Origin of the sequence: Pseudomonas sp. Irchel 3H9, from assembly GCF_900187495.1 — a bacterium.
In the GTDB taxonomy this organism is placed as follows: Bacteria; Pseudomonadota; Gammaproteobacteria; order Pseudomonadales; family Pseudomonadaceae; genus Aquipseudomonas; species Aquipseudomonas sivasensis.
Map to the genome: position 1 here is coordinate 527,793 of NZ_FYDK01000004.1, position 111,998 is coordinate 639,790.

Annotated in this window: 109 protein-coding genes, 9 tRNA genes, 3 pseudogenes and 1 riboswitch (1 of these 122 only partly in view); of the genes and pseudogenes, 71 read left to right on the top strand and 50 right to left on the bottom strand. The window is 57.7% G+C overall.

The window, feature by feature from the left end; genetic code table 11:
• The first annotated feature begins 503 nt into the window (after window positions 1-503).
• Window positions 504-2,240: an OPT family oligopeptide transporter gene (locus CKW32_RS17610; RefSeq protein ID WP_095185536.1), complete on the top strand. Its 1,737-nt coding sequence runs from the start codon at window positions 504-506 to the stop codon at window positions 2,238-2,240.
• 27 nt (window positions 2,241-2,267) lie between these two features.
• Here the strand turns inward: CKW32_RS17610 and CKW32_RS17615 are convergent, their stop codons facing one another.
• The 3 genes from CKW32_RS17615 to CKW32_RS17625 all read right to left on the bottom strand — a co-directional run bounded on the left by CKW32_RS17615 (window position 2,268) and on the right by CKW32_RS17625 (window position 4,643).
• Window positions 2,268-2,894 (bottom strand): glutathione S-transferase family protein, encoded by a 627-nt coding sequence (locus tag CKW32_RS17615; RefSeq protein ID WP_032885879.1) that lies wholly within the window; start codon window positions 2,892-2,894, stop codon window positions 2,268-2,270.
• 89 nt (window positions 2,895-2,983) lie between these two features.
• Entirely contained in the window at window positions 2,984-4,228 is a 1,245-nt protein-coding gene (locus CKW32_RS17620) for a hypothetical protein (RefSeq protein ID WP_095185537.1), read from the bottom strand.
• A gap of 61 nt (window positions 4,229-4,289) precedes the next feature.
• Complete coding sequence (locus CKW32_RS17625; protein WP_032885876.1) at window positions 4,290-4,643, bottom strand: hypothetical protein; 354 nt, start codon at window positions 4,641-4,643, stop codon at window positions 4,290-4,292.
• A gap of 110 nt (window positions 4,644-4,753) precedes the next feature.
• On the opposite strand from CKW32_RS17625, the gene CKW32_RS17630 reads away from it, so the two are divergent.
• Window positions 4,754-5,113, top strand: a complete 360-nt coding sequence (locus CKW32_RS17630; protein WP_143499393.1) for a hypothetical protein — start codon at window positions 4,754-4,756, stop codon at window positions 5,111-5,113.
• A 6-nt stretch (window positions 5,114-5,119) separates the two neighbouring features.
• The gene (locus tag CKW32_RS17635; protein WP_095185539.1) at window positions 5,120-5,428 is read left to right on the top strand and encodes a hypothetical protein; all 309 of its coding nucleotides are present in this window, start codon (window positions 5,120-5,122) and stop codon (window positions 5,426-5,428) included.
• Here CKW32_RS17635 and CKW32_RS17640 read toward each other — a convergent pair.
• Window positions 5,416-5,781, bottom strand: a pseudogene (locus CKW32_RS17640) (cupin domain-containing protein). The gene CKW32_RS17635 and the pseudogene CKW32_RS17640 overlap by 13 nt on opposite strands.
• Window positions 5,782-5,872: 91 nt before the next feature.
• Window positions 5,873-6,481 carry a LysE family translocator gene (locus tag CKW32_RS17645; RefSeq protein ID WP_095185540.1) on the bottom strand — a complete coding sequence of 203 codons (609 nt, stop codon included), beginning with the start codon at window positions 6,479-6,481 and terminating at the stop codon, window positions 5,873-5,875.
• 112 nt (window positions 6,482-6,593) lie between these two features.
• Between CKW32_RS17645 and CKW32_RS17650 the strand changes: the two genes are divergently transcribed.
• The 3 genes from CKW32_RS17650 (at window position 6,594) to CKW32_RS17660 (ending at window position 9,259) form a co-directional block, all read left to right on the top strand.
• Window positions 6,594-7,451 (top strand): LysR family transcriptional regulator, encoded by an 858-nt coding sequence (locus CKW32_RS17650; RefSeq protein WP_095185541.1) that lies wholly within the window; start codon window positions 6,594-6,596, stop codon window positions 7,449-7,451.
• A 74-nt stretch (window positions 7,452-7,525) separates the two neighbouring features.
• Window positions 7,526-8,254 (top strand): hypothetical protein, encoded by a 729-nt coding sequence (locus CKW32_RS17655; RefSeq protein WP_095185542.1) that lies wholly within the window; start codon window positions 7,526-7,528, stop codon window positions 8,252-8,254.
• 444 nt (window positions 8,255-8,698) lie between these two features.
• The gene (locus CKW32_RS17660) at window positions 8,699-9,259 is read left to right on the top strand and encodes a hypothetical protein (RefSeq protein ID WP_095185543.1); all 561 of its coding nucleotides are present in this window, start codon (window positions 8,699-8,701) and stop codon (window positions 9,257-9,259) included.
• Window positions 9,260-9,267: 8 nt separating this feature from the next.
• Here the strand turns inward: CKW32_RS17660 and CKW32_RS17665 are convergent, their stop codons facing one another.
• The 4 genes from CKW32_RS17665 to CKW32_RS28635 form a co-directional block, all read right to left on the bottom strand.
• Window positions 9,268-9,891, bottom strand: coding sequence for an SMI1/KNR4 family protein (locus CKW32_RS17665; protein WP_032885865.1), 624 nt, complete (start codon window positions 9,889-9,891; stop codon window positions 9,268-9,270).
• A 17-nt stretch (window positions 9,892-9,908) separates the two neighbouring features.
• Window positions 9,909-10,604, bottom strand: coding sequence for a DUF1963 domain-containing protein (locus tag CKW32_RS17670; RefSeq protein WP_095185544.1), 696 nt, complete (start codon window positions 10,602-10,604; stop codon window positions 9,909-9,911).
• A gap of 81 nt (window positions 10,605-10,685) precedes the next feature.
• Window positions 10,686-11,624, bottom strand: coding sequence for a hypothetical protein (locus CKW32_RS17675; RefSeq protein ID WP_095185545.1), 939 nt, complete (start codon window positions 11,622-11,624; stop codon window positions 10,686-10,688).
• Window positions 11,625-11,696: 72 nt separating this feature from the next.
• The gene (locus tag CKW32_RS28635; RefSeq protein WP_256585341.1) at window positions 11,697-11,822 is read right to left on the bottom strand and encodes a hypothetical protein; all 126 of its coding nucleotides are present in this window, start codon (window positions 11,820-11,822) and stop codon (window positions 11,697-11,699) included.
• A gap of 223 nt (window positions 11,823-12,045) precedes the next feature.
• On the opposite strand from CKW32_RS28635, the gene CKW32_RS17680 reads away from it, so the two are divergent.
• From CKW32_RS17680 to CKW32_RS17695, 4 genes are all read left to right on the top strand, one after another.
• Window positions 12,046-12,279, top strand: a complete 234-nt coding sequence (locus CKW32_RS17680) for a hypothetical protein (protein WP_032885861.1) — start codon at window positions 12,046-12,048, stop codon at window positions 12,277-12,279.
• Between the two features lie 67 nt (window positions 12,280-12,346).
• A complete protein-coding gene (locus CKW32_RS17685; RefSeq protein ID WP_032885860.1) occupies window positions 12,347-12,910 on the top strand; it encodes a nucleotidyltransferase family protein in 564 nt (187 codons plus the stop codon).
• A gap of 104 nt (window positions 12,911-13,014) precedes the next feature.
• Window positions 13,015-13,455, top strand: a complete 441-nt coding sequence (locus tag CKW32_RS17690; protein ID WP_032885858.1) for a TspO/MBR family protein — start codon at window positions 13,015-13,017, stop codon at window positions 13,453-13,455.
• On the top strand, window positions 13,455-14,375 hold the full coding sequence (locus CKW32_RS17695; protein ID WP_095185546.1) for an alpha/beta hydrolase fold domain-containing protein: 921 nt from the start codon (window positions 13,455-13,457) through the stop codon (window positions 14,373-14,375). The genes CKW32_RS17690 and CKW32_RS17695 overlap by 1 nt, the downstream gene beginning before the upstream one ends.
• Window positions 14,376-14,463: 88 nt before the next feature.
• Here the strand turns inward: CKW32_RS17695 and CKW32_RS17700 are convergent, their stop codons facing one another.
• The gene (locus CKW32_RS17700) at window positions 14,464-15,516 is read right to left on the bottom strand and encodes an alkene reductase (RefSeq protein ID WP_095185547.1); all 1,053 of its coding nucleotides are present in this window, start codon (window positions 15,514-15,516) and stop codon (window positions 14,464-14,466) included.
• A 100-nt stretch (window positions 15,517-15,616) separates the two neighbouring features.
• Between CKW32_RS17700 and CKW32_RS17705 the strand changes: the two genes are divergently transcribed.
• From CKW32_RS17705 to CKW32_RS17715, 3 genes are all read left to right on the top strand, one after another.
• The gene (locus CKW32_RS17705; protein ID WP_095185548.1) at window positions 15,617-16,498 is read left to right on the top strand and encodes a LysR family transcriptional regulator; all 882 of its coding nucleotides are present in this window, start codon (window positions 15,617-15,619) and stop codon (window positions 16,496-16,498) included.
• A 137-nt stretch (window positions 16,499-16,635) separates the two neighbouring features.
• Window positions 16,636-17,085, top strand: a complete 450-nt coding sequence (locus tag CKW32_RS17710; RefSeq protein WP_256585342.1) for a GNAT family N-acetyltransferase — start codon at window positions 16,636-16,638, stop codon at window positions 17,083-17,085.
• Window positions 17,082-17,570, top strand: coding sequence for a GNAT family N-acetyltransferase (locus CKW32_RS17715; protein ID WP_095185549.1), 489 nt, complete (start codon window positions 17,082-17,084; stop codon window positions 17,568-17,570). The genes CKW32_RS17710 and CKW32_RS17715 overlap by 4 nt, the downstream gene beginning before the upstream one ends.
• 744 nt (window positions 17,571-18,314) lie before the next feature.
• On the opposite strand, the gene CKW32_RS17720 is transcribed toward CKW32_RS17715, so the two are convergent.
• The 4 genes from CKW32_RS17720 to CKW32_RS17735 form a co-directional block, all read right to left on the bottom strand.
• Window positions 18,315-19,079, bottom strand: coding sequence for an ABC transporter ATP-binding protein (locus CKW32_RS17720; RefSeq protein ID WP_032885852.1), 765 nt, complete (start codon window positions 19,077-19,079; stop codon window positions 18,315-18,317).
• Window positions 19,076-20,080, bottom strand: coding sequence for an iron ABC transporter permease (locus tag CKW32_RS17725; RefSeq protein WP_177326422.1), 1,005 nt, complete (start codon window positions 20,078-20,080; stop codon window positions 19,076-19,078). Before CKW32_RS17725 ends, CKW32_RS17720 begins: the two co-directional genes overlap by 4 nt.
• Window positions 20,081-20,088: 8 nt before the next feature.
• Window positions 20,089-21,099, bottom strand: coding sequence for an ABC transporter substrate-binding protein (locus tag CKW32_RS17730; protein ID WP_032885849.1), 1,011 nt, complete (start codon window positions 21,097-21,099; stop codon window positions 20,089-20,091).
• Window positions 21,100-21,213: 114 nt separating this feature from the next.
• A riboswitch (cobalamin riboswitch) is annotated at window positions 21,214-21,408 on the bottom strand.
• 252 nt (window positions 21,409-21,660) lie between these two features.
• Entirely contained in the window at window positions 21,661-23,043 is a 1,383-nt protein-coding gene (locus CKW32_RS17735) for an aldehyde dehydrogenase family protein (protein ID WP_095185550.1), read from the bottom strand.
• Window positions 23,044-23,148: 105 nt separating this feature from the next.
• On the opposite strand from CKW32_RS17735, the gene CKW32_RS17740 reads away from it, so the two are divergent.
• Window positions 23,149-24,021, top strand: coding sequence for a LysR family transcriptional regulator (locus CKW32_RS17740; RefSeq protein ID WP_095185653.1), 873 nt, complete (start codon window positions 23,149-23,151; stop codon window positions 24,019-24,021).
• 43 nt (window positions 24,022-24,064) lie between these two features.
• Here the strand turns inward: CKW32_RS17740 and CKW32_RS17745 are convergent, their stop codons facing one another.
• Both CKW32_RS17745 and CKW32_RS17750 read right to left on the bottom strand, forming a co-directional pair.
• Window positions 24,065-24,274, bottom strand: a complete 210-nt coding sequence (locus CKW32_RS17745) for a hypothetical protein (protein ID WP_095185551.1) — start codon at window positions 24,272-24,274, stop codon at window positions 24,065-24,067.
• A gap of 98 nt (window positions 24,275-24,372) precedes the next feature.
• Entirely contained in the window at window positions 24,373-25,569 is a 1,197-nt protein-coding gene (locus CKW32_RS17750; RefSeq protein WP_032885846.1) for an amino acid aminotransferase, read from the bottom strand.
• A 343-nt stretch (window positions 25,570-25,912) separates the two neighbouring features.
• Between CKW32_RS17750 and uvrB the strand changes: the two genes are divergently transcribed.
• The 10 genes from uvrB (at window position 25,913) to CKW32_RS17800 (ending at window position 33,332) form a co-directional block, all read left to right on the top strand.
• Window positions 25,913-27,928, top strand: coding sequence for an excinuclease ABC subunit UvrB (gene uvrB, locus CKW32_RS17755; protein WP_032885845.1), 2,016 nt, complete (start codon window positions 25,913-25,915; stop codon window positions 27,926-27,928).
• A gap of 201 nt (window positions 27,929-28,129) precedes the next feature.
• The gene (gene gltX / locus CKW32_RS17760; RefSeq protein WP_032885844.1) at window positions 28,130-29,611 is read left to right on the top strand and encodes a glutamate--tRNA ligase; all 1,482 of its coding nucleotides are present in this window, start codon (window positions 28,130-28,132) and stop codon (window positions 29,609-29,611) included.
• Window positions 29,612-29,758: 147 nt separating this feature from the next.
• Window positions 29,759-29,834: transfer RNA gene (locus tag CKW32_RS17765), tRNA-Ala, on the top strand.
• Window positions 29,835-29,912: 78 nt separating this feature from the next.
• Window positions 29,913-29,988 (top strand) — tRNA-Glu (locus CKW32_RS17770).
• Between the two features lie 50 nt (window positions 29,989-30,038).
• Window positions 30,039-30,114: transfer RNA gene (locus CKW32_RS17775), tRNA-Ala, on the top strand.
• Between the two features lie 78 nt (window positions 30,115-30,192).
• A tRNA-Glu gene (locus CKW32_RS17780) sits at window positions 30,193-30,268 on the top strand.
• Window positions 30,269-30,451: 183 nt separating this feature from the next.
• A complete protein-coding gene (locus CKW32_RS17785; protein ID WP_032888304.1) occupies window positions 30,452-30,991 on the top strand; it encodes a TetR/AcrR family transcriptional regulator in 540 nt (179 codons plus the stop codon).
• A 16-nt stretch (window positions 30,992-31,007) separates the two neighbouring features.
• Window positions 31,008-31,841, top strand: a complete 834-nt coding sequence (locus CKW32_RS17790) for an alpha/beta hydrolase (RefSeq protein ID WP_095185552.1) — start codon at window positions 31,008-31,010, stop codon at window positions 31,839-31,841.
• A 41-nt stretch (window positions 31,842-31,882) separates the two neighbouring features.
• Entirely contained in the window at window positions 31,883-32,317 is a 435-nt protein-coding gene (locus CKW32_RS17795) for a thioesterase family protein (RefSeq protein WP_033901813.1), read from the top strand.
• Window positions 32,318-32,372: 55 nt separating this feature from the next.
• Window positions 32,373-33,332, top strand: a complete 960-nt coding sequence (locus CKW32_RS17800; RefSeq protein WP_032888297.1) for a tRNA-dihydrouridine synthase — start codon at window positions 32,373-32,375, stop codon at window positions 33,330-33,332.
• A gap of 749 nt (window positions 33,333-34,081) precedes the next feature.
• Here CKW32_RS17800 and CKW32_RS17805 read toward each other — a convergent pair.
• Window positions 34,082-37,360: an EAL domain-containing protein gene (locus CKW32_RS17805; RefSeq protein ID WP_032888294.1), complete on the bottom strand. Its 3,279-nt coding sequence runs from the start codon at window positions 37,358-37,360 to the stop codon at window positions 34,082-34,084.
• 66 nt (window positions 37,361-37,426) lie between these two features.
• The gene (locus CKW32_RS17810; protein ID WP_032888291.1) at window positions 37,427-38,317 is read right to left on the bottom strand and encodes a LysR family transcriptional regulator; all 891 of its coding nucleotides are present in this window, start codon (window positions 38,315-38,317) and stop codon (window positions 37,427-37,429) included.
• Between the two features lie 139 nt (window positions 38,318-38,456).
• Between CKW32_RS17810 and leuC the strand changes: the two genes are divergently transcribed.
• The 19 genes from leuC (at window position 38,457) to CKW32_RS17905 (ending at window position 57,490) form a co-directional block, all read left to right on the top strand.
• Complete coding sequence (gene leuC / locus CKW32_RS17815) at window positions 38,457-39,875, top strand: 3-isopropylmalate dehydratase large subunit (protein WP_053128838.1); 1,419 nt, start codon at window positions 38,457-38,459, stop codon at window positions 39,873-39,875.
• Between the two features lie 10 nt (window positions 39,876-39,885).
• Window positions 39,886-40,530 (top strand): 3-isopropylmalate dehydratase small subunit, encoded by a 645-nt coding sequence (gene leuD / locus CKW32_RS17820; protein WP_095185553.1) that lies wholly within the window; start codon window positions 39,886-39,888, stop codon window positions 40,528-40,530.
• 129 nt (window positions 40,531-40,659) lie between these two features.
• A complete protein-coding gene (locus CKW32_RS17825; protein WP_095185554.1) occupies window positions 40,660-41,424 on the top strand; it encodes a class I SAM-dependent methyltransferase in 765 nt (254 codons plus the stop codon).
• A 52-nt stretch (window positions 41,425-41,476) separates the two neighbouring features.
• Entirely contained in the window at window positions 41,477-42,559 is a 1,083-nt protein-coding gene (gene leuB / locus CKW32_RS17830) for a 3-isopropylmalate dehydrogenase (RefSeq protein ID WP_017530190.1), read from the top strand.
• Between the two features lie 64 nt (window positions 42,560-42,623).
• Complete coding sequence (gene asd / locus CKW32_RS17835; protein ID WP_032888280.1) at window positions 42,624-43,736, top strand: aspartate-semialdehyde dehydrogenase; 1,113 nt, start codon at window positions 42,624-42,626, stop codon at window positions 43,734-43,736.
• A gap of 248 nt (window positions 43,737-43,984) precedes the next feature.
• Complete coding sequence (locus CKW32_RS17840; RefSeq protein ID WP_095185555.1) at window positions 43,985-44,995, top strand: aspartate-semialdehyde dehydrogenase; 1,011 nt, start codon at window positions 43,985-43,987, stop codon at window positions 44,993-44,995.
• Window positions 44,996-45,157: 162 nt separating this feature from the next.
• On the top strand, window positions 45,158-47,743 hold the full coding sequence (locus CKW32_RS17845; RefSeq protein ID WP_095185556.1) for a FimV/HubP family polar landmark protein: 2,586 nt from the start codon (window positions 45,158-45,160) through the stop codon (window positions 47,741-47,743).
• 230 nt (window positions 47,744-47,973) lie between these two features.
• Complete coding sequence (truA, locus tag CKW32_RS17850) at window positions 47,974-48,798, top strand: tRNA pseudouridine(38-40) synthase TruA (RefSeq protein ID WP_053128844.1); 825 nt, start codon at window positions 47,974-47,976, stop codon at window positions 48,796-48,798.
• 63 nt (window positions 48,799-48,861) lie between these two features.
• A complete protein-coding gene (locus CKW32_RS17855; protein ID WP_095185557.1) occupies window positions 48,862-49,482 on the top strand; it encodes a phosphoribosylanthranilate isomerase in 621 nt (206 codons plus the stop codon).
• A 244-nt stretch (window positions 49,483-49,726) separates the two neighbouring features.
• Window positions 49,727-50,647, top strand: coding sequence for an acetyl-CoA carboxylase, carboxyltransferase subunit beta (accD, locus tag CKW32_RS17860; RefSeq protein WP_032888267.1), 921 nt, complete (start codon window positions 49,727-49,729; stop codon window positions 50,645-50,647).
• Window positions 50,644-51,951 carry a bifunctional tetrahydrofolate synthase/dihydrofolate synthase gene (folC, locus tag CKW32_RS17865; RefSeq protein WP_095185558.1) on the top strand — a complete coding sequence of 436 codons (1,308 nt, stop codon included), beginning with the start codon at window positions 50,644-50,646 and terminating at the stop codon, window positions 51,949-51,951. Before accD ends, folC begins: the two co-directional genes overlap by 4 nt.
• Window positions 51,935-52,585: an SPOR domain-containing protein gene (locus CKW32_RS17870; RefSeq protein WP_095185559.1), complete on the top strand. Its 651-nt coding sequence runs from the start codon at window positions 51,935-51,937 to the stop codon at window positions 52,583-52,585. The genes folC and CKW32_RS17870 overlap by 17 nt, the downstream gene beginning before the upstream one ends.
• A gap of 257 nt (window positions 52,586-52,842) precedes the next feature.
• Window positions 52,843-53,400 carry a CvpA family protein gene (locus tag CKW32_RS17875; RefSeq protein WP_003192538.1) on the top strand — a complete coding sequence of 186 codons (558 nt, stop codon included), beginning with the start codon at window positions 52,843-52,845 and terminating at the stop codon, window positions 53,398-53,400.
• Between the two features lie 41 nt (window positions 53,401-53,441).
• A complete protein-coding gene (purF, locus tag CKW32_RS17880) occupies window positions 53,442-54,947 on the top strand; it encodes an amidophosphoribosyltransferase (protein ID WP_032888260.1) in 1,506 nt (501 codons plus the stop codon).
• A 65-nt stretch (window positions 54,948-55,012) separates the two neighbouring features.
• On the top strand, window positions 55,013-56,224 hold the full coding sequence (locus CKW32_RS17885; protein WP_095185560.1) for an O-succinylhomoserine sulfhydrylase: 1,212 nt from the start codon (window positions 55,013-55,015) through the stop codon (window positions 56,222-56,224).
• Window positions 56,225-56,235: 11 nt separating this feature from the next.
• On the top strand, window positions 56,236-57,000 hold the full coding sequence (locus CKW32_RS17890) for an SDR family oxidoreductase (RefSeq protein WP_032888256.1): 765 nt from the start codon (window positions 56,236-56,238) through the stop codon (window positions 56,998-57,000).
• Between the two features lie 100 nt (window positions 57,001-57,100).
• Window positions 57,101-57,176: transfer RNA gene (locus CKW32_RS17895), tRNA-Val, on the top strand.
• Window positions 57,177-57,231: 55 nt separating this feature from the next.
• A tRNA-Asp gene (locus CKW32_RS17900) sits at window positions 57,232-57,308 on the top strand.
• 105 nt (window positions 57,309-57,413) lie between these two features.
• Window positions 57,414-57,490: transfer RNA gene (locus CKW32_RS17905), tRNA-Asp, on the top strand.
• A 157-nt stretch (window positions 57,491-57,647) separates the two neighbouring features.
• Here the strand turns inward: CKW32_RS17905 and CKW32_RS17910 are convergent.
• Window positions 57,648-58,931, bottom strand: a complete 1,284-nt coding sequence (locus CKW32_RS17910; protein ID WP_095185561.1) for an FAD-binding oxidoreductase — start codon at window positions 58,929-58,931, stop codon at window positions 57,648-57,650.
• A 184-nt stretch (window positions 58,932-59,115) separates the two neighbouring features.
• Between CKW32_RS17910 and CKW32_RS17915 the strand changes: the two genes are divergently transcribed.
• Window positions 59,116-59,192: transfer RNA gene (locus CKW32_RS17915), tRNA-Val, on the top strand.
• A 553-nt stretch (window positions 59,193-59,745) separates the two neighbouring features.
• Window positions 59,746-63,678 (top strand): NACHT domain-containing NTPase, encoded by a 3,933-nt coding sequence (locus CKW32_RS28130; RefSeq protein WP_143499395.1) that lies wholly within the window; start codon window positions 59,746-59,748, stop codon window positions 63,676-63,678.
• A 969-nt stretch (window positions 63,679-64,647) separates the two neighbouring features.
• On the opposite strand, the gene CKW32_RS17930 is transcribed toward CKW32_RS28130, so the two are convergent.
• The 7 genes from CKW32_RS17930 to CKW32_RS17955 form a co-directional block, all read right to left on the bottom strand.
• Complete coding sequence (locus CKW32_RS17930) at window positions 64,648-65,412, bottom strand: recombinase family protein (protein ID WP_256585343.1); 765 nt, start codon at window positions 65,410-65,412, stop codon at window positions 64,648-64,650.
• 66 nt (window positions 65,413-65,478) lie between these two features.
• Window positions 65,479-65,694: a hypothetical protein gene (locus tag CKW32_RS17935; RefSeq protein ID WP_095185563.1), complete on the bottom strand. Its 216-nt coding sequence runs from the start codon at window positions 65,692-65,694 to the stop codon at window positions 65,479-65,481.
• Between the two features lie 522 nt (window positions 65,695-66,216).
• Entirely contained in the window at window positions 66,217-66,717 is a 501-nt protein-coding gene (locus tag CKW32_RS17940) for a hypothetical protein (RefSeq protein WP_095185564.1), read from the bottom strand.
• Window positions 66,718-66,984: 267 nt separating this feature from the next.
• Entirely contained in the window at window positions 66,985-67,209 is a 225-nt protein-coding gene (locus CKW32_RS28135) for a hypothetical protein (protein WP_143499397.1), read from the bottom strand.
• On the bottom strand, window positions 67,206-67,409 hold the full coding sequence (locus CKW32_RS17945) for a hypothetical protein (RefSeq protein WP_095185565.1): 204 nt from the start codon (window positions 67,407-67,409) through the stop codon (window positions 67,206-67,208). The genes CKW32_RS28135 and CKW32_RS17945 overlap by 4 nt, the downstream gene beginning before the upstream one ends.
• A gap of 1,676 nt (window positions 67,410-69,085) precedes the next feature.
• Entirely contained in the window at window positions 69,086-70,570 is a 1,485-nt protein-coding gene (locus tag CKW32_RS17950) for a hypothetical protein (RefSeq protein WP_095185566.1), read from the bottom strand.
• 349 nt (window positions 70,571-70,919) lie between these two features.
• Complete coding sequence (locus CKW32_RS17955; protein WP_095185567.1) at window positions 70,920-71,876, bottom strand: site-specific integrase; 957 nt, start codon at window positions 71,874-71,876, stop codon at window positions 70,920-70,922.
• Window positions 71,877-72,288: 412 nt separating this feature from the next.
• Between CKW32_RS17955 and CKW32_RS17960 the strand changes: the two genes are divergently transcribed.
• Window positions 72,289-73,005 carry a DUF4339 domain-containing protein gene (locus CKW32_RS17960; protein ID WP_050442833.1) on the top strand — a complete coding sequence of 239 codons (717 nt, stop codon included), beginning with the start codon at window positions 72,289-72,291 and terminating at the stop codon, window positions 73,003-73,005.
• Between the two features lie 139 nt (window positions 73,006-73,144).
• Window positions 73,145-73,576, top strand: a complete 432-nt coding sequence (locus tag CKW32_RS17965; protein WP_095185568.1) for a hypothetical protein — start codon at window positions 73,145-73,147, stop codon at window positions 73,574-73,576.
• Between the two features lie 29 nt (window positions 73,577-73,605).
• On the opposite strand, the gene CKW32_RS17970 is transcribed toward CKW32_RS17965, so the two are convergent.
• Entirely contained in the window at window positions 73,606-75,030 is a 1,425-nt protein-coding gene (locus CKW32_RS17970; RefSeq protein ID WP_095185569.1) for an MFS transporter, read from the bottom strand.
• A gap of 357 nt (window positions 75,031-75,387) precedes the next feature.
• Between CKW32_RS17970 and CKW32_RS17975 the strand changes: the two genes are divergently transcribed.
• From CKW32_RS17975 to pcp, 3 genes are read left to right on the top strand one after another with little or no spacing between them, the layout of a single operon-like run.
• Window positions 75,388-76,104, top strand: a complete 717-nt coding sequence (locus CKW32_RS17975) for a DUF969 domain-containing protein (RefSeq protein WP_095185570.1) — start codon at window positions 75,388-75,390, stop codon at window positions 76,102-76,104.
• The gene (locus tag CKW32_RS17980; protein ID WP_032887000.1) at window positions 76,101-77,051 is read left to right on the top strand and encodes a DUF979 domain-containing protein; all 951 of its coding nucleotides are present in this window, start codon (window positions 76,101-76,103) and stop codon (window positions 77,049-77,051) included. Before CKW32_RS17975 ends, CKW32_RS17980 begins: the two co-directional genes overlap by 4 nt.
• 8 nt (window positions 77,052-77,059) lie before the next feature.
• Window positions 77,060-77,674 carry a pyroglutamyl-peptidase I gene (gene pcp, locus CKW32_RS17985; protein WP_032886999.1) on the top strand — a complete coding sequence of 205 codons (615 nt, stop codon included), beginning with the start codon at window positions 77,060-77,062 and terminating at the stop codon, window positions 77,672-77,674.
• Window positions 77,675-77,727: 53 nt separating this feature from the next.
• Here the strand turns inward: pcp and CKW32_RS17990 are convergent, their stop codons facing one another.
• Entirely contained in the window at window positions 77,728-79,128 is a 1,401-nt protein-coding gene (locus CKW32_RS17990; RefSeq protein WP_095185571.1) for a heavy metal sensor histidine kinase, read from the bottom strand.
• The gene (locus CKW32_RS17995) at window positions 79,125-79,796 is read right to left on the bottom strand and encodes a heavy metal response regulator transcription factor (protein WP_032886997.1); all 672 of its coding nucleotides are present in this window, start codon (window positions 79,794-79,796) and stop codon (window positions 79,125-79,127) included. Before CKW32_RS17995 ends, CKW32_RS17990 begins: the two co-directional genes overlap by 4 nt.
• Window positions 79,797-80,054: 258 nt before the next feature.
• Here CKW32_RS17995 and CKW32_RS18000 point away from each other — a divergent pair, with 258 nt between their 5' ends.
• Window positions 80,055-80,732, top strand: coding sequence for an HAD-IA family hydrolase (locus tag CKW32_RS18000; protein WP_095185572.1), 678 nt, complete (start codon window positions 80,055-80,057; stop codon window positions 80,730-80,732).
• Between the two features lie 46 nt (window positions 80,733-80,778).
• Here the strand turns inward: CKW32_RS18000 and CKW32_RS18005 are convergent, their stop codons facing one another.
• Together CKW32_RS18005 and csrA are read right to left on the bottom strand one after the other, a co-directional pair.
• Entirely contained in the window at window positions 80,779-81,030 is a 252-nt protein-coding gene (locus tag CKW32_RS18005) for a hypothetical protein (RefSeq protein WP_032886995.1), read from the bottom strand.
• A 207-nt stretch (window positions 81,031-81,237) separates the two neighbouring features.
• Window positions 81,238-81,432: a carbon storage regulator CsrA gene (gene csrA / locus CKW32_RS18010; RefSeq protein ID WP_003192511.1), complete on the bottom strand. Its 195-nt coding sequence runs from the start codon at window positions 81,430-81,432 to the stop codon at window positions 81,238-81,240.
• Between the two features lie 261 nt (window positions 81,433-81,693).
• On the opposite strand from csrA, the gene CKW32_RS18015 reads away from it, so the two are divergent.
• A complete protein-coding gene (locus CKW32_RS18015) occupies window positions 81,694-82,059 on the top strand; it encodes a penicillin-binding protein activator LpoB (protein WP_095185573.1) in 366 nt (121 codons plus the stop codon).
• A gap of 31 nt (window positions 82,060-82,090) precedes the next feature.
• Here the strand turns inward: CKW32_RS18015 and CKW32_RS18020 are convergent, their stop codons facing one another.
• The 3 genes from CKW32_RS18020 to CKW32_RS18030 all read right to left on the bottom strand — a co-directional run bounded on the left by CKW32_RS18020 (window position 82,091) and on the right by CKW32_RS18030 (window position 84,381).
• A complete protein-coding gene (locus CKW32_RS18020) occupies window positions 82,091-82,780 on the bottom strand; it encodes an endonuclease (protein WP_095185574.1) in 690 nt (229 codons plus the stop codon).
• Window positions 82,781-82,784: 4 nt separating this feature from the next.
• Window positions 82,785-83,036, bottom strand: coding sequence for a DUF1654 domain-containing protein (locus tag CKW32_RS18025; RefSeq protein ID WP_095185575.1), 252 nt, complete (start codon window positions 83,034-83,036; stop codon window positions 82,785-82,787).
• A gap of 256 nt (window positions 83,037-83,292) precedes the next feature.
• On the bottom strand, window positions 83,293-84,381 hold the full coding sequence (locus CKW32_RS18030) for an asparaginase (RefSeq protein ID WP_032886990.1): 1,089 nt from the start codon (window positions 84,379-84,381) through the stop codon (window positions 83,293-83,295).
• A gap of 553 nt (window positions 84,382-84,934) precedes the next feature.
• Here CKW32_RS18030 and CKW32_RS18035 point away from each other — a divergent pair.
• From CKW32_RS18035 to CKW32_RS18065, 7 genes are read left to right on the top strand one after another with little or no spacing between them, the layout of a single operon-like run.
• Window positions 84,935-85,894, top strand: a complete 960-nt coding sequence (locus CKW32_RS18035) for a sugar ABC transporter substrate-binding protein (protein WP_032886989.1) — start codon at window positions 84,935-84,937, stop codon at window positions 85,892-85,894.
• A 57-nt stretch (window positions 85,895-85,951) separates the two neighbouring features.
• Entirely contained in the window at window positions 85,952-87,505 is a 1,554-nt protein-coding gene (locus CKW32_RS18040) for a sugar ABC transporter ATP-binding protein (protein ID WP_095185576.1), read from the top strand.
• Window positions 87,502-88,479 (top strand): ABC transporter permease, encoded by a 978-nt coding sequence (locus tag CKW32_RS18045; protein WP_032886985.1) that lies wholly within the window; start codon window positions 87,502-87,504, stop codon window positions 88,477-88,479. The genes CKW32_RS18040 and CKW32_RS18045 overlap by 4 nt, the downstream gene beginning before the upstream one ends.
• 3 nt (window positions 88,480-88,482) lie before the next feature.
• Entirely contained in the window at window positions 88,483-89,505 is a 1,023-nt protein-coding gene (locus CKW32_RS18050; protein ID WP_095185577.1) for a LacI family DNA-binding transcriptional regulator, read from the top strand.
• Window positions 89,506-89,528: 23 nt separating this feature from the next.
• The gene (gene rbsK, locus CKW32_RS18055; RefSeq protein ID WP_095185578.1) at window positions 89,529-90,446 is read left to right on the top strand and encodes a ribokinase; all 918 of its coding nucleotides are present in this window, start codon (window positions 89,529-89,531) and stop codon (window positions 90,444-90,446) included.
• Window positions 90,443-90,847, top strand: coding sequence for a D-ribose pyranase (gene rbsD, locus CKW32_RS18060; RefSeq protein ID WP_032886981.1), 405 nt, complete (start codon window positions 90,443-90,445; stop codon window positions 90,845-90,847). The genes rbsK and rbsD overlap by 4 nt, the downstream gene beginning before the upstream one ends.
• A 26-nt stretch (window positions 90,848-90,873) precedes the next feature.
• Entirely contained in the window at window positions 90,874-91,902 is a 1,029-nt protein-coding gene (locus CKW32_RS18065; protein ID WP_095185579.1) for a nucleoside hydrolase, read from the top strand.
• Window positions 91,903-91,935: 33 nt separating this feature from the next.
• On the opposite strand, the gene CKW32_RS18070 is transcribed toward CKW32_RS18065, so the two are convergent.
• Window positions 91,936-92,148, bottom strand: a complete 213-nt coding sequence (locus CKW32_RS18070; protein ID WP_032886978.1) for a hypothetical protein — start codon at window positions 92,146-92,148, stop codon at window positions 91,936-91,938.
• A 154-nt stretch (window positions 92,149-92,302) separates the two neighbouring features.
• Between CKW32_RS18070 and CKW32_RS18075 the strand changes: the two genes are divergently transcribed.
• Both CKW32_RS18075 and CKW32_RS18080 read left to right on the top strand, forming a co-directional pair.
• On the top strand, window positions 92,303-92,608 hold the full coding sequence (locus tag CKW32_RS18075; RefSeq protein ID WP_032886977.1) for a hypothetical protein: 306 nt from the start codon (window positions 92,303-92,305) through the stop codon (window positions 92,606-92,608).
• 143 nt (window positions 92,609-92,751) lie between these two features.
• Window positions 92,752-93,072 carry an I78 family peptidase inhibitor gene (locus CKW32_RS18080; RefSeq protein WP_032886976.1) on the top strand — a complete coding sequence of 107 codons (321 nt, stop codon included), beginning with the start codon at window positions 92,752-92,754 and terminating at the stop codon, window positions 93,070-93,072.
• A gap of 68 nt (window positions 93,073-93,140) precedes the next feature.
• Here the strand turns inward: CKW32_RS18080 and CKW32_RS18085 are convergent, their stop codons facing one another.
• Window positions 93,141-93,353 (bottom strand): cold-shock protein, encoded by a 213-nt coding sequence (locus CKW32_RS18085; protein WP_003234260.1) that lies wholly within the window; start codon window positions 93,351-93,353, stop codon window positions 93,141-93,143.
• Between the two features lie 289 nt (window positions 93,354-93,642).
• Window positions 93,643-93,957 (bottom strand): hypothetical protein, encoded by a 315-nt coding sequence (locus CKW32_RS18090; protein WP_081797709.1) that lies wholly within the window; start codon window positions 93,955-93,957, stop codon window positions 93,643-93,645.
• A gap of 365 nt (window positions 93,958-94,322) precedes the next feature.
• Here CKW32_RS18090 and thrS point away from each other — a divergent pair, with 365 nt between their 5' ends.
• The 9 genes from thrS (at window position 94,323) to CKW32_RS18135 (ending at window position 101,778) form a co-directional block, all read left to right on the top strand.
• Window positions 94,323-96,245 (top strand): threonine--tRNA ligase, encoded by a 1,923-nt coding sequence (thrS, locus tag CKW32_RS18095; RefSeq protein ID WP_095185580.1) that lies wholly within the window; start codon window positions 94,323-94,325, stop codon window positions 96,243-96,245.
• Window positions 96,245-96,796, top strand: a complete 552-nt coding sequence (infC, locus tag CKW32_RS18100; RefSeq protein WP_015884933.1) for a translation initiation factor IF-3 — start codon at window positions 96,245-96,247, stop codon at window positions 96,794-96,796. Before thrS ends, infC begins: the two co-directional genes overlap by 1 nt.
• A 60-nt stretch (window positions 96,797-96,856) precedes the next feature.
• The gene (rpmI, locus tag CKW32_RS18105; protein ID WP_002553160.1) at window positions 96,857-97,051 is read left to right on the top strand and encodes a 50S ribosomal protein L35; all 195 of its coding nucleotides are present in this window, start codon (window positions 96,857-96,859) and stop codon (window positions 97,049-97,051) included.
• Between the two features lie 29 nt (window positions 97,052-97,080).
• On the top strand, window positions 97,081-97,437 hold the full coding sequence (rplT, locus tag CKW32_RS18110) for a 50S ribosomal protein L20 (RefSeq protein WP_003192488.1): 357 nt from the start codon (window positions 97,081-97,083) through the stop codon (window positions 97,435-97,437).
• 109 nt (window positions 97,438-97,546) lie between these two features.
• Window positions 97,547-98,563, top strand: coding sequence for a phenylalanine--tRNA ligase subunit alpha (pheS, locus tag CKW32_RS18115; RefSeq protein WP_032886973.1), 1,017 nt, complete (start codon window positions 97,547-97,549; stop codon window positions 98,561-98,563).
• A gap of 26 nt (window positions 98,564-98,589) precedes the next feature.
• Window positions 98,590-100,968 (top strand): phenylalanine--tRNA ligase subunit beta, encoded by a 2,379-nt coding sequence (gene pheT, locus CKW32_RS18120; RefSeq protein ID WP_095185581.1) that lies wholly within the window; start codon window positions 98,590-98,592, stop codon window positions 100,966-100,968.
• A 3-nt stretch (window positions 100,969-100,971) separates the two neighbouring features.
• A complete protein-coding gene (gene ihfA, locus CKW32_RS18125) occupies window positions 100,972-101,274 on the top strand; it encodes an integration host factor subunit alpha (RefSeq protein WP_002553164.1) in 303 nt (100 codons plus the stop codon).
• Entirely contained in the window at window positions 101,255-101,611 is a 357-nt protein-coding gene (locus CKW32_RS18130; RefSeq protein WP_003219935.1) for a MerR family transcriptional regulator, read from the top strand. The genes ihfA and CKW32_RS18130 overlap by 20 nt, the downstream gene beginning before the upstream one ends.
• A gap of 90 nt (window positions 101,612-101,701) precedes the next feature.
• Window positions 101,702-101,778: transfer RNA gene (locus CKW32_RS18135), tRNA-Pro, on the top strand.
• Window positions 101,779-101,856: 78 nt separating this feature from the next.
• Here the strand turns inward: CKW32_RS18135 and CKW32_RS18140 are convergent.
• The 3 genes and pseudogenes from CKW32_RS18140 to CKW32_RS28640 all read right to left on the bottom strand — a co-directional run.
• Window positions 101,857-102,198: pseudogene (locus CKW32_RS18140) on the bottom strand (integrase); the annotation flags it as partial.
• A complete protein-coding gene (locus CKW32_RS28325; RefSeq protein WP_095185582.1) occupies window positions 102,173-102,349 on the bottom strand; it encodes a hypothetical protein in 177 nt (58 codons plus the stop codon). The gene CKW32_RS28325 and the pseudogene CKW32_RS18140, both read right to left, overlap by 26 nt.
• A 244-nt stretch (window positions 102,350-102,593) precedes the next feature.
• Window positions 102,594-102,827, bottom strand: coding sequence for a hypothetical protein (locus tag CKW32_RS28640; RefSeq protein ID WP_256585345.1), 234 nt, complete (start codon window positions 102,825-102,827; stop codon window positions 102,594-102,596).
• 173 nt (window positions 102,828-103,000) lie between these two features.
• Between CKW32_RS28640 and CKW32_RS18155 the strand changes: the two genes are divergently transcribed.
• Window positions 103,001-103,516, top strand: coding sequence for a hypothetical protein (locus CKW32_RS18155; protein ID WP_095185583.1), 516 nt, complete (start codon window positions 103,001-103,003; stop codon window positions 103,514-103,516).
• A gap of 110 nt (window positions 103,517-103,626) precedes the next feature.
• On the opposite strand, the gene CKW32_RS18160 is transcribed toward CKW32_RS18155, so the two are convergent.
• The 10 genes and pseudogenes from CKW32_RS18160 to CKW32_RS18205 all read right to left on the bottom strand — a co-directional run.
• Window positions 103,627-104,541, bottom strand: coding sequence for a transporter substrate-binding domain-containing protein (locus CKW32_RS18160; protein WP_095185584.1), 915 nt, complete (start codon window positions 104,539-104,541; stop codon window positions 103,627-103,629).
• Between the two features lie 60 nt (window positions 104,542-104,601).
• Window positions 104,602-104,886: pseudogene (locus CKW32_RS18165) on the bottom strand (aldehyde dehydrogenase family protein); the annotation flags it as partial.
• Between the two features lie 85 nt (window positions 104,887-104,971).
• Window positions 104,972-105,787 (bottom strand): CoA ester lyase, encoded by an 816-nt coding sequence (locus CKW32_RS18170; protein ID WP_032886966.1) that lies wholly within the window; start codon window positions 105,785-105,787, stop codon window positions 104,972-104,974.
• The gene (locus tag CKW32_RS18175) at window positions 105,784-106,629 is read right to left on the bottom strand and encodes a MaoC family dehydratase N-terminal domain-containing protein (protein ID WP_095185585.1); all 846 of its coding nucleotides are present in this window, start codon (window positions 106,627-106,629) and stop codon (window positions 105,784-105,786) included. Before CKW32_RS18175 ends, CKW32_RS18170 begins: the two co-directional genes overlap by 4 nt.
• A 25-nt stretch (window positions 106,630-106,654) precedes the next feature.
• Window positions 106,655-107,584, bottom strand: a complete 930-nt coding sequence (locus CKW32_RS18180) for an electron transfer flavoprotein subunit alpha/FixB family protein (protein WP_095185586.1) — start codon at window positions 107,582-107,584, stop codon at window positions 106,655-106,657.
• Window positions 107,585-107,599: 15 nt separating this feature from the next.
• A complete protein-coding gene (locus CKW32_RS18185; protein WP_095185587.1) occupies window positions 107,600-108,349 on the bottom strand; it encodes an electron transfer flavoprotein subunit beta/FixA family protein in 750 nt (249 codons plus the stop codon).
• Between the two features lie 63 nt (window positions 108,350-108,412).
• Window positions 108,413-109,615: a CaiB/BaiF CoA-transferase family protein gene (locus CKW32_RS18190; protein WP_163033175.1), complete on the bottom strand. Its 1,203-nt coding sequence runs from the start codon at window positions 109,613-109,615 to the stop codon at window positions 108,413-108,415.
• A gap of 74 nt (window positions 109,616-109,689) precedes the next feature.
• Window positions 109,690-110,853, bottom strand: a complete 1,164-nt coding sequence (locus CKW32_RS18195; RefSeq protein ID WP_095185589.1) for an acyl-CoA dehydrogenase family protein — start codon at window positions 110,851-110,853, stop codon at window positions 109,690-109,692.
• Between the two features lie 66 nt (window positions 110,854-110,919).
• Window positions 110,920-111,516 (bottom strand): thiamine pyrophosphate-dependent enzyme, encoded by a 597-nt coding sequence (locus CKW32_RS18200; protein WP_032886955.1) that lies wholly within the window; start codon window positions 111,514-111,516, stop codon window positions 110,920-110,922.
• Window positions 111,504-111,998, bottom strand: partial view of a thiamine pyrophosphate-binding protein gene (locus CKW32_RS18205; RefSeq protein WP_003442221.1) — the 3' portion only. The gene runs 45 nt beyond the window's last position; only the last 495 of its 540 coding nucleotides appear in the window; its start codon lies beyond the right edge, outside the window — the gene reads right to left on this strand; it ends in the stop codon at window positions 111,504-111,506. The genes CKW32_RS18200 and CKW32_RS18205 overlap by 13 nt, the downstream gene beginning before the upstream one ends.

Consider the following 111,998-nt stretch of genomic DNA (forward strand, 5'->3'; position numbering starts at 1 on the left):
GGCCGCTTCGCAGCCCAGCGCGGGGCAAGCCCGCTCACCACAAAAAGCTTTCTTGCCACCCACAAGCAGGCTGATCACAAAAAGCTCACTTGCCACCTAAGAACAGGCGAACTCCTGTGTTTGGCAGGCCTCTCTGATGAGCAGGCTTCTTACGGTGAGCAGTGGCTTTTGTGGTGAGCGGGCTTGCCCCGCGCTGGGCTGCGAAGCAGCCCCAAAACCTGCCAGCGCGATCTACCTGACGAAACGCGGTGCTCTTGATGGGGCCGCTTCGCAGCCCAGCGCGGGGCAAGCCCGCTCACTACAGAAAGCTTATTTGCTACCTACAGCAGGCTGACCACAAAAAGCTTATGTGCCACCTACACGCAGGCTGACCAAAAAAAGCCCGCACATCACAAGAGCGGACGTGCTTTGCGCTGCTGTTCCTTCTTGCCGATTCAGGAACCTTCAGGGCCCACAGGGCTCACTTGTTAGGTCGCCCTGTTTCATTGCCGAAAGGAATCCGCATGCTGTCAGCCTCGCCAGCCATTCCCCAGTACGCCCCCGTCGAACGCGAACTCAGCCTGCGTGCCGTCGTCACCGGCACCGTGCTCGGTATTTTGCTCACACCATCCAATGTGTACGCCGGCTTGAAGATCGGCTGGTCGTTCAACATGTCGATCATCGCCCTGCTGGTGGGTTATGCGATCTGGCAAGGCCTGGCTAAGCGTTCCACCGAGCAACTGCCGTGGACCTTGCATGAGAGCAATATCAACCAGACCGTCGCCTCGGCCGCCGCTTCGATCATCTCTGGCGGTTTGGTGGCGCCGATTCCGGCCTACACCTTGTTGACCGGCAACCAGTTAGACGCGTTGCCGATGATCGCCTGGGTGTTCTCGGTGAGTTTCCTGGGCATTTGGATCGCCTGGTACCTGCGCCCCTCGTTGCTCAATGACAAGGCGCTGAAGTTCCCCGAAGGCATGGCCACCCTGGAAACCCTGCTGCACATCTACAACCACGGACGCGAAGCCGCGACACGTTTGAAGGTGCTGCTCAGCGCCGCGTTGCTGTCCGGATTGGTGAAGTGGGTGGACACCTTCATGTGGGCCTTTCCGCGCTGGTCGCCGACAGCCCCGTTGGAGCGTCTGACCTTTACCGCCGATCCTTCGCTGCTGCTGCTGGGGTTCGGCGGCATTATCGGTATTCGCGTCGGCCTGACTCTGCTGCTCGGCGCCTTGATTGCGTGGGGTGGCCTGGGCCCGTGGCTGCTGGCACAAAACCTGGTGACGTTGCCGGCAGACAGCAGCGGCCCGCAATTCGCTGCATTGGTGGAATGGTTGCTGTGGCCCGGTGTGAGCCTGATGGTGTGTTCCACCTTGGCCTCGCTGACGATTCGTTTGTGGGCGTTGCGCTCCTCCACTAAAGCTGACGGCGGCAAGATGTGGAGCGTGCCCAAGCCCGGGCCGGCCGCTGGTTTTATCCTGTCGATAGGCTTGGTAGTCAGTCTGCAAGCGCTGCTGTTCGGCATCAATCTGTGGATGGCATTGCTGACCATTCCCCTGGCGATCTGCCTCGCGGCCGTCGCCGCCCGCGTGGTGGGTGCCACCGGTATTCCGCCGATTGGCGCCATCGGGCAATTGTCCCAACTGAGCTTCGGCATCGTTGCTCCCGGCCAGGTGCCGATCAACCTGATGAGCGCCAACACCGCTGGCGGCTCGGCGGGGCAATGTACGGACTTGATGAACGATTTCAAGGTGGGCAAAGCGATTGGTGCTACGCCGCACAAACAAGTGATCGCGCAGATCCTGGGGATTTTCATCGGCAGCATCGTTGGCGTGTTTGCGTACCTGGCGCTGATTCCGGATCCGCAGTCCATGCTGCTTACCGAAGAGTGGCCGGCGCCCGCGGTGGCGACGTGGAAAGCCGTGGCGCAAACCCTGACCCACGGGCTGGATTCATTGTCGACGAGCATCCGCTGGGCGATTGCCATTGGCGGCGGTGCAGGCGTGTTGTTGGGCGTGCTCGACAGCCTGTTGCCGGCCCATCGTTCCCGCTACTTGCCGAGTGCCGCCGCGTTGGGGTTGGCTTTTGTCCTGCCGGCTTCGGTGTCGTTGATGATGGCGATGGGCGCGGTGCTCACCTGGTTGGTGAGTTGCCGTTGGCCAAGTATCACTGAGCGCTTTGCGATTACCGCAGCGGCGGGGTTGATTGCCGGGGAGAGCATTACCGGGGTGGGCGCATCGTTGTGGCAGATGGTGGGCTAGTCGCACACCCACCGTGCCCGGGTTTACTTAGTTGGCAAATGCATACTCGCCGCCCTGTTCCAGCGCCTGGCGATACGCCGGCCGCGCCTGGAACCGCTGCACCCACGCTGACAGGTGCGGGTACGCCTGCAACTTGCCCTGGGCCTTGGCGATTTCGCCGATGAAACTCATCTGGATGTCTGCCCCGCTCAGCTCATCACCCAGCAGATACGGCGCGTGCCCCAGCGCATCGTTCAGATAGCCCAAATAGTTGGCGACCTCGGATTCGATGCGTGGATGCAACGGTGCACCGGCATCCCCCAGGCGTCCCACGTAGAGGTTAAGCATCAGCGGCAACATGGCCGAACCTTCGGCGAAATGCAGCCATTGCACGTATTTATCGTAGTCGGCCGAGGCGGGATCGGGTTGCAGGCGGCCGTCGCCATGGCGGCGGATCAGGTAGTCGACGATGGCGCCGGATTCGATCACCACATTGGCACCGTCTTCAATCACCGGGGACTTGCCCAGGGCGTTGATTGCCTTGAGTTCAGGCGGTGCGAGGTTGGTCTTTGGGTCGCGCTGGTAACGCTTGATTTCGTAGGGCAGGCCAAGCTCTTCCAGCAGCCACAGTATGCGCTGCGAGCGTGAGTTGTTGAGGTGGTGAACAATGATCATGGGAACTCCACGGGGCAGGGGGTGTGCATCAACAGACCGCTGGGCTGGCGCAGAGTGCCCCAGATCCCAGCGTCCTGGCGTTGGGCTGATCAGCGCACGACATCCAGCGCGGTGTATTGATTCACGTAGTGGAACTGGCTCGACGTCGACTCCAGCGTCAGGGCCACGCCCAAGTCCTCGATAAACGCACGCGAGGTCTTGTAGTCGCCCTGGTCGCACTCAAGCTTGATGGCGTCGCCGGTCAAGGAGGCAAACACCTGGCGCGCCGGGAAGCGCTCACCCACCTTGCAGATCAATGAGGTGTCGGTGGGGGTGTCGGTGGGCTTGGCGGGGACGTTCAGCATCTGCATGTCTGCGCGCAGGATCTGGCCAGGGGCCCAACTGCTCGGCACTTTCAACTCGACTGCGAGGGTTTGCAGCACTCGCCCATCGCCGACGCCGTTCATCTTCGACTTCAACTGGATCAAGTCGGCGAGCACCAGGCGATCGACGTTGAAGGCGTTGCCGTACACCTCATTCTTCTTCAGCAAGCCGCCGTCGGCGGTGAAGGTGACCGAGGTCGGACTGTCCTGGCTGCCGTCGCCTTTCTTGGACAGGTAGGAGTAGCTCAACCTCTTGAATTTCGGCTGCAACAGCGGCGAATCGAGGCGTTGGAGCACGCTGGCAGGTACGTCGACATCGTTGATGCTGGTTTCTACCACGGTACGCGGGTAGTCAACCGGCGCAATGTCCGGCCGCAGCCAGGCCAGCAGCGCAGCATCGACGCCGCCCTGTACCGAGCAACTGACGCGTGTTTGCTCGCCATCGGGTTCGACGATCAGCACGCGCTCAACGTTGCGCGTGCCCGGTGCCTTGCCCGGTTGCGGTTTGATCGCCTGCCAGCGGTCGCCGACCTTGAGTTCACTGCGAATATAAGACCCGTCGATTTTTTGCAGCCGCGCGGGCACGTCCAGCAGTGGTGCCAGGTGCTGGGCCACCTCGTCCACACCGCCTTGCACGACAAAACCCCAGTAATAGTAGCGTCCCAACTGATCGAGGTCGGCGGCCTCGTCGGCGTACGACAACAGCTTCAGGCCTGCGATGGGCGGCGCGCTGACGGGCACCTGATTGGCTTGGCGGTCGGCACGGTTTTTAACGGCGATCCAGGTGAAGTCCTTGTCCTGCTTGAGCGGCGCATAGGCCTGCCACGCGGCGCGGTGCGTGTTCAGGCTGCTGAAGAAGGTTGCGTCGCAGCGCGTGAAGGCCTTGAGCGTCTCGGTCAATGCGGCGTCGTCGGCGTGGGCGATGGCGGGCAGCAAGAGGGCAGAAGCGAGAAGCAGGGCGGGCGACTTCATTGAGCGGGATTTCCGTATCGGGGCGGGAGGAGGGCATTATCCAGAGATTACGAGGCAGCCACTAGCGTTGCAGGCGCACACGCCAATCGCCACCGTGCTGGCGCTGGCATTCTTCTTCAGAGTCAAAACGCACACAGCGGTCAACCTGTACGGGCGCTACCTCGGCGTCATCCAGCGCCGCAGCGGTCAATTCACGCATGCGCTGGTCGACACCGGTCGCAAGGGCGTGGTCCTTGTTGGCGCGCGTATCGAACACCCAGATCACCCGCAGGCTTTGGGGAAAGGCTGTGTAATCGACAGTGTGGGTCAACCATTCGAAGCCGGGGATTTCGGCTTTGGCGGTTTCGCAGGCGTCGGTCAGGGTGGCGACGAGTCGGCGCTCAATGCGGGCGCTGTCGCGTTTGGTCGGTGGCATAAGGGCTCCGGGGGTGCAGGAAAAACAAACAACGGCGCGACAATGGCAGAACCTAGGGCCCTTTTCCACGTCCAACCTCGCGACATTCACGTCTGAAGGATATGGAATCCGTGACCAAAGCTTTTGCCGCGCTTGCCTTTCTCCTCCTCGGCGCTTGCACGCAGTACCGCTACATCCACCCTGAAACCCCACAGGGCCAGCAGTGCGTGGCCGAGCTGGATGCCAACGTCAACGCCTGCGAACAGCGCGCAAAAGACAGCGCCGAGGGCCAGCGCGTGTTGGATGAGGCGCAAAGAAACAGCTACCAAACGTGCACTCATCAATTTTCGTCGAGCGCCTCGAACCCCGATCCGTGCTCCGGTTTGAAGCCGAGCGGCGTGGCGTCTGTGCAAAGCAACACCTGTCGTGAAGGCTATACCGACAAGTTCATCGCCTGCGGCGGACGGCTGGAAGAGATCAAGGACAAATAACCCGCAATGGACCAAAAAACCCAACTGATCCTACTCGCAGAGCAGGCCACCGAGGACCTGTTCCGCTGGAGTCGTTTTGTCGCCCATACCGAATTTCTGTGGCAGGACATCACCCTGGTCACCGACGCTGACGCTTGGCAACGCCAGTGGTTTGAGCTGGAAATCGTCAACGGCCTGGCGCTATCTGAGTGGGAAGAAGACGGCCGACCGAATGATTGGTCGGCGCGCTGGCGTGAAGGCTATCAGCAGGAGGCGGTTGAGTTGGTGAATGAGCTGCTGGGGTTGCTGGGGGCTGCGACGTTTCAGATCCACTGATCATTCTCGGCAGTGCGCTCACCCCCTTCATGCCCGGTGTTCAGGATGCCGCGTGGTTCGATCATCATCAGCTTGGCTTCGCCGTCGGCCGCCGTCCTGTGTTCGACACCACGCGGCACCACCTACAGCTCGCCCGGAGCCACATACACCGGGCCGTCCGGGAGGTCGATACGCAAAGTGCCTTCAAGCACCAGAAAGGCCTCATCGGTTTCCGGATGCGAGTGCCAGATGAATTCGCCTTCGATACGCACGACCTTGAACTGGTAGTCGTTCATTTGCGCGACCACTCGCGGGCGCCACAGTTGATCGATGAGCGAGGCTTTTTGGGTGAGATTTACCGGGTGCTGGGCCATGGTGGATCCTCGGGTGGGGTGAGAGATCCAAGGCTACTCACGTTGCGGGTCAGTGGGCTTGTACGATCCTGCAAGGGCAACCATCAAGCTGTCAGGCACGAATGGGGAGCGCCAAGCCAAACAGCACAAAAAAACCACCACAGACTTTATTGAACCGGCGCCCGGTCCTCGCCAACCAAGGCCTGACCCGGTGCGCCGCGCTGGCGACCAGATACTCAACCACAAACTCCACCCCGGCGTAGGTCAGTGCGATGGCAGCCGTCTGGGCGATCAGGCTCCTGTGCGGATCCAGGAACGGTGGGATAAACGCGGTAAACAGCAGCAACGCCTTGGGATTTGAAAGGGCCGATACCAGGCCTTGGCGCAACAGTGACCAACCGCTGAAGCCAGCCGTATCGGCAGTCTCAAGCGTCATCGGCGCAGCCCGCCACAGTCCGAAGCCCAGCCAGATCAGGTACAGACCCCCGGCCACCTTCAGCGCGTTGAACCACGTGGCCGACGCCTGAATCAGTGCGCCCAGGCCCAGCGCGCAAAACGAAAGCACCACCGCAAAACCGAGCACTCCGCCGGTGATGGTGAACAGCGTTTTGCGGCGCCCGTGAATGGCACCATGGGTCAGCACCAATAACGCATTGGGCCCCGGCACGACTGCGATACCGCAGCAGGTAAACACATAGAGCAACCAGGTCTCGAATGGCATGTTCAAATCCCGCAGTGGTGATTCAGGCGAATCATCATTAGGGCTGGGCGGTTATCCTGAAAAGCGCATAATTCACATCGCAGTCATTCGATTAACGCATAGAGGTAGCCCCATGCTCGCCAGCGATCTGCAGATTGATTGGCTCAAGTGCTTCGTGGCGGTGGTGGATGCTGGTTCGCTGTCGGGCGCAGCGCACGAGGTGAACCGATCCCAGTCCGCCGTCAGTATGCAGATGAAAAAGCTTGAAGCCGCGCTTGGACGGCAACTGCTGAACCGTGGTCCGCGCCACCTGCAACTGACCGCTGATGGCCAGACGCTGCTGGGCTATGCCCGCCGCCTGCTCGCCCTGCATGCTGAAACCCAGGCGGCTTTTCATGGGGAAGCATTGACCGGTCGCATCCGCCTGGGCGTCGCCGAGGACTACGCGGCCAAGTACCTCACGCCGCTGCTCAAGCGCTTTGCACCGCGCTACGCAGGCGTGGACATAGAGCTGACCTGTGAACAGTCGACCACCTTGATTCCGCGTGTTCGAAGCGGCGATCTTGACCTTGCACTGGTGTCCAGGGACTCGCCGCAAAGCGGCACGTTTCTGTTCAAGGAACCCATGGTGTGGGTGGGCTCACCGCAGTTCGAACTGTGGCGTCGAGAGCCGGTGCCCATCGCTGTTTACGAAAGTGAAAGCCTGGCTCGGCGTTATGCGGTGGACTCACTGACCCGCCAGGGCCGCCAATTCAAAGTGGTCTACAACAGCTCAAGCCTCGCTGGCCAAGTGGCCGCCGTCGAAGGTGGACTGGCAATTGCCGCGATCACTCAGTGCAGCGTGCCGGCATCGCTGCAGGTCTGGGGCAGTGAGCAGGAGTTGGGGAACATTGCGCCGATGGAAGTTTCGATCTTGCGCAGCCGAGCTTCTCGCGGGTCCAAAGCCGTCAATGGTCTTCACGCGTTCATCATCAGTGCGCTGAGAGGCTAGGCGGGTCATTGAGCTAAAGGTTGCTCCAGCACCGTCGATAACCTTGAGGAACCCGCCAATCATGGACCGATTAAATGGCTCTCTCCGTCAGTTCCGCCTATCCCTCGCCGGCCAACGTCACCCTTGCGCCTTCCAACCAGACGCTTACGCCCCAGCCGCTGACGGATGTCGCCAAGGAAGCCCTGGCAAACGCCGCGCCAGCCGCCATCTACCATCCCAGTGAAGACACCAGCACCACGTCGAAACCACTGGAGGTCGTCGACGTCTGGGTGGGTCGCTCTGAATCGCCGGAGTACCCTCGGTTCGCCGAAATCTTCAAAGGTGCGCACAACACGTTGAAAGCCTCTTTCCAGGCCTTCCAGTCAACTCTGTCGACTACAGCCCCCGACCTTGCCAGCAAAAAATACGGCTTCACCGTCGACGCTGACGGCAGTCTGAAAGTGCTCAATACCGCCGGCCAGCTCAACAGCTCGGACACCCAGCGGCTCACGGATCTGCTCAACAAATCCCTGGGTCTCAAAACCGCAGCCGTCGCCTACCGAGATGCTGCCATCGACATGACAGACGCCAGCTCGCCCTGGTCCGGCAGCATCATGGGTTACTACAGCCTGACCCAGGAAAACTTCGCCAGCTCCATTGATCTGGCGCCGCTGTTCAAAGACACGCATAGCATGGTCCCTGCAGAGTTCAGGGATGCGAAGTTTTTGACGCAGTTGGCCTATAAGGGTGAGCGGGCGACTCAGGAGACGGAAGCGGCGATGTATGAGCGGCGTGCGGCGCAGCGGTTCAGTGCGCTGGCGTGAGTCGCTTGGGGTTTTTTTGGTGAGGGGCTTTTTTGGTGCGCTGATCTCTCGTGGTAAACGGGCTTTCTGTGGTGATCGAACTTTGTGTGTTGAGTAGGCTTTTTGTGGTGAGCGAACTTTGTGTGTTGAGTATGCTTTCTGTGGTGAGCGGGCTTGCCCCGCGCTGGGCTGCGAAGCAGCCCTAAAACCAGGCACTGCGGTTTTTCTGAGAAATTGAGGTGGCCTTATTGGGGCTGCGAAGCAGCCCTAAAACCAGGCACTGCGGTTTTTCTGAGAAATTGGGGTGGCCTTATTGGGGCCGCTTCGCAGCCCAGCGCGGGGCAAGCCCGCTCACCACAAGAAGCCCGCTCACTACAAGAAGCCTGCACACCACAGGAGAGCCCGCTCACCCTCCTGACCGACTTGGATGAAGTCGGCCCAATTCATAGCCAGGGAAAACCCAAGATGCGTGGCGCACTCGTTAACAGTCTGATGCTTCTCACCATGGCGATATCCGGCGCCGGATGCACCACCTACGCGTCCAAGCCAATCATCAACGACCGCGTTGAAGCCGCCAAAACCGAAAGCATCCCAAGCTTCACTTATGAAGTTGACGCGCCCTGGAAGGACAGCCGCTTCGGCAAGCGCGCCTACCAGGCCACACAAGAAATAATCCCGGCGGCGCAAGACATCAGCTCAGCACCGCTCGCGTCGTCGCGCCCTGTATTAGCCATAAAAATCTCGGAGTTTTCATCGGGCGGCGCGTGTACGCAGGAGTACCTGACGGGCTTGAGTCTTGGCTTGATTCCCAGCTGGTGTACCCGGCCGAAACTGTTCACGTTTCAGTTCATGCTCAATGGCAATAACGGCGTGTGCAGGCAGAAAACCTATTCAATCAGTGCCCAGACGTTTTCACATATCACCGCGATTCCATTTGCCATGCTCGATACCCGGGACCAGCCACTCACGCTGTATCAGGCAGCGCTGAAAGACTTCCTCCAGCCAGCACAATGCGCGACGCCCTGACACCGGCTTCAAATAGGCCTGTCCACCACCCGCGCATTCCACAGGTCCCGATAGCGCTCCCGCCAACCGGGACTGCTTTGATCCAGCCACGTCAGCGTCGCGTCAATGGTGTCGTCGCTGATGACGAAGTGATTGATGTGCTCCGCGATCCGTTCCTGCGACACGTGCAGCAAGTCCAGGTAGGCATTGAACGAGTCCGCCAGCACCACGTACTCATCGCCTTGCTGGCGACGCCCCGTCCAGGCAGGTAAACCTGCGACCATCGCCCCCACATCCTGGCGCCCCTCGCGCAGGTCAAGTAGCAACACGCTGGCGCCGCCATCGCGGCCGATCGGCAATAACCCTGTCGCGGGGAAGCCAGGTTGCTTGCGCAGTTGCTCCAGTTCAAAGGGGTTGGATTCATACTGCTCGCTGGGGTCCAGGCCATACAGCAAGAAACTCAGCAGCTCTTTATCGCCATTGCTCATGGTCGCCAGCACGTCGTATTCCACGGTGGCGCCGTTGCAGGTCTTGAGAAACTGCCGGTAATCGTCCGGCAGGCGGGCGCCGAGGGTGGCTTCCAATTGCGCGAGGGCGTGGTCGGATGCGCTTTCTCGGGTGTCGTCGAAGATCAATCCACGGTAGTCAGTCATTCGGGCCTCCCAGCACCTTAGTAAAAATCATAATAGAGCGCCCATTCCCCGGTTTGGTTGTGCTTCCAGAACATCAGGCTGCCACTGTCGATCACGTTGAGGTTGATCTTCGGGTCCGACGAAATCTGGAACACAAACTCGAAACCTTCACCCGGATCCACCCCCGACTGGCAGAACGAGGGGTAACCGCCGATCTTGTGTTCGTAAGTATGGGTGATCAAGTCGTAATAGCTCTGTATCTCGCCGGCGCGCTCCAGCGTGAGAATGGCTTGCTCAAGGTCCGCGGGGACACCGCCGCCATCCCACAGTGGGAAGTCCTCCGGCACCGCTTCTGCCTTCAACGGGAAAGGTTTGAGAAATGTGCCCGGTACCGGCAGCGCCTTGCGCACCAATACGTCATCGGCACCATATTCGCGGATCACCCAGTTATTTCCCATCGGCTCAAAGTCTTCAGGAAACGGGTCCGAGATAAACACCGTCAGCACACGAACCCCCGCCAGCAGCGGGCTGTTGAAGGGCAGGGCGGGCAGGTAAAACTGCGCGTAGGGCAGCAAGGGTTGTCCGGCCTGATTGGTGGGTACGCCTTCATCCGGGCGGAACAGGAAGACATTCCCCAGCCAGCTTTCTTCATCGGTGCCGAGAGGGCGAAAGCCACCGGCCATGAACTTCACGGCGGGGCGGGCCAGGCGTTGCTTGATTTGTTGAATGTCCATGTCGCTGTAAACCTTCCTTTTGCTACAGGCACAAAGGCCGCAGATTAGCAGTGCGCGGGCGCGGTGCCCAACTGGCCTCCTTCACGAGTTGGATTTCAGCCGCCCCAGAATCGCCGTACGCAAACACCCCCAGGCGATCACGCCGATAATCAGCACCTCGGCGACACCCACCAGCACATTGAATGAAAACACCAGAGGTTGCTCGGCCCAATAGAAGCTCGTCGAACCCGATCGAATGCCACTGACCCGCAGCCGCCCGGTAAACAGCGCGCGCGCCAACGCGATCACATGCGTCAGCTCCAGCACCGCCAGGAAAACACCCAGCAGGGACAGCAGGGCGCGTGCGGGCCTGCCGAGTTTGTCGGTGGACTCAGCCACGGGTGCCGGCCCCTCGGATTTGCGCCGCCGGGCGACCTTTGCCGGTGATGGCGCAGGCCTGTAGGGCGCCGCGGCCGCCGACCCAACGTGCACCTCAGTGGGCATGGCCACGTTCAGATAGTCAGCCAGTTCTCGCAGCCACATATCGGTGCGTGTGCTCCCCGGTATCACGGGCACGTTGTCGGTGGTCAAGCGCTGCTCGGTGCCGTCGCGCATCACCAGCCACAACTGGGTGTTGGCCGGCTCTGCCTGTGGACGGCGGCGCAGTTCGAGGTGGTGGGCTTTATCGATGCTGAAGGTTGACTGCACACGCTCGCGGCCACCGAAAAAGTTTCGAGTGCGGCGCTTGCCTTCGCCGTTAGCCCGCGACAACAACAAGCTCTCGCGGATGCCGGTGTACACCATCAGCAGCAGGCCAAGGGCAGGAATGAGCAGCAGGCCGAGCACGATCAGCAGCGAGGTCAGCGGGTCCATGTCCGCCCACTGCGAGCTGCTATCGGTGAACCAAAATACGACGAAGGCCAGTGGCAGGGTGAACGCCATTGCGCCTGTCAGCAGTACCAATGCGCTTTGCACCCCGTTGCGCGAGTGGATGTGCAAGTCACCCTGCGCGGTGCGCTCGAAGCGATGCCCAATCAATATGCAGATCTCCTGATGCGCCTTGAGGGTCAGCGGTTGGCGGCCGAGGTCGGCATTAACGCCATGGAGAATACCTTAAGCCGAGAACGCCACGCGTTGCCCGGCCCGGAATGCCAGGTAGCGGTCATATTCAAGGGTGAACGCTGGGTTCGGTGTGTCGTTGGCGTGGGTGTAACGCACCACACGTATCGTGTCGCGCATTTGCCGTGCGTCTTCGCCCTTGAGTCCTCACACGATGCCTGCTCAGGCGCGCGGTGATGCGGTGCCGAGCGCTGCATGACAATGAAATGCCATGATGAAGGCATCTTGAGTTTTAAACCGGATGACTCGCAAACACCCCTTTGCAGGGCATATCGGTCTACCATGCCATCCCCCGGCAGTGGTTCCACGCGCTACCGATCTCTCTCTCGCAAGGTATCGCCTCATGTCCATCGACCAAATCAGCCTCCCCAAGGGCGTCGGCCCGCATGCCACCAAGCTGCTCGACGCCATCACCGGCGCGTCCACCCATGAAGAACTCAACCGCGCAGGCGGTAAGGCGGAAGGGTTTGTGTTGGGTCTGGAGGCTTCCAAGGCCATCAAGAGCCAGATCGCTGAGTCGCTGTATGTGGCTTATGACGATGCGGCGAGTCATCGGGCCAGTGAGTTGAAGGGGTAAACCTCAACGCCCTCCCTGATGTTGTACAGTCGACTTCCACCAAAGGGCTGATTAACTCAGGGATCCCATGACATTGACCGTCGACACCTTGCTCAACCTGGCCATGGCCAACCCCATCAACGCCGAAATCACCGCGCGTCTGCCCGACCTCGGGGTGGAGCAATGCATGCTCACGGCGGGATGCCTGTTCCAGGCGGTGTGGAATCATCAGTCCAATCTCCCTGCCGCGCAGGGCGTAAAGGACTACGACGTTTTCTACTTCGACACCGACTTGTCCTATGAGGCCGAGGACGCTGTGATTCGCAGGGCCGAGCAGTTGTTCCAGGATTTGGGCGTGAATGTTGAGGTCAAGAACCAGGCGCGGGTTCACCTCTGGTATGGGCAGCGGTTTGGCCGACCATATCCGCAGTTGCACTCGGCTAAACAGGGGGTGGACCGTTACCTGGTGGCGGGGACGTGCATCGGGTTGGAGATCGCCACCGGTGAGGTGTATGCGCCCTATGGGCTGGCGGATGTGGAGCAGGGGATTCTTCGGATTAACCCACTGCACCCGGAGCCGGAATTGTTTGCGCGCAAAGCCAGGAGTTATCAGGTGCGGTGGCCGTGGCTGAGGATTGTGGAGCCGGTTTGAGCACCGTGCAGTCCATTTTTGTGTGGTTGATTGAATTTATCTGCGGCGGTTTGAGTCACTGATGCTATGCGTGGTTTTCTTTCAACCGACCTCAAGGACCGACCATGACCTTCTTCATCTTCCTGCTCGCCTGCGCCGCCGCGGCCAGCACCGGCATCCTTTTCAAACCTGGCGCCTGGTATGAATCCCTCGTCAAACCCAGCTTCACCCCGCCCAATTGGCTGTTCCCGGTCGCGTGGACGATTATCTACCTGTTGCTGGCCTGGGCCGGTTATCGCCTCACACTGATCCCTGGCAGCGAAATGGTATTGGCGCTGTGGGCTGCGCAGATCGCATTGAATACGTTGTGGACCCCGGTGTTCTTCGGCGCCCATCGCATCTTTGCGGGGATGGTGATTATTGCGGTGCTGTGGGTAACGGTGGCGACGATGGTGGTGATGGCGGTGCGTCTGGACTTGATCACCGGCTTGATCCTGTTCCCGTATTTGGCGTGGCTGTGCGTAGCGGCGGCGTTGAATTTCTCGATCCTGCGGAATAACCGTTGATGGCCCACCAACCTTGGCCGGCCAGCGAGGCGGATTTGGCCCAGATGCGCCGCTTCAATCAAAAGCTCGCCTGGATGCCGCGCTTCAAGATCCGTAACCGCGTGACGCCGCGTTTGATCCAGGGGTTGTTGCGCGTCAGCCAAACGCTCAAGAAGGCGCCAGCGGCGCAGTGCAAGATCGTCGACAACGTCCCCGTACGCATCCTGCGGCCAGTCGGCAAGCCTAAAGGCGTGGTGCTGGATATCCACGGCGGCGGCTGGGTGATTGGCAGTGCGCAGATGGACGACGATCTTAACCTCGGCATGGTTAACGCATGCGACGTGGCGGTTGTGTCGGTGGATTACCGGCTGGCGGTGGATACGCCGGTGGAAGGGCTGATGGAGGATTGCCTGGCGGCGGCGCGCTGGTTGCTCTGTGAGGATGAGTTCAAACAGCTGCCGGTCATCGTCGTCGGCGAATCGGCCGGCGGGCACCTTGCGGCGGCGACGTTGTTGGCGCTCAAGCAATGGCCGGAGTTGCTCCAGCGTGTGAGCGGCGCAGTGCTGTATTACGGTGTTTACGATTTGACCGGTACGCCGAGTGTGCGCAACGCCGGGCCGGAGACCTTGTTGCTAGACGGACCAGGAATGGTCGATGCGCTGCGCATGCTGACGCCAGGTCTCAGCGATGACGAGCGCAGACAGGCGCCGTTGTCGCCGCTGTATGGCGACTTCGACGGCCTGCCACCGGCGTTGATGTTTGTGGGTGAGTTGGACCCGCTCAAAGACGACACACTGTTAATCGCTGAACGGTGGCCACAGGCAGAGGCCCATCTGCTGCCGGAGTCGGCCCATGGATTTATCCATTTTCCGGTGGCGATGGGCGAGGCGGTCTTGGCGTATAGCCGACGGTGGATCTCGACGAGGATCAGTGGTGAATAGGTGTTTTGGTCGGCAGCCCTGCTCACCACAACTGGACCCCCATTCACCAACCGTCCCGTATCAGACAAGTGGCTGAAGGTTCTACGCTTCAGAGTGCTGGGTAGTCGATGTAACCCTCGGCACCTGGCGTGTAGAAGGTGTCTTTGTCGGGCACATTCAAAGCGGCACCACTGAGAAAGCGCGCGGGCAGGTCCGGATTGGCCAGGAACGCGCCGCCGAACACCGCCGCATCGGCTTTGCCCTCGGCGATCAAGGTGTCGGCGCTGTCCCGTGTAAGGCCGCCTCCGATCAGGTAGCGGCCCTCGAACAATTCTCGCAACGCAGCGTGATAGTCGAAGCTCGCCCCGAACAGTGCCACATGCAAGTAGGCCAGTTTCAGCTCGCGCAGTTGCTTGACCAGGTAGGTGAATGTTTCCTGCGGGTTGGCATCGCTGATGTCGTTGAAGTTCATCTCCGGGGAAATTTTGATGCCCACGCGATCACTGCCTACTTCATCGACCATTGCGGCGAGCACTTCCAGTACGAAGCGGCTACGGTTTTCCACCGAACCACCGTACTGATCTTCGCGTTGGTTGCTGCTGCTGGAGAGGAATTGCTCGGGCAGGTAACCGGAGGCGGCGTGCAACTCCACCCCGTCAAAGCCTGCCTCGATTGCCCGGCGTGCGGCATGACGGTAGCTGTCGACCACGCCACCGATCTGCGCGACGCTCAAGGCATGGGGCGTGACGAAATCCTGCAGGCCGTTCGCGGTCCAGGTCTGGCCCGCCGGTTTGATCGCAGAAGGGGCCAGCGGCAGCGCGCCGTCAGGCAGCAGTGAAGGGTGAGAGACCCGCCCGCAATGCATCAGTTGCATGAAGATGTGCCCGCCCTGGGCGTGCACGGCTTGGGTGACAGATTTCCAGGCGGCCACGTGTTCGGCGGTTTCGATACCTGGAGTGCGGACGTAGCCTTTGCCCGACGCGTCGGGAAATACGCCTTCCGAGATGATCAAACCGGCGGTGGCGCGTTGGGCGTAGTAAGTGGTCACAAGGTCGGAAGACACACCGGCGTCGTTGGCGCGCGAGCGTGTCATCGGCGCCATGATCAGGCGGTTGGCGAGGGTGTAGCGACCAAGGGAAAGGGGAGAGAAAAGAGCATTCATGGCGGTGTTCCTCATCAGTGATGGGGTTATGATTGATCAATCCGATTTCGGGATAAATGCCTGAAATACGAAATGACTAATCCACTGATGGGATAATGCTGTGGAATTTCTCAACGATATGGCGCTGTTTGTCGAGGTGGTGAAGGCACGCAGTTTCAGTCGCGCGGCCGAAAGCCTGGGCATGCCGAACTCGACGCTGTCCCGGCGCATCAGCGAATTGGAAAAAGGTATCGGCCTGCGACTGTTGCACCGCACTACGCGCAAGATTGAGCCCACTGAGGCGGGTCAGTTGTACTTTGAGCGGTGCAAGCGCATCGTCGACGAGGCCCGCCTGGCCCATGAACAACTCGGCGAAATGCTCGCCCAACCCAACGGCCTGCTGCGCGCTTCGTTGCCGGTGGATTTCGCGATGGTCTACCTGGCGCCGTTGATTGCCGAGTTTTCCCGGTTGTATCCGGACATCACGTTCGAACTCGACTTAACGCCGCGCCAGGTCGACTTGATCAGCGATCCAGTGGACGTGGTCATTCGCATGGGCGAGCCCGCCAATTCCCACCTGATCGCGCGCAAACTCGCGAATATGCGGCGAGCGTTTTACGCCTCGCCCCAGTACCTGGAACGCGCCGGACTGCCAGCTCAGCCAGCAGATCTGGCGCATCACGAATGTTTGCGCATGCGCGGGTCAAGGGCGCATCGATGGGTATTGGAGTCGGGGTCGGAGAAGGTGGGCGTCGACGTGAGTGGGCGGTTTGAGCTCAACAGCGTGGGCATGCTCAGACGCCTGGCCGCGTTGAACCTGGGGATTGCGCTGCTGCCCGAAGGCATTGCCGAGCAGGATGTGGTCAGCGGGACACTGTGCAGAGTACTGCCCGACTGGCATGGCTCGTCGGTTTCAGTTTATGCCCTGACCGAAACGCGGCTGCTGCCCGCGAAGACCCAGCGGTTTATCGAGTTTTTGCGCGACAAGCTGGAGGATGCATGACTGGCCGGGTAACCTTTCGCCTCCCACTCAAACGAAGGGATGTACATGAGATTCTTCAACCCGGCCTCAAGCGCTCAGCCCCATCCTGCCTGTCCGCCTGCAGCCCTGAAGGGCACTTCATTCTGCGAGTTGCTTGAGTGAACGAGCTGACGCTACGGCCGGCCAGGATCACCGACCTGCCCGCGGTTTACCGGGGCGAGCGGGGATATATCCAGCGTTGCGAGCCTGCACACGAAGTGGCCTGGCAAGAGCAGTTGGAACGGCACCTCACACGTTGGGTCAACAACGTTGAGCGATTGACGGTGGCCATGCTCGACGGACAGTTCGCCGGTTATTCGATGTGGATGCCCGAGGACGGTCTTGCCGAGTTGTGCACGATCAACGTCGGCGAGGCATATCGGCGCAAGGGTATTGGGCGTGCATTGCTGGAGGCCTACCGGGCGGCGGCGGGGCAGGCTGGTTATGCGCGGTTGAGCTTGTGCGTGCGTGCGGACAACCCGGCCCGGTTAATGTATGAGGCGGCTGGGTTCGTGTGTGTGGGAACAGCCGCCAACGGGTATTTGCGGTACGAGCGAGTGAGTGAATGATCAATATCCAGACGGTCACGGTTGCCGACATTCCAGAGGTTCTGGCCTTCGTCCTGGCAGCCCGTGCCGAGCTGTTCCCCAAGCTCAGCGATACCAGCATGCCCGCTGACCTGGCGCAATTCGAGGCCACTTACCTTCACGGCGATGGGCTCTTCCTGATCGCTCGCCAGGACCACCAGATCATCGCCGCCATCGGTTATTTGCCCTACGACGATCGTTTCCCCCAATTGAATTACCAAGGCCGCAAGACTGTGGAAGTGGTGCGCCTGTTCGTCCTTCCGGCCTTTCGCCGCTTCGGTCTGGCGGGGGAGTTATACCGCGCGTTGGAGGGCAGGGCGCGGGCGGATGGCGTGGACGTGGTGTATCTGCATACCCACCCATTCCTGCCTGGGGCGATTGATTTTTGGGGGCGGCAGGGGTTTGAGATTGTGGATGTCGAGGCCGACCCGGTGTGGCAGACGACGCATATGCAGCGGAGTTTATAGGTTTGCGGTGAGCGCGCTCGTCGTGGTCAGAGGGCTTCTTGTGGTGGAAGTATTTCCTGTGGTGAAAGTACGTCCTGTGCTGAAAGTGCTTTCTGTAGTGAAAGTACTTCCTGTGGTGAGCGGGCTTGCCCCGCGCTGGGTTGCGCAGCAGCCCCCAAACCAGGCACTGCGGTTTTTCTGAGAAATTGGGGTGGCCTTATCGGGGCCGCTTCGCAGCCCAGCGCGGGGCAAGCCCGCTCACCACAAAAGGCTCATCGGTCACATAACGCCCATCTGCGTGGAAGTGCTGTCTGTGGTGAAAGTACTTCCTGTGGTGAAAGTGCTTTCTGTAGTGAGCGGGCTTGCCCCGCGCTGGGCTGCGCAGCGGCCCTAAAACCAGGCACTGCGGTTTTTCTGCGAAATTGCGGTGGCCTTATCGGGGCCGCTTCGCAGCCCAGCGCGGGGCAAGCCCGCTCACCACAAAAGGCTCATCGGTCACATAACGCCCATCTGCGTGGAAGTGCTGTCTGTGGTGAAAGTACTTGCTGTAGTGAAAGTACTTCCTGTGGTGAAAGTGCTTTCTGTAGTGAGCGGGCTTGCCCCGCGCTGGGCTGCGCAGCAGCCCCAAAACCAAGCACTGCGGTTTTTCTGAGAAATTGGGGTGGCCTTATTGGGGCCGCTTCGCAGCCCAGCGCGGGGCAAGCCCGCTCACCACGAAAGGCTCATCGGTCACTTAACGTCCATCTGCGGTGCTCACCGAGCGCCTCAGTTGGAACGCAACCGCAGTATCTGCGCTCCATCAAACGGGTCCGTCAGGTAATGCCCCTGCACACCGAACGTCTCCTGCAACCGCTGCGGTGTCAGCACGTCCAGCGGTGTGCCCAGCGCCACCAATTGCCCGTGATCGAGCACCGCCAATCGATCACAGGTCAGGGCCTGATTAAGGTCATGAAGCGCGATCAGCGTCGTCACCGGTAACCCTTGCACACCCTTCAATATTGCCAGTTGATGTTGGATATCCAGGTGATTGGTCGGCTCATCCAACAGCAGAATCTGTGGCCGTTGCGCCAAGGCGCGGGCGATGTGCACACGTTGGCGTTCGCCGCCGGAGAGGCTGCGCCAGGCGCGTTGGCTCAGGTGGGTGGCGTCCACATCGTGCAGGGCCTGGCACACGATGGCGTCGTCCTCGCGTGACCACGGGCTCAGCGCCGACAACCATGGCGTGCGCCCCAACGCCACGGCGTCGAATACGCGGATGGCGTCGTCGGTGTCGGCCTGTTGCTCCACCACTGCCAGCTGTTGCGCGATGGCGCGGCGGGACAGGTCGCCCAAACGGGTGCCCCCAAGCCTTACCTCACCAGAGGCGGGTGTTCGCAACCCCGCCAGCAGTTTGAGCAAGGTGGATTTACCGGAGCCGTTCGGGCCGACAATCCCCAAGGTTTCCCCCAACTGCACCTCAAGATGAATATCCCGTAGCAACTCGGCATCGCGCACCTTAAAACCCAGGCCCGTACAACTGAGCACCTTCATCGCGCATTCCTCCGCCCGATCAGGATCAACGCAAACACCGGCGCACCGACCAGGGCAGTGACCACGCCCACAGGAATCACTTGGCCTTTGATCAAGGTGCGCGACAGCACATCCGCCGCGATCAAAAACAGCGCGCCGCCCAAGGCGCTGGCTGGCAGCAACCGCGAGTGCCCGGTGCCCAGCAACAGGCGCACTGCATGGGGGATCACCAGGCCGACAAAGCCGATGGAGCCGACAATCGACACCATCACCGCCGTCACCAACGCCGCGCAGCCCACCAGCACAAATTGCACGCGGCGCACTGGAATGCCGAGGGACGCCGCCGAGTCACTGCCGAAGGTAAACGCATCCAGCGCACGCCGATGCCACAAGCACACCGCCAAGCCGGCAACCGCCACCGGCACCGCCAGCCACACCGAAGGCCAGCGCACACCGCTGAGGTTGCCCAGCAGCCAGAACATGATGCCGCGGGCCTGCTCGGAGCTGGCCGACTTGGTAATGAGAAACGCGGTCAGGGCATTGAACATCTGCGAACCGGCAATGCCCGCGAGGATGATCTGGCCGGTACCGCTCATAGAGCCGCTGGCCCGCGCGAGCAAGATCACCAGGGCAAACGCCGCCATGGCCCCGACAAACGCGCCGGCCGACAGTGAAATCAACCCGCCGCCCACGCCCATCAGCGCCACCAACACCGCGCCGGTGGAGGCGCCGGCGCTGATACCCAGCAGATAGGGATCGGCCAGCGGGTTGCGCAGCAACGACTGCAAGATCACCCCACAGGTGGCCAGCCCCGCACCGCACGCGGCAGCGACCAGGGCGCGCGTCAGGCGGTAGTTCCACACCACGCCTTCGTCGATTGGATCGAGCAGATAGCCGGCGTTCCACAGCTTATTGGCGAGCACTTGAAGCACCACCTGCGGCTCGATGGACGTTTCGCCGATGGCCACGCCCGCGAGTAGGGCGGCTGAAAGCAGGGTCAGGGCGAGCAGGGTGCGGATCACGCTTTTACTCATTTGCGCAGGTCGTAGCCGTCGATGGCGCCGGCCAGCTGTTCAAGGCCATCGAACGTGCGGAGGCTGGCCTGCAGCGCCAAGGCGTCGAGGATGATGATGCGGTTGTGTTTGACGGCGTCCATGTTGCGCGTGACCGGGTCGCTGCGCAGGAAGGCGAGTTTCTTTTCATGGTCGTCGGCAGGGTAGCGGCGACGGTCCATGCGGGCGATCACCAGGAACGTCGGGTTGGCCTTGGCGATGGTTTCCCAGCCAACAGCGGGCCACTCTTCATCGGACTGCACCACGTTGTGCAGGCCGAGGGTTTCGAGCATGAATTCGGGGATGCCCTTGTGGCCCGCCACGTATGGGTCGCTGGCTATCTCGGAACTGGAGAACCACACCAGCGCGCTGGCTTGCTTGAGGCCTTTACTCTGCGCGGTGGCAACGGACTTGGCCAGGCGCGCCTTGAGGTCGTCGTTCAGCTGTTGGCCGCGCGCCTGCACGTCGAAAATCTCGGCCAGTTGGCTGATGCTCTTGTAGAGCGTCTCGATGCGGAACGGCTCCAGCCGCGTGCCGTCGGCGCCCACCAGATTGTCCTTGCCTTCGCAGTCGGAAGGCAGCAGGTAGGTGGGGATCTTCAATTCGTGGAATTGCTCACGGGTGCCCACCACGCCTTGCGGGCCGACCACCCACTCCAGCTCGGCAGCCACCAGTTGCGGGCGTTTGGCGATCACGGCTTCAAAGCTTGGCTCGTTGTTGGCCAGGCGTTCGATTTTGTCGTTCTGCGCCTGGTACTGGGGCAGCACACTGTTGAACCACAGCGAGGTGCCGACCACTTTGTCGCCGACGCCCAGGGCATACAGCATTTCGGTGGCGGCCTGGCCGATGGTCACGCTGCGTGCGGGGGCTTGCGGGAAGGTCACGGCGCTGCCGCAGTTTTGGACCGTCAGCGGGTAGTGAGTGGGCGCCGCTTGAGCCAGGGCACAGAAACCCAGACCGGTGATCAGGGCAGTAACGCGTGGCAGCATGGGGCGATCTCCGTGTGAACCGTAGGTGAAGCAGGGGTAGTACGGCTCGGAAATACGCCCTTGAACGCTGCCGGTCGGGCAGGCAAGGATGTCCTTCCCGGACACCCCGCCGGTTAGTGATTGTGCTGGGCCGGCAGGTCTCCTGACTGATGCGTCTTCGCCACGCTCCAGCCTTCCCGGACGAGGTCCAGTGGCGTTAAGGAGCAGGCTCGGCACCTACAGTTGCGGGGGCAGTTTCGATTGACGCCGCGGGCGGCGTTTCGAATTCCCTATTAGTCCCATGGGGGAACCGGCGGCGCTATGGTAGTTGATTCAGCCTCGCAGAGGGAGGCTGAGCTTCAGTTCGCGTGCCGGTGGCGCGATCTTCGATGTCGCGCCAAGTCATGGCGCCTATCGTTAAAAAGTCGCTAGGACGTTCGCGCCTCGCAAAAAGGAGGCGGCCAATGTGTGTTCGTCAGTAGCTTCGCAATCCGTTTTTTGCTTGATCCCGCCTATATGCGCGATCAGATCGCTCACCACAACACGGCCGCCTGCCATGAAAGGCCCGCTGCGCAGCCGGGGTTATTTTCGATCCAGCCACACCGTCTGCGCATTGCAGAACTCGCGAACGCCGAAGTGCGACAGCTCGCGACCGAATCCACTTTTCTTCACGCCGCCAAACGCCACCCGTGGGTCGGAGACGCTGAAGGCGTTGACGAAGATCCCGCCGGTTTCCAGCTGATTGGCGATATCCCGGGCTTTCGCTGCGTCAGTGGTGAAGATGCTCGCGGTGAGGCCGAACTCGCTGTCATTGGCCAGGGCCACCGCGTGGTCGGCGTCGCGGGCGGTGATGATCGAGGCCACGGGGCCGAACAGTTCCTGTTTGAACGAGGTCATCTGGTCGGTGACGTTGGCGAGTACGGTCGGCTCGTAGTAGTTGCCGTCGCCTGTGACTTTATGGCCGCCGAGCAACAGGGTCGCGCCTTCCTCCAGGGTGGCCTGGACCTGACCGTGCAGCTCGTCGCGCAGGTCGAAGCGGGCCATTGGGCCAATGTAGGTGGCAGCTGATGTGGGATCGCCCATCACCAGGGCACGGCTGGCTTCGACGAACTTGGCCGTGAAGGCTTCCACAACACCGGCTTCGATGATCAGGCGCTTGGCGGCGGCGCAGACTTGGCCACTGTTCTGGAAGCGGCCGATGAGCGCGGCTTGCACGGCGGCGTCGAGGTCGGCGTCGTTGAGCACGATGAACGGGTCGGAGCCGCCCAGTTCCAACACGCATTTTTTTAACGCGGCACCGGCCTGGGAGCCGATAGCGATGCCGGCGCGCACGCTGCCGGTGAGGGTCACGGCGGCAATACGTGGGTCCGCGATGGCTTTGGACACGCCCTCGGGGGTGACGTTGATCACTTCGAATAAGCCTTCAGCAAAGCCGGCTTTACGGAACGCTTGTTGGATCAGGTAGGCGCTGCCCATCACATTCGGCGCGTGTTTGAGCACGTAAGTGTTGCCGGCGAGCATGGTTGGCACGGCGCCGCGCAGTACCTGCCATACCGGGAAGTTCCACGGCATTACGGCGAGAATCGGGCCCAGCGGGCGGTATTCGATGTGGGCGGTGCCGTTGTCGACCAGGGTCGGTTCCGGGGCGAGCATGGCCGGGCCTTGGGCTGCGTACCATTCACTCAGTTGCGCGCATTTTTCGACTTCGGCACGTGCCTGGGCGATGGGTTTGCCCATTTCCAGAGTGATCATCTGCGCCATGGCTTCGGCTTGCTCGCGCAAGGCGGCGGCCAGGGCTAACAGCAGCTCGGCGCGCTGGCTCACCGGCTGGCGGCGCCAGGTGCGGAAGGCGCTGGTGGCGCGGTCGAGGGCGGCATCCAACTGCGCTGTTGTTTCGTAGGGATAGTTGCCGACGGTTTGGCCGTTGGCGGGGTTGATCGATAAGGCGTGGGTGTTTGCGTTCATGGCACCGTCCTGCGTGTACGTTGGGAATGGAGGTCAGCGTACGGGGCTGGATCTTTTCTGGAAACTGAATAATATTAAGCAATACATTCACGAATGGAGAATGAATTGGATCTCGTGCAACTGGAAATCTTCAAGGCCGTCGCCGAACAAGGCAGCATCAGCGCCGCCGCGCAGTTGATTCATCGGGTGCCGTCAAACTTGACCACGCGGATCAAGCAACTGGAGCAGGATTTGGGCGTGGAGCTGTTTATCCGCGAGAAGAGCCGACTGCGCCTGTCGCCGGCAGGTTGGAATTTCCTCGGTTACGCGCGGCGCATTCTCGATCTGGTGCAAGAGGCCCGCGCGACGGTGGCGGGGGAAGAACCTCAGGGGGCGTTTGCCCTCGGCTCCCTGGAAAGCACGGCGGCGGTGCGTATCCCTGCGTTGCTGGCGGCGTATAACCAGAAGCACACCAAGGTCGAACTGGACCTGAGCACCGGGCCGTCGGGCACCATGATCGAGGGGGTATTGTCGGGGCGCCTGACCGCCGCGTTTGTCGACGGGCCGGTGCTGCATTCGACCCTGGAGGGCGTGGCGGTGTTTGAGGAGGAGATGGTGGTGATCGCGCCACTGCACCATGCGCCGATCAGCCGGGGGCAGGACGTAAATGGCGAGAACATCTATACGTTCCGCTCGAACTGCTCGTACCGGCATCACTTTGAACGCTGGTTCTCACAGGATGGCGCGGTGCCGGGCAAGATCTTCGAGATTGAGTCCTACCACGGCATGCTCGCCTGCGTCAGCGCCGGTGCTGGGCTGGCGCTGATGCCGCGCAGTATGTTGGAAAGCATGCCCGGGTTCGCTGCGGTGAGTGTGTGGCCGCTGATGGACAGCTTTCGCTTGCTGAACACTTGGTTGATCTGGCGGCGGGGGACTGTTTCGCAGAGTTTGAACAGCTTTGTGAAGTTACTGGAAGAGCGCGGGCTGGTAGCCGTCTGAATCCACTGTGGGAGGGGATAAGTCCCGTCCCACCTGTTTTTTATCAGCCGCCGAACTGGAAGGTGCCCATGGCGAGTTTCGCCATGATTGCTGTCGCACCCAACTGCACCAGCCACAACGCCAAACCACCAAGGAATACACCGAGGGCCACCTGCAACACCAAACTCTTCTGCCGCTTCATCTGCGGCGCGCGTGGGGTGTAGTCGTGCAGTTCGTCGCGGTCGGCGCGCAGGTCCAAGTCGTCGTTTCTCATAGAGCTCTCACAGCAAAGGGGCGGTCAGGGTTCAGTCTAGGGGCTGGACACAAAAAAGGGGAAACCATGGCTTCCCCTTCTGTGCAACGCTAGCAGGTTTACAGCACCTGAACGATTGCCTGTGTGACCGCAGCAATGTTCGACTGGTTCAACGCCGCCACACAGATACGCCCGGTATCCAGCGCGTAGATACCAAACTCGCTGCGCAGGCGGGTGACTTGCTCAACGGTCAGACCGGAGTAGGAGAACATCCCACGCTGGCGACCGACGAAGCTGAAGTCGTGGCCCGGCGCAGCCTTGGCCAGTTCGGCAACCATCTGCTCACGCATGCCACGGATGCGCAGGCGCATCTCGGCCAGTTCGGCTTCCCACTGGGCGCGCAGTTCAGGGCTGTTCAACACGGCGGCAACGATCGCTGCGCCGTGGGTTGGCGGGTTGGAGTAGTTGGTGCGGATCACACGCTTGACCTGGGACAGGATGCGCGCGCTTTCTTCCTTGGAGTCGCCGACGATGGACAGCGCGCCCACACGTTCGCCGTACAGGGAGAACGACTTGGAGAACGAGCTGGAGACAAAGAAGGTCAAGCCCGATTCCGCGAACAGGCGTACAGCGGCGGCGTCTTCGTGGATGCCATCGCCAAAGCCCTGGTAGGCCATGTCGAGGAACGGCACCAGGTTCTTGGCCTTGACCACGTCCAGCACGTTTTGCCAGTCGGCCGGGCTCAGGTCGACGCCGGTCGGGTTGTGGCAGCAGGCGTGCAGCACCACGATGGACTGCGGCGGCAGGGCGTTGAGGTCTTCGAGCAGGCCGGCGCGGTTCACGTCGTGGGTGGCGGCGTCGTAGTAGCGGTAGTTCTGCACCGGGAAACCAGCGGTTTCGAACAGCGCACGGTGGTTTTCCCAGCTCGGGTCGCTGATGGCGACGACGGCGTCTGGCAGCAGTTGCTTGAGGAAATCAGCGCCGATCTTCAGGGCGCCAGTGCCACCAACGGCCTGGACGGTCACGACACGACCAGCTTCGAGCAGTGGCGAGTCGTTCCCGAACAGCAGGGTTTGAACGGCCTTGTCATAGGCGGCAATACCGTCGATCGGCAAGTAGCCACGGGCGGCGTGTTGCGCCACGCGAATGGCTTCCGCTTCGGCAACGGCACGCAAGAGTGGAATCTTCCCCTCCTCGTTGCAGTAAACGCCTACGCCAAGGTTGACCTTGGTGGTTCGTGTGTCGGCGTTGAATGCTTCGTTGAGGCCCAGGATAGGATCGCGTGGTGCCATTTCGACAGCGGAGAACAGGCTCATTTTTGCGGCAGCTCTATGGGGGAAGGGAGGGACGTGTCGCGCTCCAGCCGAATGCACTAGAGCGGTGCACAAACGGGGAGCTAGTATAGAGGCCATCACGGCTGAGGGCGACAACCGAAACGGCTTTTCGGCCAAGTTTTTCGGTTTATTTGCTGACCGTTAGTCTTATTGCAACGTCGATCCCAGATGGCAGGCAGGACGATTGCCTTGAAACCCGTCACATTCGCCACCACTTCTATGGCTATCATGGTTTTTTCCTACTGCTCGCTCTGAAAGTTCGCGGGTGGTGGTCTATTTCTTCCCCGACGGGTTTACAGTCCGGGGTGACTTCAAGAGGTACGTTATGTCGGATTTCCAACTAGTCACCCGCTTTGAACCCGCTGGCGATCAGCCAGAAGCCATTCGCCAGATGGTCGAAGGCATCGAGGCCGGCCTGGCTCACCAGACGCTGCTCGGGGTGACCGGTTCAGGCAAGACTTTCAGCATTGCCAACGTGATCGCACAGATCAACCGGCCCACCTTAGTGCTGGCGCCAAACAAGACCCTGGCCGCGCAGCTCTACGGCGAGTTCAAGGCGTTCTTCCCGAATAACGCAGTGGAATACTTCGTTTCCTACTACGACTACTACCAGCCTGAAGCTTATGTGCCGTCTTCCGACACCTTTATCGAGAAGGATGCGTCGATCAATGACCATATCGAGCAGATGCGGCTGTCGGCGACCAAGGCGCTGCTGGAGCGCAAGGACGCGATCATTGTCACCACGGTGTCATGTATCTACGGCCTGGGCAGCCCGGAAGCGTATTTGAAGATGGTGCTGCACGTGGACCGTGGCGACAAACTCGACCAGCGGGAGTTGTTGCGCCGCCTGACGAGTTTGCAGTACACCCGCAACGACATGGACTTTGCCCGCGCCACCTTCCGCGTGCGCGGCGACGTGATCGATATTTACCCGGCCGAATCCGATCTGGAAGCGATCCGCATCGAGCTGTTCGACGATGAAGTGGAGAGCCTCTCAGCCTTCGACCCGTTGACCGGCGAGGTTATCCGCAAGCTGCCGCGCTTCACCTTCTATCCGAAAAGTCACTACGTGACCCCGCGTGAAACCCTGATGGGTGCCATCGAGGGCATCAAGGTGGAGTTGGCCGAGCGCCTGGAATACCTGCGGGCCAATAACAAGCTGGTGGAAGCCCAGCGTCTTGAGCAGCGCACCCGGTTTGACTTGGAGATGATCCTGGAGCTGGGCTACTGCAACGGCATCGAAAACTACTCGCGCTACCTCTCGGGCCGCGAATCCGGGGCGCCGCCGCCGACGCTCTATGACTACTTGCCCGATGACGCGCTGCTGGTGATCGACGAATCCCATGTCAGCGTGCCGCAAGTGGGCGCTATGTATAAGGGCGACCGCTCACGTAAAGAGACGTTGGTGGAGTACGGTTTCCGGCTGCCGTCGGCACTGGATAACCGGCCGATGCGCTTCGACGAGTGGGAGGCTATTAGCCCGCAGACTATTTTTGTGTCGGCCACACCGGGTAACTATGAGGCCGAGCATGCCGGCCGCGTTATTGAGCAACTGGTGCGTCCGACCGGCCTGGTGGACCCGGAAATTGAAATCCGCCCGGCGCTGACCCAGGTCGATGACCTGCTGTCCGAGATCAATAAGCGTGTCGCTCTGGAAGAGCGGGTGCTGGTCACCACGCTGACCAAGCGCATGTCCGAAGACTTGACCGACTATCTGGCCGACCACGGCGTGCGGGTGCGCTATCTGCACTCGGATATCGACACCGTGGAGCGCGTTGAGATCATCCGTGATCTGCGCCTGGGTACCTTTGATGTGTTGGTAGGCATCAACCTGCTGCGCGAAGGCTTGGACATGCCGGAAGTGTCGCTGGTGGCGATCCTCGATGCGGACAAGGAGGGCTTTCTGCGTTCCGAACGCTCGTTGATCCAGACCATCGGGCGGGCGGCGCGAAACCTTAATGGCAGGGCGATTCTCTACGCGGACCGCATCACCGGTTCTATGGAGCGGGCGATTGGCGAGACTCAGCGTCGTCGCGACAAGCAAATCGCGTTCAACCTGGAAAATGGCATCACGCCCAAAGGCGTGTTCAAGGACGTCGCCGACATCATGGAAGGCGCCACCGTGCCCGGTTCGCGCAGCAAGAAGCGCAAGGGCATGGCCAAGGCCGCAGAGGAAAGCGCCAAGTACGAGAACGAACTGCGCTCGCCGAGTGAGATCACCAAGCGGATCCGCCAGTTGGAAGAGAAGATGTACCAGTTGGCGCGGGATCTGGAGTTCGAGGCGGCGGCGCAGACGCGGGATGAGATTGGCAAGTTGCGCGAGCGCTTGCTGGCTGTCTGATCTGCGGTGGCTGGGCGGGCCTTATCGGGGCCAAGCCTCCTCCCACGCTTTGACTTGTGAACACCGTCAAATGTGGGAGGGGCGGTGCGACGATTCGACTTGCCCTCGATGGCTACGCCTCGGTTTTCCAGAAATCACCCAGGCTGTTACCATTCGCCCCTTGTTTCAATTTTAAGTTTTATCGCCCATTCGAGACCCGCCATGACCACCGTCCGCACGCGCATTGCGCCATCGCCTACTGGGGATCCCCACGTCGGCACCGCCTACATCGCCTTGTTCAACTACTGTTTTGCCAAGCAGCACGGCGGTGAATTCATCCTGCGGATCGAAGACACCGATCAACTGCGCTCCACTCGCGAGTCTGAACAGCAGATTTTCGATGCCCTGCGCTGGCTGGGCATTACCTGGGCTGAAGGCCCGGACGTCGGCGGGCCGCACGGCCCGTATCGCCAAAGCGAGCGCAGCGACATTTACAAGCAGTACACACAGCAACTGGTCGACATGGGTCATGCGTTCCCGTGCTTCTGCACCGCCGAAGAACTGGACCAGATGCGCGCCGAGCAACAGGCCCGTGGCGAAACCCCGCGCTACGATGGCCGCGCGCTGCTGCTGTCCAAGGAAGAAGTGGCTCGGCGTCTGGCTGCTGGCGAACCGCACGTTATCCGCATGAAAGTGCCGAGCGAAGGCGTGTGCGTGGTGCCGGATATGCTGCGCGGTGACGTCGAGATCCCATGGGATCGCATGGACATGCAAGTGCTGATGAAGACCGACGGCCTGCCGACGTACTTCCTGGCCAATGTGGTCGACGACCACCTGATGGGCATCACCCACGTACTGCGTGGCGAAGAGTGGCTGCCGTCGGCGCCGAAACTGATCCTGCTTTACGAATACTTCGGTTGGGAACAGCCGCAGCTGTGCTACATGCCGCTGCTGCGTAACCCGGACAAGAGCAAGCTGTCCAAGCGCAAGAACCCGACTTCGGTGACCTTCTACGAGCGCATGGGCTTCATGCCGGAAGCGATGCTCAACTACCTGGGCCGTATGGGCTGGTCGATGCCGGACGAGCGTGAGAAGTTCTCGTTGCAGGAAATGGTCGACAACTTCGACCTGTCACGCGTGTCCCTGGGCGGTCCGATTTTCGATGTCGAGAAACTGTCCTGGCTCAACGGCCAGTGGTTGCGCGATCTGCCGGTGGAAGAGTTTGCCAGCCGCGTGCAGCAGTGGGCATTGAACCCCGAGTACATGATGAAGATCGCGCCGCTGGTGCAGGGCAGGGTGGAAACGTTCAGCCAGGTTGCACCGTTGGCCAGTTTCTTCTTTGCCGGGGGCGTTAACCCGGATGCCAAGCTGTTCGAGTCCAAGAAGCTCTCTGGCGACCAGGTTCGTCAGTTGATGCAGTTGATCCTGTGGAAGCTGGAGAGCCTTCGTCAGTGGGAGAAGGATGCGATCACTGCGACGATTCAGGCGGTGGTTGAATCCCTGGAACTGAAGTTGCGTGATGCCATGCCGCTGATGTTTGCTGCGATTACCGGGCAGGCCAGTTCGGTGTCGGTGCTCGATGCGATGGAAATTCTCGGTCCGGACCTCACCCGTTTCCGTCTGCGCCAAGCCCTTGATTTGCTTGGTGGTGTCTCGAAGAAAGAAAACAAAGAGTGGGAAAAGCTGCTGGGCGCTATCGCCTAAGCAGGCCGTTGCAGTGACGAAACCCCGGTTTTCCGGGGTTTCGTCGGTAAGTGATTGTTATCCCGGCAAAAAAATTTGGAAAATGTTGAAAATAAATTTGACACACTTCCAAGCCGCCATTAAGATTCGCCCCGTCCTCACCGATGAGGGGCTATAGCTCAGCTGGGAGAGCGCTTGCATGGCATGCAAGAGGTCAACGGTTCGATCCCGTTTAGCTCCACCAATTTACAGGTTCAAGGTCTGGCCACACCGTCCTTGAATAGATCAGGTCTCAGCTCTGATCGGTTGTACAGAAGGTTTTGTCCCCTTCGTCTAGTGGCCTAGGACACCGCCCTTTCACGGCGGTAACAGGGGTTCGAGTCCCCTAGGGGACGCCATTTTCAACAAGCAGCTCGAAAGGTCTGCTGCGCCGCGAGGCGAAAAATCTGGGGCTATAGCTCAGCTGGGAGAGCGCTTGCATGGCATGCAAGAGGTCAACGGTTCGATCCCGTTTAGCTCCACCAATTTACAGGTTCAAGGTTCCGGCCACACCGTCCTTGAATCGACCGATCTCAGCTCGGTCAGTTGTATAGAAGGTTTGTGTCCCCTTCGTCTAGTGGCCTAGGACACCGCCCTTTCACGGCGGTAACAGGGGTTCGAGTCCCCTAGGGGACGCCACGATTACCCGCTCTGCGGGATTTTTAAGGGTCATTCAATTATTGAATGGCCCTTTTGTTTGTCTGGCGTTTGACCACTTCTCTCATCACCTCCTTTCTTCCTGTTCTGACCAGTGGTCATGACTGTCGCTTGCTAAATATTATTATGGTAATAATATTCAACCCATGAGAGTCGGAGGCTTTGATGAACGATAAAAAAGCGCAAACCCGCGAACGCATTCTGCAGGCCGCCAGCGCCGCGTTGATCCAGCGCGGCCCGGCCGAGCCGAGTGTCGGTGAAGTCATGGGCGCGGCGGGGCTGACCGTCGGCGGCTTCTACGCGCACTTTGAAAGCAAGGATGCGTTGATGCTGGAGGCCTTTACGCAGCTGCTGGCAAGGCGTCGCGCCTCCATCGATGATATGGACGCGCAGTTGACCGGAGAAGAACGCAGGGGGTTGGTTGCGGCGTTTTACCTCTCGCGCAAGCATCGCGACTCCACCGCGCAGGCCTGCCCGATTCCAGCGACTGTAGGGGAGATGGCTCGCCTGCCGGACGCCTTTCGCGACGCGCTGAGCGAACATGTCGAGTTGATGGCTGCTCAGCTTGCCGCAAGCCCTGAAGACACCGACAAGGCCTTAGCCGATATGGCATTAATGATCGGTGGCCTGGCCTTGGCCCGCGCCCTGGGGCCGGGTGAGCTGTCGGACCGAGTGTTGCGCGCTGCCAAGTCGGCTGTGCGATAGGAAGAGGGCTCGCAGAATGGGCGCGTTAACCTGGATTCGTCGCTTCAACGGCACGCTGGGGTACCTGGCGCCGCACACGGTGGCCAACAAGATGCGTCGAGCCTTCATGACGCCCCGCGACCTGCCGCCCCGTGACTGGGAGTTACCGCTGCTGGCGCAATCGGAGCGCATCACCTTGCGCTTTGGCTTGTCGGCCCTGCGCTGGGGGCAGGGTCCGGCAGTTTTGTTGATGCACGGCTGGGAAGGCCGGCCAACCCAGTTTGCCAGTCTGATCACCGCCTTAGTCGACAACGGTTACTCCGTGATTGCTCTGGACGGGCCTGCCCATGGCCGCTCACCGGGGCGTGAGGCTCATGTGCTGCTGTTTGCTCGCGCCATGCTGGAGGCGGCGGCCGAGTTGCCGCCCCTGCATGCAGTGGTCGGCCATTCCATGGGCGGCGCCAGTGCAATGTTGGCGGTGCAGTTGGGGTTGCGTACCCAGGCGTTGGTCAGTATCGCTGCACCGTCGCGTTTCCTGGATGTACTGCGTGGTTTTACCCAAATGGTCGGTTTGCCAGCGAAGGCGCGTTCGGTGTTTATTCAGGAGGTGGAGCAAACATTCGGAATGCCACTCAAAAATTTGGATGTGGCCCACTATCAAATGAATATTCCCGGGCTGATCGTGCACGCTGAAGACGATACCTTTGTCCCCGTCAACGCCTCCCAAGCCATTCACGAAGCCTGGTTCGACAGCCGCCTGCTGCGCCTTGAACAAGGCGGCCACCAGAAAGTACTGGCCGATCCGCGGGTGATCGATGGCGTGCTGGCGCTGTTGGCGGGTTGCCGTCTACAGGCGCGGCAAAGCGCCTGATACACTGCCTCCCGCCGCCATTAATCGACTGGGAGCAAGGCATGGGCTGGGATTTGGCAACGCCGTTTATCATTGACCTGCAGGTCGCCCCTGAGGATATCGACGGCCTGGGGCACGCAAATAATGCGGTGTACGTGTCCTGGCTGGAGCGCTGTGCCTGGCGTCATTCCCAGCGTTTGGGGCTGGACCTGACCGAGTATCGCCGTCTGGACCGCGCCATGGCGGTGGTGCGCCATGAGATCGATTACCTGGCGGCAGGCTACGAAGGCGACGAGCTGCAACTGGCCACCTGGATCGTCGATTGGGACCAGCGTCTGAAGATGACCCGCCGCTTTCAACTGGTCCGCCCGCGTGACGGAGCGACCCTTCTGCGCGCGCAAACCACCTTCGTCTGCATCGAACTGTCCACGGGCAAGCCCAAGCGCATGCCGGCCGAGTTTCTCGATGGCTATGGCCCCGCCCTGACAGGGGGTTAACGGTTGCGGTAGGAAACCCAGTAAACTGCGCCACGATTTTTGTTGAGTGTTTTCCATGCAAATTGCTTTGGCGCCCATGGAAGGGTTGGTCGACAACATCCTGCGGGACGTGTTGACCCGTGTGGGCGGTATTGACTGGTGCGTGACCGAGTTTATCCGCGTCAACGACCGCCTGCTGACCCCGGCGTACTTCCACAAACTTGCTCCAGAGCTGCTGCACGGTGCCCACACCGCTGCGGGCGTGCCCTTGCGCGTGCAATTGCTCGGTTCCGATCCTGTGTGCCTTGCGGAGAATGCCGCACTGGCCTGTGAGCTGGGTTCGCAAGTGATCGATCTTAACTTTGGCTGCCCGGCCAAGACCGTCAACAAGTCCCGAGGCGGTGCCGTGCTGCTCAAGGAACCGGAGTTGCTCAACCAGATCGTTGAACACGTGCGGCGTGCGGTGCCTGCCCATATCCCGGTGACTGCCAAGATGCGCCTGGGCTTCGATAGCCCGGATGGCGCGCTAGTGTGCGCCACGGCCCTGGCCGAAGGCGGTGCGGCGCATATCGTGGTGCATGCGCGTACCAAGGCCGATGGTTACAAGCCGCCGGCTCATTGGGAGTGGATCCCGCGAGTCCAGGACGTGGTCAAGGTGCCGGTGTTCGCTAATGGCGATATCTGGAGCGTCGAAGACTGGCGCCGCTGTCGGGAGATCAGCGGCGTAGAGGACATCATGCTTGGCCGTGGCCTGGTGGCGCGCCCTGACCTGGCGCGGCAGATTGCAGCAGCGCGCGCAGGCGAGGAAGTGGTCGAAATGACGTGGGCAGAGATGCAGCCCATGCTCCGCGAGTTCTGGACCCAGTCGGTAGCGCAACTGACTGAAAAACAGGCGCCTGGGCGATTGAAACAATGGTTGGCGATGTTAACGCGTAATTACCCGCAGGCGGTGGAACTGTTTACCGCCCTTCGTCGCGAGACGGATGTGCGGCAGGTAAGTTGTCTATTGGGTATGAGTCATCCTGACGTGCTTTAAATGTTGATGTAAGTCATTCGGGCTGTATGACAAATTCAACGTGAGCGGTTGGCATTGATCAAGGAACTTTTTTGGGGGGATGGCCACGTAAGGGTTGGGCGTCAGGTAGTTAGTGCGTAAAAAATACTGGTCTTCTGTATTGCTGCTATCTGCCGTCTTAACTCGGATAAATATAGGACTAAAATTCTTATGCGTGATCCAGTTGTGAGCCGTACCTATGGCGTTAATTCCGTTTACTCCCCTAACTGCGGTTCCAGTGCGACGTTGCCCATCCGTGCCTCAGGCCCTGGTTGCGGCATCCGGTTTGGGTGTTATAACCCGCCCCCGCCAACATACTGTGTACCCTGCAAGCCAGCCCCGCCAAAGCTTTGCAGGCCCTGTAAGCCAGCCCCGAAGAAGCAGAGTTTTTTTTCCAAGATTGGCAGCTTTTTCGGAAAAGTCTTTGACAAAGTCGGCAGTGTTTTCAGTGGGATTGGTAAGGTGTTGGGGGGAGTAGTAAAAGCACTTAGTCCGCTGATAAGTCTGGCGGCGCCGTTATTAGGTCCGGTCGGGTTGGCGATTTCCGGTGCGGTTAGTATCGGTGGTTCACTTGCTGCTTCGATGTTTGAAAAGGTGGGTGGGGCCATGAGCGGATTGAAGTCGTTTTTTAAAGCGTAATGTTTTAGCAATTGATTAATGTATTGGCGTTGGCCTGAAAAATAATCGACTGTCGCTGTTCGTCATGAAAGTAGCAGTCGACTATTTAATAGTTATATCAGCAATTGCCTGAACTCTTTCAGCGGTAGCGGCCTGCTGTAAATGAACCCTTGATACAGATGACACCCCAACGCTTGCAGGAATGCCAGTTGCTCGGGGGTCTCCACACCCTCGGCAATCACCTCCAGATTCAAACTGCGAGCCATCGCTACGATCGCCCTGATGATTTCCGCGTCGTTTGGATCATGGGTCGCGTCTCGCACAAACGACTGATCGATCTTCAGTGCGTCCACCGGCAGGCGCTTGAGGTATGTCAGTGAAGAGTAACCGGTGCCAAAGTCATCCATCGCAAAGCTCACGCCGAGCTTCTTCAGGCGGCGCATCTTGTTGACGGTGTCATCCAGGTTCTGGATCACGATACCTTCGGTGATTTCCAGTTTCAGAAGGCTGCAGGGCAAGGAATGCTGCTTAAGGCTGTGCTCCACCCGTTCCACGAAATCGTTCTGGCGAAACTGCCGGGGGCTGATATTCACGCATAGGCTGAAATTCAGCGGGTCCACCAAGCCTTCTTTGATCAGTTGCCCAAAGGCGGCGCAGGCCTCATCAAGGATCCAGGTGCCCACTTCAAGGATCAGGCCGCTGTCTTCCAGCACCTTGATAAATTCCGACGGTGACTGCGCACCCAATTGTGGGTGCTGCCAACGCACCAGTGCCTCCGCACCGACGATCTTGTTACCGCGCGCATCCACCTGGGGTTGGTAATGAACGCTGAATTCGCCGCGTGCCAGGGCCAGGCGCAGGTCGGTTTCCATGCGCAGGCGTTCGCTGGCGGCTTTTTGCATGCTGTTGTGAAACATCTGCGTGGTGTTGCGCCCTGAGTCCTTGGCGCGGTAAAGGGCAATGTCGGCGCGCTTGAGCAGGTCGGCCGGTGTGGAGCCGTGATCGGGAATCAACGCCACGCCAATGCTCGGCGTGACCTGCAATCTGTGCCCGTCCAGGAACATCGGCTCCGAAAGCAATTCACGCAGGGTGTCGGCCAGTTCCTGCACCTGATTGCTGACTTCCTGGCGCGAGCCATCCAGGCCGCTGAGCAGCACCACGAATTCATCGCCACCCAGGCGCGCCACGGTGTCTTCCATGCGCACGCTGGCTTCCAGCCGCGCGGTGACGATTTTCAGCACGGTGTCGCCGACCGGATGGCCCAAGGAGTCATTGATGTGCTTGAAGTGGTCAAGATCGAGGAACAGCAGCGCGCCGCGTAGGTTATGGCGTTTGAGCAGGGCGATCTGCTGGCTCAGGCGGTCCATCAACAGCGCACGGTTGGGCAGGTTGGTCAGCGGGTCGTGGTAGGCCAGATGGCGGATCTGCGCTTGGGCGTTTTTCAGCAGGCTCACGTCCCGCGCGGTCAGCAGCAGGCACGGGGTTTCATTCAGGGTGATGGGCTCGACCGAGACTTCTACTGCCAGCACTTCACCGCGTTTGTTGTGCCAGAGCATTTCCAGATGGTGAATCCGGCCCTTGATCTGCAACTCGGCCAATAGCGCCGAGCGTTGGTTCTCATCGGCCCAGATGCCGATCTGGTAAAAAGTCAGGCCAATAGCTTCTTCAGCTCGCAAGCCGGTCAGGCGGCAGAAGCCATCGTTGACCTCCACATAGCGGCCGGTGTCGCGCTCGGTGATGGAAATCGCGTCAGGGCTGGAATGGAAGGCCTTGGCGAATTTCTCCTCGCTGGCCTTCAGCGCGGCCTCGGAGCGCTGTTGTTGGGTGATATCGCGCAACGTCGTAACGATGCACGCTTGATCTCCGACCTTGATCAGGCGGCTGGAAATCATGCAGGTCAGGCTGTGGCCATTCTTGTGATGCACCACCACGGCCACGTTGCTCAACGACTGCTCGCGAATGACCCGCTCGATACGCTCCAGGCGCTGGCTGGAATCATCCCATAGGCCGATCTGGTCAGCGCTCTTGTCGATTACCTCGGCAGCGCTCCAGCCAAAGGTTTGGGTAAAGGCCGGATTGATCTCGATAAAGGCACCACTCTCCAGGCCTGTGACGCAGATCGGGTCGGGGCTGGCCTGGAACAGGCTGGCGAATTTTTCTTCGGAGGCGCTCAGGCGTTGTTCGCGCTCCACTTGGTCTGTGATATCGAGCAGCGTGCCGGCCATGCGCAGGGGTAAACCTCGCTCGTCGCGGTACAGGCGAGCACGGCTTTCCAGGTAGCGCGAGCTGCCATCTTCCATGGCCACGCGGTAGGTCAGTTGGTAGTTTCCGGCAGGGCCTTCGCGCAGGGTGCGGTAGGCGTTGCGCATGTTGTCCCGTTCCTCGTTGGGCATGCCTTCGAAAAAGGCGTCGAAGGATTCGTGGAACGGTTCGGACGGCAGACCGTGCAATTGGGCTGCGCGCGCCGAGCCATAGAGCATGCCGCTGGGAATGTGCCAGTCCCAAGTGCCCAGTTGTGCCGAGTCCAGCGCCAGGTCGAGGCGCTCCTGACTGTCCTTGAGCGCCTGCTCTGCATTTTTGCGTTCGGTGGTGTCGAGGAAGGTGCTGATCAGATAGGCCTCACCCTCCAACTCGACTTTTTGCGCGCTGAGCGTGCCATTGTGGACTTGGCCGTTGCTGGCGCAAAACTGCACCTCCATGGTAATGGGCTCGCCCTTGCGCTGCGTGGCCTTGACCAATTGTGCGCGTTGTTCCGGGTGGCGCCACAGGCCCAGTTCCAGGGTCGTGCGGCCGATGGCATCGCCCAAAGGCCAGCCGAAGAGCATCTCGAAATACTGGTTGGCTTCGCTGATCAGGCCGTCGGCCCGGCGCGTCAGCAGTACCATGTTCGGGCACAGGTGAAACAGCGTGGCGAAGCGTTTTTCGGAGTGCCCGAGGGCGTTTTCACGTTCACGCTGGTGGGTAACCTCGCGGATCACCCCGATCATGCGGCGCCGACCGGTTTTGTCCGGCTGCAGGCTGCCGTTGATTTCCAGCCAGTGAAAGCTGCCGTCAGGCCATTGGATGCGGTGATGCATGGCCTGCTCAAGCGGCTCGCCGGCCAGTACGGCGTGAAAAGCCCGTACCACTCGGGCGCGATCCGACTGGGCCAGCAAATCAAGGTAGTCCAAGTCCTGGGGCAGCGGTTGGCGCGGATCAAAACCAAACAACGCCTGGGTGCCCCGTGACCAACTTATGCGGCCGGTGTCTATTTCCCAGCACCATGCGCCCAGCCGCGCAGCATTAAGGGCTGCCAGCAGTTGTGGCGCGCTCTCCCAGCTTTGTTCCGCCTGTTGAGGGTCCAGCGCGTAAATGCGGGGTAGGGGTGGCACGGGGTCGACGGGGTTGCGCATTATCAAAGGGCCTTGATTCGATGGGCAAACAGCACGGTTTTACTCAGAACCCGAGGCCGCACAGTGTCATGCCGGTATCCCTGGCAAATCCATCTGTGCGTCCAATAGGCTCATGAAAGCCCGCGCAGCATTCGACAGCGTCCTTTCGGTGTGCACGATATAGCCTAGCTGGCGACTGAGTTGTATGCCTGGCAAAGCGATACTTGCCACCTGATCATCGAGCATGGTGCGCGGCAACACGCTCCAGGCCAGGCCGATAGACACCATCATTTTGATAGTTTCCAAGTAGTTAGTACTCATCGCGATGTTCGGGGTAAGGCCTTGGGCCTCGAACAACCGGCTGACAATATGGTGGGTAAACGTGTTGCCGCCAGGGAAAACCGCCGGATGGCCGGCAATATCAGCCAGGCTGATGGAGCCGTTGCTGATCAGGCTGTGCTCCGGCGCCACCACAAAGTCCAGCGGGTCGTCCCACACTGGCGTGGCGCGCACCAAGTTGTGGGGATCGGGCGCCAGGGTGATCACTGCCACTTCAGCGCGGCCATGGAGGATTTCTTCGTAGGCCACTTCAGAATCGAGAAATTGAATATCCAGCGCCACGTTCGGGTATTCCCGTGTAAAGGTTCGCAGGATAGGCGGCAGGCGATGCAGGCCTATATGGTGGCTGGTGGCTAATGTGAGCCGCCCGCTGACCTCGCCGGTAAGGTTGGTGAGGGCGCGGCGGGTGTCGTCCAGCACATTGAGAATCTGGTAAGCGCGCGGCAGCAAGGCGCGTCCGGCCTCGGTCAGGCCGACTTCACGGCCCAGGCGATCAAACAGTCGCACCTTCAATTGCTGTTCCAGGCCGGCGATACGTTTGCTGATGGCCGGTTGGGTCAAGTGCAGGCGTTCTCCAGCGCCGGAGAAGCTGCCGATCTCGGCGATGGCGATAAAGGCATTGAGGTTGGCCAAGTCCATTGTGGTATTCCAGTTGGTAATCCAAAGCATAAAAAATATGAATTTGAGTTATTTAATGTAGCGCCATACCATCAGCCTCACAAGCCAAAGGGTTATTGAAAAGCCCGGCGAATGAAATACCGCTGATGAGGACCGACTGATGGCCGGCAAAACGCTTTACGACAAGCTTTGGGATTCCCATGAAGTGAAACGGCGCGATGATGGGTCGTCGCTGATCTATATCGACCGTCACATCATCCATGAAGTGACCTCGCCACAAGCGTTCGAAGGCCTGCGACTGGCCGGGCGCAAGCCTTGGCGCGTCGACTCGATCATCGCCACCCCGGACCACAACGTACCGACCACCCCGGAGCGCAAGGGCGGCATCGACGCCATCGTCGACACTGTGTCGCGGTTGCAGGTGCAGACCCTCGATGATTACTGCGATGAATATGGCATCACCGAATTCAAGATGAATGATGTGCGTCAAGGCATCGTCCATGTGATCGGCCCGGAGCAGGGCGCCACCTTGCCAGGCATGACCGTGGTTTGCGGTGACTCCCACACGTCGACCCACGGTGCCTTCGGCGCCCTGGCTCACGGTATCGGCACCTCGGAGGTCGAACACGTGTTCGCCACCCAGTGCCTGGTTGCCAAGAAAATGAAGAACATGCTGGTGCGCGTCGAAGGCAAGTTGCCGTTTGGCGTCACCGCCAAGGACATCGTCCTCGCTGTGATCGGCAAGATCGGCACCGCTGGCGGTAACGGCCATGCCATCGAATTCGCCGGCAGCGCCATTCGCGACCTCTCCATCGAAGGCCGCATGACCATCTGCAACATGTCCATCGAAGCCGGTGCCCGCGTGGGCATGGTGGCGGCGGATGAAAAGACCGTCGAATACGTCAAGGGTCGTCCTTTCGCACCGGCTGGTGCCGATTGGGATGCCGCCGTCGAAGCCTGGAAAGACCTGGTCTCCGACGCTGATGCGGTGTTCGATACCGTGGTCGAACTCGACGCTGCCCAGATCAAGCCGCAAGTCAGCTGGGGTACTTCGCCGGAAATGGTCCTGGCCGTCGACCAGAACGTGCCGGACCCGGCTCAGGAAGCCGACCTGGTCAAGCGCGGTTCCATCGAGCGCGCCTTGAAGTACATGGGCTTGAAGGCCAACCAGGCAATCACCGACATCCAGTTGGATCGCGTGTTTATAGGTTCCTGCACCAACTCGCGGATCGAAGACCTGCGCGCTGCGGCGGTGATCGCCAAGGGGCGCAAGGTCGCCTCGACCATCAAGCAGGCCATCGTGGTTCCGGGCTCAGGCTTGGTTAAAGCCCAGGCTGAAGCCGAAGGCCTGGACAAGATCTTCCTCGAAGCCGGTTTTGAATGGCGTGAGCCGGGCTGCTCGATGTGCCTGGCGATGAACCCGGACCGCCTGGAGTCGGGCGAGCATTGCGCGTCGACCTCCAACCGTAACTTCGAAGGGCGTCAGGGCGCCGGTGGCCGTACCCACCTGGTGAGCCCGGCCATGGCCGCCGCCGCTGCCGTCAACGGTCGTTTCATCGACGTTCGCGAATTGATCTGAGGAATACCCGATGAGAGCTTTTACCCAACACACAGGTCTTGTCGCGCCGTTGGACCGTGCCAACGTGGACACCGACCAGATCATCCCCAAGCAGTTTTTGAAGTCGATCAAGCGCACCGGTTTCGGCCCTAACCTGTTCGACGAGTGGCGCTACCTGGACGTGGGCTACGCCTACCAGGACAACTCCAAGCGCCCGCTGAACAAGGACTTCGTGCTTAACGCCGAACGCTACCAAGGCGCCAGCGTGTTGCTGGCCCGGGAAAACTTCGGGTGCGGTTCCAGCCGCGAGCACGCGCCGTGGGCCCTGGAAGAATATGGCTTTCGCAGCATCATCGCGCCGAGCTATGCCGACATCTTCTTCAACAACAGCTTCAAGAACGGCCTGTTGCCGATCATCTTGACTGACGAAGAAGTCGACGAGCTGTTCAAGCAAGTGGAAGCCGATGTTGGCTACCAGTTGACCGTCGACCTCGCTGCGCAAACCGTGACCCGTCCGGATGGCAAGATTTACCACTTTGAGGTGGACGCCTTCCGTAAACACTGCCTGATCAACGGCCTGGACGATATCGGCCTGACCTTGCAGGACGGTGATGCGATTGCGGCGTTTGAAGCCAAGCACCGGGCGAGCCAGCCTTGGCTGTTTCGCGACGCCTAAATTGATATAGGCAGGACCGGCCTCATCGGGGGCAAGCCCCCTCCCACATTTGGAATGCGTTCCCCTGTGGGAGGGGGCTTGCCCCCGATAGGGCCGGTACTAGCAACGCAACCCTTGAAGGATGCCACCATGACCAACACCGCCCACACCCAAGTCGTGCAAAAACAATTCGGCGAACAGGCGTCTGCCTACCTGAGCAGTGCCGTGCACGCCCAGGGCACAGAATTCGCGCTGCTGCAGGCAGAACTGGCCGGGCAGGGCAGTGCGCGACTGCTGGATCTCGGTTGCGGTGCCGGTCATGTGAGCTTCAATGTGGCGCCGCTGGTCAAGGAAGTGGTGGCCTATGACCTGTCCCAGCAGATGCTTGATGTGGTGGCTGCCGCTGCGCAAGATCGCGGCTTCACCAATATCAGCACCGTAAATGGCGCCGCCGAGCGCCTGCCGTTCGCCGATGGCGAGTTCGACTTCGTGTTCAGCCGCTACTCGGCCCACCACTGGAGCGACCTTGGCCTGGCCCTGCGTGAAGTGCGCCGCGTGCTCAAGCCGGGCGGCGTGGCGGCCTTTGTTGACGTGTTGTCACCGGGTAGTCCGCTGTTGGACACTTACCTGCAGACCGTCGAGGTGCTGCGCGACACCAGTCACGTGCGCGATTACTCCGCCGCCGAGTGGATGCGTCAGCTCAGCGAAGCCGGTTTGCATGTACGCAACAGCCGCCGCCAGCGCCTGCGCCTGGAATACACCTCGTGGGTCGAACGTATGCGTACACCGCAAGTGCTGCGCGCCGCGATCCTGGAGTTGCAGCAGGCGATGGGCCAGGAAGTGCGCGATTACTACGAGATTCAAGCCGACGGCACCTTCAGCACCGATGTGCTCGTGGTATGGGCCGAACGCTGATTAATTTTCCCGACCTGCCCACGGGCAGGTCGCTCGATGAAATGAGGAACCCATGAGCAAGCAGATTCTGATTCTCCCTGGCGACGGTATTGGTCCGGAAATCATGGCCGAAGCGGTCAAAGTCCTGGAACTCGCCAACAGCAAGTACAGCCTGGGGTTCGAGCTGAGCCACGACGTGATCGGCGGCGCCGCCATCGACAAACACGGCGTGCCACTGGCCGATGAAACCCTGGACCGCGCCCGTGCTGCCGATGCTGTGCTGCTCGGCGCCGTGGGTGGTCCGAAGTGGGACAAAATCGAACGTGACATCCGCCCTGAGCGCGGCCTGCTGAAGATCCGCGCGCAACTGGGCCTGTTCGGCAATCTGCGTCCGGCGATCCTCTACCCGCAACTGGCCGACGCGTCGAGCCTCAAGCCGGAAGTGGTGGCTGGTCTCGATATTCTGATCGTGCGTGAGTTGACCGGCGGCATCTACTTCGGCTCGCCACGCGGCGTGCGCGAACTGGAAAATGGCGAGCGCCAGGCCTACGACACCCTGCCGTATAGCGAGAGCGAAATCCGCCGTATCGCCCGTGTCGGTTTCGACATGGCCCGCGTGCGCGGCAAGAAAGTCTGCTCGGTGGATAAGGCCAACGTACTGGCGTCCAGCCAACTGTGGCGCGAAATCGTCGAGGAAGTGGCCAAGGACTACCCGGATGTCGAACTGAGCCACATGTACGTGGACAACGCCGCCATGCAACTGGTGCGCGCGCCGAAGCAATTCGACGTGATCGTCACCGACAACCTGTTCGGCGACATCCTGTCCGACCAGGCGTCGATGCTCACCGGCTCTATCGGCATGCTGCCTTCGGCGTCGCTGGACACCAACAACAAGGGCATGTACGAGCCTTGCCACGGTTCGGCGCCGGACATTGCGGGCCAGGGCATTGCCAACCCGCTGGCGACCATTTTGTCGGTCTCGATGATGCTGCGTTACAGCTTCAACCTGAGCGATGCGGCGGACGCGATCGAGAAGGCCGTGAGCCTGGTGCTGGATCAGGGTTTGCGCACCGGTGACATCTGGTCGCAGGGTTGCACCAAAGTCGGTACGCAAGAAATGGGCGACGCAGTAGTCGCCGCGCTGCGGAATCTGTAATCTCTCGGGCCCGCTTGCAGTTGTTGCTGCAAGACGGCCCACTTTTTAACAAGGTGTAGTTGCGATGAAACGTGTAGGTCTGATCGGTTGGCGCGGTATGGTCGGTTCCGTGCTCATGCAGCGGATGCTGGAAGAGCAGGATTTCGATCTTATTGAGCCGGTGTTTTTCACCACCTCGAACGTGGGTGGCCAAGGGCCGTCCGTGGGCAAGGATATTGCCCCGCTCAAGGATGCCTACAGCATTGACGAGTTGAAGACGCTCGACGTGATCGTGACCTGCCAGGGTGGCGACTACACCAGCGAAGTCTTCCCGAAACTGCGCGAAGCGGGCTGGCAGGGTTACTGGATCGACGCCGCGTCGAGCCTGCGTATGCAGGACGATGCCGTGATCATCCTCGACCCGGTCAACCGCAAGGTCATCGACCAGCAACTGGATGCCGGCACCAAGAACTACGTCGGTGGCAACTGCACCGTCAGCCTGATGCTGATGGGCCTGGGTGGCCTGTTCGAAGCGGGTCTGGTCGAGTGGATGAGCGCCATGACCTATCAGGCGGCCTCCGGTGCCGGCGCGCAGAACATGCGTGAGCTGATCAAGCAGATGGGCGCCACCCACGCGGCCGTCGCCGATCAACTGGCCGACCCGGCCAGTGCAATCCTCGACATTGACCGTCGTGTGGCCGAAGCCATGCGCAGCGATGCCTACCCGACCGAGAACTTCGGCGTGCCATTGGCCGGTAGCTTGATCCCATGGATCGACAAAGAGCTGCCGAACGGCCAGAGCCGCGAAGAGTGGAAGGCCCAGGCCGAAACCAACAAGATTCTCGGCCGTTTCAAGAGCCCGATCCCGGTTGACGGCATCTGCGTGCGCATCGGCGCCATGCGCTGCCACAGCCAGGCGCTGACCATCAAGCTGAACAAAGACGTGCCGATCGCCGATATCGAAGGGTTGATCAGCCAGCACAACCCGTGGGTCAAGCTGGTGCCGAACAACCGCGACATTAGCATGCAGGAGCTGAGCCCGACCAAGGTCACCGGCACCCTGAATGTACCGGTGGGCCGTCTGCGCAAGCTGAACATGGGCAGTCAGTTCCTCGGCGCGTTTACCGTCGGCGACCAACTGCTGTGGGGCGCGGCTGAGCCGTTGCGCCGCATGCTGCGGATTTTGCTGGAGCGTTGATCGCTTGAAGCAATAATAGAAACCCGCGTTCTGGTGACAGGCGCGGGTTTTTTATTGTTCTTTCGGAGGCTTTCGGGGGCAAGCCGCCTCCCACATTCGACCGAATTCCAACGTTGAAATGCTGTTCATCGTGGGCGGTGGCTTGCCTCGATAGCGCCGTCAGCCATGGCCCCACCCCCAGGTTAATTGCCTCACCTCCAGCCACCCGGTAAAGTGCCGCTCCCCCCGCAATGCCCGAGGCAGCCCCCATGACCCAGACCTTTGAAATTGCCGTGATCGGCGCCACCGGCACTGTTGGCGAAGCCCTGGTGCAGATTCTCGAAGAGTTGGCATTCCCGGTCGGCACCCTGTACTTGTTGGCCGGCAATAATTCCGCCGGTGCGTCGGTACCGTTTCGCGGCAAGAACGTGCGGGTCAGGGAAGTTGATGAATTCGATTTCAGCAAGGTGCAACTGGCGTTCTTTGCCGCCGGTCCAGCCGTCACCCTGAGCTTCGCCCCACTTGCCACTGCGGCGGGTTGTTCGGTGATCGACCTGTCCGGTGCATTGCCCGCCGAACAGGCGCCACAGGTCGTGCCAGAGGCCAATGCCCACGTCCTGAAGGGCTTGAAAAAACCTTTCCAGCTCGGCAGCCCGAGCCCGTCCGCGACCAACCTGGCGGTATTGCTGGCGCCGTTGCGTGGGCTGCTGGATATCCAGCGCGTCAGCGTCACGGCTAACCTGGCGGTGTCTGCTCAAGGACGTGAAGCCGTCAGCGAACTGGCCCGTCAGACCGCCGAGCTGCTAAACGTACGCCCGCTGGAGCCGAAATTCTTCGACCGGCAAATGGCCTTCAACCTGTTGGCACAAGTCGGCACGCCAGATGCCCTAGGTCATACAGCCCTTGAGAAGCGTCTCGTACACGAACTGCGTGCTGTGCTTGAATTACCGTCACTAAAGATTTCTGCGACCTGCGTTCAAGCTCCGGTGTTTTTTGGCGATAGCCTGACGGTGTCGTTGCAATTGGCTGCGCCGGTCGACCTTGCTGCCGTCAACCGTGCGCTCGACGCTGCGCCGGGTATAGAACTCGTGGAGGAGGGGGATTACCCAACAGCCGTTGGTGATGCGGTAGGCCAGGACGTGGTCTATGTCGGTAGGGTTCGCGCCGGTGTGGATGACCCGGCGGAACTAAATCTGTGGCTGACGTCAGATAACGTACGCAAAGGCGCTGCACTTAACGCCGTGCAACTGGCGCAGTTGTTGATAAAAGGCCTTGCGTAAAAGATACTTGGCCGCAATTTGTAGATTGATTCTAGCCAGGCGCTATGCTTGGCCCGAAGTGCAACAGAAGCGTGTCGGTAACCTATCGGCTCGCCATGCCTTATGGCAAGCGGTTACCAACCTTCTCGCAGGCCGGGGAGTGTTCAAACAAAGGATGAGGCTATGGTTCAAGTTCGCAAACTGGTGTTAGCAATAGCGGCCGCCTCGGCGCTGTCCTCCGGTATGGCGCAGGCGCTGCAGCTGGGGGAAATGACCCTCAAGTCGAAGTTGAACCAGCCGCTGTCGGTGGAAATCGAATTGCTCGATGTCGGCGGCCTCACCGCGTCCGAGATCACTCCTAGCCTGGCGTCCTCGCAGGCGTTTGTGGATGCCGGCGTCGATCGCCAGGCATTCCTCAATGACCTGACATTTACCCCAGTGATCAACCCCAACGGTCGCAGCGTGGTGCGTGTCACCTCCAGCAAGCCGCTGCCTGACTCCTACGTTCGCTTTCTGCTGCAAGTGCAATGGCCCAATGGTCGTTTGATGCGCGACTACAGCGTATTGCTTGATCCGTCCAAGTTCGACCGGTCGACCCCGGCCGCTGTGGCGCCAGCCCCACGCTTGGGCGCACCTGCCAGCGCCGCGCCTGCCGCAAGCAAACCGGCCCAGCACACCACCACCTCCCGCGACACCCTATGGGAAATCGCCGAGAAACACCGCAATGGCGGTTCGGTGCAGCAAACCATGCTTGCGATTCAGGCGCTTAACCCTGGCGCCTTTATCGACGGCAATATCAACCGCTTGAAAACCGGCCAGGTGCTGCGCCTGCCGGACACTGTCCAAAGCACCGCACTGCCGCAACCCCAGGCGATTGCCGAAGTTCGCGCGCAGAATGATGCCTGGCGCCAGGGGCGTCGCACGGCAGCCAACCAGGCCGCCGGCAAGCAACAACTGGACGCCACCAAGCGTACCCAGGCGGGCAGTGCGCCGTCGACCACCAATGCCCAGGACAACTTGAGCCTGGTTTCGGCCGAGGCGGCCAAGAAGGGCGGCAAGGGCAAGGCGGGCGACAGCCAGGGTCTGAGCGACAAGCTGGCGATGACCCAGGAACAGCTGGATACCACTCGCCGCGATAACGACGAACTCAAGAGCCGCGCAGCTGACCTGCAAAGCCAGCTGGATAAACTGCAAAAACTGATTCAATTGAAGAATGATCAGTTGGCCCGTTTGCAGGCGGAAAAAGGCGACCCGGCGACGCAGGCAACGGCTGCAACGACTGCAGCGGCGATGCCCGCGCAGTTGGCCAGCGAACCGGCAGCCACTCCGGCAACCCCCGCCGAACAGGCGGCAACACCAGCACCAACGCCGGCCGTTCCGGTAGCTGCTCCCGCACCGGAAGCGGCTACACCGGTTGCCGCAGCTGACGCTCCCGAAGGCAAGTTCAATGACCTGCTGACCAACCCGGTTGTCCTCTCTGTGATCGGTGGTGCGGCGGGCCTGGTGGTGTTGTTGCTCCTGCTGCTGTGGCTGCGCCATCGCAATGCCCGTCGCGAAGAGGAAAAACACCTGCGGATGGCGCGTGCATTGGCCGAAGAGCCGCAATTTACCTCTGATATCGAACACGACCTTCCTTCGGATAGTTTCGAGGGGCTTGAAGTCCCGCCGCCGAACGTCAAGCTGTCCGCCGCTCCGGCGCCCGCTCCAGTGGTTGAGCCTGCAGTGGTAGTGCCGACGGTAGCCTCCGTGCTCGCGCCGCTGGCCGTTGCCGTTGCGCCGCAAAACGCCAACGACGCACTGGTGCAAGCCCAGTCCCATATCGATCGTGGTCATCTTAACCAGGCCGCTGATGTGCTCGAACAAGCCATCAAGCACGAGCCCAAGCGCAGTGACCTACGTTTGAAGTTAATGGAGGTCTACGGCCTGCAGAGTGACAAAGACGGTTTCGTGACCCAGGAGCGTCAACTGGTGGCCAATGGTGAAAACCACGCCCAGGTCGAGCAACTGAAGTCGCGCTTTCCGGCGATGGCGGTGTTGGCGGCAGGCGTCAGTGCGGCGGTTGCTGCCGCTGCGCTGGATGCTCAGTACGTCAAGGACTTGCTCGAAGACAAACCGGCAGCACCCAAGCCAGAGGCTTTTGACACCGATTTTGATTTGAGTCTGGATGATCTGGAGGCTGCTTCACCGGCCGAGATCAAGGACGATCAGCAGACATTCGAGTCGCTGCTGCGAGAGCAAACCGCCACTAAGCCGGCCTCGGACGACCTGTCTGACTTTGATTTGGACCTGCAGTTGGATGCGCCGACGTCAGCTCAGTCCGATGATGACTTCCTGTCCGGCCTTGAAGATCAGATGAACGACGTGCCTGCCGTTGAGCCGCCTACGCTGACGCCTGCGGCCGTGGATGACTTCGACCTGCCGGAAGATTTTGATCTGTCACTTGCCGATGAGCCGGACGCAGTCGTCAAGCCTGGCGCGTTTGCATCGGAGCTGGACGATGTCAACGCCGAGCTGGATCGCCTGTCCCAGAGCCTTGAGCATCCACCCATCGAGCCATCTTTCACTGCTGAAGACGCAGCCTTGGGTGATGATGAGCCCGAGTTCGACTTCCTGTCCGGCACTGACGAGGTCGCTACCAAGCTTGACTTGGCCCAGGCCTATATCGACATGGGCGATGCGGACGGCGCTCGGGACATCCTGTCCGAAGTGCTGACCGAGGGCGACGAGTCCCAGCGCGGCGAAGCCAAGGAAATGCTCGGCAAAATCTGAAGGTCGATACCGCTCTGATGTGGGAGGGGGCTTGCTCCCGATAGCAGTGGATCAGCCCAGCAGGTGCTGATTGACACGGCGCTATCGGGAGCAAGCCCCCTCTCGCATGTGGTCTGCGTCAATCTCCAACAAAAGCGCCCGTCACACGGCTGCCGCATTTATAATGGCCGCCTTTGCGCAACTCATCAGGCTCTCAGTTCTTGGCAAATATAGATAACGCGGCCGCCGAAATGGCGGCCGCAGGCTTTTACCGCATCGCCCTGGGCGTGGAATACAAAGGTTCGCGCTATCGCGGCTGGCAGCGCCAGGCCTCTGGCGTGCTGACGGTACAGGAAACCCTGGAAAAGGCCCTGTCCAAGGTCGCCGATTCGCCCGTTTCGCTGATGTGCGCCGGACGTACCGACGCCGGTGTGCACGCCTGTGGCCAAGTGGTCCACTTCGATACTCAGGCCGAGCGCACGATGAAGGCTTGGGTGATGGGCGCCAACATCAATTTGCCCCACGACGTCAGCGTCAGCTGGGCCAAGGTCATGCCAGCGCATTTTCATGCGCGCTTCAAGGCGATTGCGCGGCGTTACCGCTACGTGATCTACAACGACCAGATCCGCCCAGCGCACCTTAACGAAGAAATCACCTGGAACCACCGTCCGCTGGATGCCGAGCGCATGGCCGAGGCCGCGCAGCATCTGGTGGGTGTGCATGATTTCAGCGCCTTCCGTGCCGGCCAGTGCCAGGCCAAGTCGCCGATCAAGGAAGTCCACCACCTGCGTGTGACCCGCCACGGCAAGATGATCGTGCTGGATATACGCGCTGGCGCGTTTCTGCACCATATGGTGCGCAATATCGCCGGTGTGCTGATGACCATCGGTACCGGCGAACGCCCGGTCGAATGGGCCAGGGAAGTGCTGGAGAGCAGGGTTCGCCGTACCGGCGGAGTAACTGCGCATCCATTTGGCCTATATCTGGTGGATGTGGAGTACCGCGACGAGTTCGAACTGCCCCAGCGATTTATCGGGCCGCACTTCCTTACCGGATTCAGCGAACTTGGCGGCTGACGCCCGGAAAAGCTTTTGTTACCATCCGGGACTTTCTCGGTCCAACCCTGAGGTTTCTACGATATGCCCGTCGTTCGCAGCAAGATTTGCGGGATTACCCGCATAGAAGATGCGCTGGCGGCAGTCGAGGCGGGGGCGGACGCCATTGGTTTCGTGTTTTATGCCAGGAGCCCGCGGGCGGTGAATGTGTTGCAGGCGCGGGCGATTATTGCCGCATTGCCACCGTTCGTGACTACCGTGGGTTTGTTCGTCAATGCCAGTCGTTGTGAACTCAATGAAACCCTGGATGCCGTGCAACTGGACATGTTGCAGTTTCATGGCGACGAAACCCCGGACGAATGTGAAAGCTATCAGCGTCCGTATATCAAGGCGCTGCGCGTGAAGTCTGGGGACGATATCGCCAGCGCGTGTGCCGCCTACGGTGGCGCCCGCGGGGTTTTGCTGGATACGTATGTCGAAGGCGTTCCCGGTGGCACCGGCGAAGCGTTCGATTGGTCGCTGATTCCTGAGGGATTAAGCAAGCCCATCATCCTGGCAGGTGGGCTCAATCCCGCGAACGTTGCGGCAGCCATTGAGCAAGTTCGCCCTTACGCCGTGGATGTCAGCGGTGGCGTGGAGCAGGGCAAGGGTCTCAAGGATCACGACAAGATTCGCGCATTTATGCAGGCTGTGCGCGGGATGTGACGGCTGGCAGTCTGCCGCCGTCCATAACTACCACTGTGTAAAACAGCCCGGTGCCGTCTGAGGATGGTCCGGAAATGAAGTGGCAACCCTGCGCTGGCAGGTTGTCTGGAAGGCTGAGGATGCAGGCTGGAAATGGCAGGTCGAACGTCTGACCCCGTCCAGCCGGCGTCATCGCCACATATGAATTTAGCTCAAGGGCATACGCGGGGCTGTGTTCAAGCCACCGGTACTGGAGAAAGAAAGCATGAGCAACTGGTTAGTAGACAAACTGATCCCTTCGATCATGCGTTCCGAGGTGAAAAAAAGCTCGGTTCCTGAAGGTCTGTGGCACAAGTGCCCTTCCTGCGACGCGGTGCTGTACCGTCCTGAGCTGGAAAAGACCCTGGACGTTTGCCCAAAGTGCAACCACCACATGCGTATCGGCGCCCGCGCCCGCATCGACATCTTCCTGGACGCTGACGGCCGTAACGAGCTGGGTGCTGACCTGGAGCCAGTGGATCGCCTGAAGTTTCGCGACGGCAAGAAGTACAAGGACCGCCTGACCGCTGCACAAAAGCAGACCGGTGAGAAGGACGCGCTGATTTCGGTCAGCGGCAAGCTGCTGGGTATGCCGGTGGTGGTCTCGGCGTTCGAGTTCTCCTTCATGGGTGGCTCCATGGGTGCGATCGTCGGCGAGCGCTTCGTGCGCGCCGCCAACTACGCCCTGGAAAACCGTTGCCCGATGATCTGCTTCGCCGCCTCCGGTGGTGCGCGTATGCAGGAAGCCCTGATTTCTCTAATGCAAATGGCCAAGACCTCAGCGGTGCTGGCGCGTCTGCGCGAAGAAGGTATTCCGTTCATCTCCGTGCTGACCGACCCGGTCTACGGTGGTGTTTCTGCCAGCCTGGCGATGCTGGGCGATGTGATCGTCGGCGAGCCAAAAGCCCTGATCGGCTTTGCCGGCCCGCGCGTGATCGAGCAGACCGTTCGCGAGAAATTGCCGGAAGGTTTCCAGCGCAGCGAGTTTTTGCTGGAGCACGGCGCAATCGACTTGATCATCCCGCGTGGTGAACTGCGTCCACGTCTGGGTAACCTGTTGGCGCAAATGATGGGCCTGCCGACACCTGTGTACGTCGCGCCTAAAGTCGAGCCTATCGTCGTACCGCCAGTGCCTGCGAACCTATGACCCAACGTACCCTGGGCGAGTGGCTCGCCTACCTTGAGCAGTTGCATCCGTCCGCCATCGACATGGGCCTGGAGCGCTCGCAACAGGTAGCGGCCCGCCTCGGGTTGGGCCGTCCGGCACCGCGTGTGATCACGGTGACCGGCACCAACGGCAAAGGCTCTACCTGCGCCTTTGTCGCCGCGCTGCTGCAAGCCCAAGGGCTGAAGGTAGGCGTGTACAGCTCACCGCACCTGCTGCGCTACAACGAGCGGGTGCAACTCAATGGCCTTGAGGCCACTGACGAGCAACTCTGCGAAGCCTTCGCCGCACTGGATGCCGGCCGGGGCGAGACTTCCCTGACTTACTTCGAGATGGGCACCCTGGCTGCGTTCTGGTTGTTCGAGCGTGCGCAGTTGGATGTGGTGGTTCTGGAAGTCGGTCTGGGTGGGCGTCTGGACACAGTCAACGTGGTGGATGCCGACCTGGCGCTGGTGACCAGTATTGGTGTTGACCATGCTGACTACCTAGGGGATACCCGCGAGTCGGTGTCTTACGAAAAGGCCGGAATTTTCCGCCAAGGCAAGCCCGCGTTGTGTGGTGATCTGGATCCGCCGCAGCCCTTGCTGGACAAGGTGCGCGAGCTGGATTGCCCGTTCTACCTGCGTGGTCGCGAATTTAATCTTGAAATCGGCGCGCAGCACTGGCAGTGGCAAGGGCGGGATGCCCGTGGCCAAGTTGTAGAGCTGCGCGATCTGCCGCTGCTGAACCTGCCGATGGAAAACGCCGCGCTCGCCTTGCAAGCCTATCTGCTGCTGGATCTGCCTTGGCATGCCGAGCAGATTGCTGCGACTTTGCTGGCAGCCCGAATGGTGGGCCGCTTAGATCGTCGCGCATTCGAGTGGCAGGGCAAACGCCTCAACTTGTTGCTGGATGTAGGTCATAACCCTCATGCGGCCGAGTACCTGGCGCAGCGCCTGGCGCTTACGCCGCCGGTGGGGCGTCGTCTGGCCGTCTTTGGCTTGCTTGCCGATAAGGATCTGGACGGCGTGGTTGCACCGTTGCAGGGCAGTGTTCAGGCGTGGGCGGTGGCGCCGCTGGATACACCGCGCAGCCGTCCGGCCGCAGAGCTTAAAGTTGCGTTGCAGAACCTTGGTGCGCCCGTGACGTCGTATGCAAGCGTGACCGCTGCCCTTGAGGCGCAGTGCGCGTTAGCGACGGCCGAGGACGAGATTCTGTTGTTCGGATCATTTTATTGTGTTGCCGAGGCGCTTGAATGGTTGGCCCGGCGCTCCACGGAGGAAGCTGCACATGGCATTACTGGATAGCGCATACAAGCAGCGAATGGTCGGCGCCCTGGTATTGGTGGCATTGGCGGTGATTTTCCTGCCGATGCTGTTTTCCCGTCAGGACGAACAGCGCCAAGTGGTCGTCGAGGCCCCGGCTGCGCCCGAGGCACCGTCATTGCCGCAGGTGCAGGTTGAGCCGGTTGTGGTCCCTGAGCCCCAGGCCTTGCCTGAGGAAGAGCCTGTGCCGACCGAGGAGGAAATGGCGGCGCCCTCTACGCCGGTGCAGCCGAGCGTGCCGGTGGTCAAGCCCGCTCCGGCTCCAGTCGTAGCCGCCAAGCCTGCCGCACCGGTGCCTGCGCCCAAGCCGGTAGCGCCGCAACCTGCCGCGCCGGGCAAGCCGGACGTGGGTCAGAGCCGTATCGATCCGAACGGCTTGCCGATCAGTTGGTCGATCCAGGTGGCTAGCCTGGGGAATCGCGAAGGTGCCGATGCCTTGCAGAAGAAGCTGCGCAGCCAGGGTTACAACGCCTATATCCGCAGTGCCGATGGCAAGAATCGCGTGTTTATCGGGCCGCTGATCGAGCGTGCCGAGGCCGACCGCCTGCGTGACTTGCTGGATCGCCAGCAAAACCTGAAGGGGTTTGTTACGCGTTTCCAACCTGAGCGCGGCTGAGTTCGTATCGATTTTGGCTTGGAATGCGATCAAATGTGGGAGGGGGCCTGCTCGCGATGGCGGTGTGACAGTCAACGGATGAATTGACTGATCCGCCGCCATCGCGAGCAAGCCCTCTCCCACATTGGTTTTTCAATGGGTTGAAATGGTGCTGGCTCGCCACAAACTATTGATTTGCAAAGCAGCTGCAATCACAGCTTACCGATAGCCCGGCGCTCTGCTAAAATGCGCCGCCTTATCTGTCCGTAGGCTCAAACGTGCCATTTACCTGGGTTGATTGGGCGATTGTTGCAATCGTCGCCATCTCCGCTTTGATCAGTCTAAGCCGCGGCTTCGTAAAAGAAGCACTGTCGTTGCTGACCTGGATCATCGCAGGAGTCGTAGCCTGGATGTTCGGTGGTTCACTGTCGGTCTACCTGGCCGGATACATAGAGACACCCTCGGCTCGCGTCATCGCGGGCTGCGCCATCATGTTCATCGCCACGCTGCTGGTGGGAGCAATGGTCAACTATCTTATTGGCGAATTGATACGTGTCACCGGTCTCTCCGGGACCGATCGATTTCTCGGCATGGCCTTTGGCGCCGCGCGTGGCGCGTTGCTGGTGGTCGTGGCAGTCGGGCTGTTGAGCCTGGGGCCGGTACAGCAGGATTCGTGGTGGCAGGAGTCGGTACTCGTGCCAAAATTTCTATTAGTTGCAGATTGGTCCAAGAACCTCATCTTGGGGTGGAGCAGTCAGTGGCTGGCCAGCGGGATCAGCGTACCCGCTGATCTTCCGTTCAAGGAACACCTCTTACCGGCCAAAACGCCTCAGTAAGCTGTGTTCAGTCAAGATTCATTAAGTAGGGGTTGCGTCGCATGTGTGGCATCGTCGGTATCGTCGGTAAGTCGAACGTCAATCAGGCGCTGTATGACGCGCTAACCGTCCTCCAGCACCGCGGCCAGGATGCTGCCGGTATTGTGACCAGCCACGACGGCCGGTTATTCCTGCGCAAGGATAATGGGCTGGTACGTGACGTGTTTCATCAGCGTCACATGCAGCGCCTGGTCGGACACATGGGCATTGGCCATGTGCGTTACCCGACTGCTGGTAGCTCGACCTCGGCTGAGGCTCAACCGTTTTACGTCAACTCGCCTTATGGCATCACCCTGGCGCACAACGGTAACCTGACCAACGTTGAGCAACTGGCCAAAGAGATTTACGAGTCTGACCTGCGCCACGTCAACACCAGCTCCGATTCGGAAGTGCTGCTCAACGTGTTTGCCCACGAGTTGGCCCAGCGCGGCAAGCTGCAGCCCACCGAAGAAGACGTGTTCGCCGCCGTGATCGACGTGCACAACCGTTGCGTCGGTGGTTATGCCGTCGTGGCGATGATCACCGGATACGGCATCGTTGGTTTCCGTGACCCGCACGGTATTCGCCCAATCGTGTTCGGCCAGCGTCACACCGACGAAGGCGTCGAGTACATGATCGCGTCCGAAAGCGTGTCCCTCGACGTGCTGGGCTTCACCCTGATCCGCGACCTCGCGCCGGGCGAAGCGGTGTACATCACCGAAGACGGCAAGTTGCACACCCGTCAGTGCGCCGTAGCGCCGAAACTCACCCCGTGCATCTTCGAGCACGTCTACCTGGCGCGTCCGGATTCGATCATCGACGGCGTTTCGGTATACAAGGCACGCCTGCGCATGGGTGAGAAACTGGCCGACAAGATCCTGCGTGAGCGTCCTGAACACGACATCGACGTTGTGATCCCGATCCCGGATACCAGTCGTACTGCGGCGCTGGAGTTGGCGAACCATTTGGGCGTCAAGTTCCGCGAAGGCTTCGTGAAGAACCGCTACATCGGCCGTACCTTCATCATGCCGGGCCAGGCAGCGCGCAAGAAGTCGGTACGCCAGAAGCTCAACGCCATCGAGCTTGAATTTCGCGGCAAGAACGTGATGTTGGTGGATGATTCCATCGTGCGCGGCACCACCTGCAAGCAGATCATCCAGATGGCCCGCGAAGCCGGTGCTAAGAACGTGTATTTCTGTTCCGCAGCGCCTGCCGTACGTTATCCGAACGTGTACGGTATCGACATGCCGAGCGCTCACGAATTGATCGCACACAACCGCACGACCCAGGACGTGGCCGACCTGATCGGCGCCGATTGGCTGATCTACCAGGATCTGCCGGACCTGATCGAGGCTGTCGGCGGTGGCAAGATCAAGATCGACCAGTTCGATTGCGCTGTGTTCGACGGCAAGTACGTGACCGGTGACGTCGACGAGGCTTATCTGAACAAGATCGAACAGGCGCGTAACGACTCGTCGAAGATCAAGACCCAGGCGGTGAGCGCGATCATCGATCTGTACAACAACTGAGTAAACACCGGCCCTGAGGGGCCGGTTTTGTATCTTAAATAAAGAATTGAGTAAGGAGTCGCAGCATGAGTCAGGAATGGGATGCCGGTCGCTTGGACAGCGACCTCGATGGCGTAGCTTTCGATACCCTGGCTGTGCGCGCTGGCCAGCACCGTACGCCAGAGGGCGAACACGGTGATCCGATGTTCTTCACCTCCAGCTACGTGTTCCGCACTGCCGCCGATGCGGCTGCGCGGTTTGCGGGCGAAGTGCCAGGCAATGTGTATTCGCGCTACACCAATCCGACCGTGCGCGCGTTCGAAGAGCGCATTGCGGCCCTGGAAGGCGCTGAGCAAGCGGTGGCCACGGCCACCGGCATGGCGGCCATCCTGTCGGTGGTGATGAGTCTGTGCAGCGCTGGTGACCACGTGTTGGTGTCGCGCAGTGTGTTTGGTTCGACCATCAGCCTGTTCGAGAAGTACTTCAAGCGCTTCGGTATCGAAGTGGACTATGTGCCTCTGGCAGATTTGTCCGGCTGGGACGCTGCAATCAAGGCCAACACCAAGTTGCTGTTCGTCGAGTCCCCGTCCAATCCGCTGGCCGAGCTGGTGGATATCGCCGCGCTGTCCGAAGTGGCTCACGCCAAGGGCGCGATGCTGATAGTCGACAACTGCTTCTGCACGCCGGCCTTGCAGCAGCCGCTCAAGCTGGGCGCGGACATCGTCGTGCACTCGGCTACCAAGTTCATCGACGGCCAGGGTCGTTGCATGGGGGGCGTGGTCGCCGGTCGCGGCGAGCAGATGAAGGAAGTGGTGGGTTTCTTGCGCACTGCCGGCCCAACCCTGAGCCCGTTCAACGCATGGATCTTCCTCAAAGGCCTGGAAACCCTCAGCCTGCGCATGAAAGCTCATTGCGCCAACGCTCAGGCTCTGGCCGAGTGGCTGGAGCAGCAGGACGGTATCGAGAAAGTGCACTACGCCGGCCTCAAGAGCCATCCGCAACACGAGTTGGCCCAGCGCCAGCAGCGTGGTTTCGGTGCCGTGGTGAGCTTTGAGGTGAGGGGTGGCAAAGAGGGCGCCTGGCGCTTTATCGACGCGACGCGTCTGATCTCCATCACGGCCAACCTGGGGGATAGCAAAACCACCATTACCCATCCGAGCACCACCTCCCACGGGCGCCTGGCGCCGCAGGAGCGTGAAGCGGCCGGCATTCGGGACAGCCTGATCCGCATCGCGGTAGGCCTGGAAGACGTGGCCGACTTGCAGGCAGACCTGGCCCGCGGGCTGGCTGCCTTGTGATCGAATGGTCCATGGAGGCTGCAGCGGCCAGTAATGGGCGCGTCGCACTGGTGACTGGCGCGGCGCGAGGTATTGGCCTCGGGATTGCCGCGTGGCTGATCAGCGAAGGCTGGCAAGTGGTATTGACCGACCTGGATCGCGAGCGTGGCTCCAAGGTGTCTAAGGTGCTGGGCGAGAACGCTTGGTTTATCACCATGGACGTGGCCGACGAGAAGCAGGTTGCCCAAGGGGTTGCTGAAGTGCTCGGGCAATTCGGCCGCCTGGACGCGTTGGTGTGTAACGCGGCGGTGGCCGACCCGCGCAATATCACCCTGGAAAGCCTGGACCTGGCTTACTGGAACCGCGTGCTTGCGGTGAACCTGAGCGGGCCGATGTTGCTGGCCAAGCACTGTGCGCCTTACCTGCGTGCTCACGGCGGGTCCATCGTCAACCTGGCGTCGACTCGGGCCCGTCAATCCGAACCTGATACCGAGGCTTACGCGGCGAGCAAGGGCGGCCTGCTGGCCCTGACTCATGCCTTGGCGATGAGTCTTGGGCCGGAAGTGCGGGTGAATGCGGTCAGCCCTGGCTGGATCGATGCCCGTGACCCCGCTGCGCGGCGTGCCGAGCCGTTGACTGACGCCGATCATGCCCAGCATCCGGCGGGCAGGGTGGGGGTAGTGGAGGATGTGGCGGCAATGGTGGCGTGGCTGCTGTCGCGCCAGGCCGGGTTTGTCACTGGCCAGGAGTTCGTGGTGGACGGTGGTATGAGCAAGAAGATGATCTACAGCGAGTAGTGGGGTCTTGAAGCAATTTTGTCTTTTTCAGAAAAACTTCAAGCAGGCTATTGACTTAGGTCCGCTACCTGCGTAAATTTCGCGGCCTCAACGAAGCAAAGGGTGATTAGCTCAGCTGGGAGAGCATCTGCCTTACAAGCAGAGGGTCGGCGGTTCGATCCCGTCATCACCCACCACTTCTTGAGAGTTTTACCTTCGGGTAAAACGCAACGTTAAAAGTTGCACCGACGCGCAGCGGTAGTTCAGTCGGTTAGAATACCGGCCTGTCACGCCGGGGGTCGCGGGTTCGAGTCCCGTCCGCTGCGCCATATTTTCCAGGTCTGACTTGTCAGGCTTGAGATTGAACAGCCAAGGCTGATTGATCAGATGTTTAAAGAGGGTTGAGGTGTTTTGCTCAACTGATCAAGCGATACGCAGCGGTAGTTCAGTCGGTTAGAATACCGGCCTGTCACGCCGGGGGTCGCGGGTTCGAGTCCCGTCCGCTGCGCCATATCTGCCTCAAGGCCCACTGAACGCCTTGAAGCACAAAGTAAGCCTTTGGCTACTTTGAACCGATAGCAAAGACCCTGGTCGAAAGACCGGGGTTTTTTGTGTCTGCGATTTGGTGGTGTGTTGCTAGAGCCGGCGAGCCGGCTCCTGAGGCATTGTTAGAATCCCAGCTTGTCGCGCAAGCCGTAGTACCACGCCCCCAGCGCCGCAAACGGCGTGCGCAACAGTTGCCCGCCCGGAAACGGGTAATGCGGCAGGTCGGCAAACGCATCAAAACGCTCTGCCTGACCTCTCAATGCCTCCGCCAGTACCTTGCCCGCCAAGTGGGTGTACGTCACGCCATGGCCGCTGCAGCCCTGTGAGTAGTAGATGTTGTCGCCAAGGCGCCCCACCTGCGGCAAGCGCGACAGGGTCAGCAGGAAGTTGCCGGTCCAGGCGTAGTCGATCTTCACATCCTTGAGTTGCGGGAAGGCCTTAAGCATCTTCGGGCGGATGATCGCTTCGATATTCGCCGGGTCGCGCGCGCCATATACCACGCCGCCGCCGAAGATCAGGCGTTTGTCGCTGGTGAGGCGGTAGTAGTCGAGGAGGTAATTGCAGTCCTCTACGCAGTAATCCTGCGGCAGAAGGGTCTTGGCCAATTCATCCCCCAGCGGTGCAGTGGTGATCACTTGCGTACCGCAGGGCATCGACTTGGCTGCAAGCTCCGGTACCAGGTTGCCCAGATAGGCATTACCCGCGACGATGATGAACTTGGCCCTGACCTTGCCCTGGGCTGTGTGCACGACCGGATTGGCGCCACGCTCGATACGCACTGCCGCCGATTGCTCGTAGATCGTGCCGCCCAGGGATTCTACGGCCGCGGCTTCGCCGAGTGCCAGGTTGAGCGGATGGATGTGGCCCCCGCTCATGTCCAACAGGCCGCCTACGTAGTTGTCACAGGCCACCACCTCACGGATGCGACGCTCGTCCAGCAACTCCAGCTGAGTATGGCTGTAGCGCTCCCACAGGCGCTTCTGCGATTCCAAGTGGCCCATGTGCTTGCTGTTGAGTGCGGCGAACACGCCGCCGTCCTTCAAGTCGCACTGGATCTGGTACTTGGCTACCCGCTCGCGAATGATCCTGCCGCCCTCGAACGCCATCTGCCCCAGCAACTGAGCTTGCTGAGGACCTACGCTGCGCTCGATCACATCGATGTCGCGGCTGTAGCTGTTGACGATCTGCCCGCCATTGCGGCCTGACGCGCCAAAGCCCACCTTGGCAGCTTCCAGCACGGTCACGCGAAAGCCGTTCTCTAAGAGAAACAGCGCACTTGAGAGGCCGGTATAGCCGGCACCAATCACGCACACATCGGTTTCGACTTCACCCTGCAGCATCGGGCGCGGCGGAACGGCATTCGCGGAAGCGGCGTAATACGACTGTGGGTAGGGGGTGTTCGCCATCCTGGAACCTCTGTTTTATATTTTTTACGAGTGCGCCGATCCTACCTGAGTTGAAAATTGCCTGCCAGCCACCCAAAAAATGCAGGTAGGTTGGTCGCAAATAAAAAATTCGCATATTCATAGGCTTAGCTGCAAAAAAGATGTTGACACCCCTCCGGAATTCCGTAGAATGCCGCCTCACAGCAGGCACGTAGCTCAGTTGGTTAGAGCACCACCTTGACATGGTGGGGGTCGTTGGTTCGAGTCCAATCGCGCCTACCAAACAAAATCCGCTCTGCTGGGCGGTCTAGAAGGGCTCACCGAAAGGTGGGCCCTTTTTTGTTGTCTCGAATTTTATCCTACAGAACGTTCACAAAATATCGGGTTCGTTCACGTGCGGCAATGTGAACGCCGAAAACAGGTGGTTTCTGTCGGGGGCTTTGGCGTAATCGGGCAGTGGGTATTGGATTAAGTGCGGCTCGTGAGAGCTTTTTTTGCTTATAAGCTATTGAAAGTTTCTAGTTTTTAAGGCGTTGAACGGGATGTCATGGTAGCGATACGCGTCCAAGTGTTCGCTGCCGTCACAACTCTGTAGCGTTCTATGTCTAGTCGGTTGGTGCGTGGCAATCGCTAGCACCCACGTGTCTCTGAGGTTCAGTTGCTGTGCCATCAAACTGATGCGGCAAGCCCAGCCTGCACACCTTTCTACTACTCATACATCTAAAAAAATGATCATTCCAGCGGCTTCATACTTGTATTGGCGGGCTAAACAACGTTCACTGCGTCTAACGACTGGTATCAAGCTTTATTTCACATGGTGTGGGGGCAAGGAAGCATGTCTGATACGTATGAGCTATCTCGATTAGACCCAAGTTCATTCGAGCATTTGGTGAATTTTCTAGCATTAAAGGTATTAGGCAAGGGAGTTACAGGGTTTGCACAAGGGGCGGACGGTGGGCGAGATGGTTATTTGGTAGGGGAAGCTCCCTATCCCTCCGAGTCAGACCGGTGGAGAGGCAATTGGTGTATCCAGTCTAAATTCCATAAGCCACATCTCTCTAAAAATCCTCAGCTTTGGTTAATTAACGAGGTGAAAAAAGAGATTGAGAGTTATTCAAGCTCTGAAACGAGGATCCCTCCCGACATTTGGATAATTGCTACAAATATTGAACCTTCTGGAAACATCAGAACTGGTTCTTATGACGCTATTAAAGAAATTGTTGAAGAATATTTTGGTGCTGGCTACAAATTTGATATCTGGGGCGGGCGAAAAATATTAGATTTCTTAGCTGATGATCATAATGCTGCTTCTTATTATGGCCATTTTCTTACTCCCGGTAATGTGCTAACAGCTATGTATGACCAGATCGGGGATGCGAGCGCTCAAGTAAAGAGTATTATTAATAATTTGATTTTAGAGCAATTTAACGAGCAAATTTATACCAAGTTAGAGCAGGCTGGATCATTGGGAGTGAGACCCAAAATCAATGAGCTCTTCGTTGACTTACCTGTGGAATGTAATTTTTATGGTGATTTGTCTAGCATCATGGAAACTCTTGTATGTACTTCTGCTAATGTACATAAGCCAACTGTATGGAACTCTTTTGGTGATGGTTGGCGCCACTGGGCTACCCTACCAAGGCGAGCGCGTGTAATACTGCTCAAAGGCGGACCGGGTCAAGGTAAATCTACTGCTGGGCAATTTTACGCACAAGTTCAAAGAGCGGCGCTTTTGCTGGAACCTCAAGCACCGACGGTTATGCCAGACATTCTTGAGATTGCTAGAGAATTTGTCAGCACAGCTGGGAAACTAGGTTTCTTGCCCGTTAATCCTCGTATCCCTGTTAGTGTTGAATTAAAAGACTTTGCGTCTTGGTTCGGTATGCGAAATAGCGGCGAGTCTAAAGGCGTAATTTCGTATCTGTGTGAAAAGATTTCACAGAGAATTGAGCAGAAGGTTGAAGGTGGGACGTTAAAGAGAGCTATTGCTTCGCGGGGTTGGTTTTTTAATTTTGATGGATTGGATGAAGTTCCAAATGACGTAAAGGACGACATTGCTAATGAAATCATTAGATTTTCTAATTCCGTTCTTCCTGAGTTGGATGCGGATGCATTGATTTTGTGTACTACCCGACCTCAGGGGTATTCTGGGCAATTTGAAAATCTGAATGCGTCTATATTGGAACTTGTATCCTTATCGCCAAGTGTCGCCATGAAATGTGCTGAAGGAGTGTTAAGATTCGGTCGGAGCATTACCGAGAGTACTGGATCTATGCATGTGCTTGAGTCGGCTATGGAGTCAGCGCAAGTACGTGAATTGATGACCACTCCCTTACAATCTCACATTATGGCGGTTGTGGTGAGAGATGGTGGAAGGCCACCGGAAAAAAGATGGGAGTTATTTGATAATTTCTATCAGGTTATGAAGAAGAGAGAAAGTCTAAAAAACTTTCCAGATATCAGGATTTCAAAATTTCTGAGAGAGAATACGACTCTATTAAAAGCGATACACGCTAGATTAGGGATAACTCTTCACGCCAGCGCTGAAACTAGTGATGGAGCGGATACGACTTTAGGAAGAGCTCAGTTTTGCGAGTTAGCTAGACAGACCACAGAGCTATACGTAGAGAAAAACGTTGAAGAGCTAGTCGATACGCTTATGGAAGCTACTATTGAACGGTTGGTTTTTGTCAATACTCCCGAAAGTAGTACTACCCTGCGTTTTGATATTCGTCAGCTTCAAGAGTTTTTTGCGGGAGAGTTTATATATTCTAATGTTGATCCGCTTTTGCTTCGTGCCAGACTTGAGGTCATTGGTTCAGACTCGCATTGGCGAGAGGTGATGCATTTTGCGATAAGTGCCCTCGTAGTAAACATGAGACCTACTGAGCTGTCGGTGGCATTGCAAGTTATATGTAAGATTGATGATAGTGATATATCTCATTACGCGAGGGTGCTCCGTAGACGAATGGGTGTTGGTGCTATTCTAGCACTTAGGCTTTTATGTGAAGGAGTGCTGGAGCAAGATAAGTCTGTAAGGCTGAAGTTCAAAGAGCCATTAGTGCCTCTCTATGCAATGACTGATATGGTGGTGGTTGGACATATTGCTACGCTCTCGCATGAGGCTTCTTTAGAGTGGTTATTAGGCTGCATGGTTGATGCATTGTTTGAATACAGTGAGCCTGAGCAAATAGGCGCTGCTGTTGGGCTGGTTCTGAGACTACCAGACAGTCATGAGCGAGTAGATGAAGTTAGCGCCAAATTTTTCAGCGCTTCGAGTGAATACTTGAGTAGAGTTTTCAGGATTTACCTGTCGTATCACCTCTCAAATTACAGGGCGCGACAGGACATTTTCTCCTCGAAATGGGTTCTGAAAGGCGCAGTTGGACTTGTTAAAAATAATAGGCGTGTCGAAATTGATCTAATGCCTGTAGTTCGGATAATGCGTAAAAATAAAGATATATTCGGTCGTCTTGAGTCTCTTGGGCTCCATGGTGTTGAGGCTAAACTCTTTTCGTTGCTCCTCGATGGTGAAGATTCTGACCGAGAGACCGATCAAGAAGTTATTAAGCTAGAAGGGATTAGCGTTTTAAAATATTCGCATAGCTGGCGCTCTAGGAAAGTTCCTAAATATTGTGAAATAGATTTAGTAGGGTTTGAAAGCGAATCTCCAGTTTTTAATATGCTGATCTCAGTAGTGAGGTTTGTACATGATCAGAAATTAGATGATTTGCTTTTTATTTTGCGTACATATTTGGATCTTGGCCTTGATAGAGGTTTCCTCGCAAGTCGTGTTCAGATTTTACTGCCAGTAAACTTTGAAGAAGGTTCGATTCGATCGCAATTTGAGTTCTTTAACAGTATCACTCAGGAGCAATTTCAAGATCTTCTTTCCACTGAGGAAAGGGGCGAGTATAAAATGCCTTCTGTATATCGAGTTCATGATATTGGTGTTATCGATACATGGGATCGCATAAAATTACTTGCTGATTATCACGCGCCACTCGCTTTATCGTTCTGTTTGCCGCCATCTTATTATGGCGATATAGAGGTTTTTTATAAAGATGAAGAATCTAGACTTGCTGTATATGAGATGATCAAAAATAACATAACAGTTATGTATTACCATTTTTCAGCATGGGGGTATGTTTTTGAAAAGTTAGATTTATATGCGAGCGATCTTAGAAAGCTTCTTGTGCTTCATGCTCTAGATGAAGAAATACACTTAGATAGGTTGGTAGATTTTCCGTTCATAATTGATATTTCAACGGAGAGAAATTTTATTCCAATGCTAGCTAATTTGATTTTAATAAGCAGTAGGCGCGGCGTGGATCAGGTTGAGAGCTCTAGCGTTACAAGCATGCTGCAATCATATGGATTAAATAGTCAGCTGCTAGAGGGGGTTTTCCATGATGAGGATAATTCTGATCTGATACGAGCTGCCGCTTTTGCATGTTATTTTTGTCAGGCTAGAGATATTGAAAGTATAGTATTTCAGGAGTTTTTTTCCCGTAAATTAGATGAGACTGTTATCTTTTTTGCAGAAAAAAAACTACCAGGTTGGTACGTTAACTGTTTGGTTTTTACGCTTGAGTTTTTTGATTTCGACGAACGCCCTGTCATCGAGTTTGTAGGAAGGCTTATTCATACATATAGGGAGGACTATACGGCTAGGACAATTTTGAATGGGTTACTATCTAAGTGGCGGGAGCGTTCCAGCGCCCCTGTACAGTCTAAAGCTGTCTTAGGGCCATGGTTAAAAGAGTAATTGACTCATAAGTTATAATCAGCAAGGGGCAAAAGCCCCTTCTTTACCAAAAGAGATCATTTCAATGGTCGAGGTAAATCTCGGGTGGCCACCTCTATATCGCTCATAAAGGATTTAGATCTGCCTAGTGCTTTTGAGCACCCAACCTGAGTCATGTCAGCAGCTTTCCTGCGCTTCTTCAGGAAAGACAGAAGCGCGGCGTGTTCAGGTCTATATTTCGTCTTAGGCATGGCTAGACAACTGCGATATGAGCAGTCGCCAACCTATATCTGAATTTGGGATATCTGAACTTGGGATAATCTGGTTCATCTGAACGGGTGCTGGTCAATTTCAAGGGGAATCGCTATGCGGTACTTTGGTTGTTTTGTGGTCGTTGTAGGAATGCTTTGCTTTGTAGGTGCGATGGTTATTGACGTTTCGTTGTAGTCGGGAGCCAGGCGCCAGGCGCGTCAACAACATCGGTTTGATGGCAGAGCGGCAGAACTTAATTCTTATTAGCTGCTTATTGCTACTTGTAGGAGTCGTCATTGCAGTTGCTGGCAAGCGCAGAAGCGATGCATTTAATGACTACAGCGAGTACCGGGCATGTCTTAGCTGTGCTGAGGAAATTCGATATGAGGCTGTTAAACGTAAACAATGCAGATCAGACGTAGCTAGTGTCACAGCAGGTTGGGGTTGGCGCGGGTGTAGTGGTAGAGCCTAAGGGGGCGTATTCGTATGGACGAACGCGAATAGATTCCTCAAAAGCGTAGGCTGGGTTTTCCCTGTTCCCCCTGAAATCAGAATTGGTAACCTGATTGTGAGCTCCATCTTCATTTTGCTGGAATCCGGTGTAAGCGTTGGATATCGATCAGTCGTACTCAGCAGGTAGAGCGTTCAGGGATGTACCTATGCCAAGCTTTCGCCAAATCCGATGGAAGCGGCCTGCCAGCCTTCTTTAGCGATCCTATGCCATGTACTCACTCAGCATTAATCGTTGCTCCTATAGGCTTTGAGAGCGATTTGTTTCAAAGGGAACTGGAGCCCAAGGTTCTTCATTACTCGACTTACTTGGATTGATGACCATTCACCGCCCCGGCTTGTGGTGACACCCTTACCGTTCAGGCAGTCAGCAACCTGTTGAAGTGTACGACCACCCTTGCGAATGCACAGATCAATGGGATCACGCACAGATTCTTGCCAGTGGTTCACACGCTCTTGAATTGCCTTACTAGCCTTCGCACGATTGGTAGCGTTACGACCTTTCTCCAGTGCCGCAGTACGACGTGCAATCTTTTCGACAGACTGTGCGTCACCATCATCAGCACGAGCCTGCAGGGCTTCTAGAGCTTCCTTGGTACGACTGGCAATGAAGGATCGTTCCTGTTCAGCCAGTGCAGCAAACAAGTGCAGTTCAAATGTCTTAGCGTGGGGCATGGTTGCCACTTTGAACTCTGCCTGTTCCATCAGGCGGGCGATGTGGTGGACGGAGCGAGATAGGCGATCCAACTTGGCTACCACCAGTTGAGCCTTCGACTGTTTGCACAGGGTCAATGCCTTGGCACCTTCTGGACGATCCTCGATTGCCAGCTTGCCTGACACCACATCAACGAACTCGCCGATGATGTTCCAGCCGTTCTGTTGTGCTGCACGAGTGATGTATTCACGTTGAGCCTCAAGACCTAATCCACTCTCCCCCTGTGATGAGCTCGACACACGACAGTAGCTCACTACGTTGATGGTGTTGGTGGACATGTCTGGGCTCCTGAGAATGTCTCAAGAAGCAAATATAACATATTTTGGTTGGTCGTTCTAGGTTTGTTATAGTCGTTCTTGACGAAGAAGTCTGATCGCACTGGCGATCCCTTCGGCGTTTGAGTCGAGGACTTGCAAAGCTGACACGGCGTTGTCTGCCACATCCACAGAGCCACGTTCAGCCACCCACTTGGCGAGTTCTTCGATAGCAGCACCAATGCCGTTCTGACTGATCACCAGCAGCCCTAGGGCGTTGGCTATGGCTTCGTTCTGTTCTGACATGGCTGTAGTCCTTGACGGGTGAACAAAGATCGTAGCTTAGACGTTGCTAAATGACGTATATCGGCACTTGTCGTGAGATCGACAAACCGGTCATGGTTAGCGCCAACACCCTGTGACGGCATTGCTACGCCGTTTGTGCAAAGGTCTTTGATGGATGATCATCCAGCGTTGGCTGGTGACTCGTTTTCCTCTCGTTTTCACCTGTTTTGCTTTCACCTGTGATGAAATTGCAGAGAATGTTACGGGAATGCTTAACCTGAATTGCTCAGACACCTGTAAAAATGCGGGCTGGAGCAGTTGTTTGCACAATAAGTTGTCACATGAACGTCCAGGATGATCCTGTTGTGATCCGTGATTCATCACCTGATTTAATCCTGTTGCAAATGGTGACTATATTGCAGATGTGAAAAAGCCCCTGTGACGCGGTTAGCGCAACAGAGGCTGATAAGGGTGGTGATATGTTGGTGACATTGTAAAAGTTCTCAGAAAGGCTTGTAGGAGCTTGCATCGTGTATTTGGTTGTTATGCTGGAATATCTAAAGGCTTGAACAATTCATTAACTTCTTTATCGATTTCAGCCAGTCGTTTTGCTTTCGCGTCCTCAATTTTCTTTTGTTCTTTCAGTTCGGCAGACTGGATGAGTTGTCGACGCACCAAGTCTTGGTAACGAGCACGCTCAGATTCAAGTAACTCAACATACTTGGTCTTCTCATTCACTCGAATTTCAGCAATGTCCTGAGCCTGCATTGCTTCTGGCTTGATCATCCAGCAACCGTATTTGAGTGCTTCAAAGCTGATAAGTTGGTTGCGTGCAATACGGTGGCCTTCAGCAGTCTTTGCTGATACCAGTTCCAAGAAATCATACGACAATGGTGCTGTGACATACGTCATTGATTGCGTAGTGTTGTGATACACATGAATCCAGCCTGCTACACGGCTTTCAAACTCTGCATCATCCCACTTTGGTGGAACGCCATATACGGTAATCTTATCTGTCTTGATGTCGGTAGTGGTATTGGTCATATTTACTTCCTCGTTTGTTGTGAGATACGTGCTTTCATCTTGGTTAAGATGTCAATGCGATATTGTTCATCGTTCGATAGCTTTGGCTTTGTGACCTCATCGCTGGTAGTTGCCTTGTGCATCTTGGTAATGGGCTTACCACCGGGAATGCTAGCGAGTAGTTTGTTAACCTCGGCAATTGGCTCTTCAAAGCGATTAGTCAATTGCTTTGGTTGTTCTGGTTGTTGCGTTACTTGACTTGGTTGCAACTGTGCTTGACGCTTCAGATCAGGATGTTTTCAACATTGCTTGTACATGTTCTTTTGCTTGTTTTTGAACAAGTGCTTCTGCTTGCCTTGCTGTTCTTCTCTCTTCTCTCTTCTCTCTTCTCTCTTCTCTCTTCTCTCTTCTCTCTTCTCTCTTTGCGTCAACTCTTGTGCGCTCGTTAGCAATATTTAATAGTCGTGCAATCTTTCGTTCAAGTGCTTGTGCTTGGTTCTCTTCAGTTGTCATTTGTATTCCTCTTGAGCTAGGTGCAGTGCTGAAACACCATGTTCTGTTGTCAGTTGGTCGATGATGTCAGTGGCACGACGGTATTCTGTTTTATTACCCATCGCGGCTGCTGTCTGCTTGACGTAAATGTAATGTTTAATTTGCTGAATCGCCAAGAGACGTTCAAGGTCGTACGTAGTGAGTAAGTTCACTATGTTCATTGTGGGTTTTTCCTTTTGAAGAGTTAATTGTAGAAATAGGCTGGCATATGGTTAATTTAGTACTTTACATGCCCAGTTTATGTAGCTTGTAGGCGAGGTAAAACAGGTACCCTGTACCCTAGCTAGGGGGCGCCATTTTTATCCGGTTTCGACCAGTGAACTCAGGAACGAGGGGCTAATGGCTGCGAGCTCACCAGCGGACACCAGAGTCCCATTACGATTAGCCTTTGACTTCAACCGATAGTACTTATCCAGTACAGTGCTTGATGCAGCATGGAAGGTGTGATGTTGATCTGGTGTGGGTATATTAGATGTTGTGATAACAGCTTTGATCAGTTGTGATGGCGTGTGCAGTACGAGGTAATTGCTCAATGGTATTTCCTTATTTTCGTTGATTTAAGTTCCTTTGATTTACAATGGAAGTAGGTGTAATTACAGCTGTTATCAGCTGCTGGACGGTGATGTCCCAAGTGCACGACTCATCACAAGCGCATCAACAGTCAATCCAAGATTGTTCGCTACAAGCCGCAAGCTTTCAAAGTGCTGAACTGTGAAAAGTAACTTCAAAGGAATGTGTTGTTTTTGACTAGATCGCCAAATGCGGACCCTGCAAGTTGAACTGCATGTTTTGATATGGGACCGTTTGTTAATCATTTCTTTGTTACAGCTCAAACAATTTTTAATGCGCATAAATGTGCCTCCTTGATATTGGTAAGGTGGTTGGTTGAATGGTTGCATATGTTGCCGAATGGCCAATAAAAAAGGCCAACCTGTTGAGGATGACCTTTTTAATTTAGTGGAGGAGAGTTGCCAACATACTGTCGAGAAATGGCTGAATAACCTAGCAGTAGCACCATGAGGGAGTGGTGATTAGGATGGTGTTTGGCTCTCTCCTATATATCTACCATTATATCAAGCTAGTTGAAATAAGTCAATACAGTTTCAACTAAATGCAACCTTTTTTTATTATTTTAAAATGTGAAAGTGTAATCTGGATTTATTCGCAATGACATGCAATGTTGGGCTTCAGGAAAGCATGCAGATGATTATGATGTGTTTGGTTTTGGTCGTAGATGATCGAGGCTGATTGTTTAACGAGTGTATTGTTTAAGGGTGAACATATTTATCTATTTACAGACAATTCACTCTCTATCAATCATGATTGGCAATCACGCCACCGTCAACGGTGTGATGTTGATGTCTGATGCTTGGTTCACTTTGTTCTCTCGACCTGAATGTTCTCAGAGAATGTTCCCGTGTTACCACATAGAAGCAACGTCAACACCTTATTCGCTTACGCATCACTGCTGATCACATCAGTATGTCAATCAATTAAATTTCACTAACCATACAACCAGTGTCAGCAAGTGAGCCGGAGGCGAATGCTTTACAGAGGTGGGAAAGCGAAGCCCACCATGCTTTTGATCTGATTTCAGAGTATCACTCTGAATGCGTACTTCTGGATGTAATGTCTTTGTTTGATGGGGTCTATCCCCATCCTTTTCTCTACCTATCTCTAATGCCTCACTGGGCTAGCTAGCCCAGAAATATTCAATGCCCAAAGATTGAGCTTTGGGAGGAGAACTTGTGAAACTGCACATCTTTCCTAATAAGATTCTTAGGATCAATGTGCAGAATTGTCAGCGTACGCTGTTGAATCTACAAGGTTACTAGTGTCAAGCAGCCTGAGCGAAGTGCCACTCCTTTCTCCAGCTAAGAAGAGTGTTCCGATGGACGCCGGTGAGGCGGTAAATTTCAGCGTTCTTTTTACCTTGTGCAAACAGCTCGTAAACCTTAGGTCTACGTGGGTCCTGAGTCGTTCTACGGTCCTCACCCACTGGACATAGTTCAGACAAGCTCCAATCGATCACTGCATCTGGCATGTATGTGGAGACAAGATACTCAGCTACTCGCCCGTCCTGCACAAATAGCTGTATCGGCTTGGTATTGTCTTTGTCTCGTACTGCTGTCCGAGTCGCTGCCTGCAAACTAGGTTCCAAAAATCTAGTGACGATGAATCCTTGACGAAATACACGACCATACTTTGTTGTTAGAAACTCCAGCGCGAGCTGATCGGATGGCGATGGGTTTCCACCAAACAGAAGAACCGCATCAGTTTCGCCCTGATACTCGTTCAAGCCTCGACTGTCGATTGAGCAGCGATTCACGGTTCCCTTTGGTAGCCATCTGAAGCTTGCCCAGTTGTTGCTGAACAGCAGCGGAGTTCCAATAGACCGTTGGAGAGCGGCCTTCAGAATGTCATCAATCACCAGAGGCTCTCCCTGCTTCTGCTGCTCAGTAGTGCTTCCATCATGTGCAGTCATTGTTACAGCGGATTTGCTGTAGTTACGCCCCTTCGGCATGACAGGGTAGATCTTGACAGCAGAGGTGTAGCCGTCAAACGCTGGCGTGAAATCCGACCTTGCGTATGTGACGCCATGCACCTGAGCAAAATCATCGAACTGACTTCCAATTACACTGGCTGCAAGAACGTGCACCTCTTCCGCCGCAGCGAAGGTGTCCCAGCAGTTGGACTCGACTACTGATCGAACATACCGGTTTCCATTGGGTATCTCGGAATCAATGAATACTGGATGCCCATCCTTCAGGCATTCGTAGATACGAGCCCCATCTTTGCTCAACATCGAAGTGCGTTCAGCTCCTGCTGATACAGCCTTGAAGGTCGCCAATGATGTTTCAATCGCACCTGCACAACCGTCCCGTATATGTAGACGTCCATCCCGCTCCACTGCGTTCACAAGCAGTTGAGCGAGCTCCGATGGTTCGAATGGGTACGCTGGAAAATCAACCACGGGCGGTAGTTCGTCGATGACTAGCATCCAGCCTTGGAGCAAACTTGGTCGTACCGCTAAGACGCTCTGGTGTGTCGTGATAATCAGATGGTTTGCCTTCTTCTTCAAAACGGCTGTCAGCTCCGTACCAACGTGATCACAGGTGGTGGAGTTGATGACACGGTAAGGCAGGCCAGCTGGTAAACGGCTAACAAAGCTATCGGTGAGGTCGAGGGTGGGGAGTGCTAGAGCAATGGAGCGTCCCGCAGAAAGCAGAGACGGAATTTGGCTAATGAGTGCCTGAGTCTTGCCCGCTCCCGGAGCGGATACAGCGGTGTGGATCACTTTATTGGGGGCGATACTGGCCATCTTAATTTCTCCTTCTTTAAGTTCAATTCATAGGCAATTCCTCTCGGGGTGCTGCCAATTGGTTTTGGTAAATCGCAGACGCAAAAAAACCTCCTTACAAGGCACCAATTTGGATCGGTGGTCGCGTGGAGGTTTCCAGATTGTCTGTCTGCTCACTGAAGCAGGCGAAAGATTATACAGCATTTAAAAGTAATGTCAACTATTATGTTGCTATTAGTTGTTGTTATGTGCTTGGAAGCGAAAGATGTCCCAGTGCTTCGACCATTGCTTTGAATGGGAGGCGGCTAAACCATTTGGATGGGGCGGGGCAGCCAATTCCTAATTCATCGTGGCTACCCCTCTAGTTTGATCAGTCGATTAGGTGCAACACGTCCCTGACATTCAGGTGGGAGTAGCGAGCAACTGATCGCGTATCCCTGTGTCCTGAGACGATCATTATCTGTGCGTTGTTGAAACCCTTCTTCGCGACGTTAGTAATTCTGGTGTGCCTGAGCTGATGTAGCCTGACACTGCTATCCAATCCAGCCTTAACACGTGCCAGTCGCACCGCTTGAGTTACAGCGTGTGGAGTGACAGTGAAGATCAGGTTGTTGGGGTGACGCTCCACAGTGGCCCATAGCTGGGCGAGTTCAAGAATTTCTACAGCTCGGTGGGTGAGGGGAACGGATCGTGTGCCGTTCTTTCCGTCGATCACATCGGCTATACGGTCTTTGAGGTGTATGCAGTCTTTCGTCAACTTCAGAATTTCGGACCGTCTCATGGCTGTTTCGTATGCCAATTCAACAATGAGCTTCATAGTGGGAGAGAGCTTTTCCAGCAATCGCTCAAGCTCACTTGCCCGGATCACCTTGTCTGAAGACCGGTCTGGCTTTGGAAGTGCGATATCACTTACAGGGTTATGAATGTCGATCAATAAACCGCGTTTGGCGAATCGGTAGAACCTCGACATAAATGCGAGCTGAGTTCTGCACGTGGACGGCTTCACCTTCTTTAATCGCATGATCTTGAAGTCGTTGATCATCTGCGGGGTGATTTCGTGAATGGGTTGCGTGAAGTGTCTGCCCAAATGCTCAACGATTTTCAGTGCGTGGTCGTAGCTTCCTTTCCCCTTGAGCATGGTTTCGCAGTAGGTCATGCCCAACGTATAGATGGTGTGGTGCTTGCGATCCATCGTCACGGCTTCAAGCTGATTGGCCCACGACTGAGCTTCGGCTTTGGTGGCGAAGGTTTTCGACTGGGCTGATTTACCCTTTACCCGTACCTGAGCGTTCCAGTTGCCGGACGGAAGTAAGCGAATATTGGCCATTTTTGACGCCTCATAATGTGAATGGGCGTTCTGTGAAATCCAAGAGCAGCAGGGCTTGCAGCTTGCGCAAGCAGACATTGACATGGTGGGGGTCGTTGGTTCGAGTCCAATCGCGCCTACCAAACAAAATCCGCTCTGCTGGGCGGTCTAGAAGGGCTCACCGAAAGGTGGGCCCTTTTTTGTTGTCTGCGATTTGAAAAGTATCATTTCGTTGCCTGCCTCTCACTAGATAGTCTTCTTCATTCCCTCATCCGTGCCAATCCAGCCAGTTCGGGCTTGGATTCCTTTTTTGCAATGCCAGCCCTTGCGCGTTCACTTTCTACAGCTGAAATCTCAAGATCTTTGACGGGGTGTCGATACTGTCGTAGTGCCATCTTTTTGGGTGGGTGATGTTAAAACAGGGAGAAGCAAAATGTCGGGTGTAGAGTGGTATTACGCGCTGAGCGGTTCGCGACAGGGACCTTTTACGTTTGAGCAAATGCAAGGTTTCTTGAGTTCGAACACTATCAGCGCGCAAACAAAAGTATGGCCGGGCGAGGGCGATTGGGTCGCTCTGAAAGACACTGACTTGGCCCAAAGCATTCCACGCCCCTCGGGCCCGCCACCTCTTGCAGCAACAGAAATAGACAACCGATTTGTATGGGCGTTGGCGGGCGTCCAGTTGGCGGGTGGGTTGATCGAATACTTTTCCGGTATGAGTATTTGGTGGGTTTTTGTGATCTTCAACGTAGCCCTGTGTGTTGTCGACGAAAAGCGTTTGAAAGCAGCCGGTCATGCCGCGCCACAAAGCTGGTGGGCGTTGATTGTTCCTGTTTATCTTTGGAAGCGAGCGGCGCTTTTGAAGCAGGAAAAGCACTATTTTTACGGTTGGGTGGCGGCGTTCGTTGTATCGGTCGTGCTGGGAATGTTCGGTGGCCAGTCCGCTATCGAAGAAGCGGCATGCCCAATTGTCACCGACATCATTCATAAGCAGTTTTACCAAACGTCATCGTGCGTTGCCGTGACGATTGACGACGAGATTAAAAGTGGTCTCTATCGTGCGAGCGCCTTGCTCGATAACGGAAATGAGATCGACATCACCATCGAGGAAAAGGGCAAGCAGATCCTTGTTCGGATTCCTCGCCAGTGATCGCATTGGCGTGACCAGTAAAAGCCCAACATTGTGTTGGGCTTTTTTTTGCTGCTGCGACTAAACGTGCAACGCTTGTCTAAAGTAATTGCCTGGCAGGCCGATGCATTCTCAAATTTCTGAACGTCGGACATTTGGCATGCTTATCAACATTAGCACTACCGTTTCCGTAGCAAGCACTCCAAGCACTGTCACGTCGACGGATACCGCCACCACCGAAAGTACACGTACCGCCAGCAGTTCCTCCGCTGGCGCGAGCGGTGAAACTAAAGGTGCGGCCGGCGCGGGCGGCGGCCAGGCCTCATCGAGCTCGCAGGAGTCCGATCGGGTCAAAGAGTTGAAAAAACAGATCGAGCAGTTGCAGCAGCAGCTTCAAGAACAGCAGCAGGCCCTTCAGAAGGCTCAGTCCAGTAGCCAGAGCGCAGACGCCAAGGCTGCCGCTATAGCCGCGGCTCAAACGCAAATTGCAGGCACTGCTGCCGCATTGCAGACGGCAACTTCGGCGCTATTGCAGGCCGTCACGGATGAGGGGGGCAGCGCGTCCGGTTCGATGGTCAGCACCACCGCCTGATCGAAGAAAAGTGTGTTGAACCGCCGTTTTTATCCGCGGTTCAGCACACTTTCTCCTGCACCCTTGGGCAATCGATACACATCCACCAGCGCCCACATCCCCAGCAACGCCACCCCGATGAACGCCACGTGGAAATCCCCCGACTGCGCCTGAACCTCATGGCCTTGCACGGTCATGGAAGCGCGCAACAACAGCGCAGCCATCGTCACGCCCATGCCCATGGCCAGTTGGAATGACAGGCTGAACAGCGCCGACGCTTCGCTCATGCGTGCTTTGGGCACATCTGCGAAGCCAATCGAGTTGTAACAAGTGAACTGCATTGAACGTGACAGCCCGCCCACAAACAACACGGCCGCAATCAGCGAAAACGGCGTCTGTGCCGTGAACAGCGCGCACGCCATTATGGACACCACGCCGATTACCCCATTGACCAGCAACACTCTGCGAAAGCCGTAGCGTTGCATGATGGCGGTGGTGAAGGGTTTCATCGCCAGGTTGCCGGCAAACACCGCAAGTACCAACAGCCCCGCGTCCACTGGCGACAGGCCAAATGCCACCTGAAACAGCAGGGGCAGCAGGAAAGGCAGGGCGCTGATGGCAAGGCGAAACAGTGAGCCGCCGTAGATGCTCACGCGGAAGGTGTTGATGGACAGTGTATCGAGCGGCAACAGGGGAGCGCTGTAGTGCCGACAATGGCGCACGGCCCATACCGTCAGCAGTAAACCTGCCGCAACCAGCGCTGCGCCCGGGATGAGCATTTCGCCTGCCTGGCTGCCCAGCCATTCCAGCCCGCCCAAGAGGGCCACGCAGGCGCCTGCCAGCAGTAAAAAACCCTTCGTATCGAACTTGCGCACATCCGCCTCGCGGCCTTCCGGTACCAGCCACAGTGCCGCGACTAAGGCCAGGGCGCCCAATGGAAGGTTCACGTAGAAGATCCATGGCCACGATGCATGAGTCACGATCAGTCCACCCGCCAGCGGCCCAAGAATCGGCGCCACCAAGCCAGGCCAGGTAATCACTGCGACCATCTTCACCAAGTCTTTTTTATCGGTATTGCGCAGCACCGCTAGACGCCCGACCGGCACCATCAGTGCGCCACCGATGCCTTGCAGGACGCGGGCAAATACGAACATTTCGAGGCTTTGGCTGAGCCCGCAGAGCAGCGAGGCGAGGGTGAAAACAATGATCGCGCCAGCAAATACCCGGCGTGCACCGTAGCGGTCGGCGATCCAGCTGGACAGCGGAATGAAGATCGCCACGGCAAGAATGTAGGCGGTGATGCCAATGTTCATGTCGACCGGCGTCACGCCGAATGACGCGGCCATGGTTGGCAGCGCGGTGGCGATCACCGTGGCGTCGAGGTTCTCCATAAAAAAAGTCACGGCGACCACCAGGGCGATCAGGCGGGTTTGCGTGCTGAGGCCGGTGTCGGCTGTGGATGAGGTCACCGGTATTTCCCCTTGTTGGATGAGGGATGGCTGCTTGGCGACGGTCTCAGCCGTTCCATAATTAAAGTTGTAATGAAGGCGCCATAAGCACGCGGCGCCACGATGCGCGAATCTGTCGCCGACTGTCTACAGGTTGTTAACGGTGTGGGCTCCAGTCGCCGACAAAATTTATTGGTTCGCAGCAACAATTTTTCTTGTTGGACACCTTCCGCTTTCAGGCAGCACAGTTGCTGCCACTGACGCTCGCCCTGACGGGTCAACAATAAAAAAACCGAGCCGACTGCACGCCACTTCCTGCTGTGAACCCTTTGTTCACATCCTGCTGTAATGGCGCCGCAGCGCGCACTTAAGGACCTCTCCGCCATGCAAACTGTTGTGAACTTATGGCCGTTGATCGGCGTACTTGTGATCGTGGTTGGCTTTGTTTTACGTTTCAATCCGCTGTTGGTGGTCACCGCTGCGGCTATTGCCACCGGGCTTGCTGCCCACTTCCCGCTGGAAAAAATCCTCGCCACCATGGGTGATGGCTTCCTTCAGACCCGCGCCCTGCAATTGATCCTGTTGTTGCCCCTGGCCGTCATCGGCTTGCTGGAGCGCCATGGCTTGCGCTTGCATGCGCAGAACTGGATTGCACGGTTTGAGCGTGCCACTGTTGGGCGTCTGCTGATCATCTATCTGTTCGTGCGTGAATCCACCGCCGCCATGGGCTTGACCAGTCTGGGCGGGCACCCGCAGATGGTGCGCCCGCTGTTGGCACCGATGGCCGAAGGTGCGGCGGAAAAGCGCTACGGCAAGCTGCCGGACAAGTTGCGGCATAGAGTGCTGGCCATGTGCGCGGCGACGGACAACGTCGGGCTGTTTTTTGGCGAAGACATTTTCGTTGCGTTTGGCGCCATTGCATTGATGCACACGTTCCTGCTGGGCTCTGGGATTGATGTCGAGCCGCTGCACATCGCGGTGTGGGGTATCCCGACGGCGATCTGCGCCTTCATCATCCACGCGATCCGCTTGCATCGGTTTGATCGACGATTGACGCGTGAGATGACTCCCGTCGCCACGCCGGCAGGGGCCTCCCAATGATTATTTCCATTCAATACCTCTACTGGCTGGCTGGTGTGTTGTTGCTGATCACCGCAGGCATGATTCTGTTGGACCGAACCCATCCCAAGCGCTGGTCCAGCGCCTTGTTCTGGCTGCTGTTTGCCATACCGTTTCTGGTGGGCGAGCGCCTGCCATCGGTGGTGATCGGGGCGGGTGTGGTGGTGATGGCATTGATAGCAGGGTTCGGCGGCGTGGGGCGTGGCACCCATGTCGAGCTGCACGACAAGGCCTCGCGCGCCAGTGCTGGCCGCCTGGGCCACAAGCTGTTTATACCGGCGCTGGCCATTCCCCTGACCACGGTAATCGGCTCGGTATTGCTCAAGCACACCGAGATCGGCGGTATACCGTTGCTGGATCCGAAAAACACCACCTTCGTGTCTCTCGGTATCGGCTGTCTGATCGCTCTCGGCCTGGCCTGCTGGCTGACCCGCGATACGCCGGTGCAGGCATTGCGCGAATCACGCCGCCTCACCGAAGCCCTGGGCTGGGCCATGGTGTTGCCGCAGATGCTGGCGATGCTCGGGCTGCTGTTCAATGAAGCGGGCGTCGGCACGGCTGTCGCCCACGTCACCACCACTTATATCAACCTGGATTTCAAGTTGGTCGCGGTGATGGTGTATGTGTTGGGCATGGCACTGTTTACGGTGATCATGGGCAATGGCTTCGCCGCTTTCCCGGTGATGACTGGCGGCGTCGGTGTGCCGGTGTTAGTGGGCATTTACGGCGGCAACCCGGCAGTGATGGCCGCCATCGGCATGTTCTCCGGTTACTGCGGGACCCTGATGACGCCAATGGCCGCCAACTTCAACATCGTGCCGGCGGCGTTGCTGGAATTGCCGGACAAGAACGCAGTGATCAAGGCCCAGTTGCCGACGGCGCTGATGATGCTGGTGGTCAATATTGTGCTGCTCTACCTGTTGATGTGAGGTCTTGTATGCGTACCGTACTGCTGACGGGCTTTGAGCCCTTTGATCAAGATTCGGTTAATCCGTCCTGGGAGGCCGCACGCCAATTGGACGGCGTGCAGCTCGCCGAGGATGTGCAGATTGTTGCGCGTCGGCTGCCCTGTGCGTTCACCACCGCCCCCGAGTGTCTGGTGCAACTCATCAATGAACTGCGTCCGGTCATGGTTATCGCCACTGGTCTGGCGCCGGGGCGCGGCGAGATTTCCATCGAGCGGGTGGCGATCAATATCAACGACGCGCGTATCCCCGACAACCTGGGGTATCAGCCCATCGATACGGCAGTTGTCGTGGATGGCCCGGCGGCCTATTTTTCGACGCTACCGATCAAGGCCATGGTCAAGGCGGTGCGTGGGGCGGGGATAGCCGCGGCGGTGTCCCAGACGGCGGGCACGTTTGTCTGCAATCAGGTGTTCTACCGTTTGCAGCACGTGCTTGCGGGCACGGATGTTCGCAGTGGTTTTATTCACGTTCCCAACCAGCCATTGATGGCGCTGTCGAGCTTGGTCGATGGGTTGCGCGTCGCAGTAGCTACGGCGTGGAACACGCCGGTAGACGTGGTGGAAGTGGGCGGTCAGGTCAGTTGACGCCGCCCCAGGGATGACACTTCGGCTTGCCGGTGGCGGCAAGAGGCGATTGTTTACGCCTCGCGGCCAGGGAAAAACAGTTCGAAACAGGTCACGCCGTCCTTGCTGCTGACGCTGTACCGGCCGTGATGCAACTGCATGATGGTCGCCACAATCGACAGGCCCAGGCCATTGGACTGGGCCGAACGTTCCCTTGATTCATCCACCCGATAGAACCGCTCAAACAGTCGCGATAAATGCACGGCAGGGATGGTTTCCCCCTGGTTGCTGACTCGCAGGTGGATGCCCTCGGCGTCTGCAATCGCCTGGATCAACAACTCGGAACCCGGTGCGCCGTATTTGATGGCGTTGGCGCACAGGTTCGCCAGGGCCCTGCGCAGCAGCATCGGTTCGGCCCAGATCACGCCTTCACCCTCGGCACGAATGCTGATGTCCGCATCGCCTGCCAAACCTTCAAAGTAATCGGCGATGCGGGCCACTTCATCGGCGGCGCTGAGTGCCTGGCGCTGGCGCAGGGCGCTGGCCGGGTCGGTGCGGGCCAAGAACAGCATGTTGTCGAGCATTCGCGCCAGGCGCTCAAGCTCTTCGACATTGGAGGCCAAGAGCTGCTGATAACTTTCGATGCTGCGGTTCTGTTGCAGGGCAACCTGGGTTTCCCCCAGCAGGTTGTTGATCGGCGTGCGCAGTTCGTGGGCCATGTCGGTGGATACTTGGCCTAGTTGCGCAAAACCCTTGGCCAGGCGCTCAAGCATGGTGTTGAACGACTCGATCATCGGCAGCAGTTCTTTTGGTACTCCCTGGCCGTCGATGCGTTCGGCCAGGTTGCCGACGCCGATCCCTTGAGCGTGTCGGGCCAGTCGACGTAACGGTAGCAGGCCGCGATGCACCAACAGGTAGCCCACCAGTGCGAGGAAGATCGCGGCGATGCTCGCCAGGACGTACACGCTCAACCGATAGCTGGCGAGCATGGCGGTACGCTCGGTCATCAGGCGCCCGCTGGTGACTTGCAGGCTCCCCAGGTCGCCGGAATCTATGGATGCGGCCAAGGTGGAAAAGGGCACGCCATTTACGCCCGGCAGATGCTGCACATCGCTCAGCGTGAGGATGTGGCCTTTGGGGACCGGCTCGACTGCTGGCAGATCGATGTTGGCGGGGTTTACCAGCAGCAGCGGTTTTTGGCCGGGTGCGGCGATGCTCAGCACCGATTCGCGGTTGCCCAACATATTCTGGAACAGTTCCGGCTTGGTCTTGATCAAGTCCAGTGTGTTGCTGTCGTTAAGCAGGTTGCGTAGTTGATCCACGCGGGAAATCAATTGCACATCGTCGCGGCGGATCAGCTCGCGCTCCAACTCGCGGTACAGCGCCACGCCGACGGTAGCGAGCAGTGCAAAGGCGAGCAGGGCGAAGATCAGGGCCAGGCGCAGTGTCAGGGAATAATGGCGACGGTGGGTCATGGTTGGGTATCGAAACGGTAGCCAATGCCCCGCACGCTGTGGATCAACTTGAGCGTGAACGGGTCGTCGATTTTCAGGCGCAGGCGCCGTACGGCCACGTCCACCACGTTGGTGTCGCTGTCGAAGTTCATGTCCCATACCCGCGAGGCGATCAGCGAGCGCGACAGCACTTGGTCCTGATGGGTGGCGAACAGGTGCAACAGTGCGAACTCCTTATTGGTCAGGGTGATGCGTGTACCGGCGCGAGTGACGCGGCGTTTCAGTACGTCGATGTGCAAATCTGCGATTTGCAGGTGTTCTTCTTCCCTGATCGGGCCGCGACGGGTCAGGGTACGTAAGCGTGCTACCAGCTCGGCGAAAGAGAAGGGCTTGATCAGGTAATCATCGGCACCCAGCTCCAGGCCCTTGATGCGATCGGCAATATCGTCGCGAGCTGTCAGAAAAAGCACTGGGGTGTCGGAGTCTTTACGCAGGCGGCGCAGTACTTCCCAGCCGTCCATTTTCGGCATCATCACATCCAGCACGATCACGTCGAACGGCGTTTCCAGTGCTTGGTGCAGGCCGTCCACGCCGTCCCGTGCCAGGCTTACGGAGTAGCCCAGTTCCTGCAGACCGTTGAGGAGGTAATTACCGGCCTTGGGTTCGTCTTCGACAACGAGGATGTTCATGTGAAATGCCTTGATTCAATACGTGGCGCCAGTGTAGCTCGATCAATTGTCACTGGCGCAGGCCATGGCCTGCACTGGGTAGTTGAGTCGTGCCAGTGCGCTCACGGTAACCCCGTACTTCAAACAGCCAGCCAACAGGATGATGACAAATTCGTAATGATTGGCTGGCTGTTGGGGTGTCAGCGTTTACAACCCAGTGGGTGATCCGTAGATTGCATCGGGCCGATTATTCGTTTCAGCTTACGAGGAAACCCCGCAGTGTCTATCCGAGGTTCAGCTGTATCAGCCCGCCCTTACCGCGCCTTCCTGTTCGATATGGATGGAACCCTGCTCAACTCCATTGCCGCTGCCGAACGAGTGTGGGGCATCTGGGCTGAACGCCATGGGCTGGACGTGGCGGCCTTCCTGACCACCATTCATGGTGCGCGGGCGATTGACACTATCACGCGCCAGGCATTGCCAGGCGTCGACCCGCAAGTTGAAGCGCAGTGGATTACCGAGGCTGAAATCAACGATGTGGAAGGCGTCGTGGCGATTCCCGGTGCCGTCGAGTTTCTCAATAGCGTGCCTGGTGATCAGTGGGCATTGGTCACCTCTGCGCCGAAGGCGTTGGCATTGCGTCGGTTGCAGGCAGCGGGTATCGCGCCACCGGCGGTGTTGGTAACGGCCGAGGATGTGGCCATCGGCAAACCGAACCCCGCCTGTTATGAGCTGGGTGCGCAACGCCTGGGCGTGCCGGTGCAGGATTGTCTGGTGTTTGAGGATGCGACGGTGGGGATTCGTGCGGGGGAGGCGGCGGGTGCGGATGTGCTGGTCGTAACATCGACGCACCTCAAGCCCATGCCCACGGAGCATCCATCGATTGAAGGGTATGAACAGTTGCAGGTGCATCGCAGCGCTGATGGCTTGTTGTACCTGCAGAGCGCAGTGGACTGACACAAAAAAGCCGAGTCCGTATCCGGTCTCGGCTTGGTTCGCTTGGTCAGCCGCCAGTTTTATTTTCTGCCCGCCGGCACAGCTGACGCTGCAATGCCTTCTGGATAGGCTTGAGGCAGAACATGAACAGGTACGCACACAGCAGCAGTGCCAAATCAAACCAGGACTTAGGATAGGCGGGGTCCGAACCTTCGACTTCCAGCCGCAGGCCATATTCTACGCCCACAAAGGCCAGCCCAATCAGCAGGGCAATCATCCAGGATCTGGAAAAAAATGGCTGCGCGGTAATAGGCCTCATCGACGTGCTCCTGAGTCCACACGGATGGAAGTATGTCAGTCAGGAGATTCGGCTTTGGATAGTGGAACAAGTTCCAGACGCGAGGATAATTTCATCTTTGGGGCGCATGGACTTTGGACGACGCTGATCACTCATTCAGCCCAAGAACAGTCCAATAGGCTTTCGCCAGCCGTTACATGAACGAAAGGGCTGGCTACTGAGTGCGCCTCAAGGCGTCTGGTTTTTATCCGGAGCGGTCAGGCCGGCCTGGATGCGCTGGTAGATCTCCTCGCGATGCACGGCAACATCCTTGGGGGCGTTGATGCCGATTCTTACTTGCTGGCCGCTGACGCCCAGGATGGTGATCGTGATGTCATCACCGATGTTTATGCTTTCACCGACTTTGCGGGTGAGTATAAGCATGGACTTCTCCTTGATTGCTTTTAGGACACATGTTTCAGACAGGGCAGGTGTCGGATGTGTGTAGCTTACTGCTAAGCGCTTCCCTGTGACTGCCTCTTTTAGGACGCATAGAGGCGACATTAATTCCCATGGCGGCATCATACAGGTCTGGGATACATCATTCGCATTGTTTAAGCCAACGTTTATGACGGCCAGAATAGACAGTGAATGATAAAGTTGCCTCTTTATCCTTAGAGGAGCAGGGCAGTGCGTAAAGTAGCGATGGCAATTGCGGTGTTGGCACTGGCCGGTTGCGGTGAAGGCAAACGCGTCGACGCCCCCAAGGCCAAGCCTGCCGTGACCGAAAGCCAGCCACAAACCGGCGCGATTGCCGCCCAGGAGTGGGACCTGCGAGTAGGTCCGCCGGACCACAAACTGCAGGCGATCACCGACCTGACCGCCTGGTTGCTCGAACATGGTTTCAATTTTTATATCGTGAAGGTCGACGGCAAGGACGAAGTGCTGTTGGGCCCGTTCGCAACTAAGGTCGAAGCCGAGGCAAAGCAGACCCTGCTTAACGAAAAGATGGCTCGTGCCAAGAAAACCGACACGGTGTCTGAGATCATCGAACACCAGCCTGCGCAGTAACGGGCCGATTGGGCGGCAGTGCCGCCCATCTTCAACCGCAGGCTTTCAGGTTGACCGGGCCGACAAACTCATTGCCACGCCCCATCACACACGCCACCGTCTGGTTACGCTGGCGCTCCCAGGCTTGGACCGGGTAGGTTTTGTTCCAGGCTTCGTACAACTGACGATCCTGTTTCGACAGGCGCAAGCCGTATTGTTTGCTCATGTAGAAGTAGGTTCGCGCGATCATCCCGCGTACGGAAGGTCGCGGCATCACCTTCTTGGCCTTGAAATCCACTTGGGTCAGGCATGAACCGTACTGCCCGCGTTGCACTGGCAGCCAGCCAAAGCTGAAGTTGCTTCGGTCTCCATTGACCTCGCCGATACTCGGCACCAAATTGTGCAGGTCTGCTTCGGCACGCTTGAACACGTCATCATGGCGCGTGCAGTTCTTGCGCCCGCCATTCTGCCAGCACTGGCGCTGGTGTCCGATCTGCCAGGCCGGAACAATGTGTTCCCACTCGATGCGTGCGGCGCGGTTGGCGTTTTTGCGTGGGATATATCCGCAGGCTTTCAAGTCAACGCGGTTGCCGCTGTACTTGCAGCCGCAATAGAACTCGGTGGATTGCGGGGCGTAGAGTGTCCAGGCAACTTTTTTGGCTTCACTGAAGGTTCGGGGCGCCTGAGCGTGAGCGGTAACGGCAAAAAACAGGCAACACACAGCAATAAAACGGGCACTCATTCAATCAATCTTCCTTCGGCACAACCCAGAAAATCTGCACGCCACCGTCATCCCGGTAGGCTAGGGTGACGTTGTCGTTCTCCGCAATCTCCTCCAACAAGCGCTGCCAATCGTCCTCTGGTTCCTCCGGCAAGCGGAAGATCAGGGCTGCCTTGGCTTTTTGGGCATTGGTGGAGTTGATGATTTTTTGCACGCGAATGGCCAGGCGTGTGTAGGCATCGGGCGGGGTAGGTACTGCGGAAGATGACTTTGCCACGGAGCATTCCTTAATAGGCTGTACGTGCATACAGTATTTAAGTGTGGGCAATTTCGCAACTGCTTAAAATTTAAGAGATTCGTCTGGCGGCGAGTTAGGGGGTTGGGTGTAGGGCGGGGGGAGAGGGATAGGTAGGTTGTTGTGGCGAGGGAAGTTGTTCCCGCTGGTCCGCGAAGCGGCCCCAAAAGAAGCTTTCGGGCGCTGCGTACATGAGCGGGAGCAAGCTCCCTCGCCACATACAGGGTTCAGTCAGGGATCAATATTCCCAGAAAATCCGTTGAAGCTCTTTGCTGTCTTGGGTCTTGGTCAGGGCAACCATTGCCAGAATCCGCGCTTTCTGCGGGTTCAGGTCGAGGGCAGCAACCCAGTCGTATTTGTCGTCAGGCTGTTCAGCGTTACGCAACACCATGCCGCCGGCATTCACGTGGGAGGAGCGAATGATCTGCACGCCTTGCTTGCGCAGTTCCACCAGGGCAGGCACCACTTTGGAAGATACCGAGCCATTGCCAGTACCCGCGTGGATGATTGCTTTGGCACCAGCCTGGGCCAGGGCTTTGTAGGCTGTGTCGCTTACGTTGCCGTAGCCGTAGGCGATTTCGACGTCCGGCAGGCTTTTGATGTTCTTGATGTCGAATTCCGAATCCATGGTATGGCGCTTGGCAGGCAGGCGGAACCAGTAGGATTTGCCTTCAACCACCATGCCCATTGGGCCCCATGGGCTCTTGAAGGCTTCGGTCTTGATATTGATCATCTTGCTTACGTCGCGACCCGATTGGATCTCGTCGTTCATGGTCACCAGCACCCCTTTACCGCGCGCGTCCTTGCTGCCGGCTACAGCCACGGCGTTGTAGAGGTTGAGCATGCCGTCGGCCGACATGGCGGTGCCTGGGCGCATGGAACCAACTACCACGATTGGCTTGTCAGTTTTTTCCACCAGGTTCAGGAAGTAGGCGGTCTCTTCCAGGGTGTCGGTACCGTGGGTGATCACGATGCCATCCACGTCTTTGTTGTCAGCCAGTTCGGCGACGCGCCGACCCAGTTGCAGCAGGTTTTCGTTGTTGATGCTTTCGGATGCAATTTGCATCACTTGCTCGCCACGCACATTGGCAATCTGGCTAAGTTCAGGAACACCGGCGATCAATTGCTCGATACCGACTTTGGCCGCCTGGTAGGTAGCGCTGTTGGCCGCACTGGCGCCAGCGCCGGCAATGGTGCCACCGGTGGCGAGAATTACCACGTTGGCCAGTTTGGTCTTGGATTCAACTTCCTTTGCCTGAGCGGCAACAGGGAACAGCAGCAGAAGGGCTAACGCGCCCGGAACAAAGTTCTTCAGTGCAGATTTCATTGTTTTTCTCTCTGGTTTTTGATGAGTGCTGTAGCAGGTTCATCTAGAGCGCCCGGGCGGTTCTGAATGCCACGAGGTGCTGGGTAGGAGCAGGATTTGTACCAGGCTGATTAAGTTCTTGGATATAAATTAACTAGCTGATTTATAACAATAATTGTCGTTCTTATGGCGGGTCACGCAATGCGTCTGTCCGGCTTTCCGAACACGCTGCATGATTGCGTTCGGTTGTCCGAAGATGATCATCGGGAAATACTGAGTCGCATGAAGAGGTCTGTCGTTTCAGAGAACGAAGCGTTGGGGGGAATGTTTAATAACGTCCTTTCGCCGGACGGGAGGACAGAGGCTAGAGGCCTTAGATGAAAGGCTGTGTTCTACCGTTGACAAATCTCGACAAGGTTCTCATAGTTTGATTAACGCAAACGTTTGCGAGATGTTTCACACGGTGCTCCCTGAGTGCTCTGAAAGATCGTATCAGCCACCCGTGTGGGATGGCTGCCGAAGGACTCTTCGGTGCAAGCGTTGCTTACAATAATCATAAGATCGGAGTGAACCCATGAAGCTGCCATTCGCTGGACGTCTTCTTGCTGTCGCTGTGCTTGCTGCCGCATCCGCCGCTTTACCTCTGTCCTCTGCCTTTGCTGACGACGCCGCCGCCAAACCCAAGGTCGGCCTGGTGATGAAATCTCTCGCCAATGAATTCTTCGTCACCATGCAGGACGGCGCCAAGGCTTACCAGAAAGACCATGCCGCCGATTTCGACATGATCACCAACGGCATCAAGAACGAAACTGATACCAGCGCGCAGATCGATATCGTCAACCAAATGATCCTCGCCAAGGTTAACGCCATCGTCATCGCGCCTGCTGACTCCAAGGCACTGGTCACCGTACTGAAGAAAGCCTCCGACGCCGGCATCAAGGTCGTCAACATCGACAACCGCCTGGACCCCGGTGTACTGAAAAGCAAAAATCTCGATATTCCCTTCGTTGGCCCCGACAACCGCAAGGGCTCCAAGCTCGTGGGCGACTACCTGGCCAAGCAACTGGCAGCAGGTGACAAGGTCGGCATCATCGAAGGCGTACCGACTACCACCAACGCGCAGCAGCGCACCGCCGGCTACAAAGATGCGATGGACGCTGCCGGTATGAAGATCGTTTCCACTCAATCCGGCAACTGGGAAATCGACCAGGGCCAGAAAGTCGCCTCGGCCATGCTGAGCGAATACCCGGACCTCAAGGCCTTGCTGGCCGGTAACGATAATATGGCCCTGGGCGCTGTCTCCGCGGTGCGTGCGGCAGGCAAGGCGGGCAAGGTAATGGTCGTGGGTTACGACAATATCGAAGCGATCAAGCCGATGTTGCAGGACGGCCGCGTACTGGCTACCGCCGACCAGGCAGCTGCCCAGCAAGCGGTATTCGGTATCCAGAACGCCCTTAAGCTGGTCAAGGGTGAGAAAGTCGATGCCAAAGACGGCGTGATCGAAACCCCGGTCGAACTCGTCCTCAAGAAGTAATTCTGGCGGCACCCAACAGCGCCCGCTCGTCCTGAGCGGGCGCCTGGAGATTTTCCTATGTCATCTTCCGCCCCGAACGCTGTCCTCTCGGTCAGCGGTATCGGTAAGACCTATGCCCAACCGGTTCTGTCCGACATCACCCTCACGCTCAACCGTGGGGAAGTGCTGGCGCTGACCGGCGAGAATGGCGCAGGCAAAAGCACCCTGTCCAAGATCATCGGCGGGCTGGTCACGCCGACCACCGGGCACATGCAATTCAATGGTCAGGATTACTGTCCTGCCAGCCGTACCCAGGCTGAAGCGTTGGGCGTGCGCATGGTCATGCAGGAACTCAACCTGCTGCCGACGCTGACCGTGGCCGAAAACCTGTTCCTGGATAACCTGCCCAGCCACTGTGGCTGGATCAGCCGCAAGCAACTGCGCAAAGCCGCGATCGAGGCCATGGCCCAAGTCGGCCTGGACGCCATCGACCCTGACACGCTGGTCGGCAGCCTGGGCATCGGTCACCAGCAAATGGTTGAGATCGCCCGTAACCTGATTGGCGACTGCCATGTACTGATCCTCGACGAACCCACGGCCATGCTCACCGCGCGTGAAGTCGAGATGCTGTTTGAGCAAATCACCCGCCTGCAGGCTCGGGGCGTGGCGATTATTTACATTTCGCACCGGCTGGAAGAGTTGGCCCGTGTTGCCCAGCGCATTGCGGTATTGCGCGACGGCAAGCTGGTCTGCGTCGAACCGATGGCCAATTACAACAGTGAGCAATTGGTCACCTTGATGGTGGGGCGCGAGCTGGGTGAACACATCGACCTGGGGCCGCGCAGCATCGGCGGCCCGGCCCTGACTGTGAAAGGCCTGAGCCGCTCGGACAAAGTCCGTGACGTGTCCTTTGAAGTGCGTGCCGGCGAGATCTATGGCATTTCCGGCCTGATCGGCGCTGGCCGTACCGAATTGCTGCGTCTTATCTTTGGTGCCGATCTGGCCGACAGCGGCACCGTGGCCCTGGGCTCACCGGCTAAGGTGGTGAGTATTCGCTCTCCCGTGGATGCAGTGGGGCATGGTATCGCCCTGATCACTGAAGATCGCAAGGGTGAAGGCCTGCTGCTGACTCAGTCCATCAGTGCCAATATTGCCCTGGGCAACATGCCGGAAATCTCTGGCGGCGGCGTGGTAAACAGCCGCGATGAAACCGCGTTGGCCAAGCGCCAGATCGACGCGATGCGCATCCGCAGTTCCAGCCCGGCGCAACTGGTGTCGGAACTGTCCGGCGGCAATCAGCAGAAAGTGGTGATTGGCCGCTGGCTGGAGCGCGACTGCTCGGTGATGTTGTTCGACGAACCCACCCGCGGAATTGATGTGGGTGCCAAGTTCGACATTTATGCCTTGCTCGGCGAATTGACCCGCCAGGGCAAAGCGCTGGTGGTGGTATCGAGCGACCTGCGTGAGCTCATGCTGATCTGCGACCGCATCGGCGTACTGTCTGCCGGGCGTCTGATCGAGACCTTTGAGCGTGACAGCTGGACCCAGGACGAATTGCTCGCCGCCGCCTTTGCCGGCTATCAGAAACGTGATGCGCTGCTCAATGACGCAGTGCTTAGGGATACCCCATGAAAACCACAACTACCTCCGGTAAAGCGGGCGGCAACTTCTACGGACTGGGCACCTACCTGGGGCTAGCGGGCGCCTTGCTCGCGATGATTGCGCTGTTTTCGGTGCTCAGTGACCACTTCCTGTCCTATGACACCTTCAGCACCCTGGCCAACCAGATCCCGGACCTGATGGTGCTGGCGGTGGGCATGACGTTCATCCTGATCATCGGCGGTATCGACTTGTCGGTGGGCTCGGTGCTGGCCCTGGCGGCGTCGGCAGTCAGCGTGGCGATTCTTGGGTGGGGCTGGAGCGTGTTGCCGGCCGCTCTGCTCGGCATGGGCTGCGCCGCGTTGGCCGGCACCATCACCGGCTCGATCACCGTGGCCTGGCGGATCCCGTCGTTTATCGTGTCCCTCGGTGTGTTGGAAATGGCGCGGGGCGTTGCGTACCAAATGACCGGTTCGCGCACCGCCTACATCGGTGATTCGTTTGCCTGGCTGTCCAACCCGATTGCGTTTGGTATCTCGCCGTCGTTCATCATTGCCTTGCTGGTGATCATCGCTGCGCAGCTAGTATTGACCCGCACCGTGTTCGGTCGTTACCTGATCGGTATCGGCACCAACGAAGAGGCCGTGCGCCTGGCCGGTATCAATCCCAAGCCTTACAAGATTCTGGTGTTCAGTCTCATGGGCCTGCTGGCCGGTGTCGCGGCGTTATTCCAGATCTCGCGTTTGGAAGCCGCGGACCCGAACGCTGGCTCCGGTCTGGAGCTGCAAGTGATCGCCGCGGTGGTGATAGGCGGCACCAGTCTTATGGGCGGGCGCGGTTCGGTAATCAGTACCTTCTTTGGCGTGTTGATTATCTCGGTATTGGCCGCTGGCCTGGCACAGATCGGCGCCACGGAGCCCACGAAGCGCATCATCACCGGTGCTGTGATCGTGATTGCAGTGGTTCTCGATACGTACCGCAGCCAACGTGCTAGTCGGCGGGGCTGAACCATGGCAACGATCAAGGATGTGGCGGCGCTTGCAGGAATTTCCTACACCACCGTGTCCCATGTGGTGAACAAGACGCGCCCAGTGAGTGAGCCGGTACGGGTCAAGGTCGAAGCGGCCATCAAGCAGCTCGACTATGTGCCCAGTGCCGTCGCGCGCTCGCTCAAGGCCAAGACCACGGCCACCATCGGTTTGCTGGTACCCAACAGCCTCAACCCGTATTTCGCGGAGCTGGCACGAGGCATCGAGGATTACTGCGAGCGTAACGGCTACTGCGTGATCCTCTGCAACTCCGACGACAATGCTGAAAAACAGCGCAGCTATTTGCGGGTGTTGTTGGAAAAGCGCATCGACGGCTTGATCGTGACCTCGGTGGGGGGTGATGACAGCGGCCTCGCCGCAGGGTTGAGCGCGGTGCGCACGCCCATGGTGATTGTCGACCGGGCGCTGGACGGCATTGATGTCGATCTGGTGCGCATCGATCATGAAGAGGGCGCCTACCTGGCGACCCGGCATTTGCTTGAGCTGGGGCATCGGGACATCGCCTGTATCGGCGGCCCGGCCCACACCCGTGTCGCGCAAATGCGCCTGGCGGGATACCAGCGCGCGCTCCGCGAGGCCGGTGTGGACGTTGCGCCCAATCGCACCCGGGAAAGCGACTTCACCAGCACCGGCGGTTATGCTGCTGCCGTGCAATTGCTGGCGCAGAACCCGCCCAGCGCGATTTTTGCCAGTAACGACATGATCGGCTTTGGCGTATTGCGTGCTGCAGCTGAGCGTAATATCCGCGTGCCCGGCGAGCTGTCGGTGATCGGATTTGATGATATTCAAATGGGCCGCTACGTGTACCCAGCCCTGACCACGGTCGGCCAGTCGATCCTGCAACTGGGCGAGACGGCCGCCGAGCTTTTACTGCGACGAATTGCAACACCCCAACTGCCGATCGATCAACGCATCGTGACGCCGAGCATCGTATTGCGCGAGTCGACGGCGCCCTTCGCCGGTGTGTTCGCGCAATACCGCTGAACCGAATTGATGAGTACTGATGTATGCCAGCAAAAGTAGTGGTAGTAGGCAGCTTGAACATGGATCTGGTCACCCGCGCCAGCCGGCTGCCCCGTGCCGGTGAGACCCTGATTGGCCAAACTTTTTCCACGGTGCCGGGCGGCAAGGGTGCCAACCAGGCCGTTGCATCGGCGCGACTGGGTGCGAGTGTGGCGATGATTGGCTGTGTCGGCACCGATGCCTACGGCACTGAGTTGCGTGACGCATTGCTGGTGGAAGGTATCGATTGCCAGGCCGTCAGTACCGTGGACGGTTCCAGTGGCGTGGCGTTGATCGTGGTGGATGACAGCAGCCAGAATGCGATTGTGATTGTTGCCGGCAGCAACGGCGAGCTGACGCCCGCGTCACTGCAGGCGTCTGATGCGGTGCTGCAGGCCGCCGATGTGATCATCTGCCAGCTGGAAGTGCCGATGGCTACCGTGGCCTTTGCGCTCAAGCGCGGTCGTGAACTGGGCAAGACCGTGATCCTCAACCCGGCGCCGGCCAGCGCGCCGTTGCCCGCCGAGTGGTATGCCTCGGTCGATTATCTGATTCCCAACGAAAGCGAGGCCACCGCATTGAGCGGTGTGACAGTCGACTCTCTGGACAGTGCCAAAGTGGCTGCCACGCAACTGATTAAAGCCGGTGCCGGCAAAGTCATCATCACTCTGGGCGCCCAAGGTGCATTGTTTGCGGATGGCAGTGGCTTTGAGCACTTGGTGGCGCCCAAGGTCAAGGCGTTGGATACCACGGCTGCTGGCGATACCTTTGTCGGTGGTTTTGCGGCGGCCCTTGCCAGCGGTAAAAGCGAAGCCGAGGCCATACGTTTTGGTCAGGTCGCTGCGGCATTGTCAGTCACACGTGCGGGTGCGCAACCTTCCATTCCTACGCTGCATGACGTTCAAGGTTTTGTACCTTTATGAAAAAGACCCCTCTGCTCAATATCGCTCTGTCGCGGCTGATAGCTTCCCTGGGCCATGGCGACATTCTGGTGATCGGCGATGCTGGTTTGCCGGTGCCGCCCGGCGTCGAGTTGATCGACCTGGCGCTTACAAAAGGTATTCCTGATTTCATCAGCACTTTGCGTATCGTGCTCAGTGAGATGCAGGTGGAAAGCCACGTGCTGGCGGAAGAAATCCTGCTCAAGCAGCCACCTGCGCTGGCGCAGTTGAACGTGCTGAGTGAACAGGCCGCCCTCGGCGAGCGACGTCTGCTCAGTCATGAAGCGTTCAAGCAACTGAGTCGCCAGGCGCGCGCGGTTGTGCGCACCGGCGAATGCCAGCCTTACTGCAATATTGCGCTGGTGTCCGGCGTAACGTTCTAGAGTTCCCCAACGACAAGGAGTGTTTTATGCAACGTGGTCTTCCAATCCTGAGAAATCTGTTTCGGAGTGTCCTGCTTTTGTCCGCGCTCACTGCTGCAAGCGCCCACGCGGCGGAAAAAATCGACCTCATCATCGACACTGATCCAGGTGCCGACGATGTAGTGGCCTTGCTCTTCGCCATGGCTTCCCCGGACGAATTGAACATCCGTGCGCTGACCACCGTCGCCGGTAACGTGCGCCTGGACAAGACCTCGCGTAACGCGCGCCTGGCCCGCGAGTGGGCGGGGCGTGAGGACATTCCGGTCTACGCCGGTGCACCAGCGCCGATGCTGCGCAAACCGATCTATGCCGAAAACATCCATGGCAAGGAGGGCGTTTCCGGCGTCACCGTGCATGAGCCTAAAAAGGGCCTGGCCGAAGGCAATGCCGTTGATTACCTGATCAAGACCCTTCGTGCTGCCAAGCCTCACAGCATCACTATCGCCATGCTGGGTCCGCAGACCAACCTGGCGCTGGCACTGACTCAGGATCCGGAAATCACCCAGGGCATCAAAGAAGTGGTGGTGATGGGCGGCGCGCACTTCAATGGAGGCAATATCACGCCGGTTGCCGAGTTCAACCTGTTCGCCGATCCGATTGCTGCAGAGATCGTGCTCAAGAGTGGCGTCAAGCTGACTTACCTGCCGCTGGATGTGACCCACAAGGTACTGACCAGTGAGGCGCGTCTGAAAAAGATTGCCGACCTCAAGAACAACGCCAGCAAGGTCGTCGGCGATATTCTCAACGAATACGTCAAAGGCGATATGGAACACTATGGCATCCCGGGCGGCCCGGTACATGACGCCACCGTTGTTGCGTACCTGCTCAAGCCTTCGCTGTTCAGTGGTCGCGAGGTCAATGTGGTGGTGGACAGCCGTGAAGGCCCGACATTCGGGCAGACCATCGTCGATTGGTACGACGGTCTGAAACAACCAAAGAATGCGTTCTGGGTTGAGAACGGCGACGCTCAGGGCTTCTTCGATCTGCTGACTGAGCGCCTTGCGCGGCTGAAGTAAACCGATTGCCGGTCGACGTTCGTCGGCCGGTTCTTATTCGCGCTCGGGGTTGTGTGCTCCCATGTGATCGGCCGGGTATTTCTCGAATACCTGGCCAATGAAGGCTTGTGCCGCCTGAGTGCCGAGTTCCTTGACCAGCAGGTCTATACCGATGATTGCCAGTTCCTCTGGGCTTCCGGGGCTGTAGGAGCTTTGTCCTTGGGGCCACTTGGCTTTGATGTCGGCTTGGAGCGTTACGGTGGTCATGGAGGTCTCACGAGCTGAAATACTGGGTAATGCGCTGGGGCGCGGTTTTACCGGACGCAGTTAAGCATTTTGCGCGGCGTTTGGCACTGCTACTTAGGCATGAAGCAAGTGCTGTGCGACACTGTGCTCCTGTTTAATTGCCGGGGAATACCGCGTGCAGATCGATTTGAATGACCCCGAGAATCTCACCCTGGCCGCCGTGCGCCAATTGATCGCCAGTGCCAGTGATGACGAACATACTCAACTGCGTGTGACCAAGGCCGGTATCGCCTACCTATCATCTGGGGTAGTCGGGGGCACTGACATAGATGGCCTGTTGTTTCGTCTTGAGACCTGGGCAAAGGGCTCCGGTTACGTCGGAAATGTCGCTGCCAGCGACGAGGTCTGGGTCACACAGGTTTTCAACGCGCTGAAGCAAAACTGGCCCAAGCCACCTTTTGACTACATCGACATCTACTGATTATGTTCATATCTGGTCACGATTGATCGGGCGAATGACTGCTGATAGTCAGGCAGACTTGCCCGACGGCGATTTACGTCTTGAAACCAATCTGCAAGACGGTTGTCGCACGATCTCTGTTCATTTTTTCAATAGGAGGCTTCATGCCTTGGAAGCTCGCATCATTCGGTACTTTGTTGGCAGCACTCGCGTTGGCGGGTTGCAGCACCCCGGGTACCTCTGAGCCAGCCAAAGACGCCGCAGTGACCGATGCAGGTCATAGCCGCTGTGAGTCAAAGGCTGCCGAGTTCACAATCGGCCAGAAAGCTTCGCCTCAGTTGCTGGAGCAAGCCCGGGCCCGTGCCGGTGCGCAGAATGCTCGCATCCTCAAGCCCAACGATATGATCACTTTGGAATACCGCTCCGACCGCTTGAACCTAAACGCTGACGACAACTTGGTGATCACTCGCGTCAATTGCGGCTGATCGCTGCTTTTGCAGCGCCCATAAAAAACCCCGCCACATGGACGGGGTTTTTTTAGCTCAGCGGAGAATTACTCGCCGCGAACCTGTGCAGCTTGCATACCCTTTTGGCCTTTCTCAGCCACGAAGGAAACGGTTTGGCCTTCTTTCAGGCTTTTGAAACCGTCGCTTTCGATAGCTTTGAAGTGTACGAACAGGTCGTCACCGCCACCTTGAGGAGTGATGAAGCCGAAGCCTTTTTCATCGTTGAACCATTTAACGGTGCCGGTTTGGCGATTAGACATGGTGTATCTCCAAGAAACATATATTTTCAGTAGTGCTGTGCTGCTCAGGCCAACTGGGCACACCGGGCTATCATAGTCGAAATGTTCGGCTTGGGAGCCCCCCCAAGGCATTGTTTGCCAATCAATAGCGTTGCATTTAGTGCTTAGGTCGGCTGAAAGCCCCGGTCTACGGGGCTTTGGCGCGAAATATCAGCTGTTAAAAAAAGCCGTAAAAGCTGCGTAATTTGTGAGAAATGGCAGTTTTCGGGCGATTTTTCCAGCAGAGCGGCCGTCTGATCTGGCGCCGATCTTACTTTTTCTTCACGACTTTGCAGGATGAAATTGCAGCCACCGCTTTGTTTTTAAGTGGTGCGCTGGCGTTCGGATTGGTCATCAATTCCTTGATTTCGGAACTGCTCAATTCGGCGTTGATCTTGTCGGCGCCACATTCGCAGTGGGCTTTGGCCGTTTTGACGTCAACGTTCTGGCTGGCGGCCGCGCTGCAGTCGTTGATGAAACTGTCACGGGCACCGGCCGGCCAATTGGAGGGCGCAGCAGCCTGCGCGCCGATGGAAAGGAGGCTCAGGGTAGCGGCGAGAGCGAGGGTAGAAGTAAAACGCATCATGGGATGCTCCTTTGGGTCGAGGACAAACAGCGATTCTCAGTGGGTTTGAGGTAGTGCGTACAGCTCAAGTTCCGTTTTGCAGCTATAAAGGCTGGAATTAGTAGTTACCTGGCCTGGCGCCGGCGCGATGACCGTTCATCTGTGCTAGCATCGCTCCCCTGGCTATTCCCGGGCGCGCCATTTGCCGCCTTGCCATGTTCTTTTTGTTCACTCCAGTCACTCTGGTTCGATTATCGGTTGGCCGAAAGGCTCCTGCCGCTGTAAGGCAGGCGTTCATCACTGAACGGCCTGGTATTGGATCTTGTACTGGCTCATCCCAACCCACGTGACCTTTGGTAGGGGTCACCACTAGGAGAGGAGGCGCCATGCCAACTATTACTCTTCCCGATGGCAGTCAACGTTCATTCGATCATGCTGTATCCGTATCCGAGGTCGCCGCATCCATTGGTGCCGGTCTGGCAAAGGCTACTGTGGCCGGCAAGGTCGACGGCAAACTGGTTGATGCCAGTGACCTGATCACCTCTGACGCCAGTCTGCAAATCATCACGCCCAAGGATCAAGAGGGGCTGGAGATCATTCGCCACTCTTGCGCGCACTTGATTGGCCATGCGGTCAAGCAGTTGTACCCAACCGCGAAGATGGTAATCGGTCCGGTTATCGAAGAAGGCTTCTATTACGACATCGCCTACGAACGTCCTTTCACTCCGGACGACATGGCTGCCATTGAGCAGCGCATGCACGCGCTGATCGAGAAAGATTACGACGTCATCAAGAAAGTCACCCCGCGCGCCGAAGTGATCGAAGTGTTCACTTCCCGTGGTGAGGACTACAAGCTGCGTTTGGTGGAAGACATGCCGGACGAGCAGGCCATGGGCCTGTACTACCACGAAGAATACGTCGACATGTGCCGTGGTCCACACGTGCCGAACACACGCTTCCTCAAGTCATTCAAGCTGACCAAGCTGTCCGGCGCCTACTGGCGCGGCGATGCTAAGAATGAGCAGTTGCAACGTATCTATGGCACTGCCTGGGCTGACAAGAAGCAGCTGGCCGCCTATGTCCAGCGCATCGAAGAAGCTGAAAAGCGCGATCACCGTAAGATCGGCAAGCGCCTGAATCTGTTCCACCTCCAGGAAGAAGCGCCGGGTATGGTGTTCTGGCATCCGAACGGCTGGACCCTGTATCAGGTGCTTGAGCAGTACATGCGCAAGGTGCAGCGTGATAACGGTTACCTGGAGATCAAGACCCCGCAGGTCGTTGATCGCAGCCTATGGGAGAAATCCGGGCACTGGGCCAACTACGCCGACAATATGTTCACCACCCAGTCGGAAAATCGCGACTACGCCATTAAGCCAATGAACTGCCCATGCCACGTGCAGGTGTTCAACCAGGGCTTGAAGAGCTACCGCGAGTTGCCGATGCGCCTGGCCGAGTTCGGTGCTTGCCACCGTAACGAGCCGTCGGGTGCGCTGCACGGCATCATGCGCGTGCGCGGCTTCACTCAAGACGACGCCCACATCTTCTGCACAGAAGAGCAGATGCAGGCTGAATCCGCTGCGTTTATCAAGCTGACCATGGACGTTTATCGCGATTTCGGTTTCACCGACGTCGAGATGAAGCTGTCCACTCGTCCGGAAAAGCGTGTCGGTTCCGACGAGCTGTGGGATCGCGCCGAAGCGGCACTGGCCGCAGCGCTTGATAGTGCGGGGCTTGCGTACGACCTGCAGCCGGGGGAGGGCGCGTTTTACGGTCCGAAGATCGAGTTCTCGCTGAAAGATTGCCTTGGCCGCGTCTGGCAGTGTGGTACCCTGCAGCTCGATTTTAACCTGCCGATCCGTCTGGGAGCCGAATACGTCTCCGAAGACAACAGTCGTAAGCACCCGGTTATGCTGCACCGGGCGATCCTCGGCTCGTTCGAACGGTTCGTCGGGATCCTGATCGAGCACTACGAGGGTGCATTCCCCGCGTGGCTGGCTCCGACCCAGGCAGTGATCATGAATATCACTGATAAACAGGCAGAATTTGCCGCTGAAGTTGAAAAAACTCTCAACGAAAGCGGATTTCGTGCCAAGTCCGACTTGAGAAATGAAAAGATCGGCTTTAAAATCCGCGAGCATACTTTGCTCAAGGTCCCCTATCTTTTGGTTATTGGAGATCGGGAAGTCGAGATGCAGACTGTCGCTGTGCGTACTCGTGAAGGTGCTGACCTGGGCTCTATGCCCGTCGCCCAGTTCGCTGAGTTCCTCGCGCAAGCGGTTTCCCGGCGTGGTCGCCCAGATTCGGAGTAATTATTATTAAGCGTGAAATGAGACAAGATAAACGAGCTGCACCGAAAGCCCCGATCAACGAGAATATCTCGGCACGCGAGGTTCGGTTAATTGGCGCTGACGGCGAGCAGATTGGCATCGTCTCGATTGATGAAGCGCTTCGTATTGCAGAAGAGTCCAAGCTGGACTTGGTGGAAATCTCCGCCGATGCAATCCCACCTGTTTGTCGGGTGATGGACTACGGCAAGTCGATCTTCGAAAAGAAGAAGCAGGTTGCCGCGGCGAAGAAGAACCAAAAGCAGATTCAAGTAAAAGAAATCAAGTTTCGTCCAGGGACGGAGGAAGGGGATTACCAGGTAAAACTGCGCAACCTGGTACGTTTCCTGAGTGATGGGGACAGGGCCAAGGTATCCTTGCGATTCCGCGGCCGTGAGATGGCCCACCAGGAGCTGGGGATGGAACTCCTCAAGCGGGTTGAAGCTGACTTGCTTGAGTACGGTTCGGTCGAACAGCATCCTAAGATGGAAGGACGCCAACTGATCATGGTCATCGCCCCGAAAAAGAAGAAGTAATCAACAGGGCACGGCAGGCCTTCTGATTATGTTTATCAACTGAATGCGGAGTATCCGAACATGCCAAAGATGAAGACTAAAAGTGGTGCTGCTAAGCGGTTTCTGAAAACTGCTAACGGTATCAAGCATAAGCACGCTTTCAAGAGCCACATCCTGACCAAAATGTCGACCAAGCGTAAGCGTCAACTGCGCGGTAGCAGCTTGCTGCATCCGTCTGACGTGGCAAAAGTCGAGCGCATGCTGCGCCTTCGTTAATTTTGGATCAAGAATAGAGGAAGTAACTCATGGCTCGTGTAAAGCGTGGCGTCATGGCCCGTAAGCGTCACAAAAAAATTCTGAAACTTGCTAAAGGCTACTACGGCGCGCGTTCACGCGTATTCCGTGTTGCCAAACAAGCGGTAATCAAGGCAGGCCAATACGCCTACCGTGACCGTCGTCAGAAAAAACGTCAGTTCCGCGCTCTGTGGATCGCTCGTATCAACGCCGGTGCGCGTGTTAACGGTCTGTCCTACAGCCGTTTCATCGCTGGCCTGAAAAAAGCGTCCATCGAAATCGACCGTAAGGTTCTGGCTGAACTGGCCGTGAACGAAAAAGCGGTGTTTGCTGCGATTGTCGAGAAAGCTAAAGCCTCCTTGGCTTAAGTACCCCCGACAGTCACCTTGGGCTGCTCCTGTAGCCCAAGGTGGTAAACGTCATAAATAGGGGAAGAGCCTTCAAGCTCTTCCCCTATTTTGTATCTGGAGTCTGTACATGGAAAACCTGGACGCGCTCGTCGCTCAAGCTCTTGAGGCTGTGCAAAGCGCTGAAGATATCAATGCCCTGGAGCAAATCCGGGTTCACTACCTTGGCAAAAAGGGTGAATTGACTCAGGTGATGAAGACCCTGGGGAATTTGCCAGCCGAAGAGCGCCCGCAAGTCGGCGCGCTGATTAACGTTGCCAAGGAGCGCGTCACAGAGGTTCTCAATGCGCGCAAGGCGTCGATGGAGGAGGCCGATCTTGCGGCCAAACTCGCCGCCGAGTCTATTGATGTAACTTTGCCTGGCCGTGGCCAGGCCTCGGGTGGTCTACATCCGATCACCCGGACTCTGGAACGTATCGAGCAGTTCTTCACCCATATAGGCTATGGCATTGCCGAAGGCCCTGAGGTCGAAGACGACTATCACAACTTTGAGGCGCTCAACATCCCAGGCCATCACCCGGCCAGGTCGATGCACGACACCTTCTATTTCAACGCGAACATGCTGTTGCGCACCCATACCTCACCGGTACAGGTCCGCACCATGGAAGCGAACAAACCGCCGATCCGCATCGTCTGCCCAGGTCGCGTTTATCGTAGCGACTCCGATATCACCCACTCGCCGATGTTCCATCAGGTCGAAGGCCTGCTGGTTGATCGCGATATCAACTTCGCCGACCTCAAAGGCACCATCGAAGAGTTCCTGCGAGTGTTCTTCGAGAAAGAGCTGGCGGTACGTTTCCGTCCATCGTTCTTCCCGTTCACCGAGCCTTCCGCTGAAGTCGACATGGAATGCGTGATGTGCAGCGGTAAAGGCTGCCGAGTCTGCAAGCAGACTGGTTGGCTGGAAGTGATGGGCTGCGGCATGGTTCACCCCAACGTGCTGCGCATGTCCGGGATCGATCCGGAAGAGTTCTCGGGCTTTGCCTTCGGCATGGGCGTTGAGCGTCTGGCCATGCTGCGTTACGGCGTGAACGACTTGCGTCTGTTCTTCGACAACGACTTGCGGTTCCTCGCGCAATTTCGCTAGTCGTAACGAATCTTTAGGAGAGCAGGATGAAATTCAGTGAACAATGGCTGCGCGGCTGGGTAAGCCCGCAGGTAGATCGCGACGCGCTGGTTGCTCGTCTGTCGATGGCCGGTCTTGAGGTCGATAGCGTAACGCCGGCCGCCGGTGTTTTCAGTGGCGTGGTTGTGGGCGAGGTGCTGAGCACCGAGCAGCACCCTGATGCAGACAAACTGCGTGTGTGCCAGGTCAGCAACGGGGCGGAAACTTTCCAGGTTGTGTGTGGAGCGCCAAACGTGCGTCCGGGTCTGAAGATTCCGTTTGCCATGATCGGTGCCGAACTGCCAGGCGACTTCAAGATCAAGAAGGCTAAGCTGCGCGGCGTTGAGTCCAACGGTATGCTGTGCTCCCAGGCAGAGCTGCAGGTAGGCGAAGGTAACGACGGCTTGATGGAGCTGCCGGCGGACGCGCCTGTTGGCCATGACATTCGTGTCTACCTGGAACTGGAAGACGCCAGCATCGAGGTCGACCTGACCCCAAACCGTGGCGACTGCCTGTCCCTGGCTGGGCTGGCCCGTGAAGTGGGCGCGCTGTACAACGCCCCGGTTACCCGTCCAGTAGTTGCCGCCGTGCCTGCGGTACACGATGAAGTGCGTCCGATTGAGGTGCTGGCGCCAGCTGCCTGCCCACGTTACCTGGGCCGCGTAATTCGCAACGTCGACCTGTCCAAGCCAACTCCGCTGTGGATGGTTGAGCGCCTGCGCCGCGCCGACGTACGCAGCATCGACGCTGCCGTCGACATCACCAACTACGTGATGCTTGAACTGGGCCAGCCGCTGCACGCCTTCGATCTCGCCGAAATCAATGGCGGCATCCGCGTACGCATGGCTGAAGAAGGCGAGAAGCTGGTTCTGCTCGACGGCCAGGAAGTCAGCCTGCGCGCCGACACCCTGGTGATCGCTGACCATTCCCGCGCTCTTGCGATCGCCGGCGTAATGGGTGGCGAGCACAGCGGTGTTTCCGCGACCACTCGCGATGTCTTCCTTGAAAGCGCGTTTTTTGATCAAATCGCCATCGCTGGCAAGGCCCGCTCCTACGGCCTGCACACCGATGCGTCGCACCGTTACGAGCGTGGCGTAGACTGGAAGCTCGCCCGTGAAGCCATGGAGCGCGCCACTGGCCTGCTGCTGGAAATCACCGGTGGCGAAGCCGGCCCGATCACTGAGATTGTCAGCGAACAGCATCTGCCGTGCGTTGCGCCGATCACCCTGCGCGCCAAGAGCGTTGAGCAAATGCTTGGCCTGGTCATCGCACCGACTGAAATCGAGCAACTGTTGTCGGCCCTCGGGTTGAACATCTCTGCGGGCGGGGAAGGGCAGTGGCATGTTGAAGTGCCAAGCCATCGCTTCGATATCAGCCTGGAAGTCGATCTAATCGAAGAGTTGGCTCGTCTGTACGGTTACAACCGCCTGCCGGTTCGTTATCCGCAAGCGCGCCTGGCACCGCAACCCAAGGCCGAGGCGCGTGCGCACTTGCCAGAGTTGCGTCGTCTGCTGGTTGCCCGTGGTTACCAGGAAGCGGTGACCTACAGCTTCATCGATCCGAGACAGTTCGAACTGTTCAACCCTGGTGTCCAGCCCCTGTTGCTGGCCAACCCGATCTCCAACGACATGGCCGCGATGCGCTCGTCTCTATGGCCTGGTCTGGTGAAGGCCCTTTCCCACAACTTGAACCGCCAGCAAGACCGCGTGCGCATGTTTGAAAGTGGTCTGCGTTTCGTTGGTCAGTTGGACGGTTTGAAGCAAGAGCCGATGCTGGCCGGTGTTGTCTGCGGCAGTCGCTTGCCGGAGGGCTGGGCGCAGGGCCGCGATGCTGTGGACTTCTTCGACGTCAAGGCTGACGTGGAAGCCGTCCTTGGCTTTGCTGGTGCATTGGATGCGTTCACCTTCGTTCCTGGCAGCCACCCGGCGCTGCATCCAGGGCAGACTGCACGTGTTGAACGTGAAGGTCGCTTGGTAGGCTTCGTCGGTGCTATCCACCCAGAATTGTCGAAAACCCTCGGTCTCGACCGTCCAGTATTCGTTTTCGAGTTGGTCCTGGCTGAAGTCGCCTCGGGCAAGATGCCTAAATTCAGCGAGCTGTCGCGCTTCCCAGAAGTGCGCCGCGACCTGGCACTGATCGCTGACCGTGAAGTTGCCGCCACTGCCGTTTTGGATGTTATCCGTGAAAATGCAGGGGAATGGCTGACAGACCTCAGGCTATTTGACGTCTATCAAGGTAAAGGCATTGATCCGCATAGAAAAAGCCTTGCAGTTGGCTTGACCTGGCAGCATCCATCGCGCACTCTTAATGACGATGAGGTGAATACCACGACACAAAATATCCTCACCTCGCTCGAACAAAGGTTGAACGCCACGTTAAGGAAGTGACGTATGGGGGCTTTGACGAAAGCTGAGATGGCGGAACGTCTGTACGAAGAGTTGGGTCTGAACAAGCGCGAGGCCAAGGAATTGGTCGAGCTGTTTTTTGAAGAAATCAGACACGCTCTGGAAGACAACGAACAGGTCAAGTTGTCCGGTTTCGGCAACTTTGACCTGCGTGACAAACGCCAGCGGCCTGGCCGCAATCCAAAAACGGGAGAAGAAATCCCGATCACGGCTCGCCGTGTGGTCACCTTTCGTCCAGGGCAGAAGTTGAAGGCCCGAGTTGAGGCTTATGCTGGAACCAAGTCATAACGACGAGCTACCCGTCATCCCAGGCAAACGCTACTTCACCATTGGTGAAGTCAGCGAGCTCTGTGCGGTAAAACCGCATGTGTTGCGCTACTGGGAGCAGGAGTTTCCTCAACTTAACCCCGTCAAACGCACTGGGAACCGTCGGTATTATCAGCGCCAGGATGTGCTGATGATCCGACAGATCCGCGCGTTGCTGTACGACCAGGGGTTCACCATCAGCGGCGCTCGCCAGCGCATGTCCGGTGATGAGGCCAAAGACGATACCACCCAATACAAGCAAATGATTCGCCAGATGATCTCCGAACTCGAAGATGTGCTGGTGGTTTTGAAGAAGTAATACAGGCTTTTAAAATACTTCCACATTTCAAAAGCTTGCGGTATATTCCTGATCGCTTCGTTCAGAAGCGAACCCAGTAAAACGCCTAGTCGGGGCGTAGCGCAGTCCGGTAGCGCACTAGCATGGGGTGCTAGGGGTCGAGTGTTCGAATCACTCCGTCCCGACCATTATTCCTGAGTAATATCAGACACTTGAGCCGATCAGATAGATCGGCTTTTTTGTGCCTGCGCAAAACTGGCGCAAAACTACCCAGTGATTTCGCTGATATTCAGGTCCGGAATCGCCTCTGACCAGATGATTTCCTCATGGTCCCGCTGGTAGTTTTTGGTCATGCCCTCGCTCGCATGGCCAGCGATCTTTTGCCCATCCTTTCCGGCTTTCTTGTACAGGTGCAGCGACAGCGCTCGCACTTCGTGAAAGCCCGGCATTTCCTCTTCCTTCCATCCCGCGTAGCAGTTCGCCGCCTCCCTGGCCTCCTTGAATGCTCGCGTCAAATACCGCTCCTCAACCTTCGTCCAGTGGTCCTTTGTCTGTGCTTGCTTCCGTTTCAGCCGATCTGGTTTACGGTGCACCAAGTAGGGCGAGGCGTGCGCAGTAGTGGTCGAATTCTTTGAGAGTTAGCGACTGATCAACGAGGAACTGAGTGATCATCCGCTGAACAATTACCGCCTCTTCCTGAGTGCTTGCAGCGTGCTTGAGGATTTCGAGCGCGTCGTCGATAAGGATGTGAGCGCTCATAGGTTGCCATCCACGTCGTCTTCGAGCTCTTCCCGTTCTGCTGCAACCGCGTTAAAGGCGTAGGGCCTGAGCAAATCCATGGCGATTCGTTCCGCGGCTTCGATGGGACGCTGTTCGCCCATCAGTTCCGCAGCGTGGCCGCGTGAATCCGCCTGACTGCCAAGGATCGAGGAAAGAAAAGTCGAGTGAACGAATCACGCTCGTCCAGGCCGTCGATCTGGCGCTGATTCAGGATGCCCTGCAGTTAAGTGCAATACCGATCAAACGTCACCACCTGCGGTTGGCCGTGGCGACGCTTCCACTTGATGTCCATGCCGCACACCAACTGTTCCGCAGAATGTTCAAGCCCCTCCTGTTCCGGATTCGCGTCGCTGACCTCTGGAGGCAACTTAGCGTCGAAACGCTCATGGCAAATCTTCAATGCTGCGTTTATGGTCGCCTCCAAGGTGGCGGGTTGTTCACCTGTATTCGTCAACACTCATGCCTCCCGCTGGTTGCCGATGGGCGCGGGGGAGGAGTGCTGACGTAATAGAGGTGGGGAAGGGGCCGGAATATCGCTTTTTGAGGGGGCTCGTCTTGTTTCAAATAAGTGGCAACGTATCTGAGGCTGTGCCAGCATCCGGCAATAAACTTTGGCAAGGAAGCTGAACAATGCTCGATGCTCTGGAAGGCACGCCACTGTGGGTTTACGGCGCATTTCTCTTGGTCTGCTACTACGGTTTGAGTGCCAGGAAAACCAGTCGTGAAAGTCAGCGGTCGCTGATCATCACACCGGTTGTTTTGGTGGTCTGGTCACTCCTTTCTCTCAGCTACGCGGACCGCGTTGAGTTGACCGTGGGCAGTTGGGTCACGGGAATGCTTTTAGGTGGCTTAGTCGCATTTGCACTATTTCCTCGACGCGGACTGACTTTGGACGAGGAGGGCAAGCACCTGATCGTTCCTGGGACATGGAAAGTTCTTGGTATCTCGCTTCTCTTTTTTGCCGTGAAATACTTCATCGGTTATCAAGCTGCCGTACATCCAGAATTCTCGGCCACTGTGGGAATGCTCGCCCTTGCTGGTGCCGCATCAGGGTTTACGGTCGGCTTGTTCTGCGGACGCACGGGTGTCTTCTACTTGGCGTGGCATGCACTTCGAGATGTCCATGAAAGCAAACGCACTATCTGAGCTCGGTCGTTGATAGCTCGATGCGCTCTCATAGAGACGATCGGGCAGCAGCCTTGCAGTCGGCTGCCGTCATTCGATGACCGTCTTCGCACTCAACGACGCGACGGCCGTTAAAGAGCCTTTTCCGGCGCCGGTTGGTCGTTGGGTTGGGCGATGATTGTTTTGAGCTCTGCGCTCATGGGGAATTTGAGATTCAAGCCTTTGGGAGGGATGGGCTGAGTAAACCATTTATCGTAGATGGCGTTGATTTCACCCGAGACAAAAAGTGACTTGATCGAGTCATCCACGACTTTTTTGAGATCCGGATCACCCCGACGCATTGTGCAACCATAGATTTCGTTGGATTGCGGGGTGCCAGTCACCACCCAATCTTCCGGTTTCTTCGCCTTGGCCATCTCGCCCGCGAGCAATGCGTCGTCCTGCATAAACGCAATGGCGCGGCCGGACTCGAGCATTTGGTAAGACTCGCCAATGTCTTTGGCAGAGATTACGTTCATGTTCATCTTTTTCTCGGCATTCATGACCTTGAGCATCCGCTCGGCAGTGCTGCCAGCAGTAGTCACTACGTTCTTGCCGTTGAGATCTTGAAAGTCCTTGTAAACCGAATCCTTCCTGACCAACAGGCGGGTGCTGGCTTCAAAAATGCCGACCGAGAAGTCGACCTGCCGAGCTCTCTCGGCGGTATTGGTTGTGGAGCCGTACTCCAGGTCCACAGTGCCGTTTTGCACCAGTGGGATACGCGTCTGTGATGTCACCAGGTTGTACTGTACGTTCAGCTTGGGCATACCGAGTTCTTGCTTGATAGCCTCGACAATCTTTAATTGAATGTCATGGGAGTAGCCCACCGGCTGACCGGATCCGTCGGCAATATAAGAGAACGGAATGGACGAGTCTCGGTGACCCAGGGTAATGGTCCCCGAGGTCTTGATTTTCTTAAGCGTGCCGGTGGGTTCGGCAGCCATGAGGGCAGTACTACTTAAGGTCACAGTCAGGGTAACGCCCAGGATTGCAGGGAAGGCACGCATCAAAAGCTCCTCATTAGGGTGAAGCGAGAGGTCTCGCGGGGCTTGGCGACTCGCTTGTTGTTAGTGACGGTCCAGCCAGACGGTCTGTGCATTACAGAGCTCGCGCACACCGAAATGCGACAGTTCACGGCCAAAACCGCTTTTCTTTACGCCGCCGAAAGTGACGCGTGGATCGGTTGCGCAATAGCCATTGATGAATACGCCTCCGGTTTTCAGTTCGCCGGCCAGCTTCTGGGCAAGTTCGACATTGCTCGTGTAGATGGTCGAGGCGAGCCCGAATTCACTGTCATTGGCCAGTTCCAGAGCATGTGCGGCGTCCCGCGCAGTGATGATCGATGCCACGGGTCTAAGGCCGGAAACGTTAGTCATGACACCGTCCTGTAGGATGGGAATGGATGCATAGCTTTTAAGCAACAGCGCCGGTTTTGAATCAGATCGCGCGAGCCAAAATGGATTGTGCGCGACCAATGACCGGCGCATCGACCATTTGTCCATCCAGCACGAAAACGCCTTCACCTGAACGAGCGGCTTCGATAATGCGTTGCGCCCAGTGCAATTCTTCCTGGCTTGGTTTCAGCGCCTGATGAATGATCGCGACTTGGGTTGGATGGATACACAACGCGCCACCAAAGCCCATGTCGCGTGCAAAACGAACAGCACGTAGCAGCCCTGCGGTGTCCTGGATCGACGGAAATACCCCATCCAACGCTGGAGCGAGCGCGGCAACCCGGGTTGCAAGCAAAACGGCGTAGCGCGCATGGCTAAGGATTTCTTCAGCGGCAGGGCTGCCAGTAGACAGGTTCAGGTCCAGACCCAGATCCAGACTACCGAACGACAACCGCTCAACGCCTTGAGTGCCGGCAATTTCGTTGAGTGCTGACAAGCCCTTCGCGCTCTCGATGATTGGCCAAATCGGTTTTTCGGTACCGGCAGCTGTGGTGACCTGTTTCGCGCTTTCTGCTTTGGGCAGCAGAATTCCGATAACGCCGGCGTGGCGTCGGCAAAGATCCAGATCCGCAACATGCGCCCAGTGATCCGGGGCATTCACTCGGACCAGAATCCGTGCATCCGGAGCTTCGCTCAGGAACGCGTCGAGATTATCCCTCGCCTGCTCCTTGAGGTTTTCTTGCACGGCATCTTCCAAGTCAACGATGACTCGATCCGCTCCGGTGGCAATAGCTTTTGAGATGCGCTCTGGTCGAGTGGCCGGCACAAACAGGGCGGAGCGAACAATTGATTCGCTCATGGCGTTGCTCCATTGCTGAACTCGATCTCTCCAATCTGTGCTGTGCCGTCCTGATTGCCAGCCCAGACCTGTGCCTTGCCGTTTTCGATTAGACGTCCGCCCACCTCGAAAGGCTTAGGCGAAATCAGAGGTCGTACTCCGCGGAATGCGAAACGCTCAAGGCGCGCAGTTGGATGCGCTTTGGTAAAGGCACGCAAACTCAACGTAGCGATCAATGGACCATGTACCACCAGCCCCGGATAGCCTTCGTTCTCTGTCACATACGGCCAGTCATAGTGAATACGATGACCATTGAAGGTCACTGCGGAATAACGAAACAGCAGGGTTGGAGTGGGCTCTATCCGTTCCTGCCATTGGCCTTCAGGTAGCTTTTCTGTACCGTTCAGTTTGGGCGGGGAAGGTTCACGGTAAACAATGTCCTGATCGTCTTGAAGGGCGCGTTTGCCGTCCTGGAAAAACTCATGGCGTACTGTGACGAACAATAAGGAACCCGTGCGACCGTGCTTCTCCTCGACGTTGAGGATGGTCGATACACAGGTCACTTCAGCACCCACTTTTAATGGCTGGAAAAACTCAATTCGGCTTCCCGCCCACATGCGATTGCGGTTATGGGCCGGCGGCAAAAATCCCCCAAGCGCTGGATGGCCGTCCGGCCCCAGTTCGCTGGCACCCACCGGCTCCTGAAAAAATGCCCAGTGCCACAGGGGCGGCAGCGGCTCACCGGGTTGTGGTGCCGACTCGCCCAATGTCGCGGCAATGCGTCTGACCAGAGTGAAACTGATCCGGTCCTGGCTTTCCTGACGTCGTCCAATCCAGGCGGAAAAATCGGAACTGATGCTCATATTCTTTGCTCCAATTGGTCAGTGATCAGGCCAGGGTGGCCATTTCTGGAATCGCTTCAAAAAGATCCGCCACCAGGCCGTAATCGGCCACCTGGAAGATCGGCGCTTCTTCGTCCTTGTTGATCGCAACGATCACTTTGGAGTCTTTCATGCCGGCCAGGTGCTGGATCGCGCCGGAGATACCGACGGCGATGTACAGCTGTGGAGCAACGATCTTGCCGGTCTGACCGACCTGCATGTCGTTCGGAACAAAACCTGCGTCGACCGCGGCGCGCGAAGCACCCACGGCAGCGCCCAGCTTGTCGGCCAGGGCGTACAGGTGTTTGAAGTTGTCGCCGTTCTGCATGCCGCGGCCGCCGGAAACGACGATCTTGGCAGCGGTCAGTTCCGGACGATCGGACTTGGCCAGTTCTTCGCCAACAAAGCTGGAGATGCCAGCGTCGTGGGCAGCGGAGACGGCTTCAACGGCAGCCGAACCACCTTCAGCAGCAACCGGGTCGAAACCGGTGGCACGCACAGTTATCACCTTGATCGAAGCGGTCGATTGCACGGTAGCGATGGCGTTACCGGCGTAGATCGGACGCTTGAAAGTGTCTGCGCTTTCGACCGAGATGATCTCGGAAATCTGGTCAACGTCCAGCTGGGCGGCAACGCGCGGCAGGATGTTTTTGCCGTTGGAAGTGGCGGCAGCCAGGATGTGGCTGTAACCAGCGCCCAGCTCGGCTACCAGCGAAGCAACGTTTTCCGGCAGCTGATGCGCGTAAGCGGCATTGTCAGCGTTCAGGACTTTGCTCACGCCAGCGATTTTCGCAGCGGCTTCAGCCACGGCGCCAGCGTCCTGGCCTGCAACCAGAACGTGGATGTCACCGCCGATTCTTGCAGCAGCAGCCACGGTGTTCAGCGTGGCCGGAGCCAGCACTTTATTGTCGTGTTCAGCAATAACCAAGATAGTCATTTCAGGCTCCTTAACTCAAAGTACCTTCGCTTCGTTTTTCAGTTTCTCGACCAGTTCCGCCACCGACTTGACCTTGATACCCGCGCTGCGTGCAGCAGGCGCTTCGACTTTTACGGTCTTGTTGGTGGAGGCGGTGGAAACGCCCAAAGCGTCCGGAGTCAGCACTTCGAGAGGCTTCTTCTTGGCTTTCATGATGTTTGGCAGGGACGCGTAGCGCGGCTCGTTCAAACGCAGGTCGGTGGTGACGATGGCTGGCAGTTTCAGGGAAACCGTCTGTGCGCCGCCGTCGATTTCGCGGGTGACAGCAACGTTGCCGCCGCTGATTTCGACTTTCGAAGCGAACGTGCCCTGACCGTAGCCGCTCAATGCAGCGAGCATCTGGCCAGTCTGGTTGTTGTCGCTGTCGATGGCTTGTTTGCCAAGGATCACCAGCTGTGGCTGTTCCTTGTCGACAACAGCTTTCAACAGTTTGGCAACAGCCAGGGAAGTCAGATCTTCGGCGGATTCGACTAGGATGGCGCGATCGGCACCCAGAGCCAGCGCGGTGCGCAGTTGCTCTTGAGCGGTGGTCGGGCCGATGGAGACGACGATGATTTCAGTCGCAACACCTTTCTCTTTCAGGCGTACGGCTTCTTCCACTGCGATTTCGCAGAACGGGTTTATCGACATCTTGACGTTGGCGAGGTCTACGCCGGAATTGTCCGCCTTGACGCGGACCTTGACGTTGTAGTCGACCACTCGTTTCACAGCTACCAGTATTTTCATTGGGCAGTGTTCTCTCGAAAAACTTTGATCGTTGCAGGCAGGTTTTTTGTTTTCAGATGAAGGCTAAATCGCCCCGGCTGCGCGCATTAGTTCAATACGGTCTGTATCCAGCCCCAGTTCCCTGAGCACCTGTTCGGTGTGCTGACCGAGACCCGGTACGGCATCCATACGTGGCTCGAACGCGCTGTTGCTGCCGGGAGGTATCAAGCTCGGGACGGTACCGGCGGAGGTTTCGACTTCCCGCCAGCGATCACGCGCCTGAAGTTGCGGATGGTCCCAAACACCTTGCATGTCATTGACCCGAGCATTAGCAATTTGCGCATGCTCCAATCGATCAAACACGGCATCGAAATTGAGTGTGGAGAACGATTCAACGATGAGTGCCCGCAGCGCCTGGCGGTTTTCGACGCGCTTGAAGTTGGCAGAGAAGCGTTCATCTTTCGCCAGTTCAGGGGTAAGCAGTACCTTGTCGCAAAACAGCCGCCACTCTCGTTCGTTCTGCAACCCCAGCATGACTGTGGTGCCGTCACCGATAGGGAAGGGGCCATAGGGGTAAATCGTGGCGTGCGCGGCGCCGGCGCGAGGGGGAGGGGGAGAGCCGTTGTAGGCGTAGTACATCGGGTAGTTCATCCACTCGACCAGGCTTTCCAGCATGGACACATCAAGGTGGCTACCTTCGCCAGTGCGTCCACGCAACAGCAAGGCAGACAGAATTCCGGTGTAGGCGTACATGCCGGCCGCGATGTCAGCAATCGAGCAACCTGCCTTGGCCATTTCTTCCTCACCTGGTCCGCCGGTGACCGACAGGAAACCGCCTTCGCTTTGGATCAACAGGTCATAGGCTTTTTTCTTTTCATACGGGCCGCCTGCGCCGTAGCCTGAAATGTCACAAACGATCAGGCGCGGAAACCGCTGATGCAAAGCCTCAAATGAAAGTCCCATTCGTGCTGCGGCACCCGGCGCCAGGTTCTGCACCAGGACATCGGCAGTGGCCAGCAAGCTGTCCAGCACCTCGGTGGCCGAATCTTGTTTCAGATCGAGGGTCAGGCTTTCTTTCGAACGATTGGTCCAGACAAAGTGCGAGGCGAGACCGTTGACGCGTTGGTCGTACCCTCTGGCGAAGTCACCCGTGCCTGGGCGTTCGACCTTGATCACGCGCGCGCCAAGATCGGCCAATTGTCGGGTGCAGAAGGGAGCTGCAATGGCATGTTCAAGGCTGACGACGGTAATGCCATCGAGCGGACGGACGCCTTTGGATTGGCTCATGATTATTATCTCTTTTGTCATGGCTCCCCAGTCGCGCCTGTTCGAGCCGACGCGCTGGGTTTTACGCTGATCCTTTAAAAGGAGCGCGGCAGTTCAAGCAGGTGTTCGGCAACGTACGACAGGATCAGGTTGGTGGAGATGGGCGCCACCTGATACAGACGGGTTTCACGGAATTTGCGCTCGACGTCGTACTCGCAGGCAAAGCCAAAACCGCCGTGAGTCTGCAAGCACGCATTGGCGGCTTCCCAAGAGGCTTTCGCCGCCAGGTACTTGGCCATATTGGCACTGGCCCCGGCGTTGATACCGCTGTCGTATTCCTCGCAAGCACGCCAGCGCATCAGGTCAGCCGCTTCGATTTCAATGTGTGCTTCAGCGATGGGGAACTGAACGCCCTGGTTCTGCCCGATAGGGCGTCCGAACACGACGCGATCACGCGCATAGGCGCTGGCTTTTTCGATAAACCAGCGGCCGTCACCAATGCATTCGGCTGCGATCAGTGTGCGCTCGGCGTTCAGTCCGTCCAGGATGTAGCGGAAACCTTTGCCTTCCTCGCCGATGAGGCTATCGGCAGGAATTTCCAGGTTGTCGAAGAACAGTTCGTTGGTTTCGTGATTGACCATGTTGGCGATCGGCTGCACGGTCATGCCGTTGCCGATGGCCTCCCGTAGATCGACGAGGAAGATCGACATGCCCTCGGATTTTTTCTTCACGTCGGCCAACGGCGTGGTACGCGCCAGCAAGATCATCAGGTCGGAGTGCTGGACCCGCGAGATCCACACCTTCTGTCCGTTGATCACGTACTTGTCACCGCGTTTGATCGCTGTGGTCTTGATCTTGGTGGTGTCGGTGCCAGTGGTGGGTTCAGTGACGCCCATCGATTGCAGGCGCAATTCGCCGCTGGCCAGTTTCGGCAGGTAGTAGCTTTTCTGCGCCTCGCTGCCGTGTCGTAGCAGGGTGAACATGTTGTACATCTGGCCGTGCACGGTGCCGGAATTACCGCCGCAGCGGTTCACTTCTTCCAGGATTACCGAGGCCTCAGCCAACCCGAGGCCGGAGCCACCATATTCGACAGGGATCATCGCTGCCAGCCAACCTGCGTCGGTCAGTGCCTTGACGAAGGTTTCCGGAAAGCCTTTTTCTTCGTCGATTTTGCGCCAGTAAGCCGCATCGAATTCAGCGCACAGAGCGCGTACGCCCTCGCGGATGGCATTGAGTTCTTCAGAGTTGTGATCAGTCATTATTATTCTCCTCCACGCGTCACGCACAGCACCTGCCCTGCGTGACCGGGACCGGGCAAAAGGCAATCAGATCGGGTTGAAACCCAGGGCGGCACGAAAGCGATTCTTGATGTAGTGACCATCACGTGGTGGCAGCACCCGTGGCGGGTTTTCCGCCTTGATTTTGATCGTCGCAAGCTTGACGCCATCGCGAGTTGCAAAGCGCTCGCGCAAGTTATGTACGCCTTCCATGTCACGGATTTCATCGGTCCAGCTGAAGCCGCAAGTCTTTGCGACCTGATTCAGGGAAATACCAAAACCGGCGTGGCTGACTTGCATGCCGGTTTCACCAAAGTGACCGTTATCCAGCACAGCGATGGTCAGGTTGGCAGGCTTCTGCAGTGCCACCGTGGCCAGTGCGCCGAACCCCATGAGCAACTCGCCGTCACCGGTGACCACCACCACCGATTTGTTTGGCTGCGCATTCGCCAGGCCCAGGCCCACAGTGATTGCGCTGCCCATGGCGGCCCAGAGGTAATAATTCAGATCGTTGTCACCGGCTGCCATCACGTCATAGGACGCAGAGCCCAGCCCCGTCACGACCAGCACGTCTTTGCGGTCGGCCAGTAAGGCCTTGACCACTTCGCGGCGGCACAGAGTGTGGTTTGCGCTTACTTGACCCATTTCTTTTCTCCAATCAGGCGCTGGCCGAGCAGCAGGGCAGTGGACGAATCACCGTTGAAGGCCATGGTCGCGGCACCGTGCAGCAGCGGGGCGACGTCTTCCGGGACGTCCGCGCGCCAGGTCATCACTTTCATCAGGTTCAGGGAGGCTTCTGTGGCCTGGCCCATCGGGTTCTGCCACGCGTTGAATTCGGCCCAGTCGCCGCGCATGGTGACCACCATCAACAGCGGGAAGCCGGCACAGACTTGAAGTGCCAGAGTGTTGATGCAGTTACCGACTCCGCTGGACTGCATCAGGAGGGCACCGCGTTCGCCGCCAAGCCATGCGCCGGCGAGATAGCCGATGCCTTCTTCCTCGGTGGTGAGGACAACAGCCTTGATGTCCGGGTCTGCATACGACATACGGATCGCCGCCGAGTGGCCTGCATCCGGTACGAAGACCACGTGTTTGACGTCGTGGGCCTTGAGCACGCGGAACACGTC

What these genes read in the sequence shown, in the direction of transcription:
- CKW32_RS17610 (WP_095185536.1), top strand. Translation starts at nt 504, where the DNA reads ATGCTGTCAGCCTCGCCAGCCATTCCCCAGTACGCCCCCGTCGAACGC.
- CKW32_RS17615 (WP_032885879.1), bottom strand. Translation starts at nt 2,894, where the DNA reads ATGATCATTGTTCACCACCTCAACAACTCACGCTCGCAGCGCATACTG.
- CKW32_RS17620 (WP_095185537.1), bottom strand. Translation starts at nt 4,228, where the DNA reads ATGAAGTCGCCCGCCCTGCTTCTCGCTTCTGCCCTCTTGCTGCCCGCC.
- CKW32_RS17625 (WP_032885876.1), bottom strand. Translation starts at nt 4,643, where the DNA reads ATGCCACCGACCAAACGCGACAGCGCCCGCATTGAGCGCCGACTCGTC.
- CKW32_RS17635 (WP_095185539.1), top strand. Translation starts at nt 5,120, where the DNA reads ATGGACCAAAAAACCCAACTGATCCTACTCGCAGAGCAGGCCACCGAG.
- CKW32_RS17645 (WP_095185540.1), bottom strand. Translation starts at nt 6,481, where the DNA reads ATGCCATTCGAGACCTGGTTGCTCTATGTGTTTACCTGCTGCGGTATC.
- CKW32_RS17650 (WP_095185541.1), top strand. Translation starts at nt 6,594, where the DNA reads ATGCTCGCCAGCGATCTGCAGATTGATTGGCTCAAGTGCTTCGTGGCG.
- CKW32_RS17655 (WP_095185542.1), top strand. Translation starts at nt 7,526, where the DNA reads ATGGCTCTCTCCGTCAGTTCCGCCTATCCCTCGCCGGCCAACGTCACC.
- CKW32_RS17660 (WP_095185543.1), top strand. Translation starts at nt 8,699, where the DNA reads ATGCGTGGCGCACTCGTTAACAGTCTGATGCTTCTCACCATGGCGATA.
- CKW32_RS17665 (WP_032885865.1), bottom strand. Translation starts at nt 9,891, where the DNA reads ATGACTGACTACCGTGGATTGATCTTCGACGACACCCGAGAAAGCGCA.
- CKW32_RS17670 (WP_095185544.1), bottom strand. Translation starts at nt 10,604, where the DNA reads ATGGACATTCAACAAATCAAGCAACGCCTGGCCCGCCCCGCCGTGAAG.
- CKW32_RS28635 (WP_256585341.1), bottom strand. Translation starts at nt 11,822, where the DNA reads ATGCGCGACACGATACGTGTGGTGCGTTACACCCACGCCAACGACACA.
- CKW32_RS17680 (WP_032885861.1), top strand. Translation starts at nt 12,046, where the DNA reads ATGTCCATCGACCAAATCAGCCTCCCCAAGGGCGTCGGCCCGCATGCC.
- CKW32_RS17685 (WP_032885860.1), top strand. Translation starts at nt 12,347, where the DNA reads ATGACATTGACCGTCGACACCTTGCTCAACCTGGCCATGGCCAACCCC.
- CKW32_RS17690 (WP_032885858.1), top strand. Translation starts at nt 13,015, where the DNA reads ATGACCTTCTTCATCTTCCTGCTCGCCTGCGCCGCCGCGGCCAGCACC.
- CKW32_RS17695 (WP_095185546.1), top strand. Translation starts at nt 13,455, where the DNA reads ATGGCCCACCAACCTTGGCCGGCCAGCGAGGCGGATTTGGCCCAGATG.
- CKW32_RS17700 (WP_095185547.1), bottom strand. Translation starts at nt 15,516, where the DNA reads ATGAATGCTCTTTTCTCTCCCCTTTCCCTTGGTCGCTACACCCTCGCC.
- CKW32_RS17715 (WP_095185549.1), top strand. Translation starts at nt 17,082, where the DNA reads ATGATCAATATCCAGACGGTCACGGTTGCCGACATTCCAGAGGTTCTG.
- CKW32_RS17720 (WP_032885852.1), bottom strand. Translation starts at nt 19,079, where the DNA reads ATGAAGGTGCTCAGTTGTACGGGCCTGGGTTTTAAGGTGCGCGATGCC.
- CKW32_RS17730 (WP_032885849.1), bottom strand. Translation starts at nt 21,099, where the DNA reads ATGCTGCCACGCGTTACTGCCCTGATCACCGGTCTGGGTTTCTGTGCC.
- CKW32_RS17735 (WP_095185550.1), bottom strand. Translation starts at nt 23,043, where the DNA reads ATGAACGCAAACACCCACGCCTTATCGATCAACCCCGCCAACGGCCAA.
- CKW32_RS17745 (WP_095185551.1), bottom strand. Translation starts at nt 24,274, where the DNA reads ATGAGAAACGACGACTTGGACCTGCGCGCCGACCGCGACGAACTGCAC.
- CKW32_RS17750 (WP_032885846.1), bottom strand. Translation starts at nt 25,569, where the DNA reads ATGAGCCTGTTCTCCGCTGTCGAAATGGCACCACGCGATCCTATCCTG.
- uvrB (WP_032885845.1), top strand. Translation starts at nt 25,913, where the DNA reads ATGTCGGATTTCCAACTAGTCACCCGCTTTGAACCCGCTGGCGATCAG.
- gltX (WP_032885844.1), top strand. Translation starts at nt 28,130, where the DNA reads ATGACCACCGTCCGCACGCGCATTGCGCCATCGCCTACTGGGGATCCC.
- CKW32_RS17785 (WP_032888304.1), top strand. Translation starts at nt 30,452, where the DNA reads ATGAACGATAAAAAAGCGCAAACCCGCGAACGCATTCTGCAGGCCGCC.
- CKW32_RS17790 (WP_095185552.1), top strand. Translation starts at nt 31,008, where the DNA reads ATGGGCGCGTTAACCTGGATTCGTCGCTTCAACGGCACGCTGGGGTAC.
- CKW32_RS17795 (WP_033901813.1), top strand. Translation starts at nt 31,883, where the DNA reads ATGGGCTGGGATTTGGCAACGCCGTTTATCATTGACCTGCAGGTCGCC.
- CKW32_RS17800 (WP_032888297.1), top strand. Translation starts at nt 32,373, where the DNA reads ATGCAAATTGCTTTGGCGCCCATGGAAGGGTTGGTCGACAACATCCTG.
- CKW32_RS17805 (WP_032888294.1), bottom strand. Translation starts at nt 37,360, where the DNA reads ATGCGCAACCCCGTCGACCCCGTGCCACCCCTACCCCGCATTTACGCG.
- CKW32_RS17810 (WP_032888291.1), bottom strand. Translation starts at nt 38,317, where the DNA reads ATGGACTTGGCCAACCTCAATGCCTTTATCGCCATCGCCGAGATCGGC.
- leuC (WP_053128838.1), top strand. Translation starts at nt 38,457, where the DNA reads ATGGCCGGCAAAACGCTTTACGACAAGCTTTGGGATTCCCATGAAGTG.
- leuD (WP_095185553.1), top strand. Translation starts at nt 39,886, where the DNA reads ATGAGAGCTTTTACCCAACACACAGGTCTTGTCGCGCCGTTGGACCGT.
- CKW32_RS17825 (WP_095185554.1), top strand. Translation starts at nt 40,660, where the DNA reads ATGACCAACACCGCCCACACCCAAGTCGTGCAAAAACAATTCGGCGAA.
- leuB (WP_017530190.1), top strand. Translation starts at nt 41,477, where the DNA reads ATGAGCAAGCAGATTCTGATTCTCCCTGGCGACGGTATTGGTCCGGAA.
- asd (WP_032888280.1), top strand. Translation starts at nt 42,624, where the DNA reads ATGAAACGTGTAGGTCTGATCGGTTGGCGCGGTATGGTCGGTTCCGTG.
- CKW32_RS17840 (WP_095185555.1), top strand. Translation starts at nt 43,985, where the DNA reads ATGACCCAGACCTTTGAAATTGCCGTGATCGGCGCCACCGGCACTGTT.
- CKW32_RS17845 (WP_095185556.1), top strand. Translation starts at nt 45,158, where the DNA reads ATGGTTCAAGTTCGCAAACTGGTGTTAGCAATAGCGGCCGCCTCGGCG.
- truA (WP_053128844.1), top strand. Translation starts at nt 47,974, where the DNA reads ATGGCGGCCGCAGGCTTTTACCGCATCGCCCTGGGCGTGGAATACAAA.
- CKW32_RS17855 (WP_095185557.1), top strand. Translation starts at nt 48,862, where the DNA reads ATGCCCGTCGTTCGCAGCAAGATTTGCGGGATTACCCGCATAGAAGAT.
- accD (WP_032888267.1), top strand. Translation starts at nt 49,727, where the DNA reads ATGAGCAACTGGTTAGTAGACAAACTGATCCCTTCGATCATGCGTTCC.
- folC (WP_095185558.1), top strand. Translation starts at nt 50,644, where the DNA reads ATGACCCAACGTACCCTGGGCGAGTGGCTCGCCTACCTTGAGCAGTTG.
- CKW32_RS17870 (WP_095185559.1), top strand. Translation starts at nt 51,935, where the DNA reads ATGGCATTACTGGATAGCGCATACAAGCAGCGAATGGTCGGCGCCCTG.
- purF (WP_032888260.1), top strand. Translation starts at nt 53,442, where the DNA reads ATGTGTGGCATCGTCGGTATCGTCGGTAAGTCGAACGTCAATCAGGCG.
- CKW32_RS17885 (WP_095185560.1), top strand. Translation starts at nt 55,013, where the DNA reads ATGAGTCAGGAATGGGATGCCGGTCGCTTGGACAGCGACCTCGATGGC.
- CKW32_RS17890 (WP_032888256.1), top strand. Translation starts at nt 56,236, where the DNA reads ATGGAGGCTGCAGCGGCCAGTAATGGGCGCGTCGCACTGGTGACTGGC.
- CKW32_RS17910 (WP_095185561.1), bottom strand. Translation starts at nt 58,931, where the DNA reads ATGGCGAACACCCCCTACCCACAGTCGTATTACGCCGCTTCCGCGAAT.
- CKW32_RS28130 (WP_143499395.1), top strand. Translation starts at nt 59,746, where the DNA reads ATGTCTGATACGTATGAGCTATCTCGATTAGACCCAAGTTCATTCGAG.
- CKW32_RS17930 (WP_256585343.1), bottom strand. Translation starts at nt 65,412, where the DNA reads ATGTCCACCAACACCATCAACGTAGTGAGCTACTGTCGTGTGTCGAGC.
- CKW32_RS17935 (WP_095185563.1), bottom strand. Translation starts at nt 65,694, where the DNA reads ATGTCAGAACAGAACGAAGCCATAGCCAACGCCCTAGGGCTGCTGGTG.
- CKW32_RS17940 (WP_095185564.1), bottom strand. Translation starts at nt 66,717, where the DNA reads ATGACCAATACCACTACCGACATCAAGACAGATAAGATTACCGTATAT.
- CKW32_RS28135 (WP_143499397.1), bottom strand. Translation starts at nt 67,209, where the DNA reads ATGACAACTGAAGAGAACCAAGCACAAGCACTTGAACGAAAGATTGCA.
- CKW32_RS17945 (WP_095185565.1), bottom strand. Translation starts at nt 67,409, where the DNA reads ATGAACATAGTGAACTTACTCACTACGTACGACCTTGAACGTCTCTTG.
- CKW32_RS17950 (WP_095185566.1), bottom strand. Translation starts at nt 70,570, where the DNA reads ATGGCCAGTATCGCCCCCAATAAAGTGATCCACACCGCTGTATCCGCT.
- CKW32_RS17955 (WP_095185567.1), bottom strand. Translation starts at nt 71,876, where the DNA reads ATGGCCAATATTCGCTTACTTCCGTCCGGCAACTGGAACGCTCAGGTA.
- CKW32_RS17960 (WP_050442833.1), top strand. Translation starts at nt 72,289, where the DNA reads ATGTCGGGTGTAGAGTGGTATTACGCGCTGAGCGGTTCGCGACAGGGA.
- CKW32_RS17965 (WP_095185568.1), top strand. Translation starts at nt 73,145, where the DNA reads ATGCTTATCAACATTAGCACTACCGTTTCCGTAGCAAGCACTCCAAGC.
- CKW32_RS17975 (WP_095185570.1), top strand. Translation starts at nt 75,388, where the DNA reads ATGCAAACTGTTGTGAACTTATGGCCGTTGATCGGCGTACTTGTGATC.
- CKW32_RS17980 (WP_032887000.1), top strand. Translation starts at nt 76,101, where the DNA reads ATGATTATTTCCATTCAATACCTCTACTGGCTGGCTGGTGTGTTGTTG.
- pcp (WP_032886999.1), top strand. Translation starts at nt 77,060, where the DNA reads ATGCGTACCGTACTGCTGACGGGCTTTGAGCCCTTTGATCAAGATTCG.
- CKW32_RS17990 (WP_095185571.1), bottom strand. Translation starts at nt 79,128, where the DNA reads ATGACCCACCGTCGCCATTATTCCCTGACACTGCGCCTGGCCCTGATC.
- CKW32_RS17995 (WP_032886997.1), bottom strand. Translation starts at nt 79,796, where the DNA reads ATGAACATCCTCGTTGTCGAAGACGAACCCAAGGCCGGTAATTACCTC.
- CKW32_RS18005 (WP_032886995.1), bottom strand. Translation starts at nt 81,030, where the DNA reads ATGAGGCCTATTACCGCGCAGCCATTTTTTTCCAGATCCTGGATGATT.
- csrA (WP_003192511.1), bottom strand. Translation starts at nt 81,432, where the DNA reads ATGCTTATACTCACCCGCAAAGTCGGTGAAAGCATAAACATCGGTGAT.
- CKW32_RS18015 (WP_095185573.1), top strand. Translation starts at nt 81,694, where the DNA reads ATGGCAATTGCGGTGTTGGCACTGGCCGGTTGCGGTGAAGGCAAACGC.
- CKW32_RS18020 (WP_095185574.1), bottom strand. Translation starts at nt 82,780, where the DNA reads ATGAGTGCCCGTTTTATTGCTGTGTGTTGCCTGTTTTTTGCCGTTACC.
- CKW32_RS18030 (WP_032886990.1), bottom strand. Translation starts at nt 84,381, where the DNA reads ATGAAATCTGCACTGAAGAACTTTGTTCCGGGCGCGTTAGCCCTTCTG.
- CKW32_RS18035 (WP_032886989.1), top strand. Translation starts at nt 84,935, where the DNA reads ATGAAGCTGCCATTCGCTGGACGTCTTCTTGCTGTCGCTGTGCTTGCT.
- CKW32_RS18040 (WP_095185576.1), top strand. Translation starts at nt 85,952, where the DNA reads ATGTCATCTTCCGCCCCGAACGCTGTCCTCTCGGTCAGCGGTATCGGT.
- CKW32_RS18045 (WP_032886985.1), top strand. Translation starts at nt 87,502, where the DNA reads ATGAAAACCACAACTACCTCCGGTAAAGCGGGCGGCAACTTCTACGGA.
- CKW32_RS18050 (WP_095185577.1), top strand. Translation starts at nt 88,483, where the DNA reads ATGGCAACGATCAAGGATGTGGCGGCGCTTGCAGGAATTTCCTACACC.
- rbsK (WP_095185578.1), top strand. Translation starts at nt 89,529, where the DNA reads ATGCCAGCAAAAGTAGTGGTAGTAGGCAGCTTGAACATGGATCTGGTC.
- rbsD (WP_032886981.1), top strand. Translation starts at nt 90,443, where the DNA reads ATGAAAAAGACCCCTCTGCTCAATATCGCTCTGTCGCGGCTGATAGCT.
- CKW32_RS18065 (WP_095185579.1), top strand. Translation starts at nt 90,874, where the DNA reads ATGCAACGTGGTCTTCCAATCCTGAGAAATCTGTTTCGGAGTGTCCTG.
- CKW32_RS18070 (WP_032886978.1), bottom strand. Translation starts at nt 92,148, where the DNA reads ATGACCACCGTAACGCTCCAAGCCGACATCAAAGCCAAGTGGCCCCAA.
- CKW32_RS18080 (WP_032886976.1), top strand. Translation starts at nt 92,752, where the DNA reads ATGCCTTGGAAGCTCGCATCATTCGGTACTTTGTTGGCAGCACTCGCG.
- CKW32_RS18085 (WP_003234260.1), bottom strand. Translation starts at nt 93,353, where the DNA reads ATGTCTAATCGCCAAACCGGCACCGTTAAATGGTTCAACGATGAAAAA.
- CKW32_RS18090 (WP_081797709.1), bottom strand. Translation starts at nt 93,957, where the DNA reads ATGATGCGTTTTACTTCTACCCTCGCTCTCGCCGCTACCCTGAGCCTC.
- thrS (WP_095185580.1), top strand. Translation starts at nt 94,323, where the DNA reads ATGCCAACTATTACTCTTCCCGATGGCAGTCAACGTTCATTCGATCAT.
- rpmI (WP_002553160.1), top strand. Translation starts at nt 96,857, where the DNA reads ATGCCAAAGATGAAGACTAAAAGTGGTGCTGCTAAGCGGTTTCTGAAA.
- rplT (WP_003192488.1), top strand. Translation starts at nt 97,081, where the DNA reads ATGGCTCGTGTAAAGCGTGGCGTCATGGCCCGTAAGCGTCACAAAAAA.
- pheS (WP_032886973.1), top strand. Translation starts at nt 97,547, where the DNA reads ATGGAAAACCTGGACGCGCTCGTCGCTCAAGCTCTTGAGGCTGTGCAA.
- pheT (WP_095185581.1), top strand. Translation starts at nt 98,590, where the DNA reads ATGAAATTCAGTGAACAATGGCTGCGCGGCTGGGTAAGCCCGCAGGTA.
- ihfA (WP_002553164.1), top strand. Translation starts at nt 100,972, where the DNA reads ATGGGGGCTTTGACGAAAGCTGAGATGGCGGAACGTCTGTACGAAGAG.
- CKW32_RS18130 (WP_003219935.1), top strand. Translation starts at nt 101,255, where the DNA reads ATGCTGGAACCAAGTCATAACGACGAGCTACCCGTCATCCCAGGCAAA.
- CKW32_RS28325 (WP_095185582.1), bottom strand. Translation starts at nt 102,349, where the DNA reads ATGAGCGCTCACATCCTTATCGACGACGCGCTCGAAATCCTCAAGCAC.
- CKW32_RS18155 (WP_095185583.1), top strand. Translation starts at nt 103,001, where the DNA reads ATGCTCGATGCTCTGGAAGGCACGCCACTGTGGGTTTACGGCGCATTT.
- CKW32_RS18160 (WP_095185584.1), bottom strand. Translation starts at nt 104,541, where the DNA reads ATGCGTGCCTTCCCTGCAATCCTGGGCGTTACCCTGACTGTGACCTTA.
- CKW32_RS18170 (WP_032886966.1), bottom strand. Translation starts at nt 105,787, where the DNA reads ATGAGCGAATCAATTGTTCGCTCCGCCCTGTTTGTGCCGGCCACTCGA.
- CKW32_RS18175 (WP_095185585.1), bottom strand. Translation starts at nt 106,629, where the DNA reads ATGAGCATCAGTTCCGATTTTTCCGCCTGGATTGGACGACGTCAGGAA.
- CKW32_RS18180 (WP_095185586.1), bottom strand. Translation starts at nt 107,584, where the DNA reads ATGACTATCTTGGTTATTGCTGAACACGACAATAAAGTGCTGGCTCCG.
- CKW32_RS18185 (WP_095185587.1), bottom strand. Translation starts at nt 108,349, where the DNA reads ATGAAAATACTGGTAGCTGTGAAACGAGTGGTCGACTACAACGTCAAG.
- CKW32_RS18190 (WP_163033175.1), bottom strand. Translation starts at nt 109,615, where the DNA reads ATGAGCCAATCCAAAGGCGTCCGTCCGCTCGATGGCATTACCGTCGTC.
- CKW32_RS18195 (WP_095185589.1), bottom strand. Translation starts at nt 110,853, where the DNA reads ATGACTGATCACAACTCTGAAGAACTCAATGCCATCCGCGAGGGCGTA.
- CKW32_RS18200 (WP_032886955.1), bottom strand. Translation starts at nt 111,516, where the DNA reads ATGGGTCAAGTAAGCGCAAACCACACTCTGTGCCGCCGCGAAGTGGTC.